The following is a 109,566-nucleotide window of genomic DNA, read 5'->3' as shown; positions in this document are numbered from 1 at the left end:
CGGAGCCGGTGGTGTTGATCGTCGGCGAGGGGCCGTTCCACTTGCTGTTCAGGGTGCCGGCCCGCACGTCGTCGTAGCTGTCGATGACCTCGCCGCTGCGGGCGTCGACGAAGACGTGCAGGGTGCTCGGAGCGGTCGCGGTGCGGCCGGTGAGCACCGTCTCCCAGGCCAGCCGGCCCGCGCCGTCCTGCACCCGGACGACCAGGCGGCGGGACTGCACGCCGTCCACCCGGGCGAGCTTGGTGCGCGCGGTCCGCTCCGCGTCGGCGGCGCTGACCAGGGCGGTGGTGGGCACGCCGATCGGGCCGGTGGAGGCGGACTGCAGCCCGCGCACCTGGCCCTGGCCGTCGGCGAGGACGACCGCGTCGCCGCCGACCACCGGCAGGCCCTTGTAGGTGCGCTCGTAGGAGACCGAGTAGAGGCCGCCCAGCCACGGGGTGACGGACTGGCGCTCGTAGGTCTCGCCCGGCCCCTTGGCCAGGGCGTCCAGGCCCGCCGCGGCCGCCTGGTCGGCGGCGTTCACGGCGGCGGCCAGCGCGCTGGGGGGCGCGGCGGCCGGTCCGGGGTCGGCGGCGGCCTGGCCGACCGCGGTGGCGGTCAGCATGCCGGCCACGACGGCCAGGGTGGTCCCCGCCGTCAGCAATCTGCGTTTCATTCCGAGGCTCCTCGAACGTGGGGGTGCTCGATCGCGGACGGCGTGCCGTCAGGGCGCTCACCGCGGGGCCGTTTGGGGGGCGGCCGTGCGGGCGTCCGCGCTCGGGTGCCGGAACCCTCACATGCCGTCATGGCCCGGTCAACGGTCCGGACAGGCCCGGGGGGTGGTTGGCAAGTTCCGTCAAGTGCCGTCAGGAACCCTGCGGGGCCGCAGAATTGGCGGTCGGCGCGGCGTCCGGCCAGGTGGCGCGGGGTGGGCGCGTCCGGTGCCCGGCCCCGGGCGGGGCGGGGCCGTCGGGGGTGGAGAGGTTGAGACCAAAGAGTGGAGAGGTAGAGACCAGTTACCGAAAGTGGTCGAGACCACCTCATGTACGACGGAGGCCCTCGTCCAGTACCGTCCTTCTGAGCGGACCTCCCCACCGGAAGGCCCGGACAGCACTCGGGAGGGCAGCCCCGTGCACCGGAACCGGGCGGCGACCAAGCCGACCGAGGACGAGGCCTGGCGGGCCTTCGGGCTTCGCCTGCGCCAGTGGCGTCGCCGGGCCGGCCTCACCCAGGCCCAGCTCGGCGCCGAGATCGGCTACGACCACACCGCCGTCAGCAAACTCGAACACGGCACCCGCCGCACCAGCCCCCGGATCGCCGACCGGCTCGACGACCTGCTGCTCGCCGGCGGCGAACTGCGCGCCGCCTGCCGGGTCGCCGAGGAAGGCACCCCGCCGGCGCCCGCCGCGCTCCCGGCCGCCCCGGCCCCCGCCGGCCCGCCGGCCGCCCCGGGCGACTGGACCCGCGCCCCGCTGCCCGGCCCGCCCGTCGCCGCCCTCGCCCCCGCCCTGCCGTCCGGCCTCGCCACCCAACTGCCGGTCCGCCTCCCCGACTACGGACTGCTCTGTCCGCTGCACGACGCCGCGGGCTGCGACGTCCCCCCGCCCGCCGACCTCACCGTCCTGCACGCCGCCTTCCGCGCCGCCGACCCCGCCGCCGCCCCGCCCCTGGACCCCGACACCGTGCACGCCCTGGCCGGCCTGCTCGCCGCCCACCTGCGGGCCGGTGACACCCCCGGCGCCCCCGGCACCGAAGCCGTCGAGGACACCCTGCGGGTCGTGCTGCGCCGCCTGGCCGCCCACCCGGCCGGCCCGGCCCGCCGCCCGCTCGCCCGGCTCGCCGGCGAGTACGCCCACGCCGCCGGTGCGCTGCGCATGCAGGACGGCCGCAACGCCACCGCCATGGTCTGCTTCTCCCGCGCCCTCGGCTGGGCCGAACTCGCCGAGGACGCCGCCACCCAGGTCGCCGCGCTCAGCGACATGAGCTTCCTCGCCCGCCTCGACGGCGACCCCGCCGCCGCGCTCGGCTACGCCCACGAGATCGCCCGGGTCGCCCCCGCCCGGCACTGGGCCGGGGCCATGGGCCAGATCGGCCTGGCCCGCGCCCACGCGATGACCGGCGACGTGCGCGCCACCGTCCGCCACATCGCCCGCGCCCGGCACCACCTCGACCACATCGGGGTGCACGACGAGTCCGACGCCGCATGGCTGTCCATCGCCTCGATGCGGCTGCGGGTCGAGGCGGGCGCCGCCGCCGCGCTGCGCGACGCGGCCGCCGCCGTCGACGACCCCCGGCTCGCCCGGCTGGCCGTGGGCGCCGCCGAGACCGCGCTCGGGCTGCTCGCTCCCGACCAACTTCCCTCGGCACGCCTGCTGTTCACCGTCCGGGTGGCCGACTGCCATCTGCTGGCGCACGACCCGAGGGCCGCCGCGGAGCTGCTCGGGTCGGTGCTGGCGGCGGGCGACGGCGAGGACGGGCTGCCGCCCCTGGTGCGGCGCGAGCTGGCCGGCCTGCGCAGCCGCCTGGTCGGGCACGGCCTCGCCGGCTGAGCGGGGCCCTCGCGCACCGGCCGGAGTGGATCGCCGCCCGGCGGCCGGCCGTTGCGCAACCGTTGCCCGAACGCCGCCCATCGGTGCGCGAACCGATACACGCCCGCGGGGGCGACCGAGACATCGCCCGGACATCCTTCGAGGTGCACCGCTTCGCACCGCAGGAGGAGAGCACCGTGAACACGCCCGGGACCGCGACCGCCGCCCGGCCGCGCCGCTTCGGCCGCGCTCTGGTCCGCGGGGTGTTCGGCGCCGGGGCCCTCACCGTCCTCGCCTCCCTGCTGCTGATCGCCGCCGCCTTCGCCGCCGACGCGCGGACGGGCGAGAGCCGGCAGCCCGCCGGCGTCCTCGGCTCGATCGGCCTGCTGCTCGGCGGCACGATCCTGTCCGTCGGCGCGCTGGCCCGGACCGCCGTGGCGGGGAGCGGCCGGTAGCCGGCGGCAGGGGGCCCGGCGCCCTCCCCGGACGGCCCCGTGCGGTTCGCAGACGGAACTGACGGTCCATCAACATCCCTCTGTGGACCGTCCATCACGACATCGCATCGGTTCCCCGTCAGCGGTCCGGAAGCGACGGAACGGGCCGGTCCGCCGCTGCTATCCTCGCCGCGAACCCGGGCCGGAACCCTCACCGCCGGCCGGGTCCGTCCAGGGGGTGGAGCGTGGCCGAGCCGGTGCTCGTGGTGGACTTCGGAACGTCCTCCTCGGCGGCCGCCGTGGTGCTGGACCGGGGCGAGCGGCTGGTGAAGGAGCCCTCCAGCGGGCTGCTGTCCTGGCCCTCGGCGGTCTGCGCGGACGGGGCCGGACGGCTGCTCGTCGGCTCGGCCGCCGAGCACCGCAAACGCGCCGAACCGGCCGGCTACCGGGCCGAGTTCAAGCGCGACCTCGGGGAGCGGGCGCCCATCCCGCTCGGCGAGCGGCGGTACCCGGTGAGCGAGCTGGTGGCGGCGGTCCTGGCCGAGTTCCGCACCCAGGGGCAGATCATGATCGGCCGCGGCATCGACCGGCTGGTGGTGACCGTGCCCGCCTCCTACGGGCCGGTGGACCCGCGCCGCGAGGCGATGCTCGAAGCCGGCGCGGCGGCGGGCTTCGGCAGCGTCGAACTGCTGGCCGAGCCGGTGGCCGCCGCGCACGCCACGGTCGCCGGGGAGCCCTTCGCGCCCGGCGAGACGGTCCTGGTCTACGACTTCGGCGGCGGCACCTTCGACACCGCACTGGTGCGGATCGCCGAGGACGGCGCCTCGCACACCGTGCTCGGCCACGCGGCCCTGGACGACTGCGGCGGCCGGGACATCGACGCCCTGCTCGCCGGCCGGATCCGCGAGCGCGGCCGGGACTGGCTGGAGCCGCTGCTCGGCGCGGGCGGGGCCGGAGCGCTGCGGGCACAGCTGGAACTCGGCGACTTCGTGCGCCGGATCAAGCACCAGCTCACCGAGTCCCCGCTGGTCGAGGACTACCTCACCCCGCTCGGCCCGGCCAGCCGGGTCGCCCGCGACGAACTCGAAACGCTGATCGGCCCGTTGCTCGACCGCACGGTCGTCTGCTGCCGTCAGCTGCTCGCCGGCTGCGGGGTGCGGCCGAGGGCCGTCGACTCCGTCCTGCTGGTCGGCGGCACCACCCGCGTCCCGGCCGTCCGGGCCCTGCTCGCCGACCGGCTGAACCGCCCGCTGCGGGTGGTCGAGGACCCCGACCTGGCCGTGGTGCACGGCGCCGCCGCCTGGGCCGCGCGCTCCGCCGACCGCCGGCTCAGCCCGCTGCGCCAGGCCGCCCACACCCGGCCGCTGGCCTGGGGCTTCCCCGCCGGGACGGCCGAGGTCGCCGGGTGGAGCGTCCCCGCCGCCACCGCCTACCCGGCCGGTGCCGCGCTCGGCTCGCTGCGGCTGCCCGACGGCAGCCTCTGGGAGCTGACGGCCGACGAACCCGGCACGGTGGTACGGCAGTTGGTGGCTCCCGGGGCGTCCGTCGGCCCCGGGGAGTGGCTGCTGGCGGTGCAACCGGTCGGCGCCGCCGACGACCCCGACCCCGCCTCGCGGGCACCCGCCCCGCCCGGCTGCCCGCCACCGCCGCCGCCCCGCCCGGCCTGGCGCGGGCGCACCGGCACGGCGATGCTCGGACTGCTCGGCGCCTTCCTGCTGGGCTACGGCCTGCTCGGCGTGATGCACCAGACCGACCCCGGCCGGGGCATGTTCCTGATCGTCGGCTACGCGGCCCTGGTCGGCCTGGTCGCGGCCGTCACCGCCGCCGCGCGGGGCGCGGGCCGGGCCCGGGGCGCGGCGGCGGGCGCCGCGGTGGTGCTGACGCTGTCCTGGGCGGGCTGGGCCGGTGACATCGCGTTCTGGTACCGGCCGTCGTCCGACCTGCCGTTCGGCGAGAGCCCGACGGTGTACCAGCTCCAGCAGTGGGGCCTGATGCTGCTGGGCACCGCGGTGGTCGCCGTCGCGCTGACCGTCCGGCGCCGCCGCCGCGAGGACGGCGCGGTGCCCTGGGCGGGCTGGCTCGGCCTGCCGGGCGCGGTGCTCGCCGCCGCCGTGACCTGGTTCGCGGTGAACGCGCCGGAAGGGGCGTACCACGTGCTCGACGGGCAGGGCGTCCTGCTGGTCACGCTGCCCTGCCTGGCCGCCGCGGCCGCCGCGGCACTGACCGTGCACGGCGCCACCGGCGGTCCCCGCGCGCTGCTCGGGGCCGGGGCGGCGCTCGCCGCCGTCACGGCGGTGCTGATCGTCTCCGGGGCCGACCGCCTCCCCCACGGCCGGTGGCTCGTGGTGACGGCCGCCGCGGTGGCCGCCGCGGGCGGCGTGAGCGCTCTGGGGACCGCCGCCCGCCTCCGGCGCGAGCGGATCTCCGGCCTGCCGGCCGCCAGCTGGTGCGCCCTGCTGTACGCGGGCCTGGTCGTCCTGAACGGAGCGCTCTGATGTCCCGGACCACGACCCACGGCGGCTGGCTGCTCACCGACGACGGCGTCTTCATCCTCGGCGCCGCCCTGCTGGCCACCCTCGCGGTGACCTGCGCGCTGGCCGTCGTGCGCGGCCGGGGCCACTCGGCCGCCGCCCGGGTGGGACTGGGGCTGGTGGCGCTGGCCGCCGTGGCGCTGGCGCTCGTGCTGACGGCCGCGAAGGCCTCCGGTTTCCTGCCCGCACTGCTCGGTGTGGCGCTGCCCTACGGCCTGGCCGCCGGCGCGGTCGGCTGGGCGGTGCGGCTGGCCCGCCCCGGCGACTGACCGTCCCGCCGCGCCCGGGCGCGGCCCCCGGAACACCCCAAGGAAGCCTCAAGGAAGGAAGGGCGCGGCGTGACCGAACCCGTGCTCGTCGTCGACTTCGGCACCTCCTCCTCGGCGGCGGCCGTCGTCCTGGACGGGCGTGAGCGGCTGTTGAAGGAACCGTCCAGCGGGCTGCTGTCCTGGCCGTCGGCGGTGTCCGTCGGCGCGGACGGCGGGCTACTCGTCGGCTCGGCGGCCGAGCGCCGCAAGCGGGCCGAACCCGACTCCTACCGCGCCGAGTTCAAGCGCGACCTCGGCGAGCGCGCGCCCGTCGTCCTGGGCGGCCGCCCGTTCACCGCGGTCGCCCTGGTGGCCGCCGTGCTGGCCGAGTTCCGGGCGCAGGCGCGGGCCGTGGCCGGGCGTGACGCGGACCGGCTGGTGGTGACCGTGCCCGCCTCCTACGGGCCGGTGGACCCGCGCCGCGAGGCGATGCTCGAAGCCGGCGCGGCGGCGGGCTTCCGCAGCGTCGAACTGCTGGCCGAGCCGGTGGCCGCCGCGCACGCCGGCGTCGCGGGACAGCCGTTCGCGCCCGGTCAGACGGTCTTGGTGTACGACTTCGGCGGCGGAACCTTCGACACCGCGCTGGTGCGGATCGGCGCGGAGGGTGCCCCGCACACCGTGCTCGGCCACGCGGCCCTGGACGACTGCGGCGGCCGGGACATCGACGCCCTGCTCGCCACGGGCGTCGCCGACGCCGGACGCGACTGGCTCGACCCGCTGATGGCCGCCGGGGCGACCCGCGCCCGGCTGGAACTCGGCGACTTCGTCCGGCGGATCAAGCACCAGTTGAGCGAAGCCCCGGAGGTGGAGGACTACTTCACCCCGGTCACGCCGTCGAGCCGGGTGGCCAGGGCCCAACTCGAAGCGCTGATCGCCCCCTTGCTCGACCGGACGGTCGCCTGCTGCCGGCAGCTGCTCGCCGGCTGCGGGGTGCGGCCGCGCGCCGTCGACGCGGTGCTGCTGGTCGGCGGCACCACCCGCGTCCCGGCGGTCGCCGCGCTGCTGGCCGACCGGCTCGGGCGGCCGCTGCGGCTGGTCGAGGACCCGGACCTCGCCGTGGTGCACGGTGCCGCCGCCTGGGCGGCCCGCTCCGCCGAGCGCCGGCTGCTGCCCGCCGCCACCGAACCGGGTGCGGTGCCGCTCGCCTGGGACCTCGGGGCGCCGGCCGAACTCACCGAGTGGCACGTCCCGGCGGGCGCCGGTTACGAGGCCGGCGCCGCCCTCGGTACCGTGCGCACCGCCGAGGGTGCCCTGCTGGAGCTGGCCGCCGCCACGCCGGGCCTGGTGGTGCGCCAACTCCGTGCCCCCGGCGAGACGGTGAGTGCGGGGGAGTGGCTGCTCGCGGTCGAGCACCGGGCGCCGGCGCCGGCGCCGGTACCCGCGCCCGGGTCCGGAACCGCGCCCGAGACCGGATCCGCGTCCGGCGGGGCGGCGCCGGGCAGGGCCGTGGCCCGCCCGGCCCTGCACCGGCGCCGGTGGTGGCGCGTCCTGGTGTCCTCGGTGTTCGCGCTGGAGGCGGGGGCCGCCACGGCTGCGGCCGGCAACCTCGCCGTCGGCCTGCTCGCCGGATCCGTGCTCGCCGGGTTGGTGCACCTGGTGGGATACGGGGTGGGCCGGGCACGGGACCGCCGGAACCGATGACGAAGGGCGACGACAGGATGTTCGACCCCGAAGGCGCGGACCCGCCGCACCTGCCCGACCAGTACGACGCCGTCGAGGGATTCGCCGAATTCGTCGGCGAGATCGCCGAGTTCGTCACCGACCTGGTCGAGGGCGCCACCGGGATCACCGACCTGTTCGACGAGCAGGCCGATGAGCAGGCCGGCGAGCAGGCCTCCGCCGAGGACGGCCCGGAGGCCGGGGAGCCGGCGGAGACGGCAGACCCGGCGGCGGCCGGTGCGGTGTTCGCCGACCCCGTCACGGCCGTCGACCCGACCGACTTCATCCGCGACATCCTCACCGCGGACGCCGATCAACTCGCCTCCATGGAGGATCGGTTGCGCGGCCTCGCCGGGAAGGGCGACTTCGGCCCCACCCTTCCGCCCGACCTTCCGGCCGACCTCCCGCCCGACCTGCCGCCCGACCTCCGAGGACCCGCATGACCCCCGGCGCCCCGCCGTCCCCCGCCCGCGCCCTCGACGCACTGCGCGCCGACACGCTCGCGCTCTACGCCGTGCTGCGCCCCGCCGCCGCGGCCGCCCGGCACGCGCTGACCGCCGAGCGGCTCACGGCGGCCGAACGGCGGCTGCGCGAGGGCACGTTGACGGTGGTGGTGTGCGGGGAGTTCAAACGCGGCAAGTCCAGTCTGCTGAACGCGCTGCTGGAGGAGCCCGACCTCTTCCCCCGGGACACCTACTTCGCCACCAGCCTGGTCACCACCGCCGCCTTCGGTCCCGTCGAGCGGGTGGTGGTCACCCTCGACCCGCCGCAGGACCGGCCGGACGGCGAGCCGGAGCAGGTGGAGATCCCGCGCGAACGGATCGCCGAGTACGCCACCGAGTCCGGCAACCCCGGGAACGCCAAACGGGTGCGGCTGATCTCCGTCCGGCTGCCGAACCCGCGGCTCGCCTCCGGCCTGGTGCTGGTGGACACCCCGGGCGTGGGCGCGGTCTACCAGGCGCACACCGCCGTCACGGCCGGATTCCTGCCCCAGGCCGACGCGCTGGTGTTCGTCGCCGACGCGACGCAGCCGCTGACCGAGAGCGAGCTGCGCTTCCTCTCCCGGGCCGCCTCCGCGTCGCGGGCGCTGGACGGCACCGACGGGCTGGTCTTCGCCCTCACCAAGATCGACACCGTCGGCGACTACACCGCGATCCACCGCAACACCCTCGCCAAGCTCGCCACCGCCACCGGCCTCGCGCCGCAGGACGTCCCGCTGGTGCCGGTCTCCGCCCGCGCCAAGCTGGACTTCCTGGCGGACGGCGACCCGGAGGACCTGGAGATCAGCAACTTCGAGGAGTTCGAACGGGTCCTGTGGTCGGCGCTCGCCCGGCGCCGGGCCTCGCTGCTGGTCGGCGGCGCGCTGGCCGAACTGGAGGCGTCGGCGCGCACCATGCTCGAACCGGTGGACGCCGAGCTGCAGGCCCTGCTCGACGACACCCGCACCCGGCTCGCCGAACTGCGGGCCGACACCGAGGAGCGCGAGCGCCGGATCGCCGAACTCGCCTCCGCCCGGGCCGGCTGGCGCCGTGAACTCGCCGACGCCGTCGCCGAGCTGGGCCGCACCCTGGGCATGCGGGCGCAGCAGGAGCTGGACCTGGTCTGGCACCGGTTCCGCACCGAGTACCTCCACGACGACGCGATGCTCGCCGAACCGGACCGGCTGGTCGGCCAGCTGGCCGCCGACGCGGCGCTGGTCACCGGGACGGTCGGCGAGCTGGCCGGGCTGCGGGCGGCCGAGCTCCAGGGCGACTTCGCCCGCCGCAACGGCCTGGAACTGGACGCCCGCCCGAGCAGCCGGCTGCCCGAGCCGCCCGTCCCGCCGCTGACCGTGACCGGCCGGCTGGGCGAGGGGGAGCGGCAGGCGCCCGGCGGCGGCCGGCTGCGGGCGGTGACCTCCGGTTCCGGCATGGGCACGACGGCGGGCGGGCTGGCGGCGGGTGCGATCGGCGCGATCATCGGGACGCTGGTGCTGCCCGGCGCCGGGACGGCGGTCGGCGCCCAGATCGGCACCTCGATCGGCTCGGTGGTGGGCGCGCTGTTCGGCGGGGTCGCCGGGTACCGGGGCGCCGTGCGGGACCAGCAGCTCGCCGACCGGGTCGCGCGCCGCAACAGCCTGCGCGCCGAACTGGAGGCGATGCGGGCCGGCCAGTACGCCCACCTCGCGAACGCGGTGCGGGACCTGACCCGGACGCTGGCGGAGGCGGTGCGCGCCGAGTTGGAGAGCCGGATCGCCCGCGAACAGGCCGCCGCCCGGGACACCCTGGCCCGGCTGGAGTCCGCCCGCAGCGCCACCCGCGCCCAGGCGACCCGGCGGGCCGCCGAACTCGGGCTGGAGCGGCGCCCGTTGACGGAGGTCCGGGCGGGGGTCGAGGAGCTGGGCACCCGGCTGACGGCCCTGCTGGCGCAGACGCGGTGAGCCCCGGGGACGGCGCCCGGTGGTGGCGCTTCGGGCGGGGCGGCGGCGAGCACCCGCCCGCGCCGCCGCACGCCCCGGCGGCCCCTGCTCCGGCGAGGCCCGGGCCCGCGCCGGCCGCCCGCCCGGCGGACCCTTCACCGGATCCGGTGTCCGATCCCGGGCCGGGCGTGCGCGAGGCCACCGAGCGCGCCGTCGCCCAGGCCGCCGCGCTGCTCGGCCCCCGCCACCGCGCCCCGGCCGCCCTCCTCCCCGCCCTGGACGCGCTCGACGGCTTCCGCGACCTGGCCGTGCGCCCGATGCGGGTCGCCCTGGTCGGCCGGGTGAGCGCGGGAAAGTCCACCCTGGTCAACGCCCTGCTCGGGGCCCGCCGGGTGGAGACCGGAGCCGAGGAGCTGACCTTCAACGTCAGCCGGCTCACCCACGGCGCCGAGCGCACCGTCACCGTCCACTACAAGGACGGACGCCCGGCCGGCCACCACCACCCGGACGACCTGCGCGCCCTCACCGCCCGGGTCCGCGAGGACGACCCGGCCGGGCGGGCCCGTCTCCAGGCGATCGACCACCTGGTGGTCACCGACCCCAGCCCGTACCTGCGCTCCTTCGACCTGGTCGACACCCCCGGCCTGGATTCGGTGCTCGGCGCCGACTCCGCCAACACCCTGCGCTTCCTGGGCCGTTCACCGGACGAGGTGCGTGCGGACTCGATCGGCCACGCGGGCAGCGCCGACGCCCTGGTGCTGGTCTTCGCCCGCGGCCTCGCCCAGGGCGAGGAGGAACTGCTCGCCGACTTCACCGGCGCCGGCTTCGGACCGGGCGCCCCCGGCGGCCCGGGCCCCGGTCCCGGTGCCGCCTCCGCCCCGGGCGGCGCCCTCACCACCGTCGGCGCCCTCACGAAGGTCGAGCTGTACTGGCCCGAGCACCCCGACCCGCTGGCCGAGGGCCGCCGGGTCGCCGACCGGGTGATGACCGCCGCCGGAGGCACCCGGCTGATGTACGACCTGCGCCCGCTGTGCAGCCTGGTCGGCGCCGCCGCCGGGCAGCTCACCGAGGCGGACTACGCCGACCTCGCCGAACTGGCCGCCGTCGACCCCGCCCTGCTCGCCCGCCGCGCCGCCCGCGGCCCGTACTTCACCACCCGTCCCTACCCCGACCTGCCCGTGCCGGCCGACCGCCGTGCCCACCTGTTCGGCCTGCTCGCCGGCTACGGCCTCACCCTCGCCTGCGGACTGATCCGCGACGGCGTCGACGACCTGCCCGCCCTGCGCGCCGAGCTCGACCGGCGCAGCGGCCTCGCCGACTTCCGCCGCCTGCTCGCCGACCACTTCGGCGCCCGCGCCGACCTGATCAAGCTGCGCCGCATCGTCGACCGCGCCCGCACCCTGCCCGACACCCTCCCCGCGGACCTCCTGCCGCCCGACCCGCCGTCCGCCGCCCGGCTGCGCGCCGCCGTCGACCGCGCGGTCGGCCGCTTCGTCGATCTGGAGGTCCAGCAGCACGCCTTCCGCGAACTGACCGTGCTGCGCGACTGCTACGACGGCCGCCTGACCGGCCTGTCCGCCGAGGACCTGCTCGAACTCCGGCGCGTCATCGGCGAGTTCGGCACCACTGCGGCCGCCCGCCTCGGCCTTCCCGAGACCACCTCGCGCCCCGCCCTGCGCCGCCACGCCCTGGCCCGCCTCGCCCACTGGTCCGCCCTGACCGCCGACCCCACCTTCGCCGGGCCCGCCCGCCGCGCCTGCCAGGTCCTGCGCCGCAGCTACGAACGGCTCGCCGCCGGCCTCTGACCGGCCGTCGCGCGGCGGAGGCCGCCGAGGCCGGGGAGCCCGGGGCCCGGGGCCCGGGGGTTCAGCGGCCCAGGGGCCGTCAGAGGGCGGCGAGGAAGGCGTCGAGCTCGCGCTCGAACAGATCCGGGCGCTCCAGCGGGACCATGTGCGCGGCGCCGGGCAGGACCAGCGCGCGGACGTGCGGGGCGGCCTCGGCGAGGGCGCGGGCGTTGGCCAGGATGTCGGCGCCGTCCAGTTCGCCGGTCAGGACCAGCGCCGGTGCCCGCAGCTCGCCGAGCCGGTCGGCCGCGCCGGCCTCCAGCGCGCTCCCGGCGCCGAAGCCGGCGGCGTGGCGCAGCACCTGGGCCGTCACCGAGGCGCGCAGCCGCTCCCGCAGGGCGCCGTCCACCTGGCCGGGGGAGCGGTGCGGGCCGTCCGCCCACATCCGCAGGAAGTGTTCCACGAAGCGGCCCACGCCCTCCGCGCCACCCGCGCCCAGCGCGGCGGTCTGCTGCTCGGTGTGATGGGCCACGAAGGGGTCGGTGAACGGTCGTCCGCTGACACCGGGGGCGGCGAGCACCAGGCCCGCGACGTGCCCGGGGTGGGTGAGCGCGGTGTCCAGGGCGATGCGGGCGCCGAGCGAGAGCCCGACCAGGACGGCGCGCGGCACGTCCAGGTGCGCGAACAGGGCCAGCAGGTCGTCGGGGTGGGAGTGGTCGCCGGTGACGGTGGAGGAGCGGCCGTGGCCGCGGGCGTCGTAGCGGACGACGTGACGGCCGAGGCCGGCGAGCCGGGCGAACTGCTCGTCCCAGCTGTGCCGGTCCAGCAGCCCGCCGTGCAGCAGGACCACGGAGGGGCCGGCGCCCTCCGCGACCTCGTAGGACAGCTCGCCGCCCGGGACGGGGGCGGTGCCGGTGCGCGTGTCGGTCATGGTCCGTCCGTTCCTCGATCGTCGTTGCGCTCGCCGTGATCCCGTTCCCCGGCGGCGCGCTCCAGCTCGTGGAACACCTCGCCGAGACGGTCGAGCACCCGCAGGGCGGTGGTGACGTCGGCCGGGTCCAGATCGCCGAGATGGCGCCGCAGCGCCTCGCGTTCGGCCCCCTGGACGCGGGCGAGCACGGCCTCGCCCCGGCTGGTGAGCCGCACCAGCGAGGAGCGCCGGTGCTCCGGGTTGGCCGTGGTCTCGGCCAGGCCGAGCGCCTTGGCGTCATTGACCAGCCGCTGCACGGGCTGGCGGTCCAGGTCCAGCGCCCGCGCCAGCTGCGGCACGGTCCGCGGTCCGCCGCGCCGCAGCGCGTCCAGGACGGCGTGCTGCCCGGCGGTCATGCCCGTTCCGGCCAGCCCGCGTTCGACCGCCCGCAGGACGACCCGGTGCACCGGCCACAGCCGCCGGATCACCTCGTCCAGCAGCCCTTCGACGGCGGGGCCGTCCTCGTCCCCGTCCGCTCCTTCGCTGACACTCATGGTGTCATCATGACATCAAGGGTGTCATGAGGGAAGGCCCCGTCGGCCGCACTGGCCCGTTCCGCCGCGCCGCCCCGGCCTGGGCGCCCGGCGCTCACTCCTCCGCGAGGATGATCGCCAGCAGGCCGGGGAAGCGCTGCTCGATGTCCTCGCGGCGCAGGGTGGCCATCCGGCTGTTGCCCCGGTTCACCTGGCGGATCAGCCCGGCCTCGCGCAGCGTGCGGAAGTGGTAAGTGACAGTCGCCTTGCTGACAGGCAGTGCGAACGAACTGCACGTCCGCGCCCCGTCGGCGGGCCCGGCGGCCAACTCCCGCACCACGCGCCGCCGCAGCGGGTCGGCCAACGCCGCCAGGACCCGGCCGAGCTCGATCTCCGCCGGCTCCGGGTGTCCTTCGTCGTCGGGCATGGTCCTCGCCGCCTCCTAGGTATGACTTGCATCTTACCTTGCCGGTCGCCTAGCGTCCGGGAGGTACGAGATCACTCATACCTCCCGAAGGGATCCCCCCTCATGTCCCAGCCCTACACCCTCGTCGGCACCGCCCGCCCCAAGCCCGACCGGGTCGACGACCTGCGGCGGCTCCTGCTCTCCTTCGTCGAGCCGACCCGCCAGGAGTCCGGCTGCCTCGAATACCACCTCCACGAGGACGGCGACGCCCCCGGCGTCTTCGTCTTCTACGAGGCCTGGCGCACCGAGGAGGACCTCGACGCCCACCTCGCCCTGCCCCACATGCGGGACTTCTGGGAGCACCGGATGGAATACCTGGAGCAGGACCTGGAGATCCGCCGGCTCACCATGCACAGCCCCTACGGGCACCGCCCCGCCCCGGCCCACTGACCCGGTTCACCGGCCCGGCGCTGCTTCCGGCCGCCGTGACCGGCCGGTCCGCTCGCGCCCGCGCGCCCCGAAGCACCCGGTAGCACCCGGAAGCGCCGTGCGGGACCGGTGTACTGCCGAAGGGCCCCGGTCGCCCGGCTCCGCCTGGGCGCGCGCACGGCCCGGGGCGGCGGCGGGGCCGCGGGCTAGGATGCGGGCTGGATCACCGTCCCCACAGGAGGATGTGCACGGATGAGCGGAACGGTCGTAGCGGTCAGCAGCAACGGGGAGTACTCCTTCACCAAGCCGAACCGCGACAGCATCACGCTGCTCACCGGGCTCGGCGTGGAAGGGGACGTGCACGCGGGGGTGACCGTCAAGCACCGGTCGCGCGTCGCGCAGGACCCGACGCAGCCGAACCTGCGACAGGTCCACCTCATCCACGAGGAGCTGTTCGCCGAGGTGGGGGAGCGGGGGTTCTCGGTGGCACCGGGGCAGTTGGGCGAGAACGTCACCACCCGCGGGATCGATCTGCTCGGGCTGCCGGCCGGCGCGCTGCTGCGGATCGGGCCGGACGCGGTGGTGGAGGTCACCGGGCTGCGCAACCCCTGTCGGCAGATCGACCGCTTCCAGGACGGTCTGCTCAAGCAGGTCGTCGGGCGCGACGAGGCCGGGAACGTGGTGCGCAAGGCCGGGATCATGGGCGTGGTCCGGGAGGGCGGCGTGATCCGCCCCGGCGACGCGATCGAGGTCGAGCTGCCGGAGGGACCGCACCGCCCGCTCGACCGCGTCTGAGGCACGCCCCCTGACGCCTCGGCCACCGCTCAGGTGCCGGCGTCGAGCGGCCCGTCGCCGGGACGTCCGCCGCGAAGGCGCGCACGGCCGGTCCGGCTTCCGGCGAGACGGCGAGACGGCGAGACGGCGAGCGAGCCCGCCGCGAACAGCCGGTGCTCGCTCCGTCGTCCACGGCCCCGGCCGGCGGATTCCGCTCGGGCGCGCGGGTTCGATGCCCTCGGGGAGGGCCGGCAGGCGGACCAGGAGGGCGTCGAGGCCGGCCGCGACGACGGCCGCCACGCCCTCGAAGGCCAGGACCGGCATGCCGTAGTGGCCTTCCACACGGTGGCGCGGGGGCGGCTCGGCGAGCCGGTCGCAGAGACCGGGGTGCGGGTGCAGCTCCCAGGGACCGGGCGCGAGGTCGTCCGGCCCGCCGGCCGGGGGCGCCCGTTCGCGGCGGCGGGCGATCAGCGCGCGGTTCTCCGGGGCGTCGAGGAGTGCCGGGACGGGGGCGGTGGCGGGAGTGGTGGTGGGGCGGCGCTTCCGCTCGGGAGTGCGGACGAGCGCCGCCCCTCCTGCGCGAGGTAGCCGTGGAGGTGCGCCGACGCCTTCAGCATCGCAAGGCCCCGGTCGGTGAGCCGCTGCTGCCAGCCGGCCAGGGTGGCGGCGAGGGCGGTCGTGCCGCCGGCGGTGCGGATCTGCTCGACGACCGCCGCGATGTCCGCCAGCCGGTAGCCGCCGCGGCGCAGCAGGTGGGCGAGGTCGGCGTCGCGGACGTCGGTCGCGTCGAAGACGCGGTAGCCGGTGGCGGGGTCGCGCGCGGGGCGCAGGATGCCGGCCGCCTCCCAGGTGCGCAGGGTGGCGGGGGTGAGCCGCAGCCGGTGGGCGAGGTCGCCGATGGTGCGGGGGAGGGGGCCGGCGGGGTCGGCGGGGTCGGCGGGGACGGCCGCCGCCGTGAGGTGGTCGACGGCGGCGCGGACGGCGGCGAGGGTCTCGCGGTCGCGGAGCACCTGGCCGTGCCCGCGGTGGACGGCGGTCAGGGCGTCGTCGGTCCGGCCGTCGTGCACGGCGTTCATGACCGCCCCGGCGGTCCGGTGCCCGTACGCCCGGACGAGCGCGAGGAAGGTGCGCAGTGCCGCCGCGTGCAGGTCGGTGTAGAGCCGGTACCCGGTGGGAGTGCGCTCGGCGGGCGGGAGGAAGCCGTCCTGCTCGTAGTTGCGGACGGCCTGCGCGGAGAGCCCGTGCTCGCGCGCGAGGTCGGCCGGGCGCAGGTTCTTCTTCTGGGCGGACTTGCTGGGCACTTTGAGACTTTACAGGAGATTCCTCGGGCCGAGACCGCGAAAGTCTCAAACGCTCTTTCAAAGATACGATGGAGGCTCAGGACACGGCGCGGCGGTACGTTCGTGTGCGCCCACCACAGCCATCTGCAACCGGACCCGAGCGTGTGGCGGATGGAGGAGAAGGACGTGACCTGGAACGGGGCGGGGCGGATCGTGGCGGCGCTGGTGGGCGGGGAGGAGTACTTCTTCGTGGCGGGGAGCTCCGGTGGTACCCGGGCACGGAGCTCGACGCCCGCCACCGGGGCCCCGGCCCCGGGGAGGGAGGATTCCCCGCCCGTCGATGCCGATCCCGTCACGGAGCCCGACGAGACGGCCCGGTGACGGCAGGGCGGACTCCCCGGAGCAGGGCGCCGGGGAGTCCGCCGACGTCCTGCTCCCGCCCGCGCCCGGCCACCGTCACACGCCGGTGGCCCCGTCGACGCGCTCCCGGACCGGGCGGGCGTGGCCGCTGGGGCGCGCGTACTCCCCGGTCCTGTGGACGTGGATGCGCCGGAGGCCGCCTGACGCCCGCTCGGGTGTCCGCTCGGGTGTCCGCTCAGGTGTCCGCTCAGGTGTCCGCGAGCCGCTCATGGAGGTCCTCGCCGAAGCGGGACCGGTAGACGCCGTGGGCGATGGTCCCGGGTGACTGGTAGCCCCGGTGCCGCGGGTCCGCGACCTCCCCGTCCCACGGGTCCACCTGGTCCGGCCCCGGCGGGACGCGGCCCAGGTACAGCTGCGCGGCGTCCTCCAGCGCCCGCTCCCCGGCGAGCACCGAGCACCACAGCGCGCGGCCCTGCCCGACCACCCACCGGCAGAGGTCCTCGGTGCTGTCCTCGGACCAGACGTCCCCGTCCACCCGCACGCCCTGCGAGAAGTCGGCCAGCGCGTCCGCCGCGGACTCGTACGCGAGGGCGAAGTCTTCGACGACCCCTCGTGGTCGGGAGCCCAGCCACGACTCCAGGGCCGGCAGGTGCGGCCGGGCCGCTTCCAGGGCGTCCCAGAACCACGCGGGTATGTGCTCGGGTTCCATCCCGGCTCCTCCGTTCGACGGCGGTCAGGCCGTCCCGCCGCGCTCGACGAGGCGGAAGGCCAGGCAGACCACGGGCGTGTCGTCCTCCACCCGGGTGCCCAGCCGCTCCCAGTAGCCGAGGTGCCCGGTGCGCCACTCCTCCAGGGAGGCGTCACCTTCGCCCTCCGCGTGCGCGTGCTCCCAGGTGACCTCGGCGAAGGGCTTCACCTCCACACCGGTGATCTCGATGACGCCGACGGGCTCACCGCCGTCGTCGAGCAGCGCCAGCCGTTCGCCGGGATACTCCAGGCCCTCCGCCTCCTCGGCGTACTCCGCCAGCAGCCCGGTGGTGGCCGTCTTCCTGCCGGCCAGGGCCAGGGCGTTCAGCCGGGCCCGTACCGGCCCCGGGGTGCCCAGTTCCATCGAGCGCAGGTTGTTGACGCGTGGCCACATCCCCTCGTCACCTCTTCCTTGCCGCGGTCGTTCCTCGGGCCGACGATACGGCGCCGGGGCGGCCGGGCGGGAGCGAATATGCGCGAACACAGGTTAGCCTTACCTAACGAAAGGTGAGAGGAGACGGCCCTGACCAGCACCACCGCCCCCGCGCGCTTCCTGCTCTTCCCGCTCCAGGTGGTCCGGGCCACCCGGATCACCCCGCACATGGCCCGGATCACCCTCGGCGGCCCCGGCCTCGCCGGCTTCGTCAACGGCGGCCTCGACCAGCGGGTGAAGCTCCTGCTGCCGCTGCCCGGACAGAGCGAACCCCTGATGCCCGAGGGCGAGGAGGAGTTCGGCTGGTACCGGAACTGGCGGGCCATGGATCCGGCCGTCCGCCCGGTGCTGCGCACCTACACCGTCCGCGCCCAGCGTCACGACCCCGACGAGGTCGACATCGACATCGCCGTCCACGGCGACCACGGACCCGGCTCGCGCTGGGCCCGGACGGCGGCGCCCGGCGACCGGGTGATCGTCTGCGGGCCGGCCGTCGAGGACGCCGGCGGCGTCGAGTTCCGGCTGCCCGACGGCGCGGACTGGGTGCTGCTCGCGGGCGACGAGTCCACCCTGCCCGCCGTCGCCGCGATCCTCGGCGAACTGCCCGAGAGCCTGCCGGTGACGGTGTTCGCCGAGGTCGGGGGGCCGCAGGAACACGCCTACCTGCCCGCCGCCCGCCCCGGCACCGCCATCACCTGGCTGCACCGGGGCACCCCGGGCACCCCCACCCTCCCCGACGCCGTCCGCGCCGCCGAACTGCCGGACGGCGCGCCGTACGCGTGGATCGCCGGCGAGGCCTCGGCCGTCCGCGAGCTGCGCCGCCACCTGGTGCGCGAGCGCGGCTACGACCGGCGCGCCGTCTGCTTCATGGGCTACTGGCGCCTCGGCCGCACCGAGGACCAGCGCGCCGACGAGCCGGTCGAGACGGACGCCGGCTGACCGGCGGCGGGTCCGGATTCGAGGGAGGTCGAAGGGTGTGGCCCGGCCGGCTCGCGCACGGCGAGACTGGCCGGGCCGACGCGGTCCCGAGCGGACGCGGCGGCAGTGTCCGGGTTCCGGCCGGCAGCGACTTCAGGAGAGTGCCTGTCATGAGAATCGCGCGTTCCCTTCTTCCCCGCGCCGGTGTCGCCGCCGGGGCCGTGCTGATGGCCGCCGGGCTGCTGGGCGGCCCCGCCCAGGCCGCCGACGGCGCCCCCGCCGCGAGCGACCCCGCGGCCACGGCCGCCGCTCCCGCCGCGGTGTCCGACGCCGAGCAGACCGTCATCCACGGCACCGCGGTCCTCAACCGCGGCGAGAGCTGGTCCTCCCCGGACGGCACCACCGTGCTGTACCAGCAGGGGGACGGCCACGTGGTGCTGTACAAGAACAACGTCGCCATCTGGACGGCCGTCGGCACGTACGGCGTCGGCACCTACCTCTACATGCAGGCCGACGGCAACCTCGTCGCGTACGACGCCGGCATGCGCGCGGTGTGGAACAGCGGGACCCCGTACCACCCGGGCGCCTACCTCGCCGTCCAGAACAGCGGCAACCTCGTCGTCTACGCCGGGAGCACCCCGATCTGGTGGTCCAACCACCGCCCCGGCGGCACGGGCCCGGTCGACCCCGAGTGCCGACCCGGCCGCCTCTGCCCGTGACGCGGTAGCGCCGCACCCCCCTGATCCCGCCCCGCCCGGCCCCCGTCCGGGCGGGGCGGACCCGTGGTGTCCGAAAGGGCAGGATTCCGCCACCGGTGCAACCGCCGCGGTGCCCGACGGAGTCGGGACCGGCATGGACTCCGAAACCGCGCACCACGAGCCGCCCCCGCACCGGATCGACCGCCGCCGCCTGCTGCTGAGCGCCGCGGCCGGGCTGGGCGCGCTCGCGGTGCCGGCCGGGGCCCGCTGGTGGGCCGTCCGGGACAACGCGCGCGGCCCCCGGATCTGGGACGCGGCGTCCGGCGGGCGGGTCGTCCCGTCGGCCGACCCCCGGGGGAACGTCCACGTGGCGGGGTACGACGGCGGCGTCCGGGCCCTCGACCCGCGCACCGGCGCCGTCCGCTGGGCCACGGCGGTCGGCCCGGCGGACGCCGCCGCGCACCGGGGCGGCTGGCCGCTGGCCGAGGGCGGCGGGGTGGTGTGCGTGTACTCCGCGACCGGGGTGCGGGCCCTCGACGCCGCATCGGGGGAACCGCGCTGGGAGACCGCCGTGGCGGACGCGAGGGAGGCCCCGGCGCCGCCGGGCGTCGCCGTGGCGGGCGACAGCGTGATCGTCGTCGACGGAGCGACGCTGCGTTCCTTCGACGCGGCCACCGGACGGGCGCTCTGGAGCGGCCCGCCGACGGTCTCCGGCACCCCGCTCGTGGCCGGGGACACCGTGTACGTCCCCGGCCGGTCCGCGGGGCTGCTCGCGTTCGACCTCCGCACGGGTGAGCAGCGGTGGGAGCAGGGCGACATCGACGCCGTCCTGGACCCGCCCGCCGTCCACGGCGGCCTCGTGCACGTCGTGGACACCGGCCGGAGCGGCGGGACCGGCGCGCGTTCGGCGGCGCTCGCCCTGGAGGCGGCCACCGGGCGGGTGCTCTGGAAGCGGACGCAGCTGCGCGGCCCGGTCGGTCCGGTGGCCGCGGGCGGGACGGTCTGCCTGCTCAGCGGGCAGCAGCTGCTCGCCCTGGACGCGGCGACGGGCGACGAGCGGTGGACGGCCGCCGTGCCGCCGGGCGCGGGGCGGGGGACGAGCTCGCTGACGGCCGCCCAGGGAGCGGTGTACGTCGGGACGAACGACGACCGCCTCTTCGCGCACGACCTGAGGACGGGCGGACTGCGGTGGCAGGACGAGCCGGAGCGGCTCCGGGCCGGCACCGAGTTCACCTGGGTCTCGCTCGCCGTGGCCGGATCCACCGTCTACCGGGGCAGCCGCACCGGCCTCCGCGCCTTCACCGCGCTCGCCCCGGCCTGAGCCCGGGTCCGGGCCCGAGTCCGGGCCCGAGTCCGCGTCCGGGACGGCCCCGGCTCTCCGGCCCCCTGGCCCCCGCGTCCCTACCGGCGCGGGGGATCGATCCGGGTGCGGGCCGGGGCGAGGAGCCGGTTGAGCAGCTCGGCGCCCTCGGCGGTGTCCAGGGCGACCGGCGCGGTGCCGGCCGGCTTGACCAGGGTGGTGGCGGCGTCGCGTTCGTAGAGGATGCAGGCGCTGCTCCCGAGGTCCCGCTTGGACGGCCAGCGCAGGCCGGCCGCCCACGGCGCCTGGCCGCGGATCCAGGCCGCCCAGCGGCGGGTGCGCGGGTAGGCCTCGGGGGTGGAGTGGATCAGCCACTCGTCCTGGTGGACGGCGGCGAGCTGGTCGAGCGTCATCAGGGCGACCAGCGGGATGTCGCACGTGGTCTCGATCCGCGACAGCACCCGGCCCCGCACCGAGGCGCGCCGGATCCGCCGCCAGCCGCGCTCGTCGAACGGCACGCCGCGGACCAGCGTCTCCATCACCGCCGTGCGCTCCGAGAACCCGGCGTACAGGTACGGCAGGTGGGTGCCGTCGCCCTCGTAGGAGCAGAACCGGCCGCCCTCGTAGTGGGAGTCCGACGGGTTCGGGTTGAACGAGGTGGCCGGGTACGCGGCGGAGTGCACCCGGTGCAGCACGGTGCCGGCGGGCAGCACCTCGCGGAACGGGGTGGCGCGCACGGCCGGGCCGGGGACCTTCACGTCGGGCATGCCGTCACCACTCCGCGATCTCGGCGCGGGCGGCGGCGAGCAGGGCGTGCTCGCCGGTGGTGCCCAGGAGGCGGGCGGGGACGGCGTCCAGCCAGGCGTTGGTGCCCAGCCACCAGTCGGCCACGCCCCACGGGTCGTCGTCGGCGTCGAGCAGGCGGTTGACGGCGACCACGACGGGCAGCGGGTGGCCGGAGACGTCGTCGAACTGGAACGCCGGGAGCCGGACGGCGCCCTGGCGGTCGGTCAGCCGGATGAGGCCGGGGTCGGCGGGGTCGTGCCCGCCGGCGCGGTAGTCGGCGGCGCTGACGGAGTCCGCGGCGAGCAGCCAGTCGTCGGCGTCGTCCGGCGGCGAGAGGTCGTCCGGGGGCGGGGCCCCGTCCGGAGGTGAGACCTCGTCCGCCGGTGCGGTGGACCGGAGCAGGCTCGCGATGCCGGACCGGATCGTGATCCCGTCGAGGCCGCCGGCCTCGGCGATCCGCCCCTCGTCGCCGCCCCGGGCGTAGCGCACGGAGTCGTCGAACAGCTCCCGTACCGGGTGCCCGTCCGGCAGCGCGGCGAGCATCAGCCGCTGGATCTTGCGCGCGAGGCGCTCCGGATCGCCGGTCCGGTCCTCGGCGAGCGCCCGGAGCCGGTCGCGGGAGGACTCGTCGAGGAGCGCCCAGATCTCGGCCCAGTGCGTGCGCAGCGCGGCCAGCAACTCGTCCGGCACCATCGTCCCTCACCCCCGCCCGATCCGGTCCCGCCGCCTCGCCCGAACGCGCCGGCCGTGCGCCAGGGTAGCGCGTCGGAGCGCTCCGTGGGCCGTGATCTCGGATTCGCAAAGGTGGGACGGTGGTGGCCGGATCTGCGGCATGATGGTGGTTCAGCAGCACCTCGGGGGCGGTGCCGGAGCGCACGCGGTCGTCTGTCGTGTGCCGTCACTCACGACCCGCACCGGTCCTCGGCGGCGCGTGCGCAGGGGCCCGGGCCGGTGGCAGGCGCCCCGGTCCGCGCCGCAGGTCACGACTCGCGCTCGGAAGGCGGCCGGTGAGCAGTTCCGCGGGATACGGGTGGTCCTACGTCGACCAGGAGGCCGAGCGCCGCCGCCGGTTGCGGGCCCGGCTGGCCGCCGAGGCCCAGCGTGCCGAGAACCTCCGGCGGGCCGAGGAGCGGCGGGCGGAGCTGCGGGCCCGGCTCGGCGAGCTGGGCGAGCAGGCGCAGGGGCTGCGCGGCGAGGCCAGGCAGTTGCGGCGCGCCTACCGCACGGCCCGGGTGACCGTGGAGACGGTCACCGTCGGGGCGGGGGCGGACGAGGCCGAGTTGGCGCGGGCGGTCGAGCGGGCGCGGGCGGCCAACGCCCGGGCGGCGCAGGAGCTCGCGGAGGCGGTGCAGGACGTCTGGTCGGCGGTGCTGCCGGAGGCCGTCGCCGAGCCGGAACGCCGCCCGCGCCCGGCGGCCCGCTCGGACCGGCGCGCCGCCGCGGCCGCCGCGACTCAGGCCGCCGCCGAGGCCGCCGAGGCCGCCGCCCTTGAGCGGGCCGAACGGACCGGACGGGTCCGGGCCGGCGCCCTCGTCGAGGCGCAGGCGGTCCTCGACCGCGACGTGCCCCGCTGCGACCCGGCCGACCTCGAACAGGTCGCGGGCCTGGTGCGCGCGCTGAAGGCCGCCGGCACCGTGTCCGAGGTGCGCACGACGCTCACCGACCTCGCCGCGCTCGTCCAGCACTCGGTGCAGCGCCGCGCCCGCGAGGAGGAGCGCGCCGAACTGCGCGCCGCCCTGGTGGAACTGGCCCAGGACGCAGAGCCGGCCGACCGGGACCGGCTGGTCGCGGAGCTCGCCGGCGCCGAGGACCCGGCGTACCTGCGGCCCGCCGTGGAGGCGGCCGTGGCCCGCGCCGACGCGCGCCGCAACCGGGCGCCGGTGGCGGCGGCGCTCGCCGAGGTGCTGCGCGACCGGGACTACCAGGTGGGCGACGGCTTCGCGGACCTCCTCGCCGAGGAGGGCGAGGTGGTGGTGCCGTTCGGCGACCCGGACCCCGGGCGGGCGGCGGCAGCCGGTGCGGGGGCGGCGGACGGCGAGCCGCCCGCCGCCGGCTACGGGCTGCGGCTGGTGCTCTCGCCGGACCGGGCGACCCTGTCCACGGCGGTGGTCCGGCGCGACGACACCGGGACCGGCGAGAACGGGCGGAGCGCCGGCCACGCGGAGGGCGAGGAGCAGGACGAGGCCGTTCAACGGTGGTTCTGCGACGAGCAGTTGCCCGCGATCGAGGACGGCGTGCGGCAGCGGGGCGTGCGGCTGGAGCGGACGTCCGCGATGCCGCCGGGCGCGCTGGCGGCCGGGCTCGCCCCGGGCGGGTGGTGGCCGCAGCCGCCGTCCGAGGCCGCCCCGCCGCGCCGCCGCAGGAAGCCGGGTGCCGGCGCCCGGAACGAGTCGCCCGCCGTCCGCACCACCCCGCAGGAGCGTCACCGTGACCGCTGAGCCCCCGCCACCGCCGTCCGAGCCCCCGTCCGCCGGCCGTACGGACGCCGCGGACGCCGCGGACGCCGCAGACGCCGCGGACGCCGCGGACCTGCGCAAGGACACCGCCGTCCCGCCGCCGGGCGGGAACGGCTCCGGTCCGGCCACGCCCAGTTGGATCCGCGAGCTGGACATGGCGCTCACCGTCTACCCGCAGGTGCTGCTCACCGGCAACGTCCGCGACCAGTACCTGCTGCCCGACGACCACGCCGCCGGCAGCAGCGAGACCCTCGCGCCGTACAGCCTCGGCGGGGTCATCGAGTCGATGTGCGCGGCCCGCGGCTACGGCGCGATCGCCTTCGTCGACCAGGTCAACGACTGCATCGCCCTGCTGCGGCTGAGCGCCACCCCGGAGCAGATCCCCCAGGTGATCCGGGACTTCGTCGAGCGCGACGAGCGGTGGCGCCGCGGCGGCGGCCAGGGGCCGGAGGGCTCCGACGAGGACGACGACGAGCCGGACATGGTGGACCGCCTGCGCGACGCGATGGTCGGCGTCGTCCAGCACCCCGGGCCGCCGATCGCGCTGGTCGTCCCGTACGCCGGCCGGATCGGCTCGCCGCAGGCGCCCGCCGCCGGGGAGGTCGCCCGGCTCTTCGCCGCCGCCGAGGAATTGGGCCACACCGCCCGCCCGGTGCAGGGCACCAGCGCGGTCACGCCGTACAACACGGTGTTCTGGGTGGTGGAACGGCAGGAGGAGCTGCCGAGGGAGTTCGCGGTCGGCAGCCGCGCCCTGCGGGTGATCAACGTCCCGCAGCCGCCGCACGATCAGCGGCTGGCCGCCGCCCGGCACGTGGTCGGCGGGCTCGCCCGCTACCAGGCGGCGACCGGCGGGCCGTCCCTGACCGGCGAGGAGACCGCGCTGGCGGCCAGGGCGCTCGCCGACTCCTCGCACGGGATGGGCAGTTCGGAGGTCATGGCGATCGGCCGGATGGCCCTGGACCGTAACCTCCCCGTGCAGCGGCTCGACGAGGCCGCCCGGCTGTACCGGATCGGCGTGCTCGACAACCCGTGGGCGACCTCCGCGCTGCGCGAACGCATCGCCGGCGGCGAGGAGTTCCTCAACAGCAAGGTGATCGGGCAGCCGCACGCCGTCCGCCGCACGCTGGAGATCTTCATGCGCTCGGCGGCCGGGCTCAACGGCGCCCAGGCGTCCAGCTCGCCCAGCCGGCCGCGCGGCACGCTCTTCCTCTCCGGCCCGACCGGGGTCGGGAAGACCGAACTCGCCAAGGGTGTCGCGGAGATGATCCTCGGCAAGGACGCCCGGCCGATCCGCTTCGACATGAGCGAGTTCGCCGAGGAGCACGCCCGGGACCGCCTGATCGGCGCCCCACCCGGGTTCGTCGGCCACGACGCGGGCGGCGAACTCACCAACGCCGTCCGGGCGAACCCGATGAGCGTGCTGCTCTTCGACGAGATCGACAAGGCGAACCCGCGGCTGTTCGACCTCTTCCTGCAGATCCTGGAGGACGGCCGGCTCACCGACGGACGAGGCGCCACCGTCTACTTCACCGAGTGCGTGCTGGTCTTCACCTCCAACCTCGGCGTCAAGGCCGTCATGGTGGAGGACCCGGCGACGGGCAGGACCGGCAACACGGCCGACGGGGCCGGAGGGGCCGGAGGGGCCGGCGAGGAGTCCGGCCGGGAGGCGGTGGACGGGGCCGGGGCGGGCGGGACCGGCGCAGGAGGCACGGGCGCGACCGCGCCGCGCACCACCAAACGGGAGTTCAACCGGCACGACGATCCGATGCTGGTCCGTCAAGGACTGCGCGAGGCCTTCGACACCTTCTTCAACGATCAGATCAAACGACCCGAGCTGCGCAACCGCTTCGGCGACAACTTCATCCCGATGGACTTCATGCAGGAGAAGTGGGTGCCGCAGATCCTCGACAAGGCGATCGCCTCGGTGGCGGCCCGCGTCCAGGAGGTCCACGGCGCCGCGCTCACCCTCTCCGACGACGCCTGGGAGGTGCTGCGGGTCGAGGCCACCCGGCGGCTCGACCACGGTGGCCGCGGTGTGCTGACCGCCGTCGAGTCGGCGCTGGTCAACCCGCTCGCCAAGGAGGTCTTCCGGAGCCCGCCCCGGCGCGGCGAGCGCATCGAGGTGGTCGCCGTCGAGGGGGACGAGGACGGCGAGGGCTACCGTCTGGAGGTCGAACGGTGGCCGGGCTGAGCGCCGAGCGGGCCGTCGCCGCGTCCGCGGCCGCGTCCGAGCCGGAGTCCGCGCCGGAGTCCGAGCCGGAGTCCGCTCCTGCTCCCGCCCCCGCGTCCGTCGGCGCGCCGGTTGCCCGGGTCGCCCAGGTCTCCCGGCCGGTGACCGCGCTCGGCCCCGGCCGTCGGCTCGGCGTCTGGTTCCAGGGGTGCACCCTGGCCTGCCCCGGCTGCATGTCGCGGCACACCTGGAGCCCCACCGGCGGGCGCGAGTTGACGGTCGAACGGTTCGCCGCGCTGTGGCGGTCCGCGCTCGCCGACGGCCTCGACGGGCTCACCGTCAGCGGCGGCGAGCCCCTGGAGCAGCCCGCCGCCCTCGCCGCGCTGCTCGCCGCCGCCGACGCGGAACGCCGCCTGGCCGGTGCCACGGCCGACCTGCTGGTGTACACCGGCTGGGAGCCGGCGGAACTGGCCGCCGACCCGGCCGCCGCAGCCGCCCTGGACGGCGCGGACGCGGTGATCACCGGCCGCTACCGGGCCGGGCAGCCCACCCGGCTCGTCTGGCGGGGCTCGGCCAACCAGCGGCTGGTCACCCGCACGGCGCTCGGCCGCGAGCGGTACGCGCCCTACCTGGACCACCGGCCGGAGCGGCCCGAACTCCAGGTCCGGGTGAGCGAGGGCGAGGTCCGGGTGATCGGGGTGCCGCGCCCCGGGGACCTGGGCCGGATCGAACGCGACCTGCTCCGGCGCGGCGTGACCCTTCGGGAGACCTCGTGGCGACCGTGATCTACCGCTGCCCGGTGGGGGCTCCGGGGGAGTGTCCGACCTCCGCCACCCGGGGGTACTGCCAGGTGCACATGTTCCAGCAGCTGGAACGGTACGACCCGGCTGCGGACGTCCCGCCGCCTCCGCCCGCTCCGCCGTCCACTCATGTGCCACCGGATCCGGAACCGGAACCGGCGCCGGGGCCCGCGCCGTCCGCTGTCGTCACGAAGCCCGCGCCCGCGCCCGCTGCCGCGCCCGTCGCCGAGCCCGCGACCCGGCCCGCGCAGCGCCGTCCGGCCCGGCCGCCGGTGGTCCGGCTGGCCCTGGTGATCGCCGGGGCCATGCTGCCCGTCCGCGAGGAACACCGGCGCGGGGGCGGCGGACTGGCCGTCGGCCGCGACGAACCCGACTGCGCGGCCGTCCCCGGCCTGGCCGCCCTCGACCAGATCTCCCGGCACCACGCCCGGCTGCGCTGGATCGACGGCGCGCTGTACGTCGAGGACCAGGGCTCGACCAACGGCACGTTCGTCGACGGCCTCCGTATCACCGCCCCGACCCGGATCGGACCGGGACAGCGGCTGCGGTTCGCGAGGGACGTGGACGCCCAGCTGATCGAGATCGACGAGTTCGGCGCACCCCGGTGAGCCGGGCCCGCGAGGAGGAGAACGGCGCGATGGCCGACACACCGCCGGAACCGAGCCCGCCCACCCGCAAGCAGGGCCGCGGGAAGGGCACTTCGGGAGACGCCGGACCCCCTGCCGAGAGCCCGCGCACCCGCGTCCAGCGTGACCAGGGCGCCGGGAACGGCAGGGCCGCCGGCGCGGGGAGCCCGCGCACCCGCGTCCAGCGCGAGCGCCCGCAACCCGGCGACGGCGGCGCCGTCCCGGGCCCGCGCACCCGCGTCCAGCGCCCCGCCGACCCGCCCGCGCCGACCGCGGAGCAGCCCGCCACCCCGGCCGCCGGCCCGCTCTCCGAACCGCCCGCCGACCCGGCCGGTGCCTTCCCCGCGGCGCTCGCCGACCGCTACACCCCCGTCGGCCCCGTCGGCTCCGGCAGCGAGGGGACCGTCTGGCACGTCCGCCGCACCGACGGCGGCGGCGACGCGGCCGTGAAGGTCGGCAACCCCGGCGTGCGGGCGGACACCGAACTCCTCGCCCACCTCGCCGGGGACCCCGCCTTCCGCCGGCACGTCCCCGAGATCCTCGGCCACGGCCGGGTCGAGCACGCGGGCGCGCTCTGCGACTGGATGGCGATGGAGTACCTTCCCGTCACCCTCGCCGACCACATCGCGGAGCTGCGCGACCGGCGCCGCCTGGACCGGCCCGGCGAGAGCGAACGGATCATCCGCGAGCTGGTCGACCTGCTGGCGTTCTGGCAGACCACGATCGCGCGCAATCCGGTCGACTTCAAACCCGCCAACATCCTGGTCCGCCCGGCGGGGAAGGGCGGCCGCTCCGCCGCGCAGTTCGTGGTCGCCGACTTCGGCGGCGTCGCCAAGCTGACCGCCAGCCGCCGCTTCTCCACCGACATGCAGGTCACCGTCGCCTACATGGCGCCGGAGCAGCTCGCCGGCCACAACCACCCGGCCGGGCCGTGGTGGGCGCTCGGCACCATCCTCTACGAGGTGTTCACCGGCGCCGGCCGCTACCGGCGGGCGGACGGCGGGCTGATCAGCGACGAGGCGCTGCAGATCCGGCTGGTGATGGACGCCGAGGTGGACGTCTCCGCGGTCGCCGACGAGCGCCGCCGGCTGCTGCTCCAGGGGCTGTTCACCAAGGACCCGGCCGACCGCTGGACGGCGGAGCAGGTCCGTACGTGGCTGGGCGGCGGCAGCCCGGAGGTGGTGCGCAGCCGGGTCGACCCGCCGGCGCCCGAGCCCGCCCCGACCGGGCCCGCACACCGGCCGATCGCCTTCCGCGGCCAGGACTTCCACGACCCGGCGGCGCTCGCCGGGGCGATGCTCGGGCGGTCGGCGGACGCGGCGGCCTGGCTGGTCAGCGGCGGCGCGCGGCGGCTGCGCGACTGGCTGCGGGACGAGGTCAAGGACACCGTCCTCGATCTGCACTACCTCAAGGACGTCGAACGCGGCACGCCGGCCGAGAAGTCGGCGGCGGCCTCCCGGGCGGTGCTGGCGCTCGGCGCGGCGTTCACGCCGGAGGCCGTCCCGTACGTGCGGGACCGCCGGGTGGACGCGGCCGGGCTGGCGGCGCTGGCGGGGGAGCCGGACGGCCCGGCGTTCGTCGACGAGCTGGTCGCCGCCGGGCTGCCCGGGCTCGCCGCCCGCTTCGAGTGCGGGCACCCCGCCTGCCCCGAGCGGGCCTGCGACCGGCTGCTCGGACTCACCCGGCTCGCGGCCGTGCTGACCGCGGTCGAGCGCGAGGCCCGCGCCCTCGGCGGTCGCGGCGACGGCAACGGTGACGGCCGGCTCAGCGCGAACGAGCGCAGGACCGCCCGGCGTTGGGCGCTGCTGCTCACCGTCCAGCCGGAGCAGCAGCGGCGCGTCGTCGTCGGGCGGATCTCCGCGCTGCCGGGCCCGCTGGCCGCGCTGCCCGCGCCCCTCCACACGGCGGTCTCCGCGGTCGGGGGAGGTGTGGGCGCGGTGGCGGCGCGGGTGCGCGGCGGCGGGCGCCGCGGGGGTGCGCGCGAACGGTTCCGCCGGAACTGGTCCGACCTGAGCCGCCGGGCGTTCGCCGCCGACCCGGCCACGGCCGAGGGCCGGGGCGTGCTCGCCGCGGCGGCCGTGCTGCAGGTCCGCAGCGTGCGGGCGGGCGGCGCGCGGCGCGGGCGCAACCGGGGGGAGTGGAAGGCGGATGCGCGCGCCTGGTGGGGCGGCGCACGCAGCGCGTTGCCCCGGCGTGCGGTGGCGTCCGTGCTGCTGTTCCTCTCGCTCGGCCTCACGCTCTGGTCCGGGACCGTCTGGCGGTACGCCGTCGAGTTCGGCACGGGCGCGCAGGTGCTGCCCGGCGGCCCGTTCGGCGGACCGCTGCGGACCGCCGGCGAGGCCGCGGCGCGGGCGACGGCCGGCCAGCTCGGCGCGGCGCTGGCCGCGGCCGTGGCGGTGGTCGCCTTCCCGGCCCGGGTCGGGCGGCGGATGCTGTTCCTCGCCGTCGCGGCCTCCTTCACCATCGGATACCTGAGCCTCGGGCCACCGATGACGGTGCTGAAGCCGCCGCAGGCGGTGGTCGACCGGGTGGTCATGTTCGAGGGCGGCCTCGGGAGCTGGGCGGGCGTCGGTGCGGTCGGGGCGGTCGTGCTCGCGCTGTTCCTCAACGGCCGCTCCGTGCGCTGGCTGCTCACGCCCGCCCACGCGGCCTCGGAACGGGCGGCGGGCGACCGCCGCCGCCTCGCCGCCCGCCGCCGCGGCACCCGTGCGGCCGGGACCGCCGGCCTGCGCGACCGGCTGCTGTTCGGCCTCGGCGGGACGCTCGTGCTGACCGCGCTGCTGTGGGCGTCGGTCGAGATCCGGCTCGCCGTCGTCGACCGGGACCGCCACCCCACCCCGGAGTCCTGGGGCACCGGCCGGACCGGCGCCGCCTACCAGGCCGACTACGTGCTGCTGCTGGCCTTCGTCGCCTTCCTCGCGGCCTGCGCCACCCCCCGCGCGGCCCGCCGCATCCTGGCCGCCGCGGCGCTCGGCACGGCCGCCCTCGGCGCCTGGCCGCCACCCCTCGGCCCCCTGGAAGCCCTCCGCATCCCCGTCCTGGCCCCCTGGTTCCGTGACCTCGCCGCCCTCTGGGGCCACTCCGCCTTCTGGGCCGCCCTCCTGATCATGCTCCCCCTCGCCGCCTACCTCACCCTCTGGACCACCCGCCACCTCCCCACCCCCTGACCCCCCCACCACCGGCAGCGCGCAGACCCCGCCCCGGTCCCACTCCATCCCCCCAGATCCCGCCCCCACCCCCCCGCTCCACTTCCCACCGTGCCCCGCTCGCCATGGAACGTGCCGCCGGATTGAGAAGTCGGCCCGCCCGACTTCCTGCGCCGCCTCCACGGCGGTTGCCGGAGGATGGGCGCCCGAGGCCCGGGTGAATCTATGCGCATAGATCCGCCTCGACGGGTCGGACTCGGATTTGAAAGTCGGCCTGCCCGACTTCCTGCTCCAGCCCCCGGGTCCCCTTGGCTCCACCCCGCCCAACCCCACCGCTGCGCATGCGGATGGGAAGCCGCTCCACTGCCCACCGCGCCCCGCTCGCCCTGGGACGTGTCGCTGGATTGAGAAGTCGACCCGCCCGACTTCCTGCGCCGCATCCACCGGCGGTTGCCGGAGGATGGGCGCCTGTATGGAGGCCCGCGCGAATCTATGCGCGTAGACTTGCCTTGGCGGGTCGCGGCTTGGATTTGAAAGTCGGCCTGCCCGACTTCCAGTTCCTCCTCCATCGGCGATTGCCAGGAGAAGCTCCCGCCTCTCGCCAGTCTGTGCGCGTAGATTCCATTGGGGCGGCGGGGCACCGGATAGGAAGTCGACCTCGCCGACTTCCTGCTCTGCCTTCATTGGTGGCTGCTGGGGGTGAGTGGCTGGACGGAGGCGCTCACGAATCTATGCGCATAGATCCTGTCGGATGGATTGGGAAGTTGGCCCGTCCGACTTCCAGCTCCGCCGTCGGCGCTTCGCAGGGGTGGGTGTCGGGGTGTGCTGGTGGATTGAAAAGTCGGCCTGCCCGACTTTCTGCTCCGCTAGGCGTCGGCGGTGTTGCCGGTATTCTCCGGCGCGAGGAATCTATGCGCGTAGATTTCGCGGCGGGTCGGAGTGGGAAGTCGGGCAGGCCGACTTCCCACTCCGCGGGTGGGGTGCTGGCTTCAGGTGGGGCGGAGGGCGGTGAGGAGGATGTCCAGGACGTGGCTGCGGGCGGTGGGGTCGGGGCCGAGTTGTTCGAGGGCGGCGTTGGCGCCGACGAGGAGGGCGAGGAGTTCGGGGAGGGTCAGTTCGGGGCGGGCGGTGCCGGCCTGCTGGGCGCGGTGGAGGACATCGGCGAGCAGGTTGCGGACGGCCGTCGAGGAGGGGTGGAGGGAGGTGCGGATGTCCACTCCGGCGGCGGCGAGGGCCTGGGCGAAGGCGTTCTTGCCCGCGGACTGCTCGGCGATCAGGCGGAAGCAGGCGAACAGGGCGTCGGCGGGTGCGGACTCCGCCGCCACCCGCGCCGCGCTCGCCGCGATCGTCTCCAGCCGGCGCACCATCACCGCCTCCAGCAGCGCCTCCTTCGTGGGGAAGTGCCGGAACAGCGTGCCGACGCCGACGCCGGCGGCGCGGGCGATCTCCTCGGTGGGCACACCGACGCCCCGGGTGGCGAACACCTCGGTGGCGGTGTCCAGCAGCCTGGCCCGGTTGCGGGCCGCGTCCGCCCGGAGCGGGCGGTCCTGAGTGCTGCTCAACTCTTCAACTCCCCTTCCCTGTCGACGGAATCGACGGGCACCTGCCCCCTGGACAAGCGGAGCGGCCGGTCCGTATGGTCGTGATGGAGCTAAACGGAGTCGCTGGTCCGGTTCTGGCGGCGCACATCATTCCGGGGGTTGATCATGTCCGAAACGCGGTCGCCGCGCGAGGTCTCGCACGCGCTGCTCGACGCCATCACGGGTGGACGGTTCGCCGAACTGGACCGGCTCTACGCCGAGGACGCCGTGGTGGAGATGGTGTTCGAGCCGGTCGGCCCGCGCCGGGTGGAGGGGCGGGCGGCGCTGCGCGAACGATTCCTCGCGCTCGCCGAGCGCACGCCGCTGGAGCTGGACGCCCGCAACGTCGTGGTCCGCGCCACCGACGACCCCGAAGTCATCGTCACCGAGTGGGACTACCGCGCCCGCAACCGCGCCACCGGCCGGGAGGAGACCGTCGCCAACCTCCAGGTGCTGCGGGTGCGCGACGGCCTCATCGTGCACAGCCGCGACTTCCACGATCACCGCGCCCTCACCCGGCTCCTCGGCACCGTGCCGGAGTAGCCGGCGGCGGCAGCCGCTCAGCGCGCGAGGATCCGGCGGAGCCAGCGGAGCCGCGCGTCCCGGGCGTCGCGGCTGAGCGCCGCGCCGGGTGCGATGGTGTCGAAGCCGTGGAACGCGCCCGGCCAGACGTGCAGTTCCGCCTCACCGCCGGCCCGCCACAGGGCGTCGGCGTACGCCACGGCCTCGTCGCGGAAGGTCTCGGCCGAGCCCACCTCGACGTAGGCGGGAGGCAGGCCCGACAGGTCGGTGGCCCGCGCCGGGGCCGCGTACGGCGGCAGGCCGACGGTGCCCCGGCGCTCGCCGAGCGCGGCCTGCCAGGCGGTCGCGTTGGACGTCCGGTCCCAGGTGTCGTGGCCGGCCAACTGGTGGGCGGAGAAGCTGTCGTTGCGGTCGTCGAGCATCGGGGACAGCAGCAGCTGGCCGGCCGGGACGGGCCCGCCGCGGTCCCGGACCAGCAGGGCGAGCGCCGCCGCGAGACCGCCGCCCGCGCTCTTGCCCCCGACGACGACGCGCCCGGCGTCGATGCCCAGCCGCTTCGCGTGCCCGATCGTCCACCGGAGCCCGGCAAGGGAGTCCTCCACCGCGGCCGGGTACGGTGCTGCCGGGGCCCGCCGGTACGCCACGGAGACCACGGCGATGCCCAGCGGTTCGGCCAACTCCCGCAGCAGCCGCGGGAGTACGGACCAGGCGTTGCCGCCGACCAGCCCTCCGCCGTGCAGGTAGTAGAGCAACGGCAACGGCCCGTCCGACCCGGCGGGCCGCGCGCCCACCAGCCGCACGCCCTCCGCATCCAGCTCGGCGACCTCGAAGCGCCCGCCGTCCCGCAGCGCCTCCACGGTGGGCCTGGGGCGGGCCGCGGCGTCCCGCTCCTGCCAGGCGGCGAGGCCCTCCGGGGTGATCGGCGCCCGCGCGCCCTCGCCCAACGCCGCCAGCGCCGCGGCCAGTTCCGGATCGAACGGCGGGGGAGCCGCCGTCGCACCGAGGCCCCCTGCACCGTGGTCCCCGTCCCCCATCAACGCCCCCTCTCCCGTCCGGACCGCCCCGACGGCACCCCGGTCCGCCCAGCCTGCCAGGCGGCGCCCGGCGGCACGGCACCGGCGTGCGACGTCGGACCGGCCGACGTCCCACGCCCGGCCGATCAGACTGCCGGCTCGGAATTCCGGGACGTGATGTCGGTGTTGAGCGCCACCGCCGGGGTCGCGCACTCCTGCGGCAGGCGGATGGTGAGGCCCTCGCAGCCGGCCAGCGAGCCGTTGTGGCCGATCCGCCCGGTGATGTCGAAGAACCCGAGGCCGTACCCCGCGCCGGGGACGCTGGTGGGCCGGACGTTTAGGTGCTCCAGGTCCTCCGCCCAGTGCCGCAGGTCCCGCGGGTCGGAGACCGGCGCACCCGCCGCCCGGGCCCACAACGGGTTCCGGTGCGTGGAACCGGCGACGGTGCCGGTGCGCGTACGGCTCGGGCCGGTCGGTGCCCTGCGGGAACGGGGTGTGCCGCAGGCCGCTGGGTCCGCTGATCCGGTCGTGGACGAAATCCTCCAGGCCGCTCACCCGCTCACCCGCTCACCCACTCACCCGCTCGACCAGCAGGCCGAGCAGGACGCCGCTGGTCGGCGGGCCGTGCGTCCGATGCGCGGGCCGGGTGGAAGAGTTGCTGCTCCATCCGATCGGCCCCGCAGCGCGTCAGCCGGCCGCCGGGTGCTTCGCGCGATGGCGGCGGACGGCGTCCCGGTTGGCGCAGCGCGGGGAGCAGTAGCGGCGGCGCCCGGTGCGGGAGGTGTCGGCGAACACCGTGGCGCACTCCTCGACGGCGCACCGGCCCAGCCGCCGCATCCCGCGGCCCACCAGGTGCAGCGCGGTGCCGGTCGCGACCAGCGCGAACAGCAGGTCGCCGAGCGGGAGGTCGTCCTCGCGGTAGTGCAGGTGCCAGCCGTCGCCCGCGTGGTCGGTCACCCGGGGGTGGGCGGTGCCGGCGGCGAGCATCAGATTGAGCCGGGCCGCGCGCTCGCGCTCGTCCGCCGCGTCGACCACGGCCTCCCAGGCGTCCAGCAGGGCGTGGGTGCGCGTCAGGTCCGCGGGCGTGCCGGGCCCCTCGATCAGCAGACCGGCCGCGCGGCAGCGGGCCACGAGCTCGCCGGGGCTCTCCGGGCGCCGGTTCGCCAGCGCGGCGGCCAGGTGGACGGCGTCCTCGCCGTAAGGGTTGAGGTGCATAGGACCATGACAGCAGCATGGGGCGCCATGAGTCACCACCCCAGTGCCCCGACGGCCCTTGCGGCCGCTCCGACCGCGCCCGGCTACCGCTGGGTGATCCTCGGCACCGCCACCTTCACCCAGGCCGCCGCCTGTTTCTTCGTCCAGGGGATCGGGGCGATGGCCGTCCCGCTGCAGGACGCCCTCGGACTCGATGCGACGCGGCTCGGCCTGCTCCTCTCCGCCTCCCAACTGGCCCCGCTGGTAGGGCTGGTGGTGGCCGGAGAGTTGCTGGACCGGTACGGCGAGCGCTGGGTCGTCGGCCTCGGGGCCGGGGTCGTCGCCACGGCCCTGCTGGCCGGGAGCCTGGCCCCGGGGTACGGCGCGCTGCTCGCCGTCCTGCTGGTGGCCGGCGCGGGCTACAGCACGATCCAGCCCGGCGGCAGCAAGACGGTGGCGGCGTGGTTCGAGCCCGCGCGGAGGGGGTTCGCGATGGGCGTCCGGCAGGCCGGACTGCCGCTGGGCGGGGCACTCGCGGTGGCCGTCCTGCCGCCGCTCGCCACCGCGTACGGCTGGCGGTCGGCGCTGCTGGTCGGCGGGCTGGTCGCGCTGGCGGGGGCCGGCGCGTTCGCCGCGCTCCACCGGCGGCCGCCGCCCGCCATCGCTCGGCCCAACCCTCCGTCCCCCGTGAAGAGTTCACCGACGACCCCGACGGAAGCGGCCGGCTCGCCGGAAGCACCCGGCATGCCCGCCGGTCCCGACGCACCCGTCGTGGAGCGCCTCCGGCTGCTCCGTGAACCCGCCCTGGTCAGAGCGCTGTTGTCGGGTCTGGCCATGGTGTCGGTGCACAGCGGCCTCGGTGTGCTCGGCGCCCTGTACCTGCACGACGCCACCTCGCTCGGCGCGGGCGCGGCGGGCGCCGTGCTGGTGGTGTCCCAACTGGCGGGCATGCTCGGCCGGATCGGCCTAGCGGCGTGGAGCGACCGCAGCCGGGCCGGCCGCTACCGCCCCGTCCTGACGAGCATGGTGGCGGCCGTGGCCGGCCTGCTCGCACTCACCACCCCGCTGGGCCACCACCCGGTCGGCGCCGCCGTCCTGTTCACCTGGCTCGGCTTCTTCGGCATCGGCTGGTACGGCCCGTGGGTCGCCCACCTCGCCGAGGCCGCCCCGCCGGGCCGGACCGGTCTGGCCCTCGGCCTGGTGATGGCCGTCAACCAGGTGGCCGTGGTCCTCGCCCCGCCCGCCCTCGGCCTGCTGCGCGACACCACCCGGGACGGCCCGGCCGGCGGCTACACCCCCGCCTGGACGGCCCTCGCCGCCCTCACGGCCTTGACCGCGGCCCTCACCGCCCGGCGGGGCGGGCCGGCGCGGCGGCGGCCGCCCAGTGCGCGAGGACGCTGAAGTCGGCGGCGGTCAGGCCGGTCCTGGGGTCCACCCGGTGGAGCAGGGCCGGCCCGTCGTGGTGCGCGCGGACCCAGTCCCGGTCCGCCTCGGTGATCAGGTCGTCGACCCAGGCGAACGGACGGCCGCACACCCAACCGCCCGCCTCGACCTCGGGGCGATGTACCTCCGCATTCGCCTTGTGGCTCGCCGCACGAACGCATGGCCGGCAGACGTTCGCGCGGCCGTTGGGGGCGCGCTTGCGCTTGCCGAACTGGCCGAGCGGCTTCTCGTCGTCGCAGACCTCGCAGAACTGGGTGTGTTCGCTCTCCGGTTCACGCCGCATAGGCCGACTCCTCGGGAAGGCCGTAGCCGTTGGCCCACGAGGGCCCGTAGACCTCGGCGTCCGTGTCCAGCGGGACGCCCAGCAGGGTCATCTTCATCGCCTCCGCGCACGCGCGGGCGACGTCCGCGGCCTCCATCTTCGGTGCGGTGCCCACTGCCTCGTCGTGCACCCACATGGTGAGGTAGGGGTGAGGCCCTGGTCGTCCATCTTGATCAGCGACTGCCCGATCCTGTCCCGCGCCGTGCTCTGCCAGGTGTAGGCCACGGACTTGTAGAGGTTGTCCCGGTCCAGGTGGAGCCGCCGGCCGGTGACCGTGGTCATCGTGCAGCGCTCCGCCAGTGCGACGCGTTGCATCTTGCGGGCCCACCGTTTGATCCCCGGGAACGCCTTGCCGTAGCGGCGCAGGGTGTCCCGCATGACCTCGACCTCCTGACCAGTCTGCTTGGCCAGCGTCGCGGCCCCGCCCTGGTAGGCGGTGCCGAGCCCGGCGATCTTGGCCGGCGTGCGCTGGGCCTTCGTGTAGTCCTCGCCGAACATCAGCGTCGCGGCGTACCCGTGGAGGTCGTGGCCGTCGGCGATGGCCGGGTCATCCTGGTCTCGCCCCACAGGGCGGCCAGCACCCGCAGTTCGACGGCCTGCTAGTCCACCGAGAAGTAGACGTGCCCCGGCTCGGCGACCATGCAGCGGCGCACCTCCCACCCGGGGGTCGCCGGGTCGGAGTGGCTGGCCCGGCCGGTCTGCGCCCCCAAGGGATTGATCTTCGGGGGGATGCGGTCGAAGGCGTCGCGGTTGTTCAGCATCGCCTCGGCGTAGGACGCCGACCACTTCCCCGCGCGCTTCGCCCGCAGCACGGCGTCCGCGAGGGCGTTGGGCTCGCGCATGCCGAGCCGCTGCCAGTCCTGGTCAAGGTCGGCCATCGGCAGCAGGACCGCCTTGGCGACCGACAGGGCGCCGCTGTCGGTCTTCTCCGTCAGCTTCTCGCCCATCCCGAGCAGGGCGCCGGCCACCTGGTCGGGGCTGTTCACCGAGTCGACGCCGAAGCGCGCGGCCACGGCGGAGAACCGCTCCTTCCCCCGGTCGAGCCGGCCGACCAGGCCCTCGGTGTACCCGGGGTCGATCAGCATTCCGATGCGCTGGAGCTTGGCGCACACCAGGGCGAGGCGGTGTTCGTAGGGCAGCAGCGCCGGGCAGGCCCTCGGCCCGGTAGCGCTCCAGCAGCTTCGGCAGCAGCCGGGCGACGAGCAGGGCGTCGAGACCGGCGTACAACTCGTAGACGTGGTGCGAGAGTTCGATCCGAGCCCAGCCGTTCTCCTTGGTCAGCCCGAGCCCGTTGAAGACCTTCGTCAGGTCGTTCTGGGTGTCGGGCGCGGCCGGGTCGACGTACCAGGCCGACAGCGGCTTGAGACTGAGGCCCGCGCCGCCCTCGTAGTCGTGGCGGCTGTCGAGCAGGTGGGCGGCCACCCGGGAGCCCTGCGCCCGGGGGTAGAGGTCTTCTAGCCGGATGCCCAGCTCGTTGTCGACCTTCAGCGCGTCGAACGCCAGGTTGGGCGCCACCAGGTTCGGCAGCGCGGCCAGCGCCTCGATCGCGGCCTCGCGGAACGGCCAGCCGAGTTCGACGGGGATGACGTACGCGGTGTTGGCGTCGGCGAACTGCGCCAGCCGTATTCGGTCCGTCCACGCCAGGCCGGTGGTCTCGGTGTCGAAGCCGATCAGCGTGCCCGCGTTGGCGTGGGCGGTCCACCAGGCGCGGAACTCCCGTAGGTCTTCACCGTTCTCGGCGGCCTTGATCTCGACCGGCTCCCCGGCCAGCCGGTACGGGTGTACCGGCATCACGCTCCTAAAATACGTTCAACGGATCAGCTGTCGTCTTGCGCTGAGTTCTTGGGGATGAAGCCCGGAGTTGGGTACGCCGCAGAAGGGCGTTCGCATGCCGGGTGGAATGGGGGCATCACCATGGGGATCGCACTAATTGCCGTGCTGGGCACGTTGTTGGGAGCTGTGGTCACCGGCGCCATGCAACATCTGGCTAACCGGACAGCCCGGCGTGACCGGGACCGACAGGCGCAGCGAGGGGCAGTGGCACAGCTCCTCGGAGCAGCCACAGACCATCGGGCGGCTCAGTACCTCAAACACGTAGCCCGTCGAGAAGGGATCCCTGACACGCTGGAGGCCCGAGCTGCGCGGTACGAAGCCAGGTCGAGGCTCACGAAGGCACTATCGGAGGTAAGACTCTCCGGGATGGACTCCGAAATAGTCCATCTGGGCCGGAGTCTGGCTGAGGCTTCTATCGCTCTGGGAGATGCGGATTCGTCTGACCAGGTAGCCATCAACACTGCGGGTGACGCCGCTCGCGCGGCTCACTCGGCGTTGGAGGCTGCGGCTGCCCTGCGGTTGGGATGAGTCGTCCTGAGGGTGCAGCCTCCTGGCTCGGTGTGCAGAACGAGGCCAGTCGTCACCCATTAATGGTGGTTTTGAAGACTCCCGGCCCGGCGGGTACCGGCTCGCCCGCGAAGCGCACGCCGAGCAGCACCCGGCCCTTGGTCATGCGGTGCTGGCGGATGCCGCGTTCGTCCAGGGCGGAGATGAACCCCCCTGCGGGTCCACGCCTTCTCGCCCTGGGCCTCGCACCAGTCGCGGTACGCGGTGTACGCCTCCTGCGAGAGGACGTGGCTCTTTTCGCTGCCGGGCTGGGCCGGCAGAACACCAGGACGAGACGCCGTGGCAGAACCTCGTCGCCCGCCTGGTGGAGGTGGTGCTGGAGGTGAGGGCCTGGGCCGCTCGCGGGGCGGGTTCACCACAAAGGTCCACCTGAGCGCGGACGGCCGCTGCCGTCCATTGTCCCTGGTCGTCACCGCGGGGCAGCGGGCGGACTGCACGCAGTTCGAGCCGGTGCTGGAGAAAGTCCGCGTCCCGCGGACCGGTCCTCGCAGGCCGCGGAACAAGCCGGACAGCGTGGCCTGCGACAAGGCGTACAGCAACGGCCCTTGCCGCTCCTACCTGCGCAGGCGCGGCATCCAGCACGCGATCCCGGAGAAGACCGACAGCCAGGCGGCCCGCCTGCGCAGGGGCTCACGCGGCGGACGGCCACCCGGCTTCGACAAGGAGCGGTACAAAAAACGCAACACCGTCGAACGGGCCAACAACAAGCTCAAGCACGCCAGAGCCGTAGCCACCCGATACGACAAACGCGACTACGTCTACCTCGGTACCGTCACTGCAGCCGTCCTCGCCATCTGGCTCGGCACATGATCGCCCGGATGGAACCTAGGCGGTCACCACCGTCAGGGCCCGCGCATCGCCTTCTTGTCGGAGGCGACCGCGATCAGCAGGCCGGTCATCGCCTCGATGAGGCGCTCGTTGCTGACCTTCTTCGACTGCACGAGGTGCAGCAGCGCGAGCGCGGACTTCAGGTCGCCGCCGGGCATGGCCTCGATCCGGCGCAGCCGGACCTTCCTGCCGTTCTTGGCGATGAACTTCAGGCCCTTGCCGGTGTGCTTGCGCTCGGCCTCGGTGGCGAGGTCGGCGAAGTCCAGGGTGGTCACGGCGTAACTCTCCTTGTGGGATGGTGCGTTGATAAGAGGTCAAGGGATGGGGTGGCGCATTCACTCGATCAAGTGAAAATGATCAACAACTCCCGGCCAGGGCCGAACTGGGTCGATAGAACGGTCGAGCGCTCCATGTGGCTCGCTGCCGTGGGGCGTTCCGTGTGGTTCCAGGTGGAGCCCTTCGGACGGTCGAAGCACCGACGTTGCGACAACACTCGATGAGGAGAAACTGCGCACATGAGCCAGATCACGCAAGACATCGTTGGCTACCTCAACGAGACCAAGGGGTCGTCCCAGGAGACCATCACGGCGGACACCAATCTCGACGGGCTGCTCAATGAGGTGGACGTCCACGCGCTCATCCAGTGGGCTGAGACGCGCTTCGGGTTCGCCGCCGACGTTGCCGACCTCGATCTCAGCAACTTCAGCACGCCGGCCGAGATCGCCAAGTGGGTCGAACGCGCCAAGGCGTCCGTCTAACCTGCAGGGGCCTGGAGGCCGGCGGCCAGGTCGAACACGGGACTGCGACTTACCGGATGGTGCCTTGTTGAGGGCGAGGGCGCCCGGAGGCGCGATGCCTAGCAGATATCGCGGTGCGCCATGCGGAAGTCGCAGATTCCACTTCGCCGGGAGCGGGCCGGGGAGACCATCACCCTCGCAACACACGAGCTAGTCAATGCGCGATAGGAGACGACATGGCCGAGCGCCGGCAAGGCACGGTGGAGTGGTTCAACAGTGAGAAGGGCTTCGGCATGATCAAGCCCGCAGACGGATCAGCGAGCGTCATGGTGAAGTACACCGACGTCCAGAGGGACCTGGAAGCAGGGCTGGAGGTCAGCTACGAGCTGGCCGAGAGCAGCGGGCGCTCCGTCGCCATCAACGTTGAGGGCGCCTGACCCACGGAGGTCGCGTAGCGCTGCCTGATCGCACTTGGGCGGTCAGGCAGCGGGGGCCTGGAGGCCGGCGGCCAGGTCGAACACGGGGGTGACGGAGCCGAGTGGCGTCGCCTGGTGGAGGGCGACGACGGTGGCCTTCACCGGCATCTCGCCGAGCGCGGCCGGGTCCATCGTGACCGAGTCAGCGCCGATGATGCTGGTCTTCGGGTAATGCCAGGCGACGCACTTCGTGCCGTCCACCGCCGCGATCATCAGCGCGCGGTTCTGCGCGGTCGGGGATGTCGGAATCGAGAACAGGCCCTTCGAGTCGAGCCCCTTGTCGGTGCCGTAGTACAGCTTGTAGGACTCCGCGGTGAAGTCGCTGAGGTTGATCGTCACGGCGTAGGTCTTGCTCGGGTCGGTGGTGCGCAGGCTCTTGTTCTGCCACGATCCCAGCACTTCGGGCTCGTCGCCCTCGACGCTCATCTCGATGCCGTTGTCCAGCGAGGTGTTGCCGATGGACTTCCAGTTCAGCCCGGCCGGGCCCCACTTGGCCGCGGCCTTCGGGTCGAACCCGGCGTTCAGGTCCGGCAGTGCGGTGCCGGGCGGGGCGACGTGGATGTATCCGGTGCCCGGTACCAGGACCGAGGGGGCGTCAGCCAAGCTGCTTTCCGTTCCGGCCCTCAGCGGGGCCTTGTAGTGATCATGTAGTTGGCCGAGAAGCGGGCCTGCATCTTCTCGTACAGGGCCTTGTAGTCCGGCTCGGCCGGCACCGGGGCGCGCCGGGGTCTGCTCGCTCTCCGGGGCCGGGGCCTCGTCGGGTTCGGGGGTGGCCGGCGGGGTGGCCGGGTTCATCGCGCCGCCGGGGATCGCCTCGGCCGGCGTCGGAGGCTCGGGGTCGGGGTCTCTGCCACGTCTCTCCTGAAGCAGTGTTGGATGATCTCGATTTCAGGTCCAGGCCCGCGGTCCGCATGCCATCATCGGGAATCCGGATCATTGAGGGAGCGCTAAGTGACGACCTGGGAATACAAATGGGTTTCGGTTAGTAGCTGGCATCCCAGCAACGACCTGATCAGGCAGTTGAACGCGGAAGGTGCGCAAGGATGGGAGGCCGTCAGCACCACCGTTGCAGTCCCCCAACGGGAACGCGATATGCCGGCCTACTCGGTATTGCTGAAGCGGCCCAGCCGCTAGGCCGTTTCGTTCGGATCTTGCGAGGCTTGTCATACTTGCCGAGTGGAGATGCAAGCCGAGGAAGCAGCGCGGCGTTGGCTGGCTGATCAGGGTGTCAACCGGGTGCGCGACGGGTGGGTGAGCGACGAGGAACCGGACGCGTTGCTCACTGCCAACCAGGTGGCGCACTCCTGGGCCGGTGCTGTGTTCGCCGAAGACCTGGATGCAGCTGGCCAGGTGCGGTTGGCTTTCGGGCTGCTGGACCTCCTCGACGAGTACTGGGTCACGTGCGAGATCCGGTTCGCGAACGAGGGTGCGGAGGGTCCCCTGCCGGCCGACGTACTGTGGGACGGCTACCGCCAACGGCTGGAGGCGGACCGGGACGCCGAAGCCGTCACTTACTCGCTGTGGGTGGATTGGTTCGAGGACCACGCTACTTCCGCGACGGCCTTCGCCGAGGTTCTTGGTAACGACATCGACCGAGTGGTGGCCGAGCGATCGGAAGCCCTGCTCCGCCGAGCCCGTCGGGTTCTGGAGTGTTCGGGACCGGTGCGCTGGACGGTGAAAGAGCTGACATACCGCACCGCCATGCGGCTTCCTGCCCTGCACTCGGCCGTCTTCCGCGGCCTCCTGGCGAGCTTCCGCGACGTCTACGGCGACCTGGAGCCGGCTGCCGCACTGGCCTTCCTCGGCCGACTGGATCTTCCCACGAACACCCAACACCTTGCCGAACTGCGCCACGTACTTGCCGCGGGGCACAAGAACCACTACCGCAGCCCTGGCGCCTGGGCCGATGCGGTTTGCTCCTGCTCCTGAGCCCTTGGCCTGGCAGACCAAAGAAAGATGCCGGCGACGTAGAGTCCGGCCAGGAAGATGGTCGCGGTCTTCTCGTATCGGGTGGCGATGCCGCGCCACTGCTTCAAGCGGTTGATGCAGCGTTCGACGGTGTTGCGCTGCTTGTATGCCTCGCGGTCGAAGGCGGGTGGTCTGCCACCTCGGCTGCCGCGCCGCAGCCGGTGGCCGCGTTGATCAGCCGGAATGGGGATGACCGCCCGGATTCCGCGCTTGCGCAGGTGCTCGCGGATCGCGCGGGAGGAGTACGCCTTGTCGGCCAGGACCACGTCCGGCCTGGTACGGGGGCGTCCTCGCTGCCGAGGCACGCGGAGGCGGGCCACGACATGAGCGAAGGCGGGTGCGTCACCCGCCTGTCCGGCGGTGAGCACGAAGGCCAGTGGTCGGCGGTGGGCGTCGGAGGCGAGGTGGATCTTCGTGGTCAGTCCGCCGCGAGACCGGCCGATGGCATTGTCATCGGGCTCGCCGGCCGGGGCCCCCTTTTGCGGGCCCCGGCTACGTGCTGGTGAGCGCGCACGACAATGGAGTCGACCGAGACGGCCCAGCTGAGGTCTTCCTCGGCGTCGGGCCTGTGCGATGAGCGCGGTGAACACCCGCTCCCAGGTGCCGTCGATCCAGCGGGCGGAGAACTCACCGGCCAGCGCTTCCTGCGCGAGCTGGTACGCGGCCACCGCCCGAAGGATCTCGGCGGTTCTGGGGGTCCACGCCACCGGCTGCCTCCTTCTGCTGCTTCAGGGCCTCGGCTTCGGCGGCCTCGGCATGCGGGCGGCCTCCTCGGCGGCCTTCACCACCTCGTCAATGTCGGCCTGCGAGAAGCCGGGGACCTTGCGCAGCGCGACCGACAGCGGGACGCCCTGCTGCATCAGCTTGACCATCGCGTCGGCCGCCTGGGCGAGGCTGCGGGTGGCCTTCTCGGCCCATTCGACCTGGCTCTCGTCCTGCTCGATCTCGCCCTGGCCGGCCACCAGGGCGCACAGCCGGAACACCGACTCCCACGACTCGCCCAGCGAGTCCTGGAGGGTGGACAGGAACCGCTTGAACGAGGTCTCGGCCGCCGCGAGGGCGTCCGCGCTCAGGTTCACGAGGTTCGACCCGGCGAGGTAGTGGGGCGGCACGTCGGCCAGGCCCATGATCTCCGTCTCTTGGCCGAGCTTGATCGCGTACCGGTCGATGGCGGCCTGGGAGAAGATCGTGGACAGCGCCGACATCGTGTTGACGTTCTGGCCGGCCGCGGTGGCGAAGATCTGCACCCACGCCTCTTGCGGTGGGCCGCCGATCGGCGAGCCGTCGGCGCGGAAGCCCACCAGGCGGCACGGGCCGACGAACTCCATCGCGCAGACGGAGGCCATGGCGGGGTCCTTGCCCCAGCCCTTCAGGCGGCGCAGGGTGCCGGACTCCCAGCGGAAGGAGCGGCCCCAGGTCTCGGGGTCGTTGGGGTCCTCCGGTACGGCGTCGTCGCGCAGCTCGTACCAGCGGGCCAGGATGCGGCACTGTTCCGGGGTGTACTTCCAGTCCGGCCGGAAGGTGTGTGCCGACCAGCGCAACGGCTCGCCCGCGAGAGTGCGGTGCGGATGCGGGACGTCGTCGAGGACTGTCCGTATCGGTTCGTAGTGCACCCGAGCGGACTCCTTCAGCGGGCTAGTAGTGACTCGGCAAGTTCCGGATCGTGGGCAGAGAACAGGCCTGGAGGAGTGGTCTTTCAGACATAGCGTCAGAAGTTCGGCCTTCTTCATTGCCTGTCGAAGTGGCGAGGCGTATACCTGGCCCCAGCAATCCCGACTGCAAAGGGGTGCAACTGCCATGCTTTACAGGCGACTTGCTTCAGTCCTGGGTGTTGCCGCATTGCTGGTCGGCTGCGTGATCGGAACTGCCGGGGAAGCCGCCGCCTATCCGCCGATCAATCATTGCGGAAGCTCGTACGGATCCCTGAAGCAGTACTCGATCACTGACGTGGAAACCGGCTACGGAGTGGGCTGGATAGACACGTACTACAGCAGTGCGACAGGAAAGAACTGTGCTATCGCCCGCGGTAGGGACGACCGGGCGAGCGGGTTTGGTGCGATTCTAATCAAGATCGGACTTACGGGAACAAGCTGGTGGGACGATGTCGACGGCGCGGCCGGAACCTACAGTCAGTACGCTGGTCCGGTCTACACCTACGCGCCGGGCAAGACGTGCATCGACCTGTATGCCAGTCTGCTTCACTCGGGAGGACACAAGGCCGAGGCATGGGTTTTCGGGGCCCGCTGCTAGCTGTAGGGAATTGAATAGCAGATTCTCGGCATAACGGACCCTCCGTCAGCCTCGTGCTACTAAGCCCGTGCCTCGACTCAGCCCTTCCGAATGTCTCCAGGATGCCACCGCCTAGTGGCATCCTGGATTGCCTTTCGCTCCAGGTAGTATGCCAGTGAATCGTGAACGTAGGGGCCTGCGGCAAATGGTTGACGCATGTCGTGCGCCCACAGCTCCCGGGCGGAGGCATGCGGGACCGCGGAGTCCAGGCACGCCTCGTAGTAGACGCTCGCCATGGGTGAGCAGGTTCGCTGGCTGTCCCGCAGCGAGGCGTCGGATCTGGCCTTTCCTGGTAACGACTTCTGGCTCGTGGACGGCCGCGCCGTTCGCTTCAACCTTTTCGATGGGCCTGGCGCGGCGCTGTACCCCCAGTACTCCGAAGAGCCGGCCGTAGTCGAGCTGTGCGCCAACGCCTCCGAATCGGTCTGGGAGCGCGGAGTGGAGCACGAGAAGTTCGTAGTCTGATTCAGTACGCAGGACCGCCAGATCATGCCCCTGTCTCCGTCGTCCAGTGCGCAGACCGCCCGCGAGACGATCGCCAAGCGGTTGAAAGCCCCTCAGCAGGAAGCTGGCCTGACAGGGCATGATCTGGCCCTGCGAACAGGCTTCGGCGAGTCCAAGGTCTCGCGGATCGCAGCCGCCAAGACACCCCCGTCTGCTGACGACATCCAGCGGTGGTGTGCTGCCTGCAACGCCGATGACGGCGAGGCCGCCGATCTAGTGGCGGCCGGCCGGGCCGCCGACGAGATGGACGTCCAGTGGAAGCGCCTCCACCGAGCGGGGATGAAGCACGCCCAGGACGCCATCCTGCCCCAGTTCGAGAACAGCCGGCACATCCGTATGTCCTGCTCCAACGTCATGCCCGGGATCGTCCAGCGCCGTGAGTACGCCCGCGCGCTGATGGGGACCATCACGGCCTTCCAGAACACCCCGAACGACGTAGACGCTGCGGTTGACAGCCGCCTCCGACGAGATCGCTACCTTCACCAGGGGAACTGCACCTTTGCCCTACGTCGACGCGCTGACGGGACTCGGTGAGCTCTTGCTCAGCGACCCCAAGCACTTCCAGCCTGCAACGCACAAGGGCGGCGGTGGGGCTGGGCCGCGTACGGGTTCAGCGGGCCGTCGACGTCCAGCAGCAACAGCGGTCGCATCTGTCCACCCCCTTGGATCGTCCTCGGACCGTACCGCCCGGCCGGGCGCCGGTGCACCGGGTTTCCACGCCGTCCAGCGGCGCCGGGGTTTGACGGCGGGCGGGGTGTGCGGTTGTCTGCCGGGCAGGGCCGTGGGGCGGGCACGGGGAAGGCCGCGGGAAGGCCGCAGAAGGGGAGGACCGGTGGCGGTGGGGGACGAGGCGCGGACGCTGGTCGGGCGCGGGCGGCGGCTGCTGGACGAGCACGACGCGGCGCCCGATCCGCGGGCGGCCGCGATGGCGCTGTCCGGGGCGCTCACCGCGTTCTCGACGGCGCGCACGCTGCTGGAGGAGGCGGGCCCGGGCGCGCCGGCGGGGGCGCTCGCGGAGGCGCGGTTCCTGGTCGGGCTGACGCTCTCGGTGCGCTACTGGCGGGCCGTCGAGCAGCCGGAGTTCGCCGAGGACGACGGGATCCGCGCCGCCGTGCTGGCCGAACGGGACGAGGCCGCCGGGCTGTTGACGCTCACGATGGCCGCGTTCGACCAGGACGCGCCGGAGCGGGTGGAGGCGGCGTTCCGGCTCGGGATGCTGCTGCACGCGCGGTACGAGGACGGGGCGAGCGCCGGTGTCGCGGACCCGGCGGCCCGCCCCGATGACCTGGACCGGGCGATCGAGGCGCTGCGGCTCGCCTGCCCCGTCCCGGTGCCGCCGGGCCCCTGGCACCGTCCGGCCGAAGGGACCGGGGACACCGACGCCTACGACACGTACGCGGCCTACGACGCCCAGGACCCCGGGGCGCTCGCCAACCTCGGCTGCGCCCTCGCCGACCGCTCCGAGCGCGACGACGCCCCGCCCGAACGGGTGGCCGCCGACTGCGCCGCCGCCGAGGCCGTCCTGGAGGGCCTGCTCGACAGGCTGAGCCCGGCACCGCCCGGCGGCCCCGACGGCGCGCCGTACCGCCCGGCCCCCGACGCCGAGCCGGGGCCGGCCGAACTCGCCGAGCCGATCGAGTCGGCGGTCCGCGAGTGCCTCGTGCGGCTGCTGCTGGACGAGCGGGACGGCGGCCCGGACGCGGAGCGCACCGACCGGGCCGTCGCCCACCTGGAGGCGGTCGCGGCCACCACCGCCGCCGACTCCCCCTACCGGATGCGCGCCGGACTGCACCTGCTCGACCTGTACTGGGCGCGCGGCGACGGCACCCACATCCGCCCGGACGACGCCGCCCACCGCTTCGCCCGGCTCCGCGACCTGCGCCGGCTGATCCCGCCCGACGGCCCGTTCGGCGGCACCGTGCGCTGGCTGCTCGGCTGCACCCTCGCCGGCAGGGCCGAGCTCCACCGCGACGGCGTGGGCGCCGAGGTCCACGAGGCGGTCGAGGTGCTGCGCGAGGGCCTGGCCGGCATGGCCGAGGACGACCCGGTCCGGCCGCCCTCGCACGCGGTGCTCGGCACGCTCGTCAACGCGCTGCACCAGCACGACCCGCAGACGTACCGCACCGAGGAAGCCGTCCGGCACCTCACCCTGGCCGTGGACACCATGCAGGAGGAGGACCACGGCGTCCGGCGCGGTGACATCCTCCGCCACCTCGCCGACGCCTCCATCGCGAAGAGCCAGTACTCCGCCGACCGGGCCGAACTCGACCGGGTGATCGGCCTGCTCGACGACGCCGGCGCCCGGCCCACCGGCACCCTGTGGTCGGACGAGCACCTGCACGGCTCGCTGGGCGCGGCGATGAGCAAGCGGTTCGCGCTCACCAACGCCGTCGGCGACCTCGACGCGGCGATCCGCCACCAGCGCGCCGCGTTCCGCCGGGCGGCCCCGGACGACGTCAACCGGGTGGTCTACCTGGAGAACCTCGCCGTCAACCTCTACCAGCGCTTTCGCCTCGCCGGCGACCACCAGGACCTGGAGGCCTCCCGCCGCTACACCGAGGAGGTGATCGCCTACCTCTCGCACGCCGAACACCCGGGCGTGGGAAGGCTGCTGGCCGCCCACCGGCCGATCCTCGAACGGACCCGGCTGATGCTGGAGTTCCAGGAGGCCCTGGCGGTCGGTGACGTCCCGCGGATGGCCCGGACGGTGACGGCGCTGGAACCGCTGGTCGACGCGATGTCCGAGGACGACCCGCTGCGGCAGATGGCCCGGGGGGACCTCGGGCTGGCGATGTTCGTCCACGCGCTGCACGGTGGGCAGTCGCCGGAACGGGCGATGGCGGGCGTCGTCCTGATGCTGGACGCGGCGGACCGGACGCCGGCGGGCCACCTCTACAAGGCCGTGCTGACCATGCGGGCGGCCGGGGTGGTGAGCCTTCTGGCGATGGGGCCCCCGTTCTCGGAGAGCCGCGCCGAGCAGGCACTCAGGTACCTCGACCTGCTCATCGCCGACACCGACCCGGCGGGCATGGAGGGGTCCCGGGCCCACCTGATGCGGGCGATGCTGCTGACGGCGCGCTACGAGCACGCGCGGCGACCCGGGGACATCGCCGGGGCGCTGGCCTCCGCGGAAACGGTCCGTGAGCGGATGCGGCACGGGACGCCCACCCAGATGCTGGCGGCGGTGAACTGGATCATCGCCCGGGCCCACCGCGTGCGGCTGGGGCCGGGGGACCGGCGGGCCGGGCGCGAGGCCGGGCTGACCACGCTGCGCCAGACGGCCGCCGCCACCCTGCTCCAGGCGGCGGCCGGCCCGGCCCTGCTGGTGGCCCGGGAGAACGCGGCGCGTGCGCTGACGATCGCCCGCTGGTACCTCGCCGACCGGGACGAGGCGCCGGACGACGACGGACCGGCCCACGAGCCACCGGACGACGACACGCCCGGGCACGACGCGCCGGCCCACGACGCACCGGCCCACGAGGCACCGGCCCACGAGGCACCGGACGACGACGCGCCCGGGCACGACGCACCGGACGGCGACGCCCCCGGCGCCGAGCGCGAGCCGTACCTGCGGGCCGCCGTCGCGGCCCTGGAGCTCGGCCGGGGCCTGGTGCTGCACGCCTCCACCGCCACCACCGACGTCCCCGACCTGCTGCGCTCCACCGGCCACCCCGACCTCGCCGACGCCTGGCTGTCCGGCGGCGCCGCCCAGGACGGCCCGGCCGCCGGAGGCCCCGGCCTCGACGCGGTGCTCGGCCTGCCCGGCGGCCTGCTCGCCTCCCTGCCCGGCGGCGCCGAGATCCCGGTGCCGGACGACCTTCGCCGCCGCGCCCTCACCGCGCTCGCCGCCTCCCCGGCCGGTGAGGCGCTGATGGCCCCGCCGGCGGTGGCGGAGATCGCCCGCGCCCTGGGCACGGCGGGCGTCGACGCCCTGGTCTACCTGCTGCCGCCCGGCGCGGGGCGCAGCGGTGCGGCGGTGCTGGTCACGCCGGGCGAGGACGGCGCCGGCGACATCCACCTGCTGCCGCTCACCCTCGTCAGCGTCGACGCGGTCCGCTCCGAGGACCGCGGTCCGCTCGCCGCCTACCGCCGGGCGCACCTCGACCGGCAGGCCACCCTGGAGGCCTTCGCGCCCCGCCATCCGGAGCGGGCCGCCGCGCGGCGCCGCTGGCGCGCCACCCTCGCCGAACTCTGCGACTGGGCCGGCACCACCGTGCTGCGCCCGCTGCTGCGCCACCCCGCCCTGCGTCCGGCCGCCCGCCGCGGCCCGGACGCGCTGCCCCGGCTAGTCCTGGTGCCGTTCGGCGAGCTCGGCGGCGTCCCCTGGCACGCCGCGCTGCTCAGCAGCGGGCTGCGGGACGGCGGGCGGCCGGTGCGGGCCGTGGAGCGGGCGGTGATCTCGTACGCGGCGTCCGCACGGCAGTTCTGCGAGGTGGTCCGCCGGCCGCGGCTGCCGTTGGCCGAACGGCCGGTGATCGTCGGCGACCCGACCCGGGAGCTGATGTTCGCGGAGGTGGAGGCCGAGTACCTGCACGCGGACCACTATCCGCACGGCACGCTGCTCGGCTACGTCGAGGACGCCGTGGGGGCGGGCACCCCGGCCGAGGTGCTGGCCGCGCTGCCCGCCCCCGGCCGGGCCGGGGCGTCCGTCCTCCACCTCGCCTGCCACGCCCTGCCGTCCGAGCGCTCGCCGCTGGACGCCTACCTCGGACTCGCACCGGACCCTCGTGCCGGGGACCGGCTGGGGCGGCTGCCGGTCGGGGACATCCTGCGCCAGGCCCAGGGCCGCCCGCCGGGCTCTCCGGGCGGGCTGGTCGTCCTCGACGCCTGCGTCAGCGACCACACCGGCGGTGACGTCGACGAGGCGCTCACCCTCTCCAGCGCCTTCCTCGCCGCCGGGGCGACGGGGGTGGTCGGCTCGCGCTGGGAGGTGGTGGACGAGATGGTGTGCGTGCTGATGTACGTCTTCCACGGCCGCCTGGCCGCCGGTGACCCGCCCGCCGAGGCGCTGCGCCGCACCCAGCTGTGGGCGCTCGACCCGGACCGCCGGCTGCCGCCGGGTGCGCCGCCCGAGCTGGTCTCGCTCGCCCGCCGGGACACGGGCGCGCTCGACGTCTGGGCGGCCTTCGCGTACCAGGGCAACTAAACGGCGGCGATCAGCATCTGACGGCAGGTCAGTCGGCGACCGTGGCCCGGCACGCCTCCGCGTACGCCCGCACCAGCGGCCGGTGCTCGTCCTCCCGCCGCCAGGCCAGGGCGTAGCGGCTGGCGCCGAGGTCCCGCACCGGCCGGGTGGTGACCCCGCCGAGGGTGATCAGCGGGGCGTTGCCGGCCGCCACCAGGCAGATGCCGAGGCCGGCGATCAGGGCCTCGTACGTCTCCTCGACGCCGGCGACCTCGGCGCCGAGGCGCGGCGGGTGCCCGGCCCGGGCGTCCAGGGCCAGCCAGTGGTCGCGCAGCGGTCCCGCGCTCGCCGGCAGGGCGAGGAAGGGCTCGTCGAGCAGCTCGGCGAAGTCGAACCCGTCGCGGGCGGCGAGCGGGTGGGTGTCGGGGAGCGCGACCAGGCGGGGTTCCTCGGCGACCACCGTCCAGCGGAAGCGCTCCGGGCCGGGCAGCGGCAGCCAGACGAAGGCGATGTCCACCCCGCCGTCCGCCAGGCCCGCCGTGGGATCGTCCCAACTGATCTGGCGCAGCCGGGTGCTGGCCTGCGGATGGGCGGCGGTGAAGCGCGAGCGGATGGCCGGGAGCAGTCCGCCGCGGGCCGGGCTGGTGCTCATGCCCACCACCAGCGTGCTGCGCTGCGAGGCCTTGACCGCCTCCACCGCGGCGGCGCCGTCCGCCCAGGCGGCCAGCACCCTGCGCGCGTGCGGTACCAGGGCCTCGCCGGCGGGCGCCAGCGCCACCCCGTGCCGGTCGCGGCGGAACAGCTCGGCGCCCAGCCGCAGTTCCAGCGCGCGGATCTGCTTGCTCAGCGCGGGCTGCGAGACGTAGAGCCGTTCGGCGGCACGGGTGAAGTGCAGTTCCTCGGCGACCGCGAGGAAGTAGCGGAGGTCGCGGGCGTGGACGTCCAGGGTCATGCCCGTTGGTTATCACCGCGGGTCTTGGACGGGCAACGGCTTTCGGCGGCAGGCTGACCGGTGTCAGGAGAGACGTGTGGGACCCACGGGGAGTCGACATGACCAAGGTGTGGCTGGTGACCGGTGCGAGCAGCGGTTTCGGACGGGCGATCACCCGGGCGGCCGTCGCCGCCGGTGATGTGGTGGTCGGCGCGGCGCGCGGCCCGGAGGCGCTGGCCGACCTCGTTGCCGCGCATCCCGACCAGGTGGAGGCGCTGCGGCTGGACGTGACCGACACGGCCGCGATCGGGGCCGCCGTGGCGGACGTGGTGGCCCGGCACGGGCGGGTCGACGTGCTGGTGAACAACGCGGGCCGCACGCACGTGGGCGCCGTCGAGGAGACCACGGACGAGGAGCTGCGCGCCCTGTTCGACCTGCACGTCTTCGGTCCGACGGCCCTGGTGCGGGCGGTGCTGCCGCACATGCGGGAGCGGCGTTCGGGGGCGATCGTGCAGATGAGCAGCGTGGGCGGGCAGATGTCCTTCGCGGGCTTCGGCGCGTACAGCGGGACGAAGTTCGCGCTGGAGGGCATCTCCGAGGCGCTGGCGGACGAGGTGCGGGAGTTCGGCATCAAGGTGCTGATCGTGGAGCCGGGGGCGTTCCGGACCTCGCTGTTCGAGACCGGCCGGGCCGGGGTCAGCGCGGACAGCGGGGTGTACACGGCGGTGGGCGGGACCAGGGCCTTCGTCTCCGGCGGGGACGGCTCGCAGGCCGGTGACCCGGACAAGGCGGCGGCGGTGATCCTGGCCGCGCTGGCGGCGGAGCGCACGCCGCTGCGGCTGCCGCTGGGCGAGGACGGGGTGGGCGCCGTCCTCGCCCACCTCGACCAGGTCCGGGAGGACGTCGCCGCCTGGGAGGGGCAGGCCCGGGCCACGGCCTTCGACGCCTGAGCCGTCATCCGCCACCCTCCGCCCGCCGCCCGCCGCCGTCCTCGACGCCGCCTGCGCCCCACGCTCCGGCCCCCCGCCCCGCGCTCCGGCCCCCCGTCCCCGTCCCGGCCCTGGACTACGTCGAGCGCATGGCGTCGACGGCGGTCATCCGGGAGACGCGGCGGGCGGGGAGGACGGCGGCGGCGAGGCCGGTGAGGACGGTGAGGACGAGCGCGCCGAGGACGGGGAGGACGGGCGGGCCGCCGAGGGTGCCGAGGGTCGCGGTGACGGAGCGGGCGGCCGCCCAGCCGTAGCCGATGCCGAGGGCGGTGCCGAGCAGGGCGGTGGCGAGGGAGAGCAGTAGGGCCTCCAGGGTGAGCATCCGGCGCAGCTGGGTGCGGGTCATGCCGATGGCACGCAGCATGCCGATCTCCCGGGCGCGTTCGCTGATGCTGAGGACCAGCGCGGCGGCGACACCGAGGCCGGCGATGACGACCGAGAAGCCGAGCAGGGCCATCGAGATCAGCATCATCCGGTCGAGCAGCGAGCGCAGGGTCTCGGCCTGGGCGGCGGTGTCGGTGACGACGAGCCGGTGGCCGGCGAGGGCGCGGTCCACGGCGCGGCGGGCGGCGGGCCGGTCGGTGCCGGGGGCGGGGGTGATCCAGACGGTGGTGGCGGGCGCGCCGGGGGCGATCCGGTCGAGGGTGGCCGGGGTGACGAGCAGGGTTGCGCCGCTCTGGAGGGCGAACGGCAGGGCGCTGCGGCCGGATTCGACGCGCAGGGTGGTGCCGGGGAGGCCGTCGCGGCCGGTCACGGTGAGGGTGCGGCCGTCGTCGAGCCCGCCGAGGGCGGTGCCGTCGGTCAGGGCGCGGGCGCGGTCGAGGCCGTCGGCGGCGGGGTTGAGCCGGGCGGGGTCGGTGGCGGCGAGCACGGTGTCGCGGCCGTCGACGCGGACGGTGGCCGAACGGACCGGCGTGACGGTCAGTTCGCGCTCCCCGGCGAGCGCCGTGAGCGCCCCGGCGGGCACGGCGCCGCCGCCGGCGCCCGTCGCCGAGAACACACCGGGCTGACGGGCGGAGACCGCGGGCACCAGCGCGTCGGAGGTGATGTCCAGGGCGGTGACCGCGCCGACCATCACGGTCACCCCGAGCAGCAGCGCGGAGCCGGTGGCGCCGGTGCGCAGCGGGTTGCGGCGCAACTGCTGGGCGGCGAGCCGTCCGGCGGTGCCGCCGAGGCGGCGGGCCGGTGCGCCGAGCAGGGCCACGGCGGCGGGCAGCAGCCGGTGGGCGAGCCGCAGGACGCCGAAGAAGCTCGCGATGGCGCCGGTGGTGACGGCGAGCAGGGAGAGCGGCGGGGCGGTGAGCGCGCCCAGCACGACCAGGGCGGCGCCGCCGGTCAGCAGCACCGTCGCCCACGCGGCGGCCCGGACGCGCGCGGCCGGCCCGGCCGGAACGCCGTGCCCGGCGTCGTCCAGCGCGGCGATCGGCGGGACGGCGGAGGCGGCCTTGGCGGGGCCGCGCACCGCGAGCAGGGTGAGCAGGACGCCGAACAGCGCGGCGAGCGCGCAGACCAGCGGCGAGGGGGTGAGCGAGAGGCGCACCGGGCCGAGGTCGGCGGCGGCCAGGACGGCCTGGGCGGCGCCGCAGATGCCGAGGCCGAGCAGGACGCCGGCGGCGGAGGCGCCCACGCCGAGCAGCAGGCCCTGGCGGCGGATCAGCCGGCGCACCTGGGCGCGGTCGGCGCCCAGGCAGCGCAGCAGCGCCAGCCGGCGGGTGCGCTGGGCGAGCACGACGGTGAAGGTGTTGCCGACGACCATCCGGGCCACGGCGAGCGCGATCAGCACGAAGGAGAGCGCGGCGGTCAGCACCACGCCGTAGAGGGTGCCGCTCTCCCGGGTGGCGTCACGTACCGAGACCTCCCGGGTGTGCACCTCGGGGGCGGGGCCGGTGGCGCCGAGCGCCTCGCGCAGGGCGTCGACGGTGCGGGTGGCGGAGGTGCCGGGGGAGAGGCGGACGTCGAGCCGCTCGGTGACGGGGGCGGCGGCGTACCGGGTGACGGCGTTCTCGGGGACGCCGATGACGGGGTGTCCGGACAGGCTCGGCGCGCCGCGGCCGTCGAGGGTGCCGGTGAGCCGGGCGGTGGCGGGGGTGCCGTCGGCCCGGGTGAGCCGGACGTCCGCGCCGGGGCGGACGCCGAGGCGCTGTGCGGTGGCGTCGTCGAGCAGCACCTCGTCCGGCGCGGCGGGCCACCGTCCGGAGCCGAGGAGCTGCCAGCGCAGGCCGGGGTCGGCGGCGACGGCGCTGACCACCGCGTCCTGGTCGAGCGGGCGGCCCTCGGCGTCCAGCAGTCCGCCGCGGCCGCTCAGGCGCGGGGCGAGTGCGGCGACCCCGGGCACCTGGCGGGCCCGGTCGGCGGCGGAGGCGTCCAGCGCGCCGTCGGCGGCCGGGCGGCTGATCTGGATGTCGCCGGGGCCGACCTCGGCGGCGGCGCTCTGGCCGAAGGAGTCGACGAGGGCGCCGCTGCCGCCGACCGAGGCGATGAGGAAGGCCACGCCGAGGGCGACGGCGGCCCCGCTGAGGAGGAGTTGGCGCAGCTCTCCGCGGAGTTCGGCGAGGGTGTGGCGGTAGGTGGTCATCGTTCCCGGTCTGTTGTCGCGCGGCCGCTGTCCGGCACGTCGTCGCTGCTCACCGGCGGTTCGGCCGGTCACGGCTTCGAGCGTAGGAGGCGGGCGGGAGCCTTCCGTCGGCGTGAGGTCGCGTTCATGATCATTCCGAGGTCGCAGGGCTGGACGGCGCTCCTCATCCCCGGGAGGTAGGCCGACCCCGAAGGATCCGGTTGCCCCGGGGCGTCCCCACTCGTCCCATTGGTCACCGTGGTCCCGTCGGCCAAACTGGTCCAGACCATTGACGCTCCGCGCGGAGGCTCCCTAGCATGATCGCGCCGCGGCGGCCATACGGGGGCCCGCCGCCGATCCGCCGAGCGCGCTACTCCCTCCCACCCCGCGGGGCGTGCGGCCGGGCCATGTCCGAGAGTCCGCCCGTCCCGCCGTGAGGCGAGTGCCGAGGAGTGTCATGTCCACGACCACCCAGGAGTCCGCCCACGAGTCCGGCCCGCACGCCGGGACCGAACGTCCGTCCGCCGTCACCGCCGGGTCCGACCGGCCCACCGCCCTCACCGTCGGCCAGGAACGGCTCTGGTTCCTCGACCAGCTGGACCCGGGCGACCCCTCCTACAACATCCCCCTCGTGCTGCGCCTCACCGGCGAGCCGTCCACCGAGTCGCTGCGCGCCGCGCTCGACGGCGTGGTGGCCCGGCACGAGGCGCTGCGCACCCGCTTCCCCGCCGAGGACGGCCGGCCCACCGCCGTCGTCGACGCCCCGGCGCCCGTCCCGCTCGACATCGCCGACCTGCGCGGACGCCCCGCGGAGGAGGTGAACGCCGCCCTCGCCGCACGCGTCAACCGCGGCTTCGACCTCGCCGCCGGACCCCTGCTGCGCGCCGCCCTGCTGCGCACCGGCGCGCAGGAGCACGTGCTCTGCCTGGTGCTGCACCACATCGTCGCCGACGGCTGGAGCCTCGGCCTGCTGCGCACCGAACTCGCCGAGCGCTACGCCGCCCACCGCGCCGGCGGTCCGCAGCCCGACCTGCCCGCCCCGCCCTCCTTCGCCGACCACGCCGCCGCCGAACGCGCCTGGCTGGCCGGGCCCGAGGCCGCCGAGGCGCTCACCTACTGGCGCGACCGGCTCGCCGGCGCACCCGCCCTCGACCTGCCGCTGGACCGGCCCCGGCCCGCCGAACCGAGCAGCGCGGGCGCCTTCCACACCCGGATCCTGCGCGGCCTCGGCCCCGAACTCGACGCCTTCGCCCGGGCCCGCCGGCTCACCCCCTTCATGGTGCTGGCCGCCGCCTACCAGGCGCTGCTGCACCGCTGCACCGGCCAGGACGACTTCTGCGTCGGCGTGCCCACCGCCGCCCGCACCACCGTCGACAGCGAACGGACCGTCGGCTACTTCTCCTCCGCCCTGGTGCTGCGTGCCGACCTCGCCGGCGCCCCCGCCTTCGACACCCTGCTGCGCCGGGTGCGCGGCGACTGGCTCGGCGCGCTCGGCCACGGCCGGGTGCCGTTCGAGCAGCTCGCCGAGGAGCTGCGCCCCGACCGCGACCCCGCGCGCACCCCGCTCTTCCAGACCCTGCTCACCGTGCACACCCAGAGCGGCGGCGCCCTCGGCGAGCACGCCTTCGCCGACCTGCGCTGCGTCGAGACCGACGGCGGCCACACCGCCGCCAAGTTCGAACTCGCCCTGGACGTCCGCCCCGACGGCGAGGACCTGCACGCCGTCTTCGGCTACCGCACCGACCTGCTCGACGAGGCGTGGACCGTCCGGCTCGGCCGGCGCTTCGAGACCCTGCTGCGCGCCGCGCTCGCCGCCCCGGACACCCCGGTGCACCTGCTGCCACTGCTCGACGCCGAGGAGCGTGCCGAGGCGGCGGCCGGTACCGCCGGGCCCGCGCTCCCCGCGCACCCGGCCACCGTGCTTGACGCGATCGACCGGGCGGCCGCCGACCGGCCGGACGCCCCCGCCGTCGAGGGACGGGACGCCCGCTTCACCCGCGCCGAACTCGCCGCCGCCTCGGGTGCGCTGGCCGCGCGGCTGACGGCCGCCGGGGTGCGCCGCGGCGACCTGGTCGCGTTCTGCCTGCCGCGCGGGCCGCACGCCGTGGTCGCCATGCTCGCCGCCTGGCGGGCCGGCGCCGGCTACCTGCCGCTGGACCCGGAGTACCCGGCCGCCCGGCTCGCCTTCATGCTGACCGACAGCGGCGCCACCGCCCTGGTCACCGCGGACGGCGCGCCCGTCGACGGACTGCCCGCCGCGGTGCCGGTGCTCCCGGCGCTCCCGGCGCTCCCGGTCTCCGGCGCCGGCGGCGCCCCGCCCGCGCACGCCGCCGCCGGGCCCGACGACCCCGCCTACGTCATCTACACCTCCGGCTCCACCGGCACCCCCAAGGGCGTGCTCGTCCCGCACCGCGCGCTCGCCGCCCGGGTCGCCTGGATGCGCGAGGGCTACCGCCTCACCGCCGCCGACCGCGTCCTGCAGTACGCCTCGCTCTCCTTCGACACCTGCGCCGAGGAGGTGTTCCCGGCCCTCGCCGCCGGGGCCACCCTGGTCGTCGCCGAGGCCGGCGCCGCGCTGCCCGACCAGCTCGCCGAACCCGCCGCCGCCGGGCTCACCGTCCTCGACCTGCCCACCCCGTACTGGCACCAGCTGGTCGCCGACCTCGACGCCACGCCCTGGCCGGCGAGCCTGCGGCTGCTGATCCTCGGCGCCGACCAGGTCCGCCCGGAGGCCGTCGCCGCCTGGCGCGCCCGGTTCGGCGACACCGTCCGGCTGGTCAACTCCTACGGGCCGACCGAGACCACCGTCATCGCCACCACCGCCGACCTCGGCGCCGCCGACACCGGCCGCCGTCCGCCGATCGGCCGTCCCATCGGCGCCACCACCGTCGCCGTGCTCGACCGCCACGGCCACCCGGTGCCGCCCGGCACGCCCGGCGAACTCGTCGTCGGCGGCGCCGGTGTCACCGACGGCTACCTCGGCCGCCCGGGCGCCACCGCCCGGGCCTTCGTGCCCGATCCGGACGGCCCGCCCGGCGCCCGCCGCTACCGCACCGGCGACCTGGTGCGCCGGCGCGCCGACGGCGCCCTGGAGTTCCTCGGCCGGATCGACACCCAGGTCAAGGTGCGCGGCTACCGGGTCGAGCCCGGCGAGGTCGAGTCCGCGCTGCTCGCCCGGCCCGGGGTGGGCCAGGCCGCCGTGCTGGTCCGCGGGGACCGCCTGCTGGGCTACGTCGTGCCCGCCGGGCCGGCCGCGCCCGCGCCGGAGGAGCTGCGCGCCGCGCTCGCCGCCACCCTGCCCGCCCACCTCGTCCCCAACGCCGTCCTCGTCCTCGACGCGCTGCCGCTCACCCCCAACGGCAAGCTCGACCACCGCGCGCTGCCCGACCCCGGCACCCGCCCCGACCTGCGCGCCGCCTACCTCGCCCCGCGCACCGAGGCCGAGGAACTGGTCGCCGAGGTCTGGCAGGAGGTCCTGGGCCTCGACCGGGTCGGCGTCCACGACGACTTCTTCGACCTCGGCGGCCACTCCCTGCTCGCCACCCGGGTCGTCGCCCGCATCCGCGCCGCGGCCGACCTCACCGTGCCGCTGCGCACCCTCTTCACCCACCGCACGGTGGCCGCCTTCGCCGACGCCGTCGAAGCCGCCCTGGTCGCCGAACTCGACGCGCTGTCCGACGACGCCGCCGAGGAACTGCTCGCCGCGCAGGACGCCCTGGAAGGGACCGCAACGCCGTCATGAGCACCGAAACCGCCCCCACTCCGGCCCCCACTCCGGCGCCCGCGGACGCCCCCGCGGACGCCCCCGCCGCGGCCCCCTCCGCCGGGCTCACCGCCGCCAAGCGCGAGCTCCTCAGCCGCCGCCTCAGGAACCGCACCGCGCCCCGCCAGACGATCGCCCGGCGCGCCGCCGACGCGCCCGTGCCGCTCTCCTACGCCCAGGAACGGCTCTGGTTCATGGAGCAGTTCGCCCCCGGCACCGCCGCCTACAACATCCCGGTGGTGCGCCGGCTGCGCGGCCCGCTCGACGTCCCCGCCCTGCGCCGCGCCCTGGACGCCTCCCTCGCCCGGCACGAGACCCTGCGCTCGCGCTACCCGGCCACCGACGACGGCCGCCCGCTGCTGGTCGTCGACCCGCCCGGCCCCGCCGACCTCACCCTCGCCGAGGCGGACGACGCCGCGCACGCCGAACGGCTGGTCGACGAGGCCGCCGCCGTCCCCTTCGACCTGGAGCACGGCCCGCTGCTGCGCGCCCATCTCGTCCGGCTCGCCGCCGACGACCACGTGCTGCTGCTCGTCGTCCACCACAGCGTCAGCGACGGCTGGTCCAGCGAGGTGCTGCTCGGCGAGGTCCTGCGCGGCTACGCCGCCTACGCCGCCGGGCGCCCCGACCCGCTGCCCGCACTCGCCGTCCAGTACGGCGACTTCGCCATCTGGCAGCGCGAACGGCTGAGCGGCGAGCGGCTGGCCGCCGAGGTCGCCCACTGGGCCCGCGAGCTGGCCGGGGTCGAACCCCTCGAACTCGCCTGCGCCGCACCGCGCCCGCCGCGCCAGACCTTCGACGGCGCCGGCTACGGCTTCGAGGTCGACCGCCCGCTGCTCGACCGCCTCACCGCGCTCGGCAAGCGGCACGACGCCACCGTCTACATGGTGCTGCTCGCGGCCTTCCAGACCCTGCTGGCCCGGTTCAGCGGCCAGCGCGACTTCGCCGTCGGCTCGCCCATCGCCGGCCGCCCCGAGCCCGAACTCGAACCGCTGGTCGGCATGTTCGTCAACGTGCTGGCCCTGCCCGCCCGGCTGGAGGGCGACCCGGCCTTCACCGAGCTGCTGCGCCGCACCCGGGACACCTGCCTGGAGGCCTACGCCCACCAGGAACTGCCCTTCGCCCAGCTGGTCACCGAGCTGAAGGTCCCCCGCGACGTCAGCCGCCCGCCGGTCTTCCAGGCCGTGCTCGCCGTGCAGAACTACGCCGTCCAGCGCGAGAGCGCCGCCCCGGACGAACTTCCCGTCGAGGTCGAACCGTTCGGCGTGCGCGCCAGCGGCACCCGGTTCGACCTGGAGCTGTTCCTCCAGGAGTGGCCGCAGGGCCTGCTCGGCTCGTTCAACTACAACACCGACCTCTTCGCCGAGGCCGACATCGCCCGCCTCGGCGAGCACCTCGGCCGGCTGCTGACCGCGATCGCCGACCGCCCCGACGCGCCGCTGTCCGCCCTGGACGACCTCCCCGAGGACGAACGCACCTTCGAGATCGAGCGGTTCAACGACACCACGACCGACCGTCCGGCCACCACCCTGACCGCCCTGGTCGCCGAGCAGACCGCCCGCACCCCCGACGCCGTCGCCGTCTCCTTCGAGGACGGCCCCTCCCTGACGTACCGTCAGCTCGACGCGGCCGCCGACCGGATCGCCGTCCGGCTGGCCGCCGAGGGCGTCGGACCCGGCAGCCTGGTCGCGATCAGCGCCGAACGCTCGCCCGAACTCGTCGCCGGGCTGCTCGGCGTGCTGCGCACCGGCGCCGGCTACACCCCGCTGGAGCCCGGCTACCCCGCCGAACGGCTGGCCTTCCTGCTCGCCGACAGCGCCGCCCCCGTCCTGCTCACCCAGCGCCGGCTGCCCGTCCCCGACGGCTGCACCGCCCGCGTCCTGCTGCTCGACGACCCCGCCGAATGGCCCAAGGTCCGCGCCAAGGCCCCGCGCCCCGCCGGACCGGCCCCCGACGACACCGCCTACCTGATCTACACCTCCGGCTCCACCGGCCGCCCCAAGGGCGTGCCCAACACCCACCGGGCCATCGCCAACCGCCTCCAGTGGATGCAGGACACCTACCGGCTCGGCCCCGGGGACCGCGTCCTGCAGAAGACCCCGGCCGGATTCGACGTCTCCGTCTGGGAGTTCTTCTGGCCGCTGATCACCGGCGCCCGGATCGTGCTCGCCAAGCCCGGCGGCCAGAAGGACGCCGGCTACCTGCGCGACCTGATCGTGCGCGCCGGTGTCACCGTCGCCCACTTCGTGCCCGCCATGCTCACCGTCTTCCTCGCCGAGGACGGCCTGGAGCGCTGCACCACCCTGCGCCGGGTGGTGTGCAGCGGCGAGGCCCTGCCGCCCGACACCGCACGGGAGTTCACCACCCGGCTGCCGGGCTGCGCGCTCGCCAACCTCTACGGGCCCACCGAGGCCGCCGTCGACGTCTCCTCCTGGGAGTGCGAGGGCCCGCTGCGGACCGTCCCGATCGGCCTGCCCATCGACAACACCCGCCTGTACGTGCTGGATCCCGCCCTGCGACCGGTACCGCCCGGCGCCCCCGGCGAACTCCACATCGGCGGCACCGCGGTCGCCCTCGGCTACCACCGCCGCCCCGGCCTCACCGCCGCCCGGTTCGTCCCCGACCCCTACGGGCCGCCCGGCGCCCGGCTCTACCGCACCGGCGACCTCGCCCGCCGCCGCCCCGACGGCACCCTGGAACACCTCGGCCGGATCGACCAGCAGGTCAAGATCCGCGGCCTGCGGATCGAACCCGGCGAGACCGAGGCCGCGCTGCGCGCCCGGCCGGACATCGCCGACGCCGCCGTCGTCGTGCGCGAGGACCGACCCGGCGACAAGCGGCTGACCGGCTACCTCGTCCCCGCCCCCGGCGCCGAGGAGCCCGACCCGGCCGCCCTGCGCGCCGCCCTCAAGCGCGTCCTTCCCGACCACCAGGTCCCCGCCGCCTTCGCCGTGCTGCCCGCCCTGCCGCTCACCCCCAACGGCAAGCTCGACCGACGCGCCCTGCCCGCCCCGCAGCTGCGCCGCGACGCCGGCGCCGCCAAGCCCGCCACCGAGGCCGAGCGGGTGCTCGCGGAGATCTGGGCCGAGGTGCTCGGCCTGCCCGAGGTCGGCACCGACGAGGACTTCTTCGACCTCGGCGGCCACTCGCTGCTCGCCACCCAGGTCGTCGCCAAGGCCCGCAAGCGGCTCACCGAGGCCGGCGCCCGCCCGGTCAGCGTGATGGACCTCTTCACCTGCCGCACCGTCCACGACCTCGCCGCCCTCGCCACCCTCGACGAGCAGGACCGGGGCCCGCGCCGGCTGCTGCACCGGCTCACCCGGCCCGTCCCGGCCGAGCGCCGCCGGCTCACCCTGGTCTGCGTCCCCTACGGCGGCGGCAGCGCCGTCGTCTACCAGCCGGTCGCCGACCTGCTTCCCGCCGACACCGAACTGTGGGCCGTCGCGATCCCCGGCCATGACATCGGAGTCACCGAACAGCACCTGCCCTTCGACGAGTTGGCCGAACAGCTGGCCGCCGAGGTACGCGAGCGGATCGACGGCCCGGTCGTCGTCTACGGCCACTGCGGGGTCGGCACCGCCCTCGCCGTCGCCACCGCCCGGCTGCTGGAGGCCTCCGGGCGCGAACTCGAAGCCGTCTACGCCGGCGCCCAGTTCCCGTTCGCCAAGCCGCGCAGCAAGGTGCTCACCGCGCTCAGCGGCATCGCCGCCCTGGAACCGCTGCTCGGCGACCGGGTCTACCTCAACTGGCTCACCGGCATGGGCGTCGACACCTCCGAACTCGACCAGGAACAGGTCCGGTTCATCGTCGGCAACATGCGCCGCGACTCCAAGGCCGCCGAGGCGTACTTCACCCGGGCCATCGAGGAGGTCGCCGCCGGAGCACCCCGGCTGCGCGCCCCGCTGGTCTCGCTGGTCGGCGACCACGACCCGGCCGCCGACTTCTACCAGGAGCGGTACCGCGAATGGCTGCTGCTCGCCGAGCGCTCCGCCGTCGCGGTGCTCGACCAGGGCGGCCACTTCTTCGTCAAGTACCGGGCGGCGGAGGTCGTCGAGGCCGTCACCACCGTGCACCGCGCCGTCCTCGCCGGGCGGACCGACACCCTGCCGGCGCGCGGACCGGACAGCTCCTGGTGGTACCACGGCGAGACCGGCGCACCCGCCGCCCCCGAGGAGGAGGCCGTCGCCGAGCCCGCGGCGGAGGAGGGCCCGCAGCCCAGCATGGGCCGCTTCCTGGCCGTCGCCGCAGGCCAGTTGGTCTCCATCACCGGCTCGGCGCTCACCGAGTTCGCGCTGCCGGTCTGGATCCTGCTGGAGACCGGCTCGATGGCCCGCTACGCGCTCTACGCCGTCATCGCCATGCTGCCGGGCATCGTCGTCGGCCCGGTGGCCGGCGCCCTGGTCGACCGGCTCGACCGGCGCAAGGTGATGCTCGCCGGGGACGTCGCCGCCGGGGCCACCCAGGCCGCCATGCTCGCGCTGCTGCTCGCGGGGCAGTTGCACTCCTGGCAGGTCTACGTGCTGCTCGGCGTGCTCTCCGTCGCCCTCACCTTCCAACGCCTCGCCTACGCCTCCGCGGTGCCCCAGATCGTCCCCAAGCAGTACCTCGGCCACGCCAACGGTGTCGTGCAACTGGCCTTCGGCGCCGCCCAGTTCGTCGTCCCGCTGGTCGCGGTCGCGCTGCTCGCGGCGATCGGCCTGCGCGGCATCCTGATCATCGACGTGGCCAGCTACACGATCGCCGTCGCCATCCTGCTGGCGGTGCGCTTCCCGCGCACCCTGCCGTGGACCAGGCGCGAACCGCTGGTCGAGGAGATCAAGCAGGGCTTCGGCTACTCCTGGCGCCAGCGCGGCTTCCGCTCCATGCTGCTCTGGTTCGCCGGGCTGAACGTCTTCCTCTCCCCGCTGTTCCTGCTCACCACTCCGATGGTGCTCGCCTTCTCCGACCTGGACGGCGCCGCCCGGGTCGCGGTCGCCGGTGGCGCCGGGGCCCTGCTCGGCGGCATCGCCATGGGCTTCTGGGGCGGCCCGCGCCGCCACCGGCTGCGCGGCATGCTCGGCCTCGCCGCCGTCCTCGCCCTGGCCGGCGCCGTCACCGGCCTGCACGCCGGGCTCTGGGTGATCGCCGCCGGCGCGTTCGGGATGTCCTTCGCGCTCTCCCTGGTCAACGGTGTCTACTCGACGATCGTCCAGGTCAAGGTGCCGCAGCGGTTCCACGGCCGGGTCTTCGCGCTGAACACCCTGGTCGCCTGGTCCACCCTGCCGCTCGGCCACGGCGTCATCGCCCCGCTCGGCTCGGCCGTGTTCGGCCCGCTGATGGAGCCGGACGGCGCGCTCGCGCCGGTCTTCGGCCCGCTGATCGGCACCGGCCCCGGGCGCGGGATCGCGCTGATGTACGTGCTGTTCGGGCTCGCCATGCTCGTCCTGGTCGCCGTCGGCCTGCGGCTGCCCTCGCTCGCCCGCTTCGACCGCGAGGTGCCGGACGCCGAACCGGACGACCTGGTGGGCCTGCGCGAGCGCGCCCGGGCCGCCGCGGCCCGCCGCTCCCCGGACCCCGCCCGGGAGGCCGTGTGAACCGCGCCGTCCCCACCAGCCTGCCCCAGCTGCTCGCCCACCGGGCCGCCGCCCACCCCGAGCGGACCGCCGTCGTCAACGGCACCGACCGGCTCGGCTTCGGCGCCTGGCAGGCCCGCTCCGGCGCCCTCGCCGCCGCCCTGCTCGCCGCCGGACTGCGGCCCGGCGACCGGGTCGCGCTGCGCCACGGCACCGCCGACTGGGCGGCCTACGCCGTCGCCCACCTCGCCGTGCTGCGGGCCGGCGGCGTCGCCGTCCCGCTCTCCGACCGGCTCGCTCCCGCCGTCACCGCCCACGCCCTCGCCGACTCGGGCGCGGCACTGCTGCTGCACACCGGCGACGCCCCGGGCGTCGCCGGTGTGCGCCCGCTCACCGAGGCCGACGCCGCCGGCCACCCCGCCGAGCCGCAGCTGCCGCCCGTCGACCCGGGCGCGCCCGCCCAGATCCTCTACACCTCCGGCACCACCGGCACCCCCAAGGGCGTCACCGCCACCCACGCCAACCTGGCGTACGGCTGCACCCTCGACGAACGCCGCCGCCCGCTGCGGCACTCGCAGGCCTTCCTGCACGCCTTCCCGGTCGGCACCAACGCCGGGCAGACCATGCTGGTCAACGCGCTCAACGCACACGCCACCTGCGTCGCCGCCCCGCAGTTCACCCCGCTGCGGTTCGTCCGGCTGATCGCCGAACACGGAATCGGCAGCGTCTTCCTGGTCCCCGCCATGGCGATCGAACTGCTCGCCTCGGCGGCCCTGGCCAAGGCGGACCTGGGCGGCGTCCGGCTGGTCGGCTCCACGGCCGCCGCGCTGCCCCAGCCGGTCGCCCTGGCGCTCAGCCGGGCCTTCCCGCGCGCCCAGATCACCAACTACTACACCTCCACCGAGGCCGCGCCCGCCCAGATCACCCTGCTGTTCGACCCCGAGCACCCCGACTCGCCCGGGCAGCCCGCCTCGCTCGCCGACCTGCGGATCACCGACGCCGACGGCCGCCCGCTGCCGCCCGGCGAGGCGGGCGAGCTGTGGCTGCGCTCGCCCACCGCGCCGCGCGGCTACCTTGGCGAGCGCGACCGGGCGGTGTTCCAGGGCGCGTGGGTGCGGATGGGCGACCTCGGCCGGATCGACGCCGACGGCTTCCTGCACCTGCTCGACCGGGAGAAGGACGTCGTCAAGTCCGGTGCCCACAAGGTCTCCACGCTCCAGGTCGAGAACGCCCTGCACGCCCATCCGCTGATCGCCGACGCCGCCGCGTTCGGCGTCCCGCACCCCGTGCTCGGCGCGGTGGTCGCCGCCGTCGTGGTGCCCGCGCCGGGCGCCGAGCCGCCGACCCCAGCCGAGCTGCGGACCTTCCTGCTCGGTCACCTCGCCGCCCACGAACTGCCGGCCACCGTGCTGTTCCGCGAGGCGCTGCCGCGCAACGAGGGCGGCAAGGTGCTCAAGCGCGAGCTCCGCCGACTGGTGACCGGCGACGACCCCGTTGTGCCCCCGACCGCCGGCCAGACCCCCACCATCAGCGAGGCCATCCGATGACCAGCCCCCTCAGCCCCGCCCAGCACGGCATCTGGCTCACCGAGCAGACCCTCGACGCCGGCGCCGCCTACCACCTCGCCGTCACGGTGGAGTTCACCGGACCGCTCGACGCCGGGGCCCTCGCGGAGTCCTGCGCCCGGGTGGTGCGGGAGCACCCCGTGCTGGCCGGGCGGATCGACCCCGACGGCCCCGTGCTGCGGTCCGGGCCCGCGCCCGTGCTGCGGACCGTCGAGTGCCCGGCCGAGGACCTCGACAAGCTGTTCGCCGACGAGGGCGCGGCCCGCTTCGACCTCACGGCCGGGCCGCTCGCCCGGTTCACCCTGTACCGGACCGGCGCCGAGCGGCACGTGCTGCTGGTCACCGCCCACCACCTGGCCTTCGACGGCGAGTCCAAGGACCGGCTGGTCGCCGACCTCGCCGCCGCCCACCGGGGCGAGGCGCCCGTCCCGGCGGCGTCCTCGCCGGTGACGTCCTCGCCGGAGACCTTCTCCTTGGCGTCCGGGGAGCCGTCGGCCGCCTCGGCCACCGCCTACTGGGCCGAGCGGTGGCGCGAACCGGGCCTGCCGGTGCTGCCCGGGCTGCGGACCGTCACCGACCCGGGCGCGGCCCCCGGCACCCTGCCCGGCGCCGGGTCCTGCACCGGGTTCCGGATCGACGGCGCCCGCCACGCGGCGCTCGTCGCGACCGCCGAGCGGCTGGGCGTCACCCGCTTCGAACTGCTCACCGCCGCCTGGCACGCGCTGCTGCTGCGCTACGGCAACCCGGCGCCCGCCACCGCCGTCGAGCTGTCCGTGCGCCGCCCCGGCGAGCCGGTCGCCGTCGGACTGGCCGTCAACGAACTCCCGCTGTTCACCGAGCCGTCGGCGCTCTCGCCGTTCTCCGCGCACGCCCTCGCGGTGCGCGCCGACCTGCGGGCGCTCTACCCGCACCGGGACGTCCCGCTCGGGCGCGCCGTCCGCGGCCTCACCCCGCGCACCGCGCTCACCCCGCTCTCCGTCAGCTACCGCCGCCGCCCCTCCGGCACGCCGGAGCCCGACTTCGGCCCCGGGCTCGCCGCCACCGTCCGCTGGACCGGCTTCGCGGGCACCGCCCGCAACCTCGTCAACCTCCAGTTCGTCGACGGTGACGACGCGTTGGACGTCAGCCTGCACTACCGGACGGACGCGTTCGAGCCCGGCGCCCCCGAGCGGATCGCCGGTCACCTCGGCACCCTGCTGGAGGGCGCCCTCGCCGACCCCGCCACGCCGGTCGGCCGCCTGCCGCTGCCGGTCGAGGACGAGCGGGCCGCCCAACTCGCCGCTCCCGCAGCGGAACCCGGCCTGCTCGGGGCGACCGTGCCCGCGTTGTTCGCCGCCCGCGCGGCCGCCGCCCCGGAGGCCGTCGCGCTGGTCGCGGACGGCACCGCGTACCGCTACCGCGAGCTGGCCCGGCTGGTCGCGCACGCCGCAGCCGCGCTCACCCGCAACGGCGCCGGACCGGGCTCCCTGGTCGGCATCGCCCTGCCGCGCGGGAGGGACCAACTCGTCGCGGTGCTCGGCGTGCTGGCGGCCGGGGCGGCCTACCTTCCGCTCGACCCGGAGTACCCCGCCGAGCGCCTCGCCTTCCTGCGCGCGGACTCCGGCCTCGCGCTGCGGATCACCCGTGTGCCGTCCGCCCCGGGCGACCTCGCGCCGGAGGACCTCGCGCCCACGGCCGCGGAAGCGGACCTGCCCACCGGGCCGTCGCCGGACCACCCCGCGTACGTGCTCTACACCTCCGGCTCCACCGGCACCCCCAAGGGCGTCGAGGTGCCGCACGGCGCGCTCGCCAACCTCCTCGGCAGCCTGCGCGACCACCTCGGCGCCCGCCCCGAGGACCGCTGGCTCGGTCTGACCTCGCTCTCCTTCGACATCTCCACCGTCGAACTGCTGCTGCCGCTGATCACCGGCGGCCGCGTCGTGCTCGCCCCCGAGGGCGCACACCGGGACGGCCCCGCGCTGCTCGACCTCCTCGCCCGCGAGGGCGTCAGCCACGTCCAGGCGACGCCCAGCGGCTGGCGGGTGCTGCTGGAGGCGGGCCTCGCGGAGACCGGCGGCGGCCTGACCGCGCTCACCGGCGGCGAGGCCCTGCCCGCCCCGCTGGCCGCCGACCTCGCCGCCGCCACCGCCCGGCTGGTCAACGTCTACGGCCCCACCGAGACCACCGTCTGGTCCACCCTCGCCGAACCCGCCGCCCCCGACGGCCGGGTGAGCATCGGCGCCCCGCTCGCCAACACCCGCGCCTACGTCCTGGACGAGCACCTGCAGCCCGTCCCGTACGGGCTGCCCGGCGAGCTGTACCTCGGCGGCGCGGGCGTCGCGCACGGCTACCGGGGGCGCCCCGGGCTGACCGCCCGCCGCTTCCTGCCCGACCCCTACGGCCCGCCCGGCGCCCGGATCTACCGCACCGGGGACCTCGTGCGGCGCCACCCCGGCGGCGGCCTGGAGTTCGCGGGCCGCGCCGACAGCCAGGTCAAGCTGCGCGGCCACCGCATCGAACTCGGCGAGATCGAGGCCAGGTTGGCGGAGCACCCCGCCGTCGCCCAGGCCGCCGCCACCCTGCACGGACCGGACGGGGACCGCCGCCTCGCCGCCTACGTCGTCCCCGCCGGGGCGGCGGCGCCCACCCCCGAGGAGCTGCGCGCCCACCTCGCGGCCACCCTGCCGGCCGCCGTCCTGCCGGGGGCGTACACCGTCCTCGACGCCTTCCCGCTCACGCCCAACGGCAAGCTGGACCGTGCCGCGCTGCCCGAACCGGCCGTCGGGCGCGCCGGGCCGGAGCCCGTGCGGGAGGAGGACGAACCCGACGCGACCACCGCCGCCGTGCTCGCCATCTGGCGGGAGGTGCTGCGGCTGGACGACCTCGGCCCGGACGAGGACTTCTTCGACCTCGGCGGCCACTCGCTGCTGATCACCGCGATCGCCGCCCGGATCCGCCAACAGCTCGGCGTGGCCGTCCCGTTGGACGTCTTCTTCGACACCCCCACCGTGCGCGGCGTCGCCGCCGCCGTCACCGACCTGCGTCAGGAGTGAGCCCCGTGAGCCCCACGAACCCCGAAGCCCCGTACCTGGTGGTCGTCAACGACGAGGAGCAGCACGCCCTCTGGCCCGCTGCCGCCCCGATCCCCGCCGGCTGGCGCGCCGAGGGGTTCGCCGGCACCGAGGAGGAGTGCAGCGACCACGTCGACCGCGTCTGGCCGGACATCCGGCCGCTCAGCCTGCGCCGCCGCCTCGCCGAGCAGGCCGGCGGGGCCGCCCGATGACCGCCCCCGCCGATCGCGCCGATCCCGCCGAGCTCGCCGATCCCGCCGAGCTCGCCGCCGTGCGCGGCCGTCTCGCCGAGCTGGTGTCCGCCGCCACCGACGGTCAGCTCACCGTCGCCGAACTCCTCGCCTCCGAGGAGTCGTTGACCGCCCTCGGGGTCTCCTCGCTCGCCCTGCTGCGGCTCGCCGACAGCCTGGAGGAGGAGTTCGAGCTGCTGATCGACCTCGGCGACCCCGCCCTGCACACCGACGGCCTGACCGCCCTCGCCGCCCGACTGCACGAGCACGCCGGATGAACGGAACGACCACCGCCGTACGCACCGGCCTCCCCGTCCCCTTCACCGGTACCCGGTCCGGGCGCGCCCCGCTCACCTGGGGCCAGCGCGCCATCTGGCACGCCATCGGCCGCACCGCGCCCAACGACCACTACTTCAACCTCGGCCGGATCCTCCCGCTCGCCGACCGGGGCGCGCCCGTCGACGAACCGCGGCTCGCGGCGGCCGTCGCCGCGCTGCTCGCCCGGCACGAGGCCCTGCGCACCCGGCTCGCCCTCGGGGAGGACGGCGAGCCCGGCCAACTCCTGTGTGCCGAGGGCGAGATCACCGTCGAGGTGCGCGAGGAGCCCGACCCCGCGCGCACCGGGCGGGCCGCCGAGGAGCTCGTGGCCGAGCTCACCGGGCGGCGCTTCGACTACACGGGGGAGTGGCCCGTGCGGTTCGGGGCGGTGCGCTGCGGCGGGCGGATCACCCACGCCGTGTTCGCCCTGTGCCACCTGGCCTCGGACGGGCACGGCGCCGAGGTGCTGGTGCGCGACCTGCGGCTGCTGGTCCGGCGCGGTTCGGCGGGCCGCCCCGCCGCCGTCACCCCGTACGACCTCGCGCACCAGCAGCACGGCCCGGCCGGGCGTCGCCGGGGCGCCGCGGCGCTGGCCCGCTGGGAGGCCGACCTGCGGCGGATGCCGCCGACGATGTTCGCCGCCCCGGTCGCCGAGCCGTGCGCGCCCCGGTTCTGGACCGGTCGGCTGGTGTCGGCGGCGCTGCCCCGGGCGGTCGACGCGCTGGCGGCCGTCCACCGGGTCAGCGGCTCCACCGTGCTGCTCGCCGCCAGTGCGGCCCTGGTCGCCGCCGACCGGGGCCACCGGGCGGCGGCCGTCATGCCGATCGCCGGGAACCGGGCCGCCGCCGACCACCGCGACCTGGTCAGCACGCTCTCCCAGGACGCGCTGGTCGTCCTGGACCTGCCCGAGGACCTCGACGGCGGCGCCGTGTTCACCGACCTGCTTCCGGCGGCGTGGCGGGCCGCCCTGGCGGGCTACCGGGCGGCCGCCTACGACCCGGTGGAGTGGGACGCCCTGCTCGCCCGGATCGCCCGCGAACGCGGGACCGAGGTGCACCCGTACTGCTGCTTCAACGACATGCGGCTCGTCGAACGGCCGTTGGCGGCCACGGAGTTGCCGACGGCCGAGGAGCTGGCCGCACTCCGCTCCCGCACCGTGACGGACTTCCCGGCCACTCAGGAGCTGGTCGCCTGCCGCTACTGCCTCCACCTCACCGGCGACGACTCCGCGCTCACCGTCACCCTCACCGCCGACACCGCCTACCTCCCCCCGGCGGCGATCCTCGCCCATCTGCGGGCGATCGAGGAGCTGGTGGTCGCCTCCGCCGCCGGGGCCCCGCCCCGGCTGGCGGCGCTCCCCGGTCTGCTGGAACGGTTCACCGACCACGGGGACCAGGTCTCGTGACGGCGGGCGACCCCGTCCCGCGTCCGCTGGCCGCCGCCGCGGCGACGTCCTGCGTCCAGGGCGGCCGGCTGCGCTTCCGCCTCGGCGCGCGGGGCGTCGAGGGCCGTCCGCTGCGCGGCCGGGTGGTCGTCACGGACGAGGTGAGCGGGGAGGTGCGGCTGAAGGCGGCCCTCGGCGGTGTCACCCGGTGGGACCTCGACGTCCCGGCGCACTGGCCGAGTTCGCTCTACCGGGCGAGCTTCCACGACGAGCGTCCCGAGCAGCCCGCGCCCGAGCGCGACGCCGAGCACGAGGTGTGGTTCGCGGTGCGTGCCGCCCGTCCCGGCTCGGCGTCCGGCATCCTGGTCTCGGTCCCGTTCGCCACCTGGCGCGCCTACCACCGGGCGGGCCAGCCGGGCCGCGGCCTCTACTACGCCGAGCAGCCCGGCCGCGCCGCCCGGGTGCGGCTCGACGCCCCCGGCGGGGGGCCGCCGCCCGAGCGCTGGGAGGAGCCGCTGCTGCGCTGGCTGCCCCGGGCCGGGTACCCCGTCGAGTACTGCTCCGGCTTCGACCTGGACGACCCGGGGTTCGCCGGCTCCCTCGCCCGGTACCGGCTGCTGGTGGTCAACGGGCACGACGAGTACTGGTCGGCCGGCATGCGCGACCGCGTCGAGGAGTTCGCCCGCCGGGGCGGCAACCTGGCGTTCTTCGCGGCCAACACGGCCTGGTGGCAGATCCGGGTCGAGGACGAGCCGGACGGCGGGCGCTCGATGGTCTGCCACCGTGACGCGGCCGCCGACCCGGTGACCGCCACCGACCCGCGCCGGGCCACCGTCGAGTGGTCCAGCTCCCCGGTGGAGAGGCCGGAGAACGGCATGACCGGCGTCAGCTTCCGCCGCGGCGCGGGCGCCTGGGGTGACGGCATGGCGGTCATCGGCCGCGAGTCCTACACCGTCCGCTTCGCCGACCACTGGGTCTTCGAGGGCACCGGGCTCGCCGACGGGGACTCCTTCGCGCAGGGCTCGCTCGGCTACGAGACCGATGCCGCCGAACTCGACTGGTCCGCCGGCGTGCCCCGCGCCACCGGGCGGGACGGCACCCCGCGCTCCTTCGCCGTGCTCGCCACCGCCGACCTGCGGCACTGGCGCCGCTACGGGCAGGGCGGCTGGGCGACCATGGGCGTCTTCCGGCTCGGCGCCGGGACCGTCTTCAACGCCGCCACCATCAACTGGGGCCGGGCGCTGGGTGATCCGGTCGTCGACCGGATCACCCGCAATGTGCTGGACCGCCTCGGCGGGGCCGTGCCGGCGCCGCGCTGGTACACCGTCGGCCGGGCGGACGGGGTGCGGGCGCTCGCCGCCTGCGAGGGCCTGCTGTTCGCGGTGGCCGCCGACGGGACCACGCTGCTGCACCGGGAGCCGTCCGACCAGAACCTCCCGTGGACGCCGTGCCCGCCGAGCGCCGGGCCGTCCCCGCGGATCCGCTGCCTCACCGCTCCGCGCGAGGCCACCGGGCCGATCCCGCTCGCCCTGCTCGCCGTCACCGAGGACGACCGCCTCCTCGTCCGCGACCCGGTCCCCGGCCCGGCACCGTGGACGCCCGTCGGCCGCACCCCGCCCGGCACCGGAGCCCTCGCGATGTGCGACGGCACCCTGTTCGCGATCACCCCGCACGACGACACCCTGCACCACCGGCCCGCCACCGACCCGGACGCCCCCTGGCGGCCGCTCTGCCCCGCGGCCGGCGCCACCACCCTCGCCGTCCTCAACGGCCGTCTCCACGCCACCACCCCCACCGGCCTCACCACCCGCCCCCCGACCACCACCCCCGAGCCCCCCTTCACCCCCACCACCCCCTTCCCCTCGACCCTCACCCTCACCTCCCACGCCGGCCACCTCCTCACCACCACCCCCACCGCCCACCTCCTGCGCGCAACACCGCTACCGGAGTAGCAAGTCGGCCGGCCCGACTTCCCACTCCAGGCAGCAAGCGCCCCTGCCGCGGCACCTGCAAAAACGTTCACTCCCCCCTGCACGCAGCGCCGGTGCTGGAGTGGGAAGTCGGCGGGCTCGACTTCCCACTCCAGGCGGCAGGCGTCCCCGTCTGCCGACGGCTTGTGTGCCTCGGCCGGCCCGCCCTTCTGTGCCCCGCCCGCGTGGGGAAACGTTCATGCATCCTCTGGGCTGTTGCGTGAGGTGGGCGTGGAGTGGGAAGTCGGCGGGCTCGACTTCCTACTCCAGGCGGCGGGCGTCCGCGTCTGTCGGCGGCTTGTGTGCCTCGGCCGGCCCGCCCCTGTGTGCCCCGCCCGCGTGGGGAAACGTTCATGCATCCTCTGGGCTGTTGCGTGAGGTGGGCGTGGAGTGGGAAGTCGGCGGGTCCGACTTCCTGCTCCGGTTGGTAAGCGCTCGTGCCCCTCGGCAGCCGCGTGCGGTGCTGGAGTGGGAAGTCGGCGGGCTCGACTTCCCACTCCAGTCGGCAGGCGTCCGCGTCTGTCGGCGGCTTGTGTGCCTCGGCCGGCCCGCCCTTCCGTGCCCCGCCCGCGTGGGGAAACGTTCATGCACCCTCTGGGCTGTTGCGTGAGGTGGGCGTGGAGTGGGAAGTCGGCGGGGTCGACTTCCTGTTCGGAAGGGGAGGGCGAATGTGCGGGTGGAGTGGGAAGTCGGCGGGGCCGACTTTCTGCTCTGGTGGGGAAGCGTTTCTGCACGGTGGGTGCTCACGTTCTGCGGGGCGCCCGGGAGGGGAAACGTTCCTCTCTCTCCGTGCCGGTGGGGGAGGGTGGTGGGGCTCTTGCCGGGGTGGGGGCGGAGCGGGGAGGATCGGGCGCATGTGGGAGCGGGGCCGGGGGCAGGGGCCGGAGGATGTCCGGGACGCGGTGGAGTTCGCGGCGTTGCTGCGGGAGGTGAAGGAGCGTTCGGGGCTGTCCTTCCGGCAGTTGGAGGAGCGGGCGGCCGAGCGCGGCGAGGTGCTGCCGCGCAGTACGGCGGCGGACCTGCTGCGGCGTGATGCGCTGCCGAGGCCGGAGGTGCTGCTGGCCTTCCTGCACGCCTGCGGGGAGGACGCCGACACCGAGGCCTGGCTCGCGGCACGGCGCCGGCTCGCGGCGGAGCCGGAGGCGGAGCGGGCACCGCAGCCGCCGCCCGCCCGCCGCCGCCCCCGCCCGTGGCTGCTCGCCCTCGGCGCGGTCACGGCGGCGGCCCTGCTGGGCGGCGCCGGCTATCTGCTGGCGGACGCCGGAGCGCCCGCCCGGTCCGAGCCGGACCGGGGCGCGCCGCCGGCGGGCACCTACCGGATCCGCTCGGACGCCTCCGGCCTCTGCTTCTCCGAGCGCGACGACGAGGGCGCCGGACACGTCTTCCAGGCGGACTGCGCCGCAGCCGTCCCGGTGTACTCCCTGGAGCCGCTGGACGGCGGGGTGTTCCGCCTGCGCTCGCTGCACCCGGTGTTCGGCCACGGCTGCCTCGGCGTGGAGAACGGCAGCACCCGGTCGGCCGCGCGGGCGGGCGACGACTACTGCGGCCGGCGCGGCACCTCGGAGCGTTTCCGCCTGGACCCGGTCGCGGGCGGCGCCTTCCGGCTCGTGCCGCAGCACAGCGGCGCCTGCCTGACGGTGCCGGGCGGCGCCGACCCGGCCGAGCGCACTGCGGTGGTCCAACTCACGTGCGATCCGGCCGAGTCCGGCCAGGTGTTCCGCTTCGAGGCGGTGCCCGCCCCGGCGAACGTCCCGGACATCACCGCCAACCCGTAGCCGGGCGCGGAGCCGGTCAGGGCCGCTCCGGTACGGTGTGAGCTTCGAGAGAAGGGGTCGGAGCGGATGGCCACAGCACCCGGGGACGGTCTGAGCGCGGACGAGGCGGTCCGTGCGATGCTGCTGTTCATGCCGAGGGTGGCGGCGCGGCTGAAGCGCACGCCGGTGCCCGAGCAGCTCCGCTCGGCGAACCTGGCGCCCCGGCACCTGTCGATGCTGTCCTACCTGCTCTTCGACGGGCCGATGCCGGTGAGCCGGCTGGCGGAGCGCCTGGAGGTGGCGCCGACGACGGTGAGCCTGATGGTCAGCGACCTCAGCCGGCAGGGCGTGGTGGAGCGCAAGGCCGATCCGGCCGACCGCCGCCGCACCATCGTCACCATCACCGAGGAGCCGGAGACGAGGGCGGCGATCGAAGGCTGGCTGGCCAACGGCGCGGCGGCCTGGCGCAGCGCCTTCGAACCGCTGGCCCCTGCCGAGCGGGCGCTGTTCGTCCGCACCATCGAGGCCTACGAGAACGGCGCCTCGGGCTCACCCCGCCGCTCCGCCCCCACAGCACCGCGTCCCGGGTCCGCCGGGGGACGCGGACCCGGGACGCGGTGAAGTCGCGCCGCTGACAGGCGCGTTCACCGGGCCCCTGTCGGGTCGGGGCCCGGCTCTGCGACTACGGTGGACCAGGCCCGCAGGGGTGTCAACGCGCACCGGCCCGCGCTACCCGAACGGGCAGCGACCCTCGCCCGCAGGGGAGTCGGACCCGCCCGGGCAGCGGGGGTCCTGGCGCAGGATGGCGCGGTGGACGCCGGCGAGCTCGGCGCCGGGCTCGATGCCGGGCTCGATGCCGGGCTCCTCGACGAGCCGGCGGCGGCAGTCGCAACGCCGGACCGTGCCCGTCTTCGTCCACCTGAAGGCAGCCGGCGAAGGCCGCTTGCCGGCCAAGGAACAGCAAGCGACCTTCGCGAACCGGAGGATGCCGGGTTCATGCGCGCTGAGGAGACGGCCGGCCCGGCGCCTCGTCCTGGGCGCGCCTGCGCGTCCCGAGGCCCCGGCCCCGGCCTTCCCGCGCGACGCGCATCAGTCCTCCGGGAGGTGCGCGAGCATCCGCTCCATGCCACCGATCCAGTTGGCGCGCAGCGCCGTGATGGCGCCCGGCAGGTCGTCCGCCAGCAGCCGGCGGGCGATCTCGCAGTGTTCCGCCGACTCGCGGGCCACCGGCTCGTCCTCGGCGACGACCAGGTTCTCGTAGCGCCGCATCCCGGCCTTGACCCGGGTGAGCAGGTCCAGCAGGCGCTCGTTGGAGCAGCCGCTGAGCAGCAGCCCGTGCCACTCGTCGTCCCGCCGGTCGACCGTGGAGTGCGCGGCCACCTGGTCGGGGAACCCCTGGGCGAGGTCCAGCAGCCGGGGGGCGATGGTCCGCAGGTGCTCCGGGTCGGAGGACTCCAGCGCCAGTGACTCCAGGGCCGCGACGATGGCGACCAGTTCGCGGAACTCCTTGCGGCTGACCGGCGCGAACCGGAAGCCGCGGCCCTGGCTGCTCTCCAGCACGCCCTCGCCCGCCAGCGCGATCAGCGCCTCGCGCAGCGGGGTGCGGCTGACGCCGAGTTCGGCGGCCAGCACGGCCTCGTTGACATCGGTCCCCGCCGCGAACTCGCCGCGGGTGAGCCGGTCCATCAGCTCGTCGCGGATCTGCTCGCGCAGCGGACGACGCTCGATCGCCATCACGTCCCCCTGACCTCCGGACGGGCCGTCCGGATCGATGCACACCTCTTGACCCGGCCCAGTGTACTGCACTATGCATTTTGAATACAAAATGCGGGACGACGTGGAGACGGGTTTTCCGGGGTGCTCCGACCCCGGGGGAAGCGGGAGGCGCAGCATGGGCCTGACACGGGTGCCGGGTCTGCTGTTCGGCGGTGACTACAACCCCGAGCAGTGGCCCGAGGAGGTGTGGCGGGAGGACGTCCGGCTGATGGCCGAGGCCGGCGTCAGCCTCGTCACGGTCGCGGTCTTCTCCTGGTCCCGGCTCGAACCGGCGCCCGGCAGCTACGACTTCGGCTGGCTCGACCGCGTGCTCGACCTGCTGCACGCCCACGGCATCGCCGTCGACCTCGCCACCGCCACCGCGACCCCGCCGCCCTGGCTGGTCCGCGCCCACCCGGAGGTCCAGCCCGTCGACGCCGCCGGCACCCGGCTGGAGTTCGGTTCGCGCCAGGGCTACTGCCCCTCCTCCCCGGTGTTCCGGGCCGCCACCGTCAGGCTCGCCCGCGCCATGGCCGAGCGCTACCGCGAGCACCCGGCGCTGGCGATGTGGCACGTGAGCAACGAGTACGCCGACCACACCGCCGAGTGCTTCTGCGAGGAGTCCGCCCGCGACTTCCGCCGCTGGCTCCAGGACCGCCACCGCTCCCTGGACGGCCTCAACGCGGCCTGGGGGACGTCCTGCTGGGGCCAGCACTACACCGACTGGACGCAGGTCGAGCCGCCCCGCAAGGCGCCCGGCCCGGTCAACCCGGCGCAGCTGCTGGACTGGCGGCGCTTCTCCAGCGACGCGCTGCTCGCCTGCTTCGAGGCGGAGCGCGCCGTCCTCAAGGAGGTCACCCCGGACGTCCCGGTGACCACCAACTTCATGAGCGTGCTGCGCGACCTCGACTACTGGAGCTGGGCCGCCGCCGAGGACGTCGTCACCGACGACGCCTACCCGGACCCGGCCGACCCGCGCGCCCCGGTGAAGGCCGCGCTCAGCTACGACCTGATGCGCTCGCTGAAGCAGCAGCCCTGGCTGCTCCTGGAGTCCGCGCCGAGCGCGGTCAGCTGGCGCCCGGTCAACGTGCCCAAGGACCCGGGCGTGATGCGCCTGCACAGCCTCCAGGCGCTCGCCCACGGCTCGGACGGCGTGATGTTCTTCCAGTGGCGCCAGGCCCGGTACGGCCCGGAGAAGTTCCACTCGGCGATGCTGCCGCACGGCGGCACCGGCACCCGCCAGTGGCGCGAGACGCTCGCGCTCGGCGCGGACGTCCGGCGGCTGGCCGCGGTGGCCGGCACCGGCACCCGCGCCGAGGTCGCGCTGCTGCTCGACTGGGACAGCTGGTGGGGGCTGGAGGCGCCCGAGTCGATGCCCTCCGACCGGCTGCGGCTGCACGAGCTGCTGCTCTCCTGGTACGCGCCGCTGCACGCGCGGGGCATCGCCGTCGACCTGGCCCCGCCGGGGCGCGACCTCTCCGGGTACCGGCTGGTGATCGCCCCCAACCTCTACCTGTGCACCGAGGAGCACGCCGCCGCGCTGGCCGCCTTCCCCGGGCAGCTGGTGGTCGGCCCGTTCAGCGGCGTGGTCGACGCCGCCGAACAGGTGCACCACGGCGGGGCGCCCGGCCCGCTGCGCGAGCTGCTCGGGGTGCGCGTCGAGGAGTGGCGCCCGCTGCCGGACGGCGCCGTCCAGGAGGTCGTCAGCACGGACGGCACCCGGCTGCTCGCCCGTACCTGGACCGAGTGGCTGGAGACCGCCGGGGACACCGAGGTGCTGGCGCGCTACCGGGGCGGGCCGCTGCACGGCCGCCCGGCCGTCACCCGGCGCGGCGCCGCCACCTACGTCAGCTGCCTGCCCGAGGACCCGGCCCCGCTGCTGGACGCCGTGCTGGCCGCCGCGGGCGTCACCGGCGTCACCGGGGCCGGCCTGCCCGCCGGCGTCGAGGCCTGCCGCCGCGGGCACCACCTCTTCCTGCTCAACCACGGTACGCAGCCCGCCACCGTCGAGCTGCCCGCGGACACCGGCTTCACCGACCTGCTGACCGGCCGCGCGCTGCCCGGCGGCCCCGTGACCGTCGCACCGTGCGACGCCGTCGTCCTCGAAACCCGTCCGGCCGCGCCCCGACCGGCCACCCCCTGACCGACCACGCCCCGACCGCCCACCCCCTGACCGACCAACCCCCGACCGACCACGCCCTGAGGAGTGCGCGTGTCCCACCCCTACATCCCCAACGCGGGGCCCGAGACGCGGGCGGCGATGCTCGCCGAGATCGGCGCCCCCGACGTCGCGGAGTTCTACCGCGACATCCCCGCCGACCTGCGCCTGGACCGCCCGCTCGACCTGCCCGAGCCGTTCGCCGACGAGCAGGGCCTCACCCGGCACCTGCACGGCCTGCTGGCCCGCAACACCGACCCCGCCGCGCTGCTGAGCTTCCTCGGCCACGGCTGCTACCCGCACTACGTCCCGGCGGTCTGCGACGAGGTCAACGGCCGCGGCGAGTTCCTCACCGCCTACGCCGGCGAGCCCTACGAGGACCACGGCCGCTTCCAGGCGCTCTTCGAGTACGTCTCGATGATGGCCGAGCTGCTGGAGATGGACGTCGTCAACGTCCCCACCTACGACGGCTACCAGGCGGCCGGCACGGCCCTGCGGATGGCCGCCCGCCGCACCGGGCGGTCCCGGGTGATGGTCAGCGGGGCGCTCGCCGCCGACAAGCTCGCCAAGATCCGCGACTACCTCGCCCCGGACGTCGAGGTGCTGCTCGCCCCGGTCGCGGCCTCCGGCGAGACGGGCGAGGTCCGCCTCGACGAGACCTTCGCCGCCCTGTACCTGGAGACGCCCACCGTCCACGGCGTCATCGAGACCCGCGGCCGGGAACTCGCCGACCTGGCGCACGGCGTGGGCGCGCTGCTGGTGGTCGGCACCGACCCGATCTCGCTCGGCGTGCTCGCCCCGCCCGCCTCCTACGGTGCCGACCTGGTCTGCGGGGACATCCAGTCGCTCGGCATGCACCCCCAGTACGGCGGCGGGCAGGCCGGGTTCATCGCGAGCCACGACGACGAGCGGCTGGTCGCCGAGTTCCCGTCCCGGCTGTTCGGCATCGCCCCGACCGCCGTCCCCGGCGAGTACGGCTTCGGCGACGTCTTCTACGACCGCACCTCCTTCGCCCTGCGCGAGGAGGGCAAGGAGTGGGTCGGCACCGCGGCCGCCCTGTGGGGCATCACGGCCGGCGTCTACCTGGCGCTGATGGGTCCGCAGGGCATGCGGGAGGTCGGCGAGACGATCCTCGCCCGCACCCGGTACGCGATGGGCGCGCTGGCCGCCGCCGGCGCCGTGGTGCGCCACCAGGACGCCCTGCACTTCCGGGAGTTCGCCGTCGAGGTGCCGGACGCCGACGCGCTGCTCGACGCCCTGCGGGAGCGCGGCATCCTCGGCGGGGTGCGGCTCGGGCCCCGGGAGGTCCTGGTCTGCGTCACCGAACAGCACTCCATCGCCGACATCGACACCCTCGCGGCGGCCTTCGGGGACGCCCTTTCCACGCCCGGAGGCACCCGGTGAGCACGCACGAGACCGCTGAACCGTTCGCCACCCTGCCCGTGGCGCCGAAGCCGGCCCTGCGCCGCTTCCACCAGGCCCGCTGGGACGAGGAGATCGTCTTCGAGCTGTCCCGCCCCGGCCGGCGCGGCGTGGGCGTGCCCGCCCCGGACGCGCCCGCGGTCGAACTGCCCGAGGGCGTCGCCCGCCGCACCCCGCCCGCGCTGCCCGAGCTGTCCCAGAACCAGGTGGTCCGGCACTACCTGAGGCTCTCCCAGGAGACCCTGGGCGCCGACTTCAACATCGACGTCGGCCAGGGCACCTGCACCATGAAGTACAGCCCCAAGGTCAACGACTCCTTCGCCCGCGACCCGCGGGTGGCCGCCCTGCACCCGCTGCAGCCCGAGTCCACCGTGCAGGGCGTGCTGGAGATCTACTGGCGGCTGGAGCAGATCCTCAAGGAGGTCTCCGGCATGGCCCGGGTCTCGCTGCAGCCCGGCGCCGGCTCGGCCGCGATCTACGCCAACATCGCGATGATCCGCGCCTACCACGCCGCCCGCGGCGAGGGGGAGCAGCGCGACCAGGTGATCACCACGATGTTCTCCCACCCGTCGAACGCGGCCTGCGCCAAGGTCGCCGGGTACGAGGTGATCACCCTGATGCCGGACGCCGAGGGCAACCCCGACATCGAGGCGCTGCGCGCCGCCGTCGGCCCGCGCACCGCCGCCCTGATGATCACCAACCCGGAGGACACCGGGATCTTCAACCCGCGGATCCGCGAGTTCGTCGACCTGGTGCACGCGGCGGGCGGCCTGGCCTGCTACGACCAGGCCAACGCCAACGGCATCCTCGGCATCACCCGGGCCCGGGACGCCGGCTTCGACCTGTGCCACTTCAACCTGCACAAGACCTTCTCCACCCCGCACGCCTGCGGCGGTCCGGCGGCCGGGGCGTGCGGGGTCTCCGAGGCGCTGGTGCCGTTCCTGCCCGGGCCGGTGGTCGACCGCGCGGGGGACGCCTTCACCCTCACCGCCCCCGAGCGCTCGGTCGGCAAGATCCGGCCCTTCCTCGGCGTCACGCCCAATGTGGTGCGGGCCTACGCCTGGGTGATGGCGCTGGGCGCGCGGGGTCTGCGCGAGGTCGCCGAGACGGCCGTGCTGAACAACAACTACCTGCTGGCCAAGGTCGCCCGGATCCCCGGCGCCTCGGTGCCGTGGGCCGGGCGCCGCCGGGTGGAGCAGGTCCGCTACTCCTGGCAGCGGCTCAGCGAGGAGACTGGCGTGCACTCGGAGGAGATCGGTGTCCGGGCGGCGGACTTCGGGGTCCACTACTGGACCAGCCACCACCCGTACGTGGTGCCCGAGCCGTTCACCCTGGAGCCGACCGAGTCCTACTCCCGCGAGGACCTCGACGAGTACGCGGCGATCCTCGCCCATGTCGCCGACGAGGCCCGCAAGGACCCGGAGTTCGTGCGCGGCGCCCCCTACCGCCAGACCGTGCACCGGATCGACCCGGCCGCCCTGGACGACCCGGCCCAGTGGTCGCCCAGCTGGCGCGCCTACCTGCGCAAGCACGGCGCGAAGCGGCCGGGATGATCGTCGGCCTGATCGTGAACCCGGTCGCCGGCCTCGGCGGTGCCGTCGCCCTCAAGGGCAGCGACGGGCCGGAGGTGCAGGCCAGGGCGCTCGAACTGGGCGCCGTCCCCCGGGCCCGGGCCCGCGCCGCCGCCGCGCTGCGCGCCCTGCACGCCCGCCGCCCGGACGCCCTGGTCCGTACGGTGGCCGGGCCGATGGGGGAGGACAGCGCGCTCGCCGCGGGCGTGCGCCACGAGATCGCCCACCGCCCGGGACCGGCGGCAACGGGCCCGGCCGACACCCGGGCGGCGGTGGCGGCGCTCGGCCTGGTGGACCTGCTGCTGTTCGCGGGCGGCGACGGGACGGCGCGCGACGTCCTGGACGCCGGGCCGCGCCCGCCGGTGCTCGGGGTGCCGGCCGGAGTGAAGGTCTACTCGGGCTGCTTCGCGGTCAGCCCGGCCGCGGCGGGCGCGGCGGCCGCCGCCTTCGACGGGCGGACCGCGCAGGCGGAGGTCGTCGACCTCGACGAGGAGGCCCACCGTGCGGGCGGCGTCGGCGCCCGGCTGTACGGGACGCTGCGGGTGCCGGCCGGGCGGGTCCGGCTGAGCGGGCGCAAGACCGGCTCCTCGGCGGCGCCGCCGGGCTCGGCGGAGTCGATCGCCCGCGCGGTGGTGGCGGCCATGCGGCCGGGCACCGCATACGCGCTCGGGCCCGGCGCGACCACCCTCGCCGTCGGGCGGGCGCTCGGCCTGGAGCTGACGCCGCTGGGCGTGGACGTCGTGCGGGACGGCGCCGTGCTCGCCCGCGACGTCACGGAGCAGCGGCTGCTCACCCTTGCCATGTCACAGGTGACGTACGGCGTGCTGTCGGTGATCGGCGGCCAGGGCTTCGTGATCGGGCGCGGCAACCAGCAGTTCAGCCCCCGGGTGCTGGACGCGCTCGCCGGGATCGTCGTGCTCGCCACCCAGCAGAAGCTCGCCGCGCTCGGCGGGCGGCCGCTGCTGGCCGACAGCGGCGACCCGGTGGCCGACGCCGCGCTCGCCGGCCACGTCCGGGTGATCACCGGACACCGTGAATCCGTGCTGTACCGCATCCAGTCCGCGAGCGAGGAGCTCCCATGAACAACCCCACCCCCTCCCAGCACACCCTGCGCGGCAAGGTCGCCATCGTCACCGGCGGTGCCTCCGGCATCGGCCGGGCCACCGCCAGGCTGTTCGCCGCCGAGGGCGCCGCCGTGGTCGTCGCCGACCTCGCGGACGCCGGGGAGGTCGTCCGCGAGATCGAGGCGGCGGGCGGCCGGGCGGTGGCGGTGCGCGCCGACGTCGCCTCCGAGACCGACTGCGAACGGATCGTCACCGTCGCCGTGGAGACCTACGGCGCCCTGCACGTGCTGTTCAACAACGCCGGCATCATCCGCCGTCGGACGGCACTGGAGATCTCCGCCGACGAGTGGGACCGGGTGATGGCGGTCAACGTCCGCTCGGTCTACCTGATGTGCCGCTTCGCCGTCCCGGCGATGACGCAGGGCGGCTCGATCATCAACACCGGTTCCGGCTGGGGGTTGAAGGGCGGCGCCAACGCGCTCTCCTACTGCGCCTCCAAGGCGGCGGTGGTCAACATGACGCGCGCCCTGGCGATCGACCACGCCGCCGCCGGGATCCGGGTCAACTCGGTCAACCCGGGCGACACCATGACGCCGATGCTCCGCGACGAGGCGCGCCAGCTCCAGGAGGAGTGGGCGGCCTTCGAGAAGGACGCCGCCGACCGGCCGATGGGCCGGGCCGGCTCGCCGGAGGAGATCGCCGCCGCCGTGCTGTTCCTGGCCGGCGACGCCAGCAGCTACATGACCGGCTCCGCCCTCGTCGTCGACGGCGGCGGCCTCGCCTGACCCCCGCACCTCCCCGTCCCCCGCACCTGCCCGTCCCCGCCCCCTCCACCCTCGCGCACACCCTCACCCCCACCCCCACCCTCACGAAAGCCCAGGAGGCATCCGATGTCCGCTCTCACCAGAAGGACAGCCGTCGCCGCCGCGACCGCGCTGGCCGCCACCGTCACCGCGTGCAGCGGCACCAGCGGCGCCGGCGGCGGCACGGCCGACGGCGGCAAGGTCACCCTCCGCTGGTCGACCTGGGGCTCGGCCGAGGACACGGCGGTCTTCAAGGCCTTCACCGACGAGTTCGCCAGGAAACACCCGGACATCACCCTCAAGCTGGAGCAGGTCGCCTCCTACGAGGACTACCACCCCAAGCTGCTGACCCAGCTCACCTCCAGGACCGCCCCCGACGTCCTCTACGTCGGCGACGACTACATCGGCAAGCTCGTCTCCGACGGCGTGCTCGCCCCGCTGGACGAACGGCTCGCCGGACCGGACAGCCACAGCAAGCCGGCCGACTTCTTCGAGGGCATCTACGGCGGCGCCAAGAAGGACGGCGTCACCTACGGCGTCCCCAACGACACCAACCCCGAGGTCCTCTGGTTCGACAAGAAGGCGCTCGCCGCCGCCGGCATCACCGAGGACCCGGCCGCGCTCAACGAGGCCGGCCGGTGGACCATGGCCGCGTTCCAGGAGATGAACGCCAAGCTCAAGGCGGCCGACCGGATCGGGACGATCTTCTGGAACTGGTACGGCGCCAACTACAGCATGGTCAACGGCTTCGGCGGCAAGGTCTGGGACGGCGGGAAGTTCGTCGCGACCACCGACCCGAAGACCCGCCAGGCGCTGAAGACCCTCGCCGACGGCTACCGGGACAAGACCTTCGCCTCCGCCGACCTGCTGCCCGAGGGCAACGGCGCGGCGACCCAGTTCATCAAGCACAAGGCCGGCTTCTACGCCGGCGGCCGCTGGGTGATCGAGGGCATCGACAAGGGCGGCGACCGCGAGGGCTACGACATCGTGCCGTTCCCCTCCGAGTCCGGGCAGCCGATCCCGGGCGCCGTCGCCGCCTCGTACCTGACGATCAACAAGGACAGCAAGCACCAGAAGGAGGCCTTCGCCTTCCTGACCGAGTTCGTCAGCAAGGAGGGCCAGCAGCTGCGGCTCAAGGGCGGCAGCGCCGTCCCCTCCGTCCGCGGCGCCGAGAACCTGGTCACCGACGGCTCCTACCCGCCGCACGCCAGGACCTTCCTCGACGTGCGCGACCGGGGCTTCGCCAACTACCCGGACGAGGTCGCCGTCCCCGGCCTGACCAAGGCCATCAACGACCAGCTGATGAAGATCTGGGAGGGCAAGGTCGGCTTCGACGAGGGCATGACCCAGCTCCAGACCCTGGTCGACGGCATGAAGGGCAAGCAGGGGTGAGCGCCGTGACCCAGGCGGCGGCCCGGCGGCGCAAGCGCTCCGCCGCCGGGCCCGCCCCCGCCGCCCCCGCCGCGCAGGGCGGCCGCGAGCCGCTCTGGCGCCGCCGCGACCGCCGCTGGGCGCTGGTCTTCCTCGCCCCCCAACTGCTCGGGCTGCTGGTCTTCCTGGTCGGCCCGCTCGGCTTCGCCGTCGTGCTGTCCTTCATGCGCTGGGACGGCCTCGGCGACGCCACCTGGGTCGGCCTGGACAACTTCCGCACCCAGCTGACCGACCCCGAGTTCGGCCGCGCGGTGTGGAACACCCTCAAGATCGGCCTGATCACCGTGCCCGGCGGCCTGGCCCTCGCCCTGCTGATCGCGCTCGCCCTGCACGGCGTGCGCGGCCGCACCGCCTACCGGGTCGTCTACTTCCTGCCCGTCGTCACCAGCTCGGTCGCGGTCTCGGTGATCTGGCAGATGATCCTCGGCGGCGGCGCGGACGGCATCCTCAACGGCACCGTCCACGACCTGTTCGGCATCACCCTGCCGGACTGGCTGGCCGACCCGGACTGGGTGGTGGTCGCCGTGGCGGTGGTGACCATCTGGTCCTCGCTGGGGCTGAACGTGGTGATCTTCCTGGCGGGCCTGGCCACCGTCCCGGCCAACCTGCTGGAGGCCGCCCGGATCGACGGCGCCGGACCGTGGCAGACCCTGCGCTCGGTCACCCTGCCGCTGCTGTCGCCCACCGTCTTCTTCACCGTGGTCGTCTCGGTGATCAGCTCGTTCCAGGCCTTCGACCTCGTCTACGTACTGGTCAACCCGGACCACAACGAGGGGGCCCAGACCATCGTCTACAAGGTGTACCAACAGGGCTTCCGGGAGTTCCACTTCGGCCTCTCCAGCGCCGCCGCGCTGCTCCTGCTGCTGCTCACCCTCATCGTGACCGCGGTCCAGTTCCAGGCGCAGAAGCGCCTCGTCCACTACGAGTCCTGAGGCGCCGCCATGACCGTCCGCCACTCCACCGCCCCCCGGCAGCTCCTCCTGCACACCGCGCTCGTCCTCGGCGGCCTGCTGATGCTGTTCCCGTTCGTCTGGATGGTGCTGACCTCCTTCAAGGGCGTCAGCCAGATGATCAACGAGCCGCTGTCCTGGCTGCCCTCGCCCTGGCGCGCGAAGAACTACCCCGACGTGCTGCGCGAGGTGCCGATCGGGCGGGCCTACTGGAACAGCATGTACATCGCGGCGATCACCGTCGCCGCCACCCTGCTCACCGGAGCGATGGCCGCCTACGCCTTCGCCCGCATCCCGTTCCGCGGCTCCGGGCCGCTGTTCGGCCTCTTCCTGGCCACCCAGATGGTCCCGGCGCAGGTCACCATCGTGCCGCTGTACATCATGCTGGCCAAGCTCCAGTTGATCGACTCCCACCTGGCGCTGATCCTGCCCGCCGTCGCCAACCCCTTCGCGGTGTTCCTGCTGCGCCAGTTCATCCGGGCCGTCCCGGTGGAACTGGAGGAGGCGGCCCGGATCGACGGCGCCGGCCGCTGGACGATCTTCTGGCGGATCGTGCTGCCCAACATCCGGCCCGGCCTGTGGACGCTCGGCATCATCGTCTTCCTGGCCAGCTGGAACAGCTACTTCTTCCCGCTGGTGTTCCTCAACACCTCGGAGCTGTTCACCGTCCCCCTGCTGCTCGACTCCTTCAACTCCCAGCGCGGCGGCATCGACTACGGCCTCACCGCGGCGCTGTCCGCGATGACGGTGGTGCCGATGCTGATCGCCTTCCTGATCGGGCAGCGCAAGATCCTCAACAGCATGGCCTCCTCGGGCCTGGGAGGGCGCTGATGTCCCCGTCCCCTTCGTTCGGCTTCGGACTCGACCTCGTGGAGCGGCCGTTCACCGAACGCGGTGCGCACCTGCTGGTCACCGCCGGCCCCGCCCCGGCCGACGGCCTGCGGGTCGCCCGGGCTGCGTACGAGACCCCGCTGTCCGCCACCACCGAACTCACCGGACTCCTGCTGCACGACGCCGACGGGCGCCCGCTGCCGGTCGTGGCGGCCACGCCCGTCGAGGTCGCCTTCGCCGGGGGCGCGTCGCTGCTGTTCGCCGCCCCGGACACCCTGGTGCTCGCCGGGCACGGCGCGCGGGCGTCCTGGCGGCTGCCGGACGGCACCGCGCGCACCCTCGCGCTGGACGGCTGCCACGTGCTGGCCGGCCCGCCGGGGGAGTGGTCGGCCCCGCCCGTGCGCGCCGCCGCCGAGGCCCGCTGGAGCGACTGGTTCGCCCGGATGCCGGCCGTCCGCCCCGACCTCGCCGAACGCGCCCGCACGGCCTGGTGGACGCTGGCCGTCAATCTGCTGCCGATCGCCGGGCGCGAGGGCCTCGTCCCGTCCAAGTACGGCTATGTCGGTGTCTGGAACTGGGACGCCCTGTTCCACGCCGTCGCGCTGCGCCACGGCGACCCGGCGCTCGCCCGCGACCAGATCCTGCTCTTCCTGGACCACCAGCTGCCCGACGGCCGGCTCCCCGACGTGGTGCACGAGCACGGCGTGCTGGCCGACACCACGGACCTGCCGCGCGCCGACCACGCCAGGCTCGCCGAGCACGTCGGCAGCGCCAACGGCGCGCGCCCCGAACGCGCGCCGGTCCCGGTCACCAAACCGCCCCTCGCCGCCTGGGCCGTCTGGAAGGTCCACGAGACCGACCCGGACGTCCCCTTCCTCGCCGCCGTCTACCCCCGGCTGGTGCGCGCCCACGCCTGGTGGTTCGCCGCCTCCGACCCGGACGGCGACGGCCTGCCGGAGTACCTGCACCCCTACTCCTCCGGCCTGGACGACAGCCCGGTCTGGGACTACGGGCCGCGCGCGGAGCCGCCCGACCTCAACTCCTACCTGGTGCTGGAGGCCGACCGGCTGGCCGACATCGCCGGAGCCCTCGGCCGCCCGGCCGAGGCCGCCCGCTGGCGCGAGCGCGCCGCCGCCCACGCCCGCCTGCTGGTGGAGCGGCGCTGGGACGGCACCCGCTTCACCACCCTGTCGGCGGGCGCGCCGGTGCCGGTGCGCACCGCGCTCGACCTGATGCCCCTGTTCACCGGCCGGCTGCCGGCCGGGATCGCCGCCGCCCTGGAGCGGACCCTGCGCTCGCCCGCCTACTGGGGCGAGCGGCCGGTGCCGACCGTGGCCTTCGACGATCCGGCCTTCGACCCCGAGGCGATGTGGCGCGGGCCGGTGTGGCTCAACGTCAACTACCTGCTCGCCGAGGGCCTGGAGCGCTCGGGCTTCCCGGACACCGCCGCCGAGCTGCGCGAACGGACCCTCGCCATGGTCCGGGACGCGGGCGGCCTCTACGAGTACTGGAACCCGCTGACCGGTGCCCGCGCGGCCCGTGCGACCTCCGGCTTCGGCTGGTCGGCGGCGCTCTTCCTGGACCTCGCCAGGGTGGCCGGATGACCTGACCGCCCCGTTCTGCCCGCCGGCGGCCGCCCGCCGCCCGCCGCACGGCCGGCCGGCCCGCCGCAATCCCGTTGCGCGGGCGGCGGCGGGCCGGTGATGATCCGTGGCATGACCGTCGACCGTGCCCTGCAGCCCTACCCCAAGATCCCGGCGCGCGGAGGCGTCGCGGCCTCCGGCGCCCGCGCCTGGGTCGCGGTGGAGAAGGTGCACGGGGCGCACTTCGCCGTGGTCTGCGACCGGTCGGGCGTGCGGCCCGCGAAGCGGCGCGAGCTGCTCGGCGACGACGGGCTCGACGACTTCTTCGGGGTCAGCCGGATCTGGCCGGCCCTGGCGGTGGCGGCGGCCCGCTTCGCCGCGGCGGTGCGCGAGGCCTCGGACCCCGCCGCGGTGGTGACCGTCTACGGCGAACTCGCCGGCGGCGGCTACCCGCACCCCGAGGTGGCCGCCGCCGACGGGGTCCAGCCGGTGCAGACCGGCGTCTGGTACGCCCCGGGCCTGCACTGGCTGCCGTTCGACGCCACCGTCGGGACCGCCGCCGGACGCCGCTGGCTCGCCGACCGCACCCTGCGGGAGGCCGCGGCCGCCGCCGGGCTCGTCTGCGTGCCCGCCCTCGGCCACGGCGCCCTGACCGCGCTCCAGGAGCTGCCGGCCGCCTTCCCCACCCGCGTCCCGGCCCTGCTCGGGCTGCCCGCGCTGCCCGGCAACCTGGCCGAGGGCTACGTCCTCAAACCGGCCGGCCCCTGGCCGCCCGAGGCCGGGCCGCGACCGCTGCGGAAGGTCAAGCAGCCCGCCTTCGCCGAGGACGAGCGCTACGACGGCGCCCGCCCCTACCTGCCGCCGCCGGACGGCGCGGCCGGCGTCCCCGCCTGGCTCCTGGTCCAGGCCGCCGCCCTGCTCACCCCGGCCCGCGCGGCCGCCGCCGTCAGCAAGCTCGGCCCCCGCACCCCGCCCGCCGCCGTCGCCGGGGAGATCGCCCAGGACGTCACCGACGAGCTCGCCGAGGCCCTCGGCGGCCTGTCCGACGGGACCCGCGACGCCCTCCACCGCGCCCTCGCCCCGGCCGCAGGCGCCCTGGCCCGGTTCGACGCGCAGGACCGGGGCGGCGTCCGGTCCCGTGCGGGGGAGGGGAGTTGACGGGCGTCGGCGGCCCCCGTTAGTTTGCCTTTGCTTTCAAAGCAAACGATGGGGGTGTCCGCATGAGCGGGAACGAACGGATCATCAAGGAGTTCCGGGAGAACAACGGCCGGGTGGGAGGGGTGTTCGAGGGCGTCCCGATGGTGCTCCTCACCACCGCGGGCCGCCGCACCGGCAAGCCGCACACCACCCCGGTGGTCCACCTGCCCGACGGCGGCCGGTACGTGGTGTTCGCCTCCAACGGCGGCGGCCCGGAGCACCCCGACTGGTACCACAACCTGGTGGCCTCGCCGCAGGTCACCCTGGAGACCGGCACCGACGACGGGCACGTCAAGCCCCTCGCCACCCGCGCCGTCGTCCTGGAGGGCGCGGAGCGCGACCGGCTCTACGAGCGGCAGTGCCGGGCGAACCCGGCCTTCCGTACCTACCAGGAGAAGACCGCGCGGGTCATCCCCGTGGTCGCCCTGTACCCGCTGGACCTCTCCGCCGACAGCGAGCGCAACCGGATGATCGGCCGTCAGCTGGCCGCCCACCACGACGACCTGCGGGCCCGGATCGCCGAGGTCCGCGCCGCCGTCGAGGCCGCCGCGAACGGCGCGCCCGCCGCCCGCCCGGCCCCCGACCTCGTCCGCCAACTCCACGGCCGCTGCCTCGCGGTCTGCTACGGCCTGCAACTCCACCACACCCGCGAGGACGGCTCCTTCACCGCCTTCGAGCAGCACTTCCCGCACCTGGCCCCGGCCATCGCCCGGCTGCGCGAGGAACACCGGGTGGTCGAGCGGGCGCTCGCCCGCCTGGAGCGGCTCCTCGCGGCGGAGCACGACGACCTCGCCGCACTCGCGGCGGAACTCGACCGCGTGACCGACGGCCTGGAGGAGCACTTCGCCTACGAGGAGGAGCACCTGCTCCCGGCCCTGGACGCCCCCCGCCCGTCCTGACCGGGCACCGGCTGCCCGGTGACCCCGCCGGATCCCGCCCGCTCCGGCGGCGCCGTCCGGCCGGGTGACGGGCGGCCGTCCCCGGAAGGCCGCGCCGTGGGACGAAGACACGGCCGCCGTCCGCCCGGCAGCCTGGTGCCACGCCCGGGGCACCGCGTTCCCCGCTCCGGGCGCCCGCCCGGCCGCCCGGCCGCCCGACGAGCCCGTGGAGCGCGACACCATGACCCTTCCCCAGCCCGCCGCCCGCCGCGAACGCGTCCTGCGCGAGGCCGTGCGCCACCGGCTGCTCGACCCGCAGGACGCGCTGCTCGCCGCCTTCGTCGACCTCGACGGCGTGGCCGCGAGCGTCGCCGAGCTGCACGGCGCCTTCCCGCCCGGGGTCGAGGTGCTGCACACCTTCGCGGCCAAGGCGAACTGCCTGGTCCCGCTGCTGGCCCGGCTGCGCGGGCTCGGCATGGGCTGCGAGGTCGCCGGCCCCGGCGAGTTCGCCCAGGCCCTCGCGGCCGGCTTCGACCCCGGGCGGATCGTCTTCGACTCGCCCGCCAAGACCCGCCGGGAGCTGCTCCGGGCCCTGGAGCTGGGCGCCGCCGTCAACATCGACAACTGGCAGGAGCTCGGCCGGGTCGACGACCTGCTGCGGGCCGGCGCCTCCGCCTCCCGGATCGGCGTGCGGGTCAACCCGCAGGTCGGCGCCGGGACGATCGGCGCGATGAGCACCGCCACCGCGACCTCCAAGTTCGGCATCACCCTGGCCGACGCGGGGAACGCCGAGCGGCTCGTGGAGGCCTTCCGCGCGCGTCCCTGGCTCACCTGGATCCATGTGCACGTCGGCTCGCAGGGCTGCCCGCTGGACCTCCTGGCCGAGGGCGTTGCCCAGGCCGTCGGCTTCGCCGAGCGGGTCAACGCCGAGCTGGGCCGCCGCCGGGTGACGGGCATCGACCTCGGCGGCGGACTGCCCGTCAACTTCGCCGACGACACCACCACGCCCGGCTTCGCCGACTACGTGGACCGGCTGCGCGCGCACGTCCCGGAGCTGTTCGACGGCCGGTACCGGCTGGTCACCGAGTTCGGCCGCTCGCTGCTCGCCAAGAACGGCTTCACCGCCGCGTACGTCGAGTACACCAAGGAGTCCGGGGGACGCCGGATCGCCGTCACCCACGCGGGCGCCCAGGTCGCCACCCGCACGGTGTTCATGCCGGACGCCTGGCCGCTGCGGATCACCGCGCACCACCCCTCGGGCGCCGCCAAGGACGGCGCACCGGTGGTGCAGGACGTCGCCGGGCCCTGCTGCTTCGCCGGTGACCTGCTGGCCAGGGGCCGGGCGCTGCCGCCGCTGGAGCCGGGCGACCTGGTCGCGCTGCTCGACACCGGCGCGTACTACGCGACGACCCACTTCCAGTACAACAGCCTGCCCGAGCCGGCCGTGCACGGGTTCACCGTGGACGCCGCCGGGGAGGTGCGGTTCACGCCGCTGCGCCGGGCCCAGCGCATCGACGAGCTGTTGCGGCCGGTCGACTGACCGGGCGTCGAGGGTGACGATACGGTGACGTTCCGTCAGAACAGCTGGCCGCGGGGGTTCCCCGGCGGTGCGGGACGGGTATCACCCTGCCGCGACCGCGACCGCCGTTCCCGGCCGCGGCGCGACAGCCTCAGCTCGTCGAAGGAGGCCTCGTCATGCCCCGAACCCCCGACGCCGTCCGTCCCCCCGCCGCACCCCAGGCCCAGGACGCGCGCACCGTGCGCCGTCTGCGCCTGGGGGTCGGGCTGCTCGGCTCCCTGCTGCCGATCGCGCTGCCCGTCGGCAACAGCCTCACCTCCGCCCGGATCGCCCTGCTCAGCTCGATGAGCGCGTCCTACTACACCTCGATGCGCAATGTCTTCGTCGGCGGTCTGTGCGCCATCGGCGTCTTCCTGATCTGCTACCGCCACGACCGCCGGGAGGACCGGCTGAGCTCGGTGGCCGGGGTCCTGGCGATCGGGGTGGCCCTCTTCCCGACCGAGCCGCCCGACTCCGTCACGGCGCACCCCAGCGGCGCCCAGACGGCCGTCGGGATGCTCCACCTCGCCTTCGCCGCCGGGCTGTTCGGCGTGCTCGCCCACTTCTGCCTGCGGCTGTTCGCGGACTCCCCGGCCGAGGGCGGGCGGCGCCCGGCGCGTGACCTCGTCTACCTGGTCTGCGGCTGGGTGATCGTGGCGGGCATCGGGGCGGTCGCGGTGGCCGGGGTGCTCCACCTGGCCCGGGACTGGCCGCTGACCGTGCCCTACCTGGGCGAGGCGGTCGCCGTGCTCGCCTTCGGCGTGGCCTGGCTGGTGAAGAGCGAGGCCCTCGCCGGCCTGGCCCCGCGCCCGGCCCGGCCCGCCGCCGCGGGGGCGTAGGCCCGGGCCCGGGCTCCTCCGGGTGCCGGTGGCAGGATGCTTGCGGCCGGTGTCGGACCGGCCGGGGCGTGCCGCGGCGCCCGCCGGCACCGCGGGGAGCGGAGGAGGTCCGATGGGCCGCAGGAAGCACCAGGTGGCCGTGCTGGTCCTGGAGGGGGCGAAGCCGCTGGACGTGGGCATCCCCGCCCAGGTGTTCTCCAGCCGGCCGAGCATGCCCTACACGGTGCGGGTCTGCGGTCCGGCGCCCGGGCTGGTGAGGGGCGGCGACGGCCTCTCCTACCACGTGGCCGAGGGGCTGGAGGCGGTCGAGCACGCCGACACCGTCTTCGTGCCCGGCTACCGCGACCCGGCCACCACCGAGCCCCCGGCGGCCGTCGTGGAGGCGCTGGTGGCCGCCCACCGGCGGGGCGCCCGGCTGGCCGCGATCTCCACCGGGGCGTTCGCGCTGGCGGCCACCGGGCTGCTCGACGGCAGGCGGGCCACCACCCACTGGCACTACGCCAAGGTCCTGGCGGAGCGCCACCCGCGGATCCGGGTCGACGAGAACGTGCTGTTCGTCGACGAGGGCGCCGTGCTCACCTCGGCCGGCGCGGCCTCCGGCATCGACCTCTGCCTGCACCTGGTGCGGCGCGACCACGGGGTGGGCCTGTCCAACCACGTGGCGCGCCGGCTGGTGGCCGCCCCCTACCGCAGCGGCGGCCAGGCCCAGTACGTGCCGCGCAGCGTGCCCGAGCCGCTGGGCGACCTGTTCGCCGACACCCGCGCGTGGGCGCTGGAGCACCTGGCCGGGCAGCTGACGCTGGAGGGGCTCGCCCGGCACGCCCGGGTCTCCGCGCGGACCTTCTCGCGGCGGTTCGTGGAGGACACCGGCTACACGCCGATGCAATGGGTGCTGCGGGCCCGGGTGGACCTCGCGCGCGAGCTGCTGGAGCGCACCGACCTGGGGGTGGAGCAGATCGCCGACCGGGCCGGCCTCGGCACGGGGGCGAACCTGCGGCTGCACTTCCACCGCGTCCTCGGCACCTCGCCCACCGAGTACCGCCACACCTTCGCGGCCCGCGCCGAGGACTGACGGCGGCCCTCCGCCGGGGCGTGGCGGGATCCTTGCGACCGATGGCAGGGATGCTGGCGGGATCCTTGCGCACCATGTCGATCCAGCCCCTGTCCGGCGCGTGCGGACGGTCCGATGATTGAACAGTCATCGAACGAACGGACCGCCCGGACCATCCGGACCGCCCCGCCCGACCCAGGGAGCCCTCATGACCCGCATCGCCATCAACGGCTTCGGCCGCATCGGTCGCAACAGCCTGCGCGCCCTGGTGGAGCGCGGCAGCGAGCTGGAGGTCGTCGCCGTCAACGACCTCGCCCCCGTCGACTCGCTCGCCCACCTGCTCCGCTTCGACAGCTCGCTCGGCCGCTTCCGCCACCCGGTGCGGGTCGAGGGGGACGAGCTCGTCGTGGACGGCCGCCGGATCAAGGTGCTCGCCGAGCGCGACCCCGGGAAGCTGCCCTGGGCGGAGCTCGGCGTCGACCTCGTCCTGGAGGCCACCGGCCGGTTCACCTCCGCCGAGGCCGCCCGCGCCCACCTCACGGCGGGCGCCCGCAAGGTGCTGGTGAGCGCCCCCTCCGACGGCGCGGACGTCACCCTGGCCTACGGCGTCAACACCGACGCCTACGACCCGGCCTCGCACGTGATCGTCTCGAACGCCTCCTGCACCACCAACGCGCTGGCCCCGCTCGCCGCCGTGCTGGACGAACTGGCCGGCATCGAGCACGGCTTCATGACCACCGTGCACGCCTACACCCAGGAGCAGAACCTCCAGGACGGCCCGCACCGCGACCTGCGCCGTGCCCGCGCCGCCGGCGTCAACATCGTGCCGACCACCACCGGCGCCGCCAAGGCGATCGGCCTGGTCCTGCCGAACCTCGACGGCAGGCTCTCCGGCGACTCCATCCGGGTCCCGGTGCCGGTCGGCTCGATCGTCGAGCTGAACACCACCGTCGCCCGTGAGGTCACCCGCGAGCAGGTGCTCGCCGCCTACCGCGCCGCCGCCGACGGCCCGCTGAAGGGCATCCTCGACTACGCCGACGAGCCGCTGGTCTCCGGCGACATCACCGGCGAGCCCGCCTCGTCCATCTTCGACGCGGCCCTCACCCGGGTCGACGGCAAGCACGTCAAGGTGGTCGCCTGGTACGACAACGAGTGGGGCTTCTCCAACCGGGTCATCGACACCCTGGAGCTGCTCTCCCGCGGCTGACGGGAGCCCGGGCCGCCGGGAACCGCTGCGGGGGTGTGACACGGATGTTGCGCCCCGTGGCGATCCTCCGGCGGCCCTTGAGCGGCCCCGGCCGGTGTGTGACGGTGGACGGCACGCCCGGCCGTCCGCCCGCCGGGCGGGAACCGAGGAAAGAGGACGACCGGTGCCGTCGCACACGCAGCCCCTGCGCACGCTGGGATTCCTGACCATCGGGCTGTTCGACCCGGCCGACCCGGGCGCCGGCCACGAGTCGACGCTGCGGCTCGTCGAACTCGGCGAGCGGCTGGGCTTCGACAGCGCCTGGGTGCGCCACCGCCACCTGCAGCACGGCATCTCCTCCCCGGTCGCCGTGCTGGCGGCGGCCACCCAGCGCACCAGCCGGATCCGGCTGGGCACGGCGGTGATCCCGGTCGGCTGGGAGAACCCGCTGCGGCTGGCCGAGGACCTCGCCACCGTCGACCTGCTCTCCGGCGGCCGGCTCGACCCGGGCGTGAGCGTGGGCCGCCCCGGCCACTGGGAGCAGGTGTCCCGCGCGCTCTACCCGGACACCGCCGACGCCGAGGACTTCGGCTACCGGCGGGTGGACCGGCTGCTGGGCTTCCTGCGCGGCGATCCGGCCACCGACTTCAGCGGGGTCGAGGGCATCGAGGTGTACTCGGACCGGGTGCAGCCGGTCTCGCCGGGCCTGGCGGAGCGCCTGCGCTACGGCGGCGGGAGCCTGCGCTCCGCCCGCTGGGCCGGTGAGCGCGGGCTCGGCCTGCTCACCAGCAACGTGGTGCGGGCGGAGGAGTCCGAGGACTTCGCCGAGATCCAGCGCTCGCACATCGCCGCCTTCCGCGAGCGCCACCCGCTGGGCGCACGGGCCCGGGTCTCGCAGGGCCTGGTGGTGATCCCGACCGACAGCGCCACCGCCGAGCAGCGGGCGCGCTACCACGCGTACGTCCGCGGCCGTACGGCGCGCACCGCCGCCCCGCAGGGCCCGGCGCGGGTGATGTACGCCCGCGACCTGATCGGCAGCTCCGCCGAGATCGCCGAACAGCTGTACGCCCACGCCGGGTTCCGGGAGGTCGACGAGGTGGTCTTCGCGCTACCGTTCACCTTCGGGCACGAGGACTACGTGCAGATCCTCACCGACATCGCCACCAACCTCGCCCCCGCCCTCGGCTGGAAGCCGGCCGAGGACGTCTGACCGGGCCCCGGTCCCTCACAGCCGCTCGGGCACCGGGTTGCCGACGGCCTCGATCGCCCGCCGCACCGGGACCTTCAGCAGCACGGCGAAGCCGATGACGAAGAACACCAGCAGCGAGACGATCGCCGAGCGGTAGCTGCCGGTGACCTGGTAGGCCAGGCCGAAGACCAGCGGCCCCATCCAGCTGGTGCCGCGGTCGCTGACCTTGTAGACGCTGAAGTACTCGGCCTCCTTGCCGGGCGGGATCAGGTGGGAGAACAGCGAGCGGGACAGCGCCTGGCTGCCGCCGAGCACCAGGCCGATCATGCAGGCCAGGGCGTAGAACCAGGCCGGCTGGTGGGCCGGCATGAAGTACCCGAGCGCGAGGGTGACCACCCAGCCGAGCAGCGAGCCCAGGATGGTCCGCTTGGCGCCGTACCGGTGGGCGATGCGGCCGAGCAGCAGCGCGCCGCCGATCGCCACCACCTGCACCAGCAGCACGGCGGTGACCAGCGAGGTCTGGTCCATGCCCAGTTCCTCGCTGCCGTAGAGGGAGGCCTGCGAGACGACGGTCTGGATGCCGTCGTTGTAGCAGAGGAAGGCGGCCAGGTAGAGCAGGGTGAGCGGGTGGCGCCGCATGCCGCGCACGGTGCGGCCGAGTTCCCGCAGGCTGCCGGCGGCCGGCTCGTCCCTGACCGGCGCGGCGGCGCGACCGGGGAGCACCCCGGCCCGGGACGGCAGCCGGAGCATCGGCACGACGGTGAACAGCGCCCACCACAGACCCGCCGAGGCCAGGCAGATCCGCACGGCGGTGCCCTCGGTGAGGCCGAAGGCGTCATGGCCCTGGAACAGCGCCAGGTTGGCGATGAGCAGCAGCCCGCCGCCCGCGTAGCCGTACGCCCAGCCCTTGGAGGACACCGCGTCGCGCTCGTCGGGCGCGGCCAGGCCGGGCAGGTAGGCGTAGGAGAGCGCGACCGACACCGCGTACGCGAGGTTGGCGACCACCAGCAGGGCGCCGCCGAGCAGGTAGCGGTCGCCGCCGAGGAAGAACATGCCCATGGTGGCGGTCGCGCCGAGGTAGGCGAAGCCGCACATCAGCTCCTTGTGCCGCCCGGTGCGGTCGGCGACCGTCCCGGCCAGCAGCATCGCGCCGACCGAGAGCAGCACGGAGAAGGAGACCGTGTAGGGGAAGTAGGAGCCGGCCCGGACCGACAGGCCGAGGGGGTGGACGTTCCCGTCGGCGTCGGCGGCCGCCTTGGCGACCGAGGTCAGGTACGGCCCCAGGAACACCGTCAGGACGGTGGCGGAGAAGGCCGCGTTGGCCCAGTCGTTGACGTACCACCCCACCTGTATCCGGCGCAGCGCCCGGCGGTCGTCCTCGGTGGCGGTCGCCGGATGGTCCGGCCGGTCGGTCGTGGTGCTCATGCTGTTCCCATCCCCGTGCTGGAGCCGTCGCCGCCGCCGGTCCAGCAGCCGCGCTCGCGGAGGACGTCCCGCAGGACGTCGACGCGATCGGCCATGATGCCATCCACCCCCAGGTCGAGCAGAGCGCGGATGCGTGCGGCGTCGTCCACGGTCCAGACGTGGACCTGCAGGCCGAGGCGGTGCGCGGCGCGCACGAAGGCCCGGTCCACCACCCGTAGGCCCCGGTGCCGTTCGGGCACCTGGGCGCAGAGGCCGGCCCACGGCGCCGTGCCGCCGCGGGCCAGCGGGCCGGCCAGCGAGCGCAGCCGCAGCCGGGCGACCTCGCGGGGGCCGAGCGAGGTGGCCAGCCGGGGCCCGGCGGCGGCGCGCACGGCGGCGAGCCGGGTGTCGGAGAAGCCGCCGACGCAGACCCGGTCCCAGGCCCCGGTCCGGCGGACGGCCTCGACCAGCGGCCCGACGGCCGGCGCCGCCTTGACGTCGATGTTGAACCGGGCGCCGGGGAACGCGTCGAGCAGGTCCTCCAGCAGCGGGACCGGCTCGGTGCCGCCGATCCGGGCCTGCCGGACGGTCCGCCAGGGCAGCTCGGCCACCGCCCCGGTGCGGTCGGTGACCCGGTCGAGCCGGTGGTCGTGGAACGCCACCAGCACGCCGTCGGCGGTGGTGTGCACGTCCGTTTCCAGGTAGCGGTAGCCGAGCGCGACGGCGGCCTCGAAGGCGGCGAGCGAGTTCTCCGGGCGGCCGAGGTCGCCGCCCCGGTGGGCGAAGGCGAGCGGCCCGGGGTGGTCGAGGAAGGGGTGCATGCGGTGCTCCGTGCTCTGTGCTCCATGGGTGCTCCACGGGGGTCCGGGGAGGTGCTCCACGGGCGCGTGACATTGTTACATCCGATGTCAAGATGTAACGCCCACGGGGTCGCGCGGCCGCCTATCATGCGAAGGCGGAGGGGGCCGCCCGGCGTCCCTCCGCGTCCGTTGCTCACGCACCGCCCCAGAGAGGAGCCCCCCGAGTGGGTAGCACTGTCGAGACGCTGGAATTCCAGGCCGAGACGCGCCAGTTGCTCCGGTTGGTGATTCACTCGATCTACTCGAACAAGGACATCTTCCTGCGCGAGCTGATCTCGAACGCCTCCGACGCCCTGGACAAGCTGCGGCTGGAATCACTGATCGACTCCGGCCTCGACGCCGACACCTCCGACCTCCACATCACCCTGGAGACCGACCCCGAGGCGCGGACGCTGACCGTCCGCGACAACGGGATCGGGATGAGCCGCGAGGACATCGTGGAGCTGATCGGCACCATCGCCAAGTCCGGCACGGCCGGCCTGCTGGAGAAGATCAAGGAGACCGAGGACGCCGCCGCGGCGCAGAGCCTGATCGGGCAGTTCGGCGTCGGCTTCTACTCGGCGTTCATGGTCGCCGACCGGGTCACCCTGCGCACCCGCCGGGCCGGTACCGAAGCCGGCACCCAGTGGGAGTCCGACGGCGAGGGCACCTACGAGATCCAGGCCGTCGACGGCCTGCCCGTGGGCACCTCGGTCACGCTGCACCTCAAGCCCGCCGACGGTGAGGACGGCCTGGCCGACTACCTGGCGGACTGGAAGATCCGCCAGATCGTCAAGCAGTACTCGGACTTCATCCGCTGGCCGATCCGGATGGCGAGCGAGCGCACCGACGCCGACGGCGCCACCACCCGGCAGGTCGACACCCTCAACTCGATGAAGGCGCTGTGGGCCCGGCCGCGCAGCGAGGTCACCGAGGCCGAGTACACCGAGTTCTACCAGCAGATCAGCCACGACTGGCTCGCCCCGGCCGAGACCATCCACATGCGCGCCGAGGGCACCTTCGAGTACGAGGCGCTGCTGTTCATCCCCTCCCAGGCGCCGTTCGACCTGTTCTCCCGCGACGCCAAGCGCGGCGTGCAGCTGTACGTCAAGCGGGTGTTCATCATGGACGACTGCGAAGCGCTGATGCCCGACTACCTGCGCTTCGTCAAGGGCGTCGTGGACGCCCACGACCTGTCGCTGAACATCTCCCGCGAGATCCTCCAGCAGGACCGCCAGATCCGCGGGGTGCGCCGGCGCCTGGTGAAGAAGGTCCTCGGCGCGCTCAAGGACATCCAGGCCAAGGACTCCGAGCGCTACCTGAAGCTGTGGGACCAGTTCGGCCGGGTGCTGAAGGAGGGCCTGCTGGAGGACGCCGACAGCACCGCCTCCCTGCTGGAGCTGGTGTCGGCCGCCTCCACCCACGACGCGGAGCGCCCCACCACCCTGCGCGAGTACGTCGGGCGGATGAAGGAGGGCCAGGAGGCCATCTACTACCTGACCGGCGAGGACCGCGCCACGGTGGAGAACTCCCCGCACATGGAGGCGTTCGCCGCCAAGGGGTACGAGGTGCTGATCCTCACCGACCCGGTCGACGAGGTCTGGGTCGAGCGGGTGCCCGACTTCGACGGCCACCGGCTGCAGTCCATCGCCAAGGGGCAGGTCGACCTCGACGGGCCGGACGGCGGCGACGAGGAGGCCGGGGCCGAGAAGGCCAAGCGGGAGCAGGAGTTCGCCGCGCTGCTGCCGTGGCTGACGCAGGCCCTGTCCGGACAGGTGAAGGAGGTCCGGCTCTCCTCGCGGCTGACCACCTCGGCGGCCTGCGTGGTCGGCGACGCCCAGGACATGACGCCGACCCTGGAGAAGATGTACCGCGCGATGGGGCAGCAGGTGCCCCCGGTCAAGCGGATCCTGGAGCTCAACCCCGCCCACCCGCTGATCACCGGGCTGCGCGCGGCGCACGAGGCCGACCCCGGGAACCCGGCCCTGGCGGAGATCGCCGAGCTGGTCCACGGCGGCGCACTGCTGGCCGAGGGCGGCGACCTGCCCGACCCGGCGCGCTTCACCCGGCTGCTCACGGAGCGCCTGGCCCGCGGCCTCTGACCGCACCGCTCCGCGACCCCGGCCGCTCTTCCGCGGCCGGGGTCGTTGCGTCCCCGCGCCATTCATTTCAGTTTATTCATTGCCGGGGCGCCATCCCGTGGGACGCGGTGCGCATCTCTTGACGCGGGCCGTTCAGGTTCACCACCCTTGGTCCTGGCCGAGCTGAGGTGACTGGATGTCAAACTCCCGTTCACTTCAGTTCATCGGCCGAGCCTGTTGACCGCCCGTCATGGAAGGAGATGTCCGTCATGAAGAAGATCGTCGTCCGCAAGACCGGCCCGGTCCGTCTGACCAGCACGGCTCGCGCGCTGTACCTGCCGTGGGACTGCATCGTGACCCAGCAGCTCTGACCCGCACGCCGGACACGGGGGAACGCGGTGCCGGCCGGCACCGCTCCGTCCCCCTCCGCGCCCCGTCCGCTCCTCCGCCCACCTCCTTCAGGAGGGTCCGTGCACTCCTCCGTGGAAAGCAGCTCCGACGCCCCGGGCCTCGACCTGGACCGCGCGCTGCCCCTGCGCCGGCTCGTTTACCTGGACGAGGGCGACGAGGTCACCATCGGCAGTCCGGAGACCGACACCTACGCCGTCTTCCCGGCCGACGGCGCCGGACTGGTCCGGCTGCTCGCCGACGGCGCCACCCCGCGCGAGGCCGCCGAACGCTACCGGCAGGCGCACGGCGAGAGCGTCGACATCGCCGACCTGGTCGAGGTCCTCGCCGACCTCGGCCTGCTCCGCCCGGCCGGCGAGGCCGCCGGGACGCCGGCCGCCGGGACGGCGCCGGTGCGCTGGCAGCGGCTGGGCCGGGCGGTCTTCAGCCGGCCCGCGCTGATCGGCTACGCGCTGCTCACCGCCCTCGCCGCGGCCGAGATGATCCGGGTGCCCGCCCTGGTCCCGAGCGCGGACAAGCTGTTCTTCAGCCCCTCCTACACGCTGGTCGTCCTGCTGCTGTTCTTCGGCCAGGCGCCGCTGCTCGCCCTCCACGAGGCCTTCCACGCCCTGGCCGGCCGACGGCTCGGGCTGCGCTCGAAGCTCTCGATCGGCCGCCGCCTGGTCTACCTGGTGCTGGAGACCTCGCTCGACGGGCTGGTCAGCGTGCCGCGCCGCAAGCGCTACCTGCCCATCCTGGCCGGCATGCTGGCAGACGTCCTGGCGATCGCCGTGCTCACCCTGACCGCCGACGTCCTGCGCGGGACCGACGCGGGCGCCGCCCGGCTCTGCCTCGCGGTCGCCTACGCCACCGTGCTGCGGCTCGTCTGGCAGGCCTTCTTCTACCTGCGCACCGACCTCTACGTCCTGCTCTGCACCGCGCTGGGCTGCGTCGACCTGCACGCCGCCGCGAGCGACGTGCTGCGCAACGCCGCACGGCGGATCACCGGACGCCCGCCGACGGACCTGTCGGTGCACCACCCGGTCGACCGGCGGGTCGCCCGCTGGTACGCCTGGCTGATGCTGACCGGCTACGCCTTCACGCTCACCGTGTTCGCCGGCGTCGTCGTGCCGACCGCCTACCGGCTGCTGCGCGACATGTGGCTGCGGCTGACCGGCGAGGCGTCCCTGGCCGGCCGCCTCGACTCGCTGCTGCTGATGCTGCTGAGCCTCGCCCAGACCGGCGTCGTCGTGGTCGTCGCGCTGCGCGAGCGGCGTGCCGCCCGCGCGATCTGACACCGCCTTCCCCTGATCCCACGTCACCGCACGAAAGGCAGCTGTGCCATGGCCGAACACCGCCACCACTGGGTCCGCGCCGACCGGCGCTCCGCCCGCGTCGAGGCCCGCGACCGGCTCGACCTGCCGCCCGTGCTCGCCGTGGTGAACGCCGACCGCCGGCTGCGCGGGCCCTACACGGCGGTCGGCTCGGTGCTGCGGGCGATCGTGCCCGACGCGCTCGCCCGATGCCCCGAGGCCGTCTCCCGGCACGACATCGAACTCCTCTCCACCACCCCGGAACTGCGCGCTCTGGTGCCCGCCACCCGTGAGACGCTCACCTCGCTGGCCGTGCCCAGGGAACGCACCCGCTTCTACTCCGCGCTGCGCACCCTGCGGATCGCCCACGGCCTGGTCGAGTTCCTGGAGGCGTACCTGCGCGCGTGCGGCGACGGCCCGCGCACCCTGGTCGTCGACGACGCCCACCGCGCCGACCCCACCGACGGCGAGTTCCTCGCCGTCCTGCTGCGGCGGACCGACCCCGGGCTGCTCACCGTGGTGGTCACCACCGGCACCGAGGCCCTGGAGCGCCCGGACGGCCCGGGCCGCGAGGCCCTGCCGGACGCTCTCGCCGCGCACTGCGCCGTGCTGGACGCCCCCGCCGCCGGGGAGGGCGGCCCGTCGCGGACGGACGTGCCGGACGCCGTGCCCGGCCGCGCCCACGTCGCCGCCGACGGCACCGGCGACGACCCCGCCGACCTGGCCGCCTACCTGGCCCTGCCGGCCGGCGAACGCGCCCGGCTGCACGACCTGCGCCGTGCCGAGCTGGAGACGGTCGGCGAGTCCTCGCTGAGGCTGGGGGCCATCGCCTGGCACGCCGAGCACGGCAGCGACCCGTCCGGCGTCGGCGCCGACCTGCTGCGCCACGCCCTCGACCACTGCATGGACCTCGGCTACTACCACGCGGTCGTCGACCTCGGCGAGCGCGGCCGCCGGCTGGTCACCCACGAGAGCCACCCCACCCACTGGTGGGCCTTCACCACCAAGATGACGACCTCCTTCGCCGCGCTCGGCCTCGCGGAGCGCGCCCTGCCGCTCTACGACGAGGCCCGCACGCTCAGCACCTCGCCCGAGGTCCACATGCAGGCCGCGTACGCGACCGCGATGCTGCACACCCGGCACTTCGAGGCCGGTCGGCGCGACCACGGGCTGGCCCGCGCCTGGGCCAACCAGGCGATCGCCTTCGCCCGCTGGCACCCGGACCCCAAGGAGCGCGAGGCGCGCGTGGTGTTCAACCGCAACGGGCTCGCGCTGATCGAGGTCCACCAGGGCCGCCCGCAGGCCGCGTTGGAGCTGCTGGATGCCTGCATCGCGCAGTTGGACGAGACCCTGGAGCCGCACGAGCACGCGCTGCACCGCTCGGTGCTGCGCTACAACCGCGCGCAGGTGTACGCGGCCCTCGGCCGGCACGCCGAGGCCGTCGCCGACTACACCGCCGTGATCGACTGCGACCCCAACTACGCCGAGTACCACTTCGACCGGGGCATGCTCTGGCGCGACCTCGGCGAACCGGAGCGGGCGCTGGCCGACTACGACCGCGCGATCCGGCTCTCCCCGCCGTTCCCCGAGGCGTACTTCAACCGCGCCGACGTGCTGGCCGAACTCGGCGACACCGAGGCGGCGGTGGCGGACTTCGGCTACGTCCTCCAGCTGGACCCGGAGTTCGACGACGCCCGGCTCAACCGCGCCTCGCTGCTGTTCGAGGCCGGCGCCCACGAGGCCGCCGGGGCGGACGTCCGGGCCGGGCTGGCCCGCACCCCCGGCAACGCCCGACTGCTCTGCCTCCAGGGCCAGTTGCTGGCCGAGGCGGACGACCCGGCAGCGGCCGCCGACGCCTACGCGGCCGCGCTCTCCGCCGACCCCGACGACGCCCATGCCTGGGCCCTGCTCGGCGAACTGCGCTACCGGCAGGGCGACCTGGACGGCGCGGGCCGCAACCTGGCCCGCGCCGTCGAGCTGTCCGCCGAGCCGGGCCTGCGGTTCAACCTGGCGGTGGTCCACCACGACGCGGGGCGCTACGGCGAGGCCGTCCGGCTGCTGGACGAGGTGGTGGAGTCCACCGAGGACGTCGACGCCCGGTTGCAGCGGGCGCGCTGCCTGATCGGCCTGGACCGGGCGGAGACCGCCAGGGCGGACCTGCTGGCCTGCCTGGCGGCCGATCCGGACTCCGCCGACCAGGTGTACGAGCTGATGCCCGAGCTGGCCCGCGCCTGAAGCGGCCCGCCCCCCGGGCCGGTCCGCCCCCGGGCCGGTCCGCCCCCGGCGCCCCCGGGACCGGGGGCGGACCTCAGCGCGGTGCGGCGCCGGCCTGCGCCAGTTCGGCCCGCACCCGGCGGCGGACGTGCGCCATGACCGGTGAACTCCGGTACGCGGCGGCCACCTTGACCAGCCATGCCGCCTCCTCGCGGAGCCCGGCCGCCACCGGGTGCGGCACCCACCCCGGGCCGGCCCCGGCGGGGAAGCGGTGCCCGGCCCGGGCGGCCTCCAGCGCGGCGGCGATCGCGGCGGCCTCCACCAGCGCCGCGAACTCCTCCGGGCCGGAGGGGCGGGCGACCTCGCGCACCCAGTGCGCGACCCGGGGGTGCAGATGGGGGCGCAGGGCCAGCTCGCCGTCGCGGATCTCGATGATCCGCCGGTAGAGCGCGAACCGGATGTCCCGCCGCCCGCCGGCCGGTCCGAACGCGCGCTCCGGCACCATGAGTTCGATCTCCGGCAGCTCCGAGCGCAGCACCGACCAGAGCGGCCCGAGCCGGCGGTGGTCGCACCGGGCCCTGGCCCGCCCGCCCGGGTCGGCCCGCCGGACGGCGCCGCGCACGGCCCGCCGGAGCCGGTGGGCGCGGGTGCGGCGCCGGTCAGCCACGCCGGGCCGCACCGCGCGGCCGTGGGCGGTCGAGGGCGTGGCCCAGCCGCAGGATCCGCTCGGCGAGCCGCGCGGTCACGGTGACCCGGGGCCGGTGCAGCACCCGGTGCAGGGCCAGCGAGGCGACCAGCTCGGCCTCCTGCTCCTGGCGCTCCGAGTACCCGGACCGGCCGAGCACCCGGTGGACCAACTCGCCCGGCAGCCGCGGGAGCAGGGCCTGGGCGACGGCCGCCCCCGGTCCGGTGCCGCCGGTGTGCCCGCAGAGCAGGTGGCCGATCTCGTGCAGCACGATGTGCTGCTGGTGCAGCGCGGTGGTGTCGAGCGGGTAGCCGATGTAGTCCGCCCGGTCGGTGCTGACCAGCGCGCCGCAGGGCGCGTCGACGGGGCCGGAGAGCGGGATCAGCTCGATCGGCCGGCCGCGCCGCCGGGCGAGCGCCTCGGTCAGCGCCGGAAGGCCGAAGGGCTCCGGGAGCGGCACCGATTCCGCGACGGTGCGACATCGCTGCCAGAGCCCGCGCCGCTCCGCCCCACCCGGATGCCCCACGTCCATTCCCCCCGGTGCTCGACCACCCTCAGCCGGGAGGTGATCCTACGGACGGGGACGCGCCGGGAGAACCGCTTCGACGCCGATTGCCGCTACCTGCCGCCGCCGGCCTCCAGCCGGGCGATCGCCTCGATCATGTCGCGGATCGTGCCGAGCCCCTCGGGCGACAGGGTCACCGCGCGCAGTGCCACGTCGCGCACGCCCGCGTCCCTCAGGGCGCCGAGCAGGGCCAGCTCCTCGGCGATCCGGGCGCTCTGCCGGTCGTCGAAGAAGTACACCGGAGGGACCTGGAAGAACTGTGCCAGGGCTTCGAGGTGACGCTTCGTCGGATTGTCCCGGCGGCCGGTGCGCAGCTGCCACAGATAGGTCGCCGAGAAGCTCTCGCCGGTCGCCTCGCGGCAGGCACGGGCGACCTCCTCGTGGGTGTACGGCTCGCGGTCGGGACGGCGGACCACGTCGAAGAGCCGGTCGATCTTCCCTGCGAGCGTGGACGTACCGGAGTCTGCGTCGGGCACGGCACACCTCTCCCCTCACCCCGGGCACACGCGCGGTGCGTGTGCGGATCGAGCACGCGCGACGGTCGCCCATTGTAGTTCCCCCCTCGCCGCTGCGCGGAGCCGCCGGAGGGACCGTCACCTCGTGCACCGTCACCCTGTGACCGCCGACGGCGGACGGCGGGCGGCGGAGCGCAGCCGGTCCGCGGCCCGGCCCGCCGCCCGGGTGACCCGGCGGAGCGGCGCGGCGGGCCCCGGCGTGCCCGGGGGAGATGATCACCGCGTCCACGGGTGCCCACACCGCCGGAGGCGCAGATGCGGATCCTGCTCGTCGCGAGCGCGTTCAACAGCCTCACCCAGCGCGTCCACGCCGAGCTGCGGGACCGCCGTCACACGGTGGAGGTCCACCTCGCCACCGCGGGCGAGGAGCCGCTGCGGGCGGCGGTGCGAGGCTTCGCCCCCGACCTGGTGATCGCGCCGATGCTGACGACGGCGCTGCCGCGCGACGTCTGGACGGCCGTCACCTGCCTGATCGTGCACCCGGGCCCGCCGGGCGACCGCGGCCCGTCCGCCCTCGACTGGGCGATCCACGAGGGCGCACCCGTCTGGGGCGTGACGGTGCTCCAGGCCGACGAGGTGATGGACGCCGGCCCCGTCTGGGCCACGGCGCCCTGCCCGCTGCCGCCCGTCGCCAAGAGCGACCTCTATCGCAACGAGGTCTCCGACGCCGCCGTCGAGGCGGTGCTGCGGGCGGTGCGGCGCTTCGCCTCCGGCACCCACGCCCCCCGCCCGCAGAGCGGCCCCGACTGGCGGGCGTCCGACCACACCCGGCCCTTCCTGCGCCAGGAGGTGCGGCGGATCGACTGGGAGCGCGACACCACCGACACGGTGGTGCTCAAGCTGCGGGCCGCCGACTCCCGGCCCGGCGTGCTGGACGAGCTGCTCGGCGGCGCCTGGTACCTGCACGGCGGCCACCCCGAACGGGCGCTGCGCGGGCGCCCCGGCGAGCTGCTGGCCACCCGGGCCGGGGCCCTGTGCCGGGCGACGCGCGACGGCGCGGTGTGGATCCCCGAGCTGCGCCGGCGGCGCGTCCCCGGCGGGCCCGCCACCTTCAAGCTGCCCGCCGTCACCGCCCTCGGCGACGCGCTGCCCGCGCTGCCGGAGCTGCCGGCCCCGGTGATGCCGGCCGGGGACGACCCGGTCTGGTCGGACATCCGCTACCGCGAGGACGGGCCGGTCGGCTTCCTGCGCTTCTCCTTCCCCGGCGGCGCGATGAGCACCGGCCACTGCCGCCGGCTGCTCGACGCCTACCGCTTCGCGCTGACCCGCCCGACCGCCGTCCTGGTGCTCGGCGGCGGCCGCGACTTCTTCTCCAACGGCATCCACCTCAACGTGATCGAGGCCGCCGCCGACCCGGCGGCCGAGTCCTGGGCCAACATCAACGCCATCGACGACCTGGTCGAGGCGGTCCTCACCACCACCGACCGCCTGGTGGTCGCCGCCCTCGGCGGCAACGCGGCGGCGGGCGGGGTGATGCTGGCGCTGGCCGCCGACGAGGTCTGGTGCCGCCGGGGCTCCGTGCTCAACCCGCACTACCGGCTGATGGGGCTGCACGGCTCGGAGTACTGGACCTACAGCCTGCCGCGCCGGGTGGGCGCGGCGCAGGCCGCGCGGCTCACCGGACGCGCCCTGCCGGTGAGCGCAGCCGCGGCCCTGCGGGCCGGGCTGGTCGACCGGGTCCTGCCCTGCACCCCGCAGGACTTCGGGCCCGCGGCCGCCCGCCTCGCCCGGCTGACCGCCGCCTCGCCGACGGTGTACGGCCGGATCGCCGCGAAGAAGGCCGCCCGGGAGGCCGACGAGCGCGTCCGGCCGCTCGCCGACCACCGGACGGCGGAGCTGGCCGTGATGCGCCGCCAGTTCTTCGACCCGGACGCGCCCTACCACGCGCTGCGCTCCGCCTTCGTCCGCAAGCTGCCCGCCCCCGCCGCCCGGGCGTGACCCGGACGGACCATCCGGATTGCGGCCGTTCGAACGCTCCGTCCGGCTCCGTGGACCGGCGGGACCGGCCGGGGGCTGTTATGACGGTTCTGAGCCATCCCGTCCGGCTCCCAGTTCCGAGGAGGCATCCTCATGGGTGCTGCAGCAACGAGCGCCACCGACACCGACGTGGTGCACATTCTCTGGATCAACGCAGGTCTGAGCTGCGACGGCGACTCGGTCGCGCTGACCGCCGCCATGCAGCCGAGCATCGAGGAGATCGTCACCGGCGCGCTGCCGGGCCTGCCGAAGGTCGCGGTGCACTGGCCGCTGATCGACTTCGAGTGCGGCCCGGTCCAGGGCGCCGACAACTTCGTCGAGTGGTTCTTCAAGGCGGACCGCGGCGAGCTCGACCCCTTCGTCCTGGTCGTCGAGGGGTCCATCCCGAACGAGCGGATCAAGGAGGAGGGCTACTGGTGCGGCTTCGGCGACGATCCGGACACCGGCCAGCCGATCACCACCAGTGAGTGGCTGGACCGCCTCGCCCCCAAGGCCACCGCGGTCGTCGCCATCGGCACCTGCGCCACGTACGGCGGCATCCACGCCATGGAGGGCAACCCGACCGGCGCCATGGGCGTGCCGGACCACCTCGGATGGGAGTGGAAGTCCAAGGCGGGCCTGCCGATCGTCTGCGTGCCCGGCTGTCCCATCCAGCCCGACAACTTCGCCGAGACCCTGACCTACCTGCTCTACCAGCTCGCCGGCTCGGCACCGATGATCCCGCTGGACGACAAGCTGCGGCCGGTCTGGCTGTTCGGCGCCACCGTGCACGAGGGCTGCGACCGCGGCGGCTACTACGAGCAGGGGCAGTTCGCCACCGACTACGGCACCCCCGAGTGCCTGGTGCGGCTCGGCTGCTGGGGCCCGGTCGTCAAGTGCAACGTCACCAAGCGCGGCTGGATCAACGGCATCGGCGGCTGCCCGAACGTCGGCGGCATCTGCATCGCCTGCACCATGCCCGGTTTCCCCGACAAGTTCATGCCGTTCATGGACCCGCCGCCCGGCTCGACGGTCTCCACCAAGGTCAGCCGGTCCTACGGCTCGGTGATCCGGCGGCTGCGCGCGACCACCCTCAGGACGCTTGACGAGGAACCCCGGTGGCGCCACCCCGGGCCCGCCCTGACCACCGGCTACCGCCCGCCGCGGTGACCGGACGGGGCGCCCCCCCCCCCCGGCGCCGGGGGCCCCCCCCCCCCCCCCCCCCCCCCCCCCCCACCGCCCCCCCCCCCCCCCCCCCCCCCCCCCCCCGGCCGGCGGGGGCGGCCC

89 protein-coding genes and 2 pseudogenes are annotated in these 109,566 nt (G+C 75.2%); 62 read left to right on the top strand and 29 right to left on the bottom strand.

Annotation, left to right across the window (positions count from 1 at the left end; genetic code table 11):
• Window positions 1-655: pseudogene (locus ACF1AK_RS30905) on the bottom strand (peptidase M28); the annotation flags it as partial.
• A 454-nt stretch (window positions 656-1,109) separates the two neighbouring features.
• Here ACF1AK_RS30905 and ACF1AK_RS30900 point away from each other — a divergent pair.
• The 8 genes from ACF1AK_RS30900 (at window position 1,110) to ACF1AK_RS30865 (ending at window position 11,642) form a co-directional block, all read left to right on the top strand.
• Window positions 1,110-2,528, top strand: coding sequence for a helix-turn-helix domain-containing protein (locus ACF1AK_RS30900; RefSeq protein ID WP_391502154.1), 1,419 nt, complete (start codon window positions 1,110-1,112; stop codon window positions 2,526-2,528).
• 176 nt (window positions 2,529-2,704) lie between these two features.
• Window positions 2,705-2,962, top strand: coding sequence for a hypothetical protein (locus tag ACF1AK_RS30895; protein WP_391502153.1), 258 nt, complete (start codon window positions 2,705-2,707; stop codon window positions 2,960-2,962).
• Window positions 2,963-3,186: 224 nt separating this feature from the next.
• On the top strand, window positions 3,187-5,436 hold the full coding sequence (locus tag ACF1AK_RS30890) for an Hsp70 family protein (RefSeq protein WP_391502152.1): 2,250 nt from the start codon (window positions 3,187-3,189) through the stop codon (window positions 5,434-5,436).
• Window positions 5,436-5,741 carry a hypothetical protein gene (locus tag ACF1AK_RS30885; protein ID WP_391502151.1) on the top strand — a complete coding sequence of 102 codons (306 nt, stop codon included), beginning with the start codon at window positions 5,436-5,438 and terminating at the stop codon, window positions 5,739-5,741. Before ACF1AK_RS30890 ends, ACF1AK_RS30885 begins: the two co-directional genes overlap by 1 nt.
• A 69-nt stretch (window positions 5,742-5,810) precedes the next feature.
• Window positions 5,811-7,421 carry an Hsp70 family protein gene (locus ACF1AK_RS30880; RefSeq protein WP_391502150.1) on the top strand — a complete coding sequence of 537 codons (1,611 nt, stop codon included), beginning with the start codon at window positions 5,811-5,813 and terminating at the stop codon, window positions 7,419-7,421.
• A gap of 17 nt (window positions 7,422-7,438) precedes the next feature.
• Window positions 7,439-7,882 carry a hypothetical protein gene (locus ACF1AK_RS30875; RefSeq protein ID WP_391502149.1) on the top strand — a complete coding sequence of 148 codons (444 nt, stop codon included), beginning with the start codon at window positions 7,439-7,441 and terminating at the stop codon, window positions 7,880-7,882.
• A complete protein-coding gene (locus ACF1AK_RS30870; RefSeq protein WP_391502148.1) occupies window positions 7,879-9,858 on the top strand; it encodes a dynamin family protein in 1,980 nt (659 codons plus the stop codon). The genes ACF1AK_RS30875 and ACF1AK_RS30870 overlap by 4 nt, the downstream gene beginning before the upstream one ends.
• A 146-nt stretch (window positions 9,859-10,004) precedes the next feature.
• Complete coding sequence (locus ACF1AK_RS30865; protein WP_391502147.1) at window positions 10,005-11,642, top strand: dynamin family protein; 1,638 nt, start codon at window positions 10,005-10,007, stop codon at window positions 11,640-11,642.
• Window positions 11,643-11,721: 79 nt separating this feature from the next.
• Here the strand turns inward: ACF1AK_RS30865 and ACF1AK_RS30860 are convergent, their stop codons facing one another.
• The 3 genes from ACF1AK_RS30860 to ACF1AK_RS30850 form a co-directional block, all read right to left on the bottom strand.
• Window positions 11,722-12,552, bottom strand: a complete 831-nt coding sequence (locus ACF1AK_RS30860; RefSeq protein ID WP_391502146.1) for an alpha/beta fold hydrolase — start codon at window positions 12,550-12,552, stop codon at window positions 11,722-11,724.
• Window positions 12,549-13,085 carry a MarR family winged helix-turn-helix transcriptional regulator gene (locus ACF1AK_RS30855; protein WP_391502145.1) on the bottom strand — a complete coding sequence of 179 codons (537 nt, stop codon included), beginning with the start codon at window positions 13,083-13,085 and terminating at the stop codon, window positions 12,549-12,551. Before ACF1AK_RS30855 ends, ACF1AK_RS30860 begins: the two co-directional genes overlap by 4 nt.
• Before the next feature lie 94 nt (window positions 13,086-13,179).
• Window positions 13,180-13,491, bottom strand: coding sequence for an ArsR/SmtB family transcription factor (locus ACF1AK_RS30850; protein WP_391502144.1), 312 nt, complete (start codon window positions 13,489-13,491; stop codon window positions 13,180-13,182).
• A 102-nt stretch (window positions 13,492-13,593) separates the two neighbouring features.
• Here ACF1AK_RS30850 and ACF1AK_RS30845 point away from each other — a divergent pair, with 102 nt between their 5' ends.
• Together ACF1AK_RS30845 and ACF1AK_RS30840 are read left to right on the top strand one after the other, a co-directional pair.
• A complete protein-coding gene (locus ACF1AK_RS30845) occupies window positions 13,594-13,920 on the top strand; it encodes a putative quinol monooxygenase (RefSeq protein ID WP_391502143.1) in 327 nt (108 codons plus the stop codon).
• A gap of 231 nt (window positions 13,921-14,151) precedes the next feature.
• Window positions 14,152-14,694 carry an MOSC domain-containing protein gene (locus ACF1AK_RS30840; RefSeq protein WP_391502142.1) on the top strand — a complete coding sequence of 181 codons (543 nt, stop codon included), beginning with the start codon at window positions 14,152-14,154 and terminating at the stop codon, window positions 14,692-14,694.
• A gap of 446 nt (window positions 14,695-15,140) precedes the next feature.
• On the opposite strand, the gene ACF1AK_RS30835 is transcribed toward ACF1AK_RS30840, so the two are convergent.
• Window positions 15,141-15,974 carry a TioE family transcriptional regulator gene (locus ACF1AK_RS30835; protein WP_391502141.1) on the bottom strand — a complete coding sequence of 278 codons (834 nt, stop codon included), beginning with the start codon at window positions 15,972-15,974 and terminating at the stop codon, window positions 15,141-15,143.
• 150 nt (window positions 15,975-16,124) lie between these two features.
• Here ACF1AK_RS30835 and ACF1AK_RS30830 point away from each other — a divergent pair, with 150 nt between their 5' ends.
• Window positions 16,125-16,334, top strand: coding sequence for a hypothetical protein (locus tag ACF1AK_RS30830; protein WP_391502140.1), 210 nt, complete (start codon window positions 16,125-16,127; stop codon window positions 16,332-16,334).
• Between the two features lie 226 nt (window positions 16,335-16,560).
• Here the strand turns inward: ACF1AK_RS30830 and ACF1AK_RS30825 are convergent, their stop codons facing one another.
• Together ACF1AK_RS30825 and ACF1AK_RS30820 are read right to left on the bottom strand one after the other, a co-directional pair.
• A complete protein-coding gene (locus ACF1AK_RS30825) occupies window positions 16,561-17,022 on the bottom strand; it encodes a hypothetical protein (RefSeq protein WP_391502139.1) in 462 nt (153 codons plus the stop codon).
• 24 nt (window positions 17,023-17,046) lie between these two features.
• Window positions 17,047-17,454: an ASCH domain-containing protein gene (locus tag ACF1AK_RS30820; RefSeq protein ID WP_391502138.1), complete on the bottom strand. Its 408-nt coding sequence runs from the start codon at window positions 17,452-17,454 to the stop codon at window positions 17,047-17,049.
• 177 nt (window positions 17,455-17,631) lie between these two features.
• Between ACF1AK_RS30820 and ACF1AK_RS30815 the strand changes: the two genes are divergently transcribed.
• The 3 genes from ACF1AK_RS30815 (at window position 17,632) to ACF1AK_RS30805 (ending at window position 20,430) form a co-directional block, all read left to right on the top strand.
• Complete coding sequence (locus ACF1AK_RS30815) at window positions 17,632-18,432, top strand: siderophore-interacting protein (RefSeq protein ID WP_391502137.1); 801 nt, start codon at window positions 17,632-17,634, stop codon at window positions 18,430-18,432.
• Window positions 18,433-18,581: 149 nt separating this feature from the next.
• Window positions 18,582-19,130 (top strand): hypothetical protein, encoded by a 549-nt coding sequence (locus ACF1AK_RS30810; protein WP_391502136.1) that lies wholly within the window; start codon window positions 18,582-18,584, stop codon window positions 19,128-19,130.
• Between the two features lie 133 nt (window positions 19,131-19,263).
• Entirely contained in the window at window positions 19,264-20,430 is a 1,167-nt protein-coding gene (locus tag ACF1AK_RS30805; protein WP_391502135.1) for a PQQ-binding-like beta-propeller repeat protein, read from the top strand.
• Between the two features lie 80 nt (window positions 20,431-20,510).
• Here ACF1AK_RS30805 and ACF1AK_RS30800 read toward each other — a convergent pair whose 3' ends face one another.
• Both ACF1AK_RS30800 and ACF1AK_RS30795 read right to left on the bottom strand, forming a co-directional pair.
• Complete coding sequence (locus ACF1AK_RS30800; RefSeq protein ID WP_391502134.1) at window positions 20,511-21,176, bottom strand: RES family NAD+ phosphorylase; 666 nt, start codon at window positions 21,174-21,176, stop codon at window positions 20,511-20,513.
• A 4-nt stretch (window positions 21,177-21,180) separates the two neighbouring features.
• Window positions 21,181-21,888, bottom strand: a complete 708-nt coding sequence (locus tag ACF1AK_RS30795; RefSeq protein WP_391502133.1) for a hypothetical protein — start codon at window positions 21,886-21,888, stop codon at window positions 21,181-21,183.
• Between the two features lie 314 nt (window positions 21,889-22,202).
• On the opposite strand from ACF1AK_RS30795, the gene ACF1AK_RS30790 reads away from it, so the two are divergent.
• The 5 genes from ACF1AK_RS30790 to ACF1AK_RS30770 are packed head-to-tail and all read left to right on the top strand — an operon-like array spanning window position 22,203 to window position 30,414.
• Window positions 22,203-23,633, top strand: coding sequence for a hypothetical protein (locus tag ACF1AK_RS30790; RefSeq protein WP_391502132.1), 1,431 nt, complete (start codon window positions 22,203-22,205; stop codon window positions 23,631-23,633).
• Window positions 23,623-25,842: an AAA family ATPase gene (locus ACF1AK_RS30785; RefSeq protein WP_391502131.1), complete on the top strand. Its 2,220-nt coding sequence runs from the start codon at window positions 23,623-23,625 to the stop codon at window positions 25,840-25,842. Before ACF1AK_RS30790 ends, ACF1AK_RS30785 begins: the two co-directional genes overlap by 11 nt.
• Window positions 25,830-26,606 (top strand): 4Fe-4S cluster-binding domain-containing protein, encoded by a 777-nt coding sequence (locus ACF1AK_RS30780; RefSeq protein WP_391502130.1) that lies wholly within the window; start codon window positions 25,830-25,832, stop codon window positions 26,604-26,606. Before ACF1AK_RS30785 ends, ACF1AK_RS30780 begins: the two co-directional genes overlap by 13 nt.
• Entirely contained in the window at window positions 26,594-27,229 is a 636-nt protein-coding gene (locus tag ACF1AK_RS30775; RefSeq protein WP_391502129.1) for an FHA domain-containing protein, read from the top strand. The genes ACF1AK_RS30780 and ACF1AK_RS30775 overlap by 13 nt, the downstream gene beginning before the upstream one ends.
• 29 nt (window positions 27,230-27,258) lie before the next feature.
• Window positions 27,259-30,414, top strand: coding sequence for a hypothetical protein (locus tag ACF1AK_RS30770; protein WP_391502128.1), 3,156 nt, complete (start codon window positions 27,259-27,261; stop codon window positions 30,412-30,414).
• 968 nt (window positions 30,415-31,382) lie between these two features.
• Here ACF1AK_RS30770 and ACF1AK_RS30765 read toward each other — a convergent pair.
• Complete coding sequence (locus ACF1AK_RS30765) at window positions 31,383-31,955, bottom strand: TetR/AcrR family transcriptional regulator (RefSeq protein ID WP_391502127.1); 573 nt, start codon at window positions 31,953-31,955, stop codon at window positions 31,383-31,385.
• A gap of 144 nt (window positions 31,956-32,099) precedes the next feature.
• Between ACF1AK_RS30765 and ACF1AK_RS30760 the strand changes: the two genes are divergently transcribed.
• Window positions 32,100-32,516 carry a nuclear transport factor 2 family protein gene (locus tag ACF1AK_RS30760; protein ID WP_391502126.1) on the top strand — a complete coding sequence of 139 codons (417 nt, stop codon included), beginning with the start codon at window positions 32,100-32,102 and terminating at the stop codon, window positions 32,514-32,516.
• 17 nt (window positions 32,517-32,533) lie between these two features.
• On the opposite strand, the gene ACF1AK_RS30755 is transcribed toward ACF1AK_RS30760, so the two are convergent.
• The 3 genes from ACF1AK_RS30755 to ACF1AK_RS30745 form a co-directional block, all read right to left on the bottom strand.
• Window positions 32,534-33,529, bottom strand: coding sequence for an alpha/beta hydrolase (locus tag ACF1AK_RS30755; protein WP_391502125.1), 996 nt, complete (start codon window positions 33,527-33,529; stop codon window positions 32,534-32,536).
• Between the two features lie 125 nt (window positions 33,530-33,654).
• Entirely contained in the window at window positions 33,655-33,924 is a 270-nt protein-coding gene (locus tag ACF1AK_RS30750) for a hypothetical protein (protein WP_391502124.1), read from the bottom strand.
• A gap of 271 nt (window positions 33,925-34,195) precedes the next feature.
• Complete coding sequence (locus ACF1AK_RS30745) at window positions 34,196-34,723, bottom strand: CGNR zinc finger domain-containing protein (protein WP_391502123.1); 528 nt, start codon at window positions 34,721-34,723, stop codon at window positions 34,196-34,198.
• A gap of 27 nt (window positions 34,724-34,750) precedes the next feature.
• Here ACF1AK_RS30745 and ACF1AK_RS30740 point away from each other — a divergent pair, with 27 nt between their 5' ends.
• Window positions 34,751-36,103, top strand: coding sequence for an MFS transporter (locus ACF1AK_RS30740; RefSeq protein ID WP_391502122.1), 1,353 nt, complete (start codon window positions 34,751-34,753; stop codon window positions 36,101-36,103).
• Here the strand turns inward: ACF1AK_RS30740 and ACF1AK_RS30735 are convergent.
• The 4 genes and pseudogenes from ACF1AK_RS30735 to ACF1AK_RS30720 all read right to left on the bottom strand — a co-directional run.
• A pseudogene (locus tag ACF1AK_RS30735) lies at window positions 36,045-36,239 on the bottom strand (hypothetical protein); the annotation flags it as partial. The gene ACF1AK_RS30740 and the pseudogene ACF1AK_RS30735 sit on opposite strands and share 59 nt — an antisense overlap.
• A 282-nt stretch (window positions 36,240-36,521) precedes the next feature.
• Window positions 36,522-37,034 (bottom strand): DNA polymerase, encoded by a 513-nt coding sequence (locus ACF1AK_RS30730; protein ID WP_391502121.1) that lies wholly within the window; start codon window positions 37,032-37,034, stop codon window positions 36,522-36,524.
• A gap of 32 nt (window positions 37,035-37,066) precedes the next feature.
• A complete protein-coding gene (locus ACF1AK_RS30725; protein WP_391502120.1) occupies window positions 37,067-37,414 on the bottom strand; it encodes a hypothetical protein in 348 nt (115 codons plus the stop codon).
• Entirely contained in the window at window positions 37,332-38,258 is a 927-nt protein-coding gene (locus tag ACF1AK_RS30720; protein ID WP_391502156.1) for a hypothetical protein, read from the bottom strand. The genes ACF1AK_RS30725 and ACF1AK_RS30720 overlap by 83 nt, the downstream gene beginning before the upstream one ends.
• Window positions 38,259-39,071: 813 nt before the next feature.
• Between ACF1AK_RS30720 and ACF1AK_RS30715 the strand changes: the two genes are divergently transcribed.
• Window positions 39,072-39,677, top strand: a complete 606-nt coding sequence (locus ACF1AK_RS30715; protein ID WP_391502119.1) for an IS5 family transposase — start codon at window positions 39,072-39,074, stop codon at window positions 39,675-39,677.
• A 32-nt stretch (window positions 39,678-39,709) separates the two neighbouring features.
• On the opposite strand, the gene ACF1AK_RS30710 is transcribed toward ACF1AK_RS30715, so the two are convergent.
• On the bottom strand, window positions 39,710-39,970 hold the full coding sequence (locus ACF1AK_RS30710; protein ID WP_391502118.1) for a hypothetical protein: 261 nt from the start codon (window positions 39,968-39,970) through the stop codon (window positions 39,710-39,712).
• A 240-nt stretch (window positions 39,971-40,210) separates the two neighbouring features.
• On the opposite strand from ACF1AK_RS30710, the gene ACF1AK_RS30705 reads away from it, so the two are divergent.
• Together ACF1AK_RS30705 and ACF1AK_RS30700 are read left to right on the top strand one after the other, a co-directional pair.
• Window positions 40,211-40,453, top strand: coding sequence for a hypothetical protein (locus ACF1AK_RS30705; protein ID WP_391502117.1), 243 nt, complete (start codon window positions 40,211-40,213; stop codon window positions 40,451-40,453).
• Between the two features lie 215 nt (window positions 40,454-40,668).
• Window positions 40,669-40,869, top strand: a complete 201-nt coding sequence (locus tag ACF1AK_RS30700; protein WP_391502116.1) for a cold shock domain-containing protein — start codon at window positions 40,669-40,671, stop codon at window positions 40,867-40,869.
• 42 nt (window positions 40,870-40,911) lie between these two features.
• On the opposite strand, the gene ACF1AK_RS30695 is transcribed toward ACF1AK_RS30700, so the two are convergent.
• Window positions 40,912-41,511 carry a hypothetical protein gene (locus ACF1AK_RS30695; protein ID WP_391502115.1) on the bottom strand — a complete coding sequence of 200 codons (600 nt, stop codon included), beginning with the start codon at window positions 41,509-41,511 and terminating at the stop codon, window positions 40,912-40,914.
• Between the two features lie 348 nt (window positions 41,512-41,859).
• Between ACF1AK_RS30695 and ACF1AK_RS30690 the strand changes: the two genes are divergently transcribed.
• Both ACF1AK_RS30690 and ACF1AK_RS30685 read left to right on the top strand, forming a co-directional pair.
• On the top strand, window positions 41,860-42,042 hold the full coding sequence (locus ACF1AK_RS30690; RefSeq protein ID WP_391502114.1) for a DUF4177 domain-containing protein: 183 nt from the start codon (window positions 41,860-41,862) through the stop codon (window positions 42,040-42,042).
• Between the two features lie 48 nt (window positions 42,043-42,090).
• Window positions 42,091-42,837: a hypothetical protein gene (locus tag ACF1AK_RS30685; RefSeq protein ID WP_391502155.1), complete on the top strand. Its 747-nt coding sequence runs from the start codon at window positions 42,091-42,093 to the stop codon at window positions 42,835-42,837.
• On the opposite strand, the gene ACF1AK_RS30680 is transcribed toward ACF1AK_RS30685, so the two are convergent.
• Entirely contained in the window at window positions 42,789-43,583 is a 795-nt protein-coding gene (locus ACF1AK_RS30680; RefSeq protein WP_391502113.1) for an IS5 family transposase, read from the bottom strand. The genes ACF1AK_RS30685 and ACF1AK_RS30680 overlap by 49 nt on opposite strands.
• A 21-nt stretch (window positions 43,584-43,604) precedes the next feature.
• Window positions 43,605-44,489, bottom strand: a complete 885-nt coding sequence (locus ACF1AK_RS30675) for a phage portal protein (RefSeq protein WP_391502112.1) — start codon at window positions 44,487-44,489, stop codon at window positions 43,605-43,607.
• Between the two features lie 184 nt (window positions 44,490-44,673).
• Between ACF1AK_RS30675 and ACF1AK_RS30670 the strand changes: the two genes are divergently transcribed.
• The 4 genes from ACF1AK_RS30670 (at window position 44,674) to ACF1AK_RS30655 (ending at window position 50,815) form a co-directional block, all read left to right on the top strand.
• Entirely contained in the window at window positions 44,674-45,126 is a 453-nt protein-coding gene (locus ACF1AK_RS30670) for a hypothetical protein (RefSeq protein ID WP_391502111.1), read from the top strand.
• A gap of 273 nt (window positions 45,127-45,399) precedes the next feature.
• The gene (locus tag ACF1AK_RS30665; protein ID WP_391502110.1) at window positions 45,400-45,630 is read left to right on the top strand and encodes a DUF6879 family protein; all 231 of its coding nucleotides are present in this window, start codon (window positions 45,400-45,402) and stop codon (window positions 45,628-45,630) included.
• Window positions 45,631-45,654: 24 nt separating this feature from the next.
• On the top strand, window positions 45,655-46,203 hold the full coding sequence (locus ACF1AK_RS30660) for a Scr1 family TA system antitoxin-like transcriptional regulator (RefSeq protein ID WP_391502109.1): 549 nt from the start codon (window positions 45,655-45,657) through the stop codon (window positions 46,201-46,203).
• Between the two features lie 298 nt (window positions 46,204-46,501).
• On the top strand, window positions 46,502-50,815 hold the full coding sequence (locus tag ACF1AK_RS30655) for a CHAT domain-containing protein (protein WP_391502108.1): 4,314 nt from the start codon (window positions 46,502-46,504) through the stop codon (window positions 50,813-50,815).
• A 28-nt stretch (window positions 50,816-50,843) separates the two neighbouring features.
• On the opposite strand, the gene ACF1AK_RS30650 is transcribed toward ACF1AK_RS30655, so the two are convergent.
• Entirely contained in the window at window positions 50,844-51,746 is a 903-nt protein-coding gene (locus ACF1AK_RS30650) for a LysR family transcriptional regulator (RefSeq protein ID WP_391502107.1), read from the bottom strand.
• 98 nt (window positions 51,747-51,844) lie between these two features.
• Here ACF1AK_RS30650 and ACF1AK_RS30645 point away from each other — a divergent pair, with 98 nt between their 5' ends.
• Window positions 51,845-52,675: an SDR family NAD(P)-dependent oxidoreductase gene (locus ACF1AK_RS30645; RefSeq protein WP_391502106.1), complete on the top strand. Its 831-nt coding sequence runs from the start codon at window positions 51,845-51,847 to the stop codon at window positions 52,673-52,675.
• 115 nt (window positions 52,676-52,790) lie between these two features.
• Here ACF1AK_RS30645 and ACF1AK_RS30640 read toward each other — a convergent pair whose 3' ends face one another.
• Window positions 52,791-55,289 (bottom strand): ABC transporter permease, encoded by a 2,499-nt coding sequence (locus tag ACF1AK_RS30640; RefSeq protein WP_391502105.1) that lies wholly within the window; start codon window positions 55,287-55,289, stop codon window positions 52,791-52,793.
• Window positions 55,290-55,725: 436 nt separating this feature from the next.
• On the opposite strand from ACF1AK_RS30640, the gene ACF1AK_RS30635 reads away from it, so the two are divergent.
• The 10 genes from ACF1AK_RS30635 to ACF1AK_RS30590 all read left to right on the top strand — a co-directional run bounded on the left by ACF1AK_RS30635 (window position 55,726) and on the right by ACF1AK_RS30590 (window position 75,475).
• Complete coding sequence (locus tag ACF1AK_RS30635) at window positions 55,726-59,010, top strand: amino acid adenylation domain-containing protein (protein WP_391502104.1); 3,285 nt, start codon at window positions 55,726-55,728, stop codon at window positions 59,008-59,010.
• Window positions 59,007-64,604, top strand: coding sequence for an amino acid adenylation domain-containing protein (locus tag ACF1AK_RS30630; RefSeq protein ID WP_391502103.1), 5,598 nt, complete (start codon window positions 59,007-59,009; stop codon window positions 64,602-64,604). Before ACF1AK_RS30635 ends, ACF1AK_RS30630 begins: the two co-directional genes overlap by 4 nt.
• On the top strand, window positions 64,601-66,130 hold the full coding sequence (locus ACF1AK_RS30625; protein WP_391502102.1) for a class I adenylate-forming enzyme family protein: 1,530 nt from the start codon (window positions 64,601-64,603) through the stop codon (window positions 66,128-66,130). Before ACF1AK_RS30630 ends, ACF1AK_RS30625 begins: the two co-directional genes overlap by 4 nt.
• On the top strand, window positions 66,127-69,180 hold the full coding sequence (locus ACF1AK_RS30620) for an amino acid adenylation domain-containing protein (RefSeq protein ID WP_391502101.1): 3,054 nt from the start codon (window positions 66,127-66,129) through the stop codon (window positions 69,178-69,180). Before ACF1AK_RS30625 ends, ACF1AK_RS30620 begins: the two co-directional genes overlap by 4 nt.
• A gap of 5 nt (window positions 69,181-69,185) precedes the next feature.
• Window positions 69,186-69,410: an MbtH family protein gene (locus ACF1AK_RS30615; protein ID WP_391502100.1), complete on the top strand. Its 225-nt coding sequence runs from the start codon at window positions 69,186-69,188 to the stop codon at window positions 69,408-69,410.
• Window positions 69,407-69,706: an acyl carrier protein gene (locus tag ACF1AK_RS30610; RefSeq protein ID WP_391502099.1), complete on the top strand. Its 300-nt coding sequence runs from the start codon at window positions 69,407-69,409 to the stop codon at window positions 69,704-69,706. Before ACF1AK_RS30615 ends, ACF1AK_RS30610 begins: the two co-directional genes overlap by 4 nt.
• Window positions 69,703-71,151: a condensation domain-containing protein gene (locus ACF1AK_RS30605; RefSeq protein ID WP_391502098.1), complete on the top strand. Its 1,449-nt coding sequence runs from the start codon at window positions 69,703-69,705 to the stop codon at window positions 71,149-71,151. The genes ACF1AK_RS30610 and ACF1AK_RS30605 overlap by 4 nt, the downstream gene beginning before the upstream one ends.
• Window positions 71,148-73,082 (top strand): N,N-dimethylformamidase beta subunit family domain-containing protein, encoded by a 1,935-nt coding sequence (locus ACF1AK_RS30600; protein WP_391502097.1) that lies wholly within the window; start codon window positions 71,148-71,150, stop codon window positions 73,080-73,082. The genes ACF1AK_RS30605 and ACF1AK_RS30600 overlap by 4 nt, the downstream gene beginning before the upstream one ends.
• An 872-nt stretch (window positions 73,083-73,954) precedes the next feature.
• Complete coding sequence (locus ACF1AK_RS30595; RefSeq protein WP_391502096.1) at window positions 73,955-74,875, top strand: RICIN domain-containing protein; 921 nt, start codon at window positions 73,955-73,957, stop codon at window positions 74,873-74,875.
• A gap of 66 nt (window positions 74,876-74,941) precedes the next feature.
• Complete coding sequence (locus ACF1AK_RS30590; RefSeq protein ID WP_391502095.1) at window positions 74,942-75,475, top strand: MarR family winged helix-turn-helix transcriptional regulator; 534 nt, start codon at window positions 74,942-74,944, stop codon at window positions 75,473-75,475.
• Between the two features lie 468 nt (window positions 75,476-75,943).
• On the opposite strand, the gene ACF1AK_RS30585 is transcribed toward ACF1AK_RS30590, so the two are convergent.
• Window positions 75,944-76,588, bottom strand: coding sequence for a GntR family transcriptional regulator (locus ACF1AK_RS30585; protein ID WP_391502094.1), 645 nt, complete (start codon window positions 76,586-76,588; stop codon window positions 75,944-75,946).
• A 157-nt stretch (window positions 76,589-76,745) separates the two neighbouring features.
• Between ACF1AK_RS30585 and ACF1AK_RS30580 the strand changes: the two genes are divergently transcribed.
• From ACF1AK_RS30580 to ACF1AK_RS30505, 16 genes are all read left to right on the top strand, one after another.
• Window positions 76,746-78,752 (top strand): beta-galactosidase, encoded by a 2,007-nt coding sequence (locus ACF1AK_RS30580; protein ID WP_391502093.1) that lies wholly within the window; start codon window positions 76,746-76,748, stop codon window positions 78,750-78,752.
• A 69-nt stretch (window positions 78,753-78,821) separates the two neighbouring features.
• Complete coding sequence (gene gcvPA / locus ACF1AK_RS30575) at window positions 78,822-80,171, top strand: aminomethyl-transferring glycine dehydrogenase subunit GcvPA (protein WP_391502092.1); 1,350 nt, start codon at window positions 78,822-78,824, stop codon at window positions 80,169-80,171.
• On the top strand, window positions 80,168-81,742 hold the full coding sequence (gene gcvPB / locus ACF1AK_RS30570) for an aminomethyl-transferring glycine dehydrogenase subunit GcvPB (RefSeq protein WP_391502091.1): 1,575 nt from the start codon (window positions 80,168-80,170) through the stop codon (window positions 81,740-81,742). The genes gcvPA and gcvPB overlap by 4 nt, the downstream gene beginning before the upstream one ends.
• Complete coding sequence (locus tag ACF1AK_RS30565; RefSeq protein ID WP_391502090.1) at window positions 81,739-82,842, top strand: ATP-NAD kinase family protein; 1,104 nt, start codon at window positions 81,739-81,741, stop codon at window positions 82,840-82,842. The genes gcvPB and ACF1AK_RS30565 overlap by 4 nt, the downstream gene beginning before the upstream one ends.
• Entirely contained in the window at window positions 82,839-83,609 is a 771-nt protein-coding gene (locus ACF1AK_RS30560; protein WP_391502089.1) for an SDR family NAD(P)-dependent oxidoreductase, read from the top strand. Before ACF1AK_RS30565 ends, ACF1AK_RS30560 begins: the two co-directional genes overlap by 4 nt.
• A 105-nt stretch (window positions 83,610-83,714) precedes the next feature.
• Complete coding sequence (locus ACF1AK_RS30555; protein WP_391502088.1) at window positions 83,715-85,019, top strand: ABC transporter substrate-binding protein; 1,305 nt, start codon at window positions 83,715-83,717, stop codon at window positions 85,017-85,019.
• Window positions 85,016-85,990, top strand: coding sequence for a carbohydrate ABC transporter permease (locus tag ACF1AK_RS30550; RefSeq protein WP_391502087.1), 975 nt, complete (start codon window positions 85,016-85,018; stop codon window positions 85,988-85,990). Before ACF1AK_RS30555 ends, ACF1AK_RS30550 begins: the two co-directional genes overlap by 4 nt.
• Window positions 85,991-85,999: 9 nt before the next feature.
• Window positions 86,000-86,839 (top strand): carbohydrate ABC transporter permease, encoded by an 840-nt coding sequence (locus tag ACF1AK_RS30545; protein WP_380293406.1) that lies wholly within the window; start codon window positions 86,000-86,002, stop codon window positions 86,837-86,839.
• Entirely contained in the window at window positions 86,839-88,443 is a 1,605-nt protein-coding gene (locus ACF1AK_RS30540) for an amylo-alpha-1,6-glucosidase (RefSeq protein WP_391502086.1), read from the top strand. The genes ACF1AK_RS30545 and ACF1AK_RS30540 overlap by 1 nt, the downstream gene beginning before the upstream one ends.
• A 111-nt stretch (window positions 88,444-88,554) precedes the next feature.
• Window positions 88,555-89,580 carry an RNA ligase family protein gene (locus ACF1AK_RS30535; RefSeq protein ID WP_391502085.1) on the top strand — a complete coding sequence of 342 codons (1,026 nt, stop codon included), beginning with the start codon at window positions 88,555-88,557 and terminating at the stop codon, window positions 89,578-89,580.
• Window positions 89,581-89,642: 62 nt separating this feature from the next.
• The gene (locus ACF1AK_RS30530; protein WP_391502084.1) at window positions 89,643-90,518 is read left to right on the top strand and encodes a nitroreductase/quinone reductase family protein; all 876 of its coding nucleotides are present in this window, start codon (window positions 89,643-89,645) and stop codon (window positions 90,516-90,518) included.
• A 220-nt stretch (window positions 90,519-90,738) separates the two neighbouring features.
• Complete coding sequence (locus ACF1AK_RS30525; protein WP_391502083.1) at window positions 90,739-92,037, top strand: diaminopimelate decarboxylase; 1,299 nt, start codon at window positions 90,739-90,741, stop codon at window positions 92,035-92,037.
• Window positions 92,038-92,192: 155 nt separating this feature from the next.
• Window positions 92,193-92,894, top strand: a complete 702-nt coding sequence (locus ACF1AK_RS30520; RefSeq protein WP_391502082.1) for a DUF998 domain-containing protein — start codon at window positions 92,193-92,195, stop codon at window positions 92,892-92,894.
• 112 nt (window positions 92,895-93,006) lie between these two features.
• Entirely contained in the window at window positions 93,007-93,966 is a 960-nt protein-coding gene (locus tag ACF1AK_RS30515) for a GlxA family transcriptional regulator (protein ID WP_391502081.1), read from the top strand.
• A 187-nt stretch (window positions 93,967-94,153) separates the two neighbouring features.
• Window positions 94,154-95,152 (top strand): type I glyceraldehyde-3-phosphate dehydrogenase, encoded by a 999-nt coding sequence (gene gap, locus ACF1AK_RS30510; RefSeq protein WP_391502080.1) that lies wholly within the window; start codon window positions 94,154-94,156, stop codon window positions 95,150-95,152.
• Between the two features lie 163 nt (window positions 95,153-95,315).
• The gene (locus tag ACF1AK_RS30505) at window positions 95,316-96,341 is read left to right on the top strand and encodes an LLM class flavin-dependent oxidoreductase (protein WP_391502079.1); all 1,026 of its coding nucleotides are present in this window, start codon (window positions 95,316-95,318) and stop codon (window positions 96,339-96,341) included.
• 15 nt (window positions 96,342-96,356) lie between these two features.
• On the opposite strand, the gene ACF1AK_RS30500 is transcribed toward ACF1AK_RS30505, so the two are convergent.
• Together ACF1AK_RS30500 and ACF1AK_RS30495 are read right to left on the bottom strand one after the other, a co-directional pair.
• Entirely contained in the window at window positions 96,357-97,745 is a 1,389-nt protein-coding gene (locus tag ACF1AK_RS30500) for an MFS transporter (protein WP_391502078.1), read from the bottom strand.
• Entirely contained in the window at window positions 97,742-98,545 is an 804-nt protein-coding gene (locus ACF1AK_RS30495; RefSeq protein ID WP_391502077.1) for a glycerophosphodiester phosphodiesterase, read from the bottom strand. The genes ACF1AK_RS30500 and ACF1AK_RS30495 overlap by 4 nt, the downstream gene beginning before the upstream one ends.
• 203 nt (window positions 98,546-98,748) lie before the next feature.
• Between ACF1AK_RS30495 and htpG the strand changes: the two genes are divergently transcribed.
• From htpG to ACF1AK_RS30480, 3 genes are all read left to right on the top strand, one after another.
• Complete coding sequence (htpG, locus tag ACF1AK_RS30490) at window positions 98,749-100,665, top strand: molecular chaperone HtpG (RefSeq protein WP_391502076.1); 1,917 nt, start codon at window positions 98,749-98,751, stop codon at window positions 100,663-100,665.
• A gap of 449 nt (window positions 100,666-101,114) precedes the next feature.
• Window positions 101,115-102,326: a hypothetical protein gene (locus ACF1AK_RS30485; protein ID WP_391502075.1), complete on the top strand. Its 1,212-nt coding sequence runs from the start codon at window positions 101,115-101,117 to the stop codon at window positions 102,324-102,326.
• A 48-nt stretch (window positions 102,327-102,374) separates the two neighbouring features.
• On the top strand, window positions 102,375-104,579 hold the full coding sequence (locus tag ACF1AK_RS30480) for a tetratricopeptide repeat protein (RefSeq protein ID WP_391502074.1): 2,205 nt from the start codon (window positions 102,375-102,377) through the stop codon (window positions 104,577-104,579).
• Between the two features lie 73 nt (window positions 104,580-104,652).
• Here the strand turns inward: ACF1AK_RS30480 and ACF1AK_RS30475 are convergent, their stop codons facing one another.
• The 3 genes from ACF1AK_RS30475 to ACF1AK_RS30465 form a co-directional block, all read right to left on the bottom strand.
• Window positions 104,653-105,225 (bottom strand): MAB_1171c family putative transporter, encoded by a 573-nt coding sequence (locus ACF1AK_RS30475; protein ID WP_391502073.1) that lies wholly within the window; start codon window positions 105,223-105,225, stop codon window positions 104,653-104,655.
• Window positions 105,218-105,703, bottom strand: coding sequence for a ParH-like protein (locus tag ACF1AK_RS30470; protein WP_391502072.1), 486 nt, complete (start codon window positions 105,701-105,703; stop codon window positions 105,218-105,220). Before ACF1AK_RS30470 ends, ACF1AK_RS30475 begins: the two co-directional genes overlap by 8 nt.
• 158 nt (window positions 105,704-105,861) lie before the next feature.
• Entirely contained in the window at window positions 105,862-106,284 is a 423-nt protein-coding gene (locus ACF1AK_RS30465) for an XRE family transcriptional regulator (protein ID WP_380293439.1), read from the bottom strand.
• Window positions 106,285-106,578: 294 nt separating this feature from the next.
• Here ACF1AK_RS30465 and ACF1AK_RS30460 point away from each other — a divergent pair, with 294 nt between their 5' ends.
• Complete coding sequence (locus ACF1AK_RS30460) at window positions 106,579-108,261, top strand: hydrogenase maturation protein (RefSeq protein WP_391502071.1); 1,683 nt, start codon at window positions 106,579-106,581, stop codon at window positions 108,259-108,261.
• Between the two features lie 132 nt (window positions 108,262-108,393).
• On the top strand, window positions 108,394-109,449 hold the full coding sequence (locus ACF1AK_RS30455) for a hydrogenase expression protein HypE (protein WP_391502070.1): 1,056 nt from the start codon (window positions 108,394-108,396) through the stop codon (window positions 109,447-109,449).
• Window positions 109,450-109,566: the final 117 nt, after the last annotated feature.

It is taken from the genome of Kitasatospora sp. NPDC015120 (assembly GCF_043080305.1).
Classification (GTDB): Bacteria; Actinomycetota; Actinomycetes; order Streptomycetales; family Streptomycetaceae; genus Kitasatospora.
This window is presented reverse-complemented; position numbering and strand designations above follow the sequence as displayed.

What these genes read in the sequence shown, in the direction of transcription:
- ACF1AK_RS30885 (WP_391502151.1), top strand. Translation starts at nt 5,436, where the DNA reads ATGTCCCGGACCACGACCCACGGCGGCTGGCTGCTCACCGACGACGGC.
- ACF1AK_RS30875 (WP_391502149.1), top strand. Translation starts at nt 7,439, where the DNA reads ATGTTCGACCCCGAAGGCGCGGACCCGCCGCACCTGCCCGACCAGTAC.
- ACF1AK_RS30870 (WP_391502148.1), top strand. Translation starts at nt 7,879, where the DNA reads ATGACCCCCGGCGCCCCGCCGTCCCCCGCCCGCGCCCTCGACGCACTG.
- ACF1AK_RS30860 (WP_391502146.1), bottom strand. Translation starts at nt 12,552, where the DNA reads ATGACCGACACGCGCACCGGCACCGCCCCCGTCCCGGGCGGCGAGCTG.
- ACF1AK_RS30855 (WP_391502145.1), bottom strand. Translation starts at nt 13,085, where the DNA reads ATGAGTGTCAGCGAAGGAGCGGACGGGGACGAGGACGGCCCCGCCGTC.
- ACF1AK_RS30850 (WP_391502144.1), bottom strand. Translation starts at nt 13,491, where the DNA reads ATGCCCGACGACGAAGGACACCCGGAGCCGGCGGAGATCGAGCTCGGC.
- ACF1AK_RS30845 (WP_391502143.1), top strand. Translation starts at nt 13,594, where the DNA reads ATGTCCCAGCCCTACACCCTCGTCGGCACCGCCCGCCCCAAGCCCGAC.
- ACF1AK_RS30840 (WP_391502142.1), top strand. Translation starts at nt 14,152, where the DNA reads ATGAGCGGAACGGTCGTAGCGGTCAGCAGCAACGGGGAGTACTCCTTC.
- ACF1AK_RS30830 (WP_391502140.1), top strand. Translation starts at nt 16,125, where the DNA reads ATGGAGGAGAAGGACGTGACCTGGAACGGGGCGGGGCGGATCGTGGCG.
- ACF1AK_RS30825 (WP_391502139.1), bottom strand. Translation starts at nt 17,022, where the DNA reads ATGGAACCCGAGCACATACCCGCGTGGTTCTGGGACGCCCTGGAAGCG.
- ACF1AK_RS30820 (WP_391502138.1), bottom strand. Translation starts at nt 17,454, where the DNA reads ATGTGGCCACGCGTCAACAACCTGCGCTCGATGGAACTGGGCACCCCG.
- ACF1AK_RS30810 (WP_391502136.1), top strand. Translation starts at nt 18,582, where the DNA reads ATGAGAATCGCGCGTTCCCTTCTTCCCCGCGCCGGTGTCGCCGCCGGG.
- ACF1AK_RS30805 (WP_391502135.1), top strand. Translation starts at nt 19,264, where the DNA reads ATGGACTCCGAAACCGCGCACCACGAGCCGCCCCCGCACCGGATCGAC.
- ACF1AK_RS30800 (WP_391502134.1), bottom strand. Translation starts at nt 21,176, where the DNA reads ATGCCCGACGTGAAGGTCCCCGGCCCGGCCGTGCGCGCCACCCCGTTC.
- ACF1AK_RS30795 (WP_391502133.1), bottom strand. Translation starts at nt 21,888, where the DNA reads ATGGTGCCGGACGAGTTGCTGGCCGCGCTGCGCACGCACTGGGCCGAG.
- ACF1AK_RS30770 (WP_391502128.1), top strand. Translation starts at nt 27,259, where the DNA reads ATGGCCGACACACCGCCGGAACCGAGCCCGCCCACCCGCAAGCAGGGC.
- ACF1AK_RS30760 (WP_391502126.1), top strand. Translation starts at nt 32,100, where the DNA reads ATGTCCGAAACGCGGTCGCCGCGCGAGGTCTCGCACGCGCTGCTCGAC.
- ACF1AK_RS30755 (WP_391502125.1), bottom strand. Translation starts at nt 33,529, where the DNA reads ATGGGGGACGGGGACCACGGTGCAGGGGGCCTCGGTGCGACGGCGGCT.
- ACF1AK_RS30745 (WP_391502123.1), bottom strand. Translation starts at nt 34,723, where the DNA reads ATGCACCTCAACCCTTACGGCGAGGACGCCGTCCACCTGGCCGCCGCG.
- ACF1AK_RS30740 (WP_391502122.1), top strand. Translation starts at nt 34,751, where the DNA reads ATGAGTCACCACCCCAGTGCCCCGACGGCCCTTGCGGCCGCTCCGACC.
- ACF1AK_RS30725 (WP_391502120.1), bottom strand. Translation starts at nt 37,414, where the DNA reads ATGGGCGAGAAGCTGACGGAGAAGACCGACAGCGGCGCCCTGTCGGTC.
- ACF1AK_RS30720 (WP_391502156.1), bottom strand. Translation starts at nt 38,258, where the DNA reads ATGCCGGTACACCCGTACCGGCTGGCCGGGGAGCCGGTCGAGATCAAG.
- ACF1AK_RS30705 (WP_391502117.1), top strand. Translation starts at nt 40,211, where the DNA reads ATGAGCCAGATCACGCAAGACATCGTTGGCTACCTCAACGAGACCAAG.
- ACF1AK_RS30700 (WP_391502116.1), top strand. Translation starts at nt 40,669, where the DNA reads ATGGCCGAGCGCCGGCAAGGCACGGTGGAGTGGTTCAACAGTGAGAAG.
- ACF1AK_RS30685 (WP_391502155.1), top strand. Translation starts at nt 42,091, where the DNA reads ATGCAAGCCGAGGAAGCAGCGCGGCGTTGGCTGGCTGATCAGGGTGTC.
- ACF1AK_RS30670 (WP_391502111.1), top strand. Translation starts at nt 44,674, where the DNA reads ATGCTTTACAGGCGACTTGCTTCAGTCCTGGGTGTTGCCGCATTGCTG.
- ACF1AK_RS30665 (WP_391502110.1), top strand. Translation starts at nt 45,400, where the DNA reads ATGGGTGAGCAGGTTCGCTGGCTGTCCCGCAGCGAGGCGTCGGATCTG.
- ACF1AK_RS30660 (WP_391502109.1), top strand. Translation starts at nt 45,655, where the DNA reads ATGCCCCTGTCTCCGTCGTCCAGTGCGCAGACCGCCCGCGAGACGATC.
- ACF1AK_RS30650 (WP_391502107.1), bottom strand. Translation starts at nt 51,746, where the DNA reads ATGACCCTGGACGTCCACGCCCGCGACCTCCGCTACTTCCTCGCGGTC.
- ACF1AK_RS30645 (WP_391502106.1), top strand. Translation starts at nt 51,845, where the DNA reads ATGACCAAGGTGTGGCTGGTGACCGGTGCGAGCAGCGGTTTCGGACGG.
- ACF1AK_RS30640 (WP_391502105.1), bottom strand. Translation starts at nt 55,289, where the DNA reads ATGACCACCTACCGCCACACCCTCGCCGAACTCCGCGGAGAGCTGCGC.
- ACF1AK_RS30635 (WP_391502104.1), top strand. Translation starts at nt 55,726, where the DNA reads ATGTCCACGACCACCCAGGAGTCCGCCCACGAGTCCGGCCCGCACGCC.
- ACF1AK_RS30630 (WP_391502103.1), top strand. Translation starts at nt 59,007, where the DNA reads ATGAGCACCGAAACCGCCCCCACTCCGGCCCCCACTCCGGCGCCCGCG.
- ACF1AK_RS30620 (WP_391502101.1), top strand. Translation starts at nt 66,127, where the DNA reads ATGACCAGCCCCCTCAGCCCCGCCCAGCACGGCATCTGGCTCACCGAG.
- ACF1AK_RS30610 (WP_391502099.1), top strand. Translation starts at nt 69,407, where the DNA reads ATGACCGCCCCCGCCGATCGCGCCGATCCCGCCGAGCTCGCCGATCCC.
- ACF1AK_RS30605 (WP_391502098.1), top strand. Translation starts at nt 69,703, where the DNA reads ATGAACGGAACGACCACCGCCGTACGCACCGGCCTCCCCGTCCCCTTC.
- ACF1AK_RS30595 (WP_391502096.1), top strand. Translation starts at nt 73,955, where the DNA reads ATGTGGGAGCGGGGCCGGGGGCAGGGGCCGGAGGATGTCCGGGACGCG.
- ACF1AK_RS30590 (WP_391502095.1), top strand. Translation starts at nt 74,942, where the DNA reads ATGGCCACAGCACCCGGGGACGGTCTGAGCGCGGACGAGGCGGTCCGT.
- ACF1AK_RS30585 (WP_391502094.1), bottom strand. Translation starts at nt 76,588, where the DNA reads ATGGCGATCGAGCGTCGTCCGCTGCGCGAGCAGATCCGCGACGAGCTG.
- ACF1AK_RS30580 (WP_391502093.1), top strand. Translation starts at nt 76,746, where the DNA reads ATGGGCCTGACACGGGTGCCGGGTCTGCTGTTCGGCGGTGACTACAAC.
- ACF1AK_RS30565 (WP_391502090.1), top strand. Translation starts at nt 81,739, where the DNA reads ATGATCGTCGGCCTGATCGTGAACCCGGTCGCCGGCCTCGGCGGTGCC.
- ACF1AK_RS30560 (WP_391502089.1), top strand. Translation starts at nt 82,839, where the DNA reads ATGAACAACCCCACCCCCTCCCAGCACACCCTGCGCGGCAAGGTCGCC.
- ACF1AK_RS30555 (WP_391502088.1), top strand. Translation starts at nt 83,715, where the DNA reads ATGTCCGCTCTCACCAGAAGGACAGCCGTCGCCGCCGCGACCGCGCTG.
- ACF1AK_RS30545 (WP_380293406.1), top strand. Translation starts at nt 86,000, where the DNA reads ATGACCGTCCGCCACTCCACCGCCCCCCGGCAGCTCCTCCTGCACACC.
- ACF1AK_RS30540 (WP_391502086.1), top strand. Translation starts at nt 86,839, where the DNA reads ATGTCCCCGTCCCCTTCGTTCGGCTTCGGACTCGACCTCGTGGAGCGG.
- ACF1AK_RS30535 (WP_391502085.1), top strand. Translation starts at nt 88,555, where the DNA reads ATGACCGTCGACCGTGCCCTGCAGCCCTACCCCAAGATCCCGGCGCGC.
- ACF1AK_RS30530 (WP_391502084.1), top strand. Translation starts at nt 89,643, where the DNA reads ATGAGCGGGAACGAACGGATCATCAAGGAGTTCCGGGAGAACAACGGC.
- ACF1AK_RS30525 (WP_391502083.1), top strand. Translation starts at nt 90,739, where the DNA reads ATGACCCTTCCCCAGCCCGCCGCCCGCCGCGAACGCGTCCTGCGCGAG.
- ACF1AK_RS30520 (WP_391502082.1), top strand. Translation starts at nt 92,193, where the DNA reads ATGCCCCGAACCCCCGACGCCGTCCGTCCCCCCGCCGCACCCCAGGCC.
- ACF1AK_RS30515 (WP_391502081.1), top strand. Translation starts at nt 93,007, where the DNA reads ATGGGCCGCAGGAAGCACCAGGTGGCCGTGCTGGTCCTGGAGGGGGCG.
- gap (WP_391502080.1), top strand. Translation starts at nt 94,154, where the DNA reads ATGACCCGCATCGCCATCAACGGCTTCGGCCGCATCGGTCGCAACAGC.
- ACF1AK_RS30500 (WP_391502078.1), bottom strand. Translation starts at nt 97,745, where the DNA reads ATGAGCACCACGACCGACCGGCCGGACCATCCGGCGACCGCCACCGAG.
- ACF1AK_RS30495 (WP_391502077.1), bottom strand. Translation starts at nt 98,545, where the DNA reads ATGCACCCCTTCCTCGACCACCCCGGGCCGCTCGCCTTCGCCCACCGG.
- ACF1AK_RS30480 (WP_391502074.1), top strand. Translation starts at nt 102,375, where the DNA reads ATGGCCGAACACCGCCACCACTGGGTCCGCGCCGACCGGCGCTCCGCC.
- ACF1AK_RS30460 (WP_391502071.1), top strand. Translation starts at nt 106,579, where the DNA reads ATGCGGATCCTGCTCGTCGCGAGCGCGTTCAACAGCCTCACCCAGCGC.
- ACF1AK_RS30455 (WP_391502070.1), top strand. Translation starts at nt 108,394, where the DNA reads ATGGGTGCTGCAGCAACGAGCGCCACCGACACCGACGTGGTGCACATT.